This is a genomic window from Pseudomonas nunensis (assembly GCF_024296925.1).
Lineage (GTDB): Bacteria > Pseudomonadota > Gammaproteobacteria > Pseudomonadales > Pseudomonadaceae > Aquipseudomonas > Aquipseudomonas nunensis.
Map to the genome: position 1 here is coordinate 59,701 of NZ_CP101125.1, position 114,029 is coordinate 173,729.

Here is a 114,029-nt window from a genome sequence, read left to right on the forward strand (position 1 = left end):
GATTTCCAGTGGTCGGTTCTTCAGTTTGGCGAAGATGTGCCGCGCGGCTTTGTCCGCTGGCCAACTGAGCGGCATCGGGAAATCGTTTTTCTGCGTCAGCGGCGTGTCGACAAATCCGGGGCTGACCACGGTGACTTCAATGCCTTCAGGCGCGAGGTCGATGCGCAACGATTCGAACAAATAGCGCAGCCCGGCCTTCGACGCGCCGTAGGCTTCGGCCCGGGGCAGCGGCAGGTAAGTCACCGAACTGGCGACACCCACCAAGTGCGGCGCGGTACCTTTGCGTAGCAACGGCAGGGCCGCTTCGATGCAATAGCTGCTGGCAAGCAGATTGGTGCGCACCACGTGCTCGACAATCGACGCGTCGAACTGCTTGGAGTCGACGTATTCGCAGGTGCCGGCGTTGAGGATCACCGTGTCGAGGTAGCCCCAGTCTTCAGTAATCCGTTCGCCGATTTCGCGCACGACCTGGCTGTTGGTCAGGTCTCCAGCGACCACCATCACTTTCCCCGGATAACGTTGGGAGAGGATCTTGAGTGGCACCACCGAGCGTGCACTGACCGCCAGATGCGCGCCGGTTTTCAATATTTCTTCGGCCAGCGCGGCGCCAATGCCGCTGCTCGCTCCTGTCAGCCAGTACCGTCGTGGCGGTGTGAGGCTCATCCCATTCTCCTTTTCAGCCAAGCGATCGCTCGGCCCAATACGGGTAAATGTTCATAAAGCAGTGCCCCGGCATCGAAATAATCCCGGTGGCGATAAACCTTGTCGCGCCATAGCAGGTGCGAGCAGCCGTCGACCCGAATCAACCGGCCGTTGGCCAGGCGCGGATGGCGGTAACTCATGACCCAGCGAAGATAACCTTCGCCTTCTGCAATCTGGTCGAAGCCGTGAAAATCGAACTGCAGATCGCTGACGTTGGCGTAGAGCTCGGTGAAGTAGCCGCGCATCTGCACCAGACCCTTTACCTCGTGCAGCGGGTCGGTGAAATGCACGTCGTGGGTGTAGAGCTGATTGAGGCGTTGCAGGTTGTCCTTGTTCAGGTCTGCAAACTGCCGGGCAAAGTTGCGCAGGAACTCACTCATAGCCGCCTCCGGCCGCTTGTCGCGATGGCAGGTTCTTGAACGCGGCCAGGGCGCGCTGGCGCGAGGTACTGAGGTTGACGATCGGCGAGGGGTAATCCGCAATGCCGAACAAGCCGCCCACGTTCGCCGGGTTGTGCACTTCTTTTTTATTCAGCCCGGCGAGTTCCGGCAGCCAGTGCTTGATGAACACACCTTCGGCATCGAATTTTTCCGACTGGCTCAGCGGGTTGAAGATGCGGAAGTAGGGCGCCGAGTCGGTGCCGGTGGACGAACTCCACTGCCAGCCGCCGTTGTTGGCCGCCAGATCGCCGTCGATCAGGTGACGCATGAAAAAGCGTTCGCCTTCACGCCAGTCGATCAGCAGGTTCTTGGTCAGGAACATCGCCACCACCATGCGCAGGCGGTTGTGCATCCAGCCGGTTTCCAGCAGTTGGCGCATGGCCGCGTCGATGATCGGCAGGCCGGTGCGGGCTTCTTGCCACGCGGCGAGTTCATCCGGCGCATCGCGCCAGGCCAGCGCTTCGGTTTCCGGGCGAAAGGCGCGATGACGGGAAACCCGTGGGTAGCCCACCAGGATGTGTTTGTAGAATTCGCGCCACAACAGTTCGTTGATCCAGGTGACCGCGCCGACCTTGCCGCTTTCGAACTCGCCCTGATTGCTTTGCAGCGCCGTGTGCAAACACTGGCGTGGGGAAATCACCCCGGCCGCAAGATAAGCCGAAAGTTGACTGGTGCCAGGCTTGGCAGGGAAGTCGCGCTCGCTCTGGTAGTAATCGATTTGCGCGTCGGCAAACGTGTCGAGGCGGCGCCGGGCTTCGGCTTCACCGGCGGGCCAGAGGGCGATCAAGCTGTCTTTCGGCGTGTCGAAACCTTCGACTCGGGCCGGGATTTCATCGCTGCTGATTTTCAGCGGCGCCTGGATGCCGGGGGCGCTCACGAGTTCAGGCAGTGAGCGGCGCAACCGGTCATAGCAGACTTTGCGGAACTGACTGAACACCTGGAAGTAGGTGCCGGTCTTGGTCAGCACGGTGCCTGGCGAGAACAACAGTTGATCGAGGTAGCTATAAAAGTCGATGCCCTCGGCCTTCAATGTTTGGGCCACGGCTTCGTCACGACGGCTTTCATGAATGCCGTATTCCTCGTTGACGTGTACCGCGTCGATCTTCAACTCCCGGCACAGGTCGAGCAGAACCTTAGGCGCCGCATCCCAGCGAGACGCTGTGCGGATCAGCAAGGGAATGTTGAGCTTGCCCAGCGCCAGGCTCAATTCGCCCAGGTTGCGCAGCCAGAAATCCACTTTGCACGGCGCATCGTCATGCTCCAGCCATTGCTCCGGGCTCAACAGATACACCGCCACGCTCGGGCCGCGAGCAGCAGCTGCCGAGAGGGCGGTGTTGTCATGCAGGCGCAAGTCGCTGCGCAGCCAGATCAATTGCATGGTGGTTCCCGTACTCAACATTAGATAAGCCCACGCCGAATGAGGTCCTGATGGGCCGACAAGGCATCTTCGGCCAAGGACAAATCAGGGATCTCAGTGGTTCTTACGGACAACTCGGCGTGGTGGATGCATACCGTTGGTCCGACAATCATCTTGGGGCAACTGACGCCATTCAGCGTTTTTGGCAACTGCGCCAGGTTCATGGCTTTGCTGGAATACAGCAGTACGCCGCGGGCTTGCAGGTGTTCAACTGCCAGCGCAAGTTCCCCGGCTGGCAATGGCCAATCGAAAACTTCCACCGGGCAATCGGCGCTGCTGATCAGCCAGGCAGTGAGCCACAGGTGAGGTTCCAGCGGCAAATCCGAGTGGTTGATCAACAGCAGCGGCGCTGAACGCAATTGCCGGTTGTTATGGTAGATGCGCGCACCGAATTTGCTGCGCAACCAGGAATAAAAGAACACGCGCTCCATCTGCGCGCCGAACTGGCCTTGCCAGCGTTGTTCCAGTTCGGTCAACAACGGCATCAGCAGTTGTTCGCACAAGGTCCTTGGCGGGTACAACGCCATGGCCTGGTTTACCGTGTCATCGAGGGTGCGCTCGGCCAGTTGAGTGACCGCTTGCAGCAGTGTGTTACGCAGCAATTGCCAGTCGTTTTCGACGGACTCGGTAGAGGCTTGGGGCGTGTCGAGCAGTTGCTTGACCTGGCTGACCGCAACGCCACGATTGAGCCAGGTGAGAATCGTCAGGATTCGCTGCACGTGTTCAGCCGAAAACAACCGATGCCCCTTGGGCGTGCGTTGAGGCACGATCAGGCCATAACGCCGTTCCCAGGCACGCAGGGTGATCGCGTTGACTCCGGTCTGGCGCGCCACTTCACGAATCGGCAGCCAGCCTTCGTCCAAGGCTTTCTTGAAGTCGGCGCCGAGGTCTTCCCGGGCACTGGTGTCGGGTGTGTTGTTCATTTAGATCGCATTTCGCAGGCTGAGGTTTTCCGGATGCGGTTGCAGGTAAACCTGTTGCGCAATGTACGGATCCGGGTGTTGGCGGAAGTAATGCTTGAGCAGCGTCAACGGCACCACCAACGGCACGATGCCGTGTCGGTATTGGCCGATCACGCGTTGCATTTCCTGTTTGTCTTCAGCAGTGATGGCCTGCTTGAGGTAACCACTGATGTGTTGCAGGACATTGGTGTGGGTGCGGCGGGTGGCGCATTTTTTCAGCGCTTCCATCAGCTCGCTGAAATAACGCGGGCCGAGTTCTTTCGGGTCGGTCTGGCCCATGTTGCCCAGCAGGTTGCCCAGGGTTTTGTATTGCGCCGGGTTGTGCGCCATCAGCAGGTATTTGTAGCGTGAGTGAAAGTCGATGAGGCCACGCCGACTCAGGCCTTCCTGAAGCAATTGCTGCCAGGCGCTGTAGGCGAACACACGGGTCAGAAAGTTTTCCCGCAGCACCGGGTCATTCAGGCGGCCGTCTTCTTCCACTGGAAGGTCCGGGTGTCGTTCGCAGAACGCCTGGGCGTAGATGCCGCGCCCACCGCCGTCCACCGGTGCACCGTTGGCGTGGTAGACCTTGACCCGCAACAGCCCGCAGGACGGTGATTTCTGCATGAAGATGTAGCCGCAGATATCGCCCAGTTCCGCGGCCATTTTCTGACCGTACTCGGCGAGCGGTTGGGTGACGTTGATGTCGCGGTTCACCGTGCCGACGGCTTCGGGATGTTCGGCATCGCCCACCAGACGAATCGGTTCGCGGGGAATGCCGAGGCCGATCGCGACTTCCGGGCACACCGGGACGAAATCGAAATAATCAGTGAGGGTGCGACTGCACAGCCGCGATTCCTTGTGCCCGCCATTGAAGCGCACCTCTGCACCCATCAAGCAGGCGCTGATCGCGATTTTCGGTTTGGCGGGAGTGACGGGCATCGAAGCACCTCGAATCTAAACCTGTACAGATCGTTGGATCTGTACAACATAATCTTCATCATAGATTCGAAGCTGTACAAGTCAAATTATTTGTATAGGTTTTTGAAGTGCTCGCGATTCCCATGTGGGAGCGGGCTTGCTCGCGAAGAGGGAGTGTCAGTCGACATATGGGTAGCTGACCCACCGCATTCGCGAGCAAGCCCGCTCCCACAGGGATCTACTTCCAGCCCAATAACCAGGCGTCGCTATTTTTTAATGCCTGCCAATCCAGCCGCTCACTGCGCTGCGTCAACACCGCCTGCAACTCGACCGCCAGCACCGTGCCGTCCTCATCGCGGAACAGCTCGGTCACTAGAAAATGTTTTTCGCGGTTTTTCGGTTGGGCTGCTGTCCATTTCGACAGCAGCAATTTACCCGGATTGAGGCGATTCACTGCAGGTGTGCATGCAAGCGGCGGGCGGCTTCCTGGCCGCTGAGCCAGGCGCCTTCGACACGACCGGACAGGCACCAGTCGCCACACACATACAGGCCCAGGTCGGCATCCGCCAACACGCCCCATTCATGACTGCTGGCAGGGCGGGCGTAGAGCCAGCGATGGGCGAGGCTGAAGGTCGGTGCGGGCATCGCGCTGTGCAGCAACTCGGCGAAAGCACCGTGCAGTTGCTCGATCACGGCTTCCTTGGACAAGTCGATATGTTGCCGGCTCCAAGTGCTGGTGGCGTGCAACACCCACGTGTCCAGCGTGTTGTCGCGCCCGGGTTTGCTGCGGTTGCGGGCCAGCCAGTCGAGCGGGCTGTCCTGTACGAAGCAACCTTCCATGGGCGTATCGAGCGGGGTGTCGAAGGCCAGGGCGATGGCCCAGGTCGGGTCCATTTTGACCCCGGCGGCGGCACCTGCGAGTTTCGGTGCGGAGGCCAGCAGCGCGGTCGCCTGAGGTGCAGGCGTTGCAATGACCACGTGGCTGAACGGCCCGTGAGTGAAACCTTCGGCGTCCTGCAGATGCCAGTGTTCTTCACCGCGATAGACCTCGGTGATCCGGCAGGCGAATTGCACTTCCAGGTCCCCGAGCAGCGCGCGGGTGATGGCGCTCATACGCGGCGTGCCAACCCAACGGGTTTGCTCATCCGGCGACAGGTTGAGTTGGCCGCCCTGGAACGTGTAGAGCTGCGGCGTCCATTCGGCGACCCAGCCATTGGCTTGCCAGCGCTGCACTTCGGTGACGAAGCGCCGGTCACGTGCCGTGAAATACTGCGCACCCATGTCCAGAGCTCCGGCGTCACTGCGCTTGCTCGACATGCGTCCGCCGCTGCCACGGCTTTTATCGAAAAGTTGAACGACATGCCCGGCCTCCGTCAGGGCCTGGGCGGCGGAGAGTCCGGCGATGCCGGTGCCGATGATTGCGATAGGTACAGTCATAGGGGCCTCGTTTACCTTTCTGTACAGACTACGCCGTGGATTAAACCTGTACAATATTGTTTTTTGGTATAACTTTTAGCGTTCTCGTTCTGACAGCTTGGCCTATTGTTAAACACAGACCCTGCCCGATACCAAAGATCCCTGCTTATAAAAATAGACTAGTGATCACGGTAAAACGCCACGCGAGGAAGTAGTCATGCACATATTGCTGACCGGCGGTACTGGTTTGATAGGACGTCAACTCTGTCATCACTGGTTGAGTCAGGGACATCGCCTCACGGTCTGGAGTCGTTCGCCTGCAAAAGTCGCGAAAATCTGCGGCGCTCAGGTGCGCGGCATTGCCCGTCTCGAAGACCTCGGCCAGGAACCGCTCGATGCGATTATCAACCTGGCCGGCGCGCCGATTGGTGATAGTTGGTGGACCCACAAGCGCAAGACGTTGTTGTGGAGCAGCCGTATCGGCCTGACCGAAACCCTGCTGGCCTGGCTCGAAACCCGTGAGCAAAAACCGCAATTGCTGATCTCCGGTTCGGCGGTCGGTTGGTACGGCGACGGTGGCGAGCGTGAGTTGACCGAAGAGTCGCCGCCGGTGATCGATGATTTCGCCAGCCAGTTGTGCATCGCCTGGGAGGAAACCGCCCAGCGTGCCGAAGCCTTGGGCATTCGCGTGATTCTGCTGCGCACCGGGTTGGTCGTGTCCGCCGAGGGCGGCTTTTTGTCGCGGCTGTTGCTGCCGTTCAAACTGGGGCTGGGCGGGCCGATCGGCAACGGCCGGCAGTGGATGCCGTGGATTCATATCAAGGATCAAATCGCCCTGATTGATTTTCTTCTGCATCGCATTGACGCCAGCGGTCCATATAATGCCTGCGCGCCCAAACCGGTGCGCAATCGCGAATTTGCCAAGACGCTGGGTAGCGTGTTGCACCGCCCGGCGTTCATGCCCATGCCGGCCCTGGCGCTGAAGGTAGGCCTGGGCGAAATGTCGCTGCTGTTGTTGGGCGGCCAGAAAGCCGTACCGGCGCGTTTGCTGGCGGCGGGTTTCACTTTCCAGTTCACTGATTTACGCGCGGCGTTGGACGACGTGTCCAGCCGCCTCTGAAATAGGACGTTGCATGACCGATCACGCGTTGCTTCTGGTCAACCTGGGCTCACCGGCCTCCACTTCGGTGGCGGATGTGCGCAGCTACCTCAATCAATTTCTGATGGACCCGTATGTGATCGACCTGCCGTGGCCGGTGCGCCGTCTGCTGGTGTCGCTGATCCTGATCAAGCGTCCGGAACAGTCGGCCCACGCCTACGCCTCGATCTGGTGGGAGGAGGGCTCGCCGCTGGTGGTGCTCAGTCGGCGCCTGCAACAGGCCATGACCGCCCGCTGGACCCACGGACCCGTCGAGTTGGCGATGCGTTATGGCGAGCCGTCGATTGAATCGAAACTGCTGCAGCTGGCCGCCCAGGGCCACAAGCGCATTACCCTCGCGCCGCTTTATCCACAGTTCGCCGACAGCACCGTGACCACGGTGGTCGAAGAAGCCCGGCGCGTGATTCGCGAGAAGAAGCTCAATGTGCAGCTGTCGATTCTCCAACCGTTCTACGATCAGCCAGAATACCTCGATGCCTTGGTGGCCAGCGCCAAGCCTTATCTGGAGCAGGATTACGATCACCTGTTGCTGAGCTTCCATGGTTTGCCGGAACGGCACCTGACCAAGCTTGATCCGACCGGCCAGCATTGCTTCAAGAATGAAGACTGCTGCAAGAACGCCTCGCCGGCCGTATTGGCGACGTGCTACCGCGCTCAGTGCCTGCGCACGGCTTCCGAGTTTGCCAAGCGCATGGGCCTGGAGGAGGGCAAGTGGTCGGTGTCGTTCCAGTCGCGCCTGGGCCGGGCGAAGTGGATCGAACCCTACACCGAAGCACGCCTCGATGAGCTGGGCAAAAGTGGCGCGAAGAAGATCCTGGTGATGTGCCCGGCGTTCGTCGCCGATTGCATCGAGACCCTGGAAGAAATCGGTGATCGCGGGCTGGAGCAATTCCGCGAAGCGGGAGGGGAGGAGTTGGTGCTGGTGCCGTGCCTCAACGATGACCCGCAGTGGGCGAAGGCGTTGAGTGCGTTGTGCGAGCGAGCGCCGTTGGCCTTGTAGGAACACAAACTGTGGCGAGGGAGCTTGCTCCCGCTGGGTCGCGAAGCGGCCCCAAAATTCTCGCAGTCAATGCAGATTTTGTGAGTGCTGCGCACTCAAGCGGGAGCAAGCTCCCTCGCCACAGGGTTTTGCGTTAGCTTTACAACAAAGGCTCATCCGCCTTCTTGTGCTTCCAGCTGTCATTGCCCGGCAGCAACAGGTTCAGCGCAATCGCCACCACCGCGCACAGCGCGATGCCTTTGAGGCCGAAGTCGTCCGGACCGGTGCCGGTGCCGACCAGCACACCGCCAATCCCGAACACCAGGGTCACCGAGACAATCACCAGATTGCGCGCCTCGCCCAGGTCGATCTTGTGGCGAATCAGTGTGTTCATGCCCACCGCCGCAATCGAACCGAACAACAGGCACAAAATCCCGCCCATCACCGGCACCGGGATGCTTTGCAGCAGCGCGCCGAACTTGCCGACGAACGCCAGGCTGATGGCAAAGATCGCCGCCCAGGTCATGATCTTCGGGTTGTAGTTCTTGGTCAGCATCACCGCGCCCGTGACTTCGGCGTAGGTGGTGTTGGGTGGACCGCCGAACAGACCGGCTGCCGTGGTGGCAATGCCATCGCCGAGCAGGGTGCGGTGCAGGCCAGGCTTCTTCAGGTAATCGCGACCGGTCACGCTACCGACCGCGATCACGCCGCCGATGTGCTCGATGGCCGGGGCCAGCGCCACCGGAACGATAAACAGAATCGCCTGCCAGTTGAATTCCGGCGCCGTAAAGTGCGGAATCGCAAACCACGGTGCGGCGGCAATCTTCGCGGTATCGACCACGCCGAAATAGAACGCCATCGCAAAACCGACCAATACACCGGAGATGATCGGCACCAGGCGGAAAATCCCTTTGCCGAACACGGCGACGATCAGCGTGGTCAGCAGTGCCGGCATCGAGATCAGCATCGCGGTCTGGTAATGGATCAGCTCGGAACCGTCGCCAGCCTTGCCCATTGCCATGTTGGCGGCAATTGGCGCCATGGCCAGGCCGATGGAGATGATCACCGGACCAATCACCACCGGTGGCAGCAAACGGTCAATGAACCCGGTGCCTTTGATCTTCACGGCCAGGCCGAGGAAGGTGTAGACGAAACCCGCCGCCATCACGCCGCCCATGGTCGCCGCGAGGCCGAACTGGCCCTTGGCGAGAATGATCGGGGTGATAAAGGCAAAGCTCGAAGCCAGGAACACCGGGACCTGACGCCCGGTGACGATCTGGAACAGAATCGTCCCCAGACCTGCGGTGAACAGCGCCACGTTCGGGTCGAGGCCGGTAATCAGCGGCATCAACACCAGGGCGCCGAACGCCACGAACAGCATCTGTGCACCCGACAGCACTGTGCGCCAGAGCGGATCGTTGAACTCATCCTGCATGCTCAAGCGTCCTTCTGCTTGGTGCCGAAGATCTTGTCACCGGCATCGCCCAGGCCTGGGATGATGTAACCGTGCTCGTTGAGTTTTTCGTCGATGGACGCGGTGTAAATCATCACGTCCGGGTGCGCTTTCTCTACAGCGGCGATGCCTTCGGGGGCAGCCACCAGCACCATGGCGCGGATGTCACGGCAACCGGCCTTTTTCAGCAGGTCGATGGTCGCAACCATGGAGCTGCCGGTGGCGAGCATTGGGTCGATGATCATCGCCAGGCGCTCATTGATTTCCGGCACCAGTTTTTCCAGGTAGGTGTGGGCCTGCAGCGTTTGTTCGTTGCGGGCCACGCCCACGGCGCTGACTTTGGCGCCCGGAATCAGGCTCAGCACGCCTTCGAGCATGCCGATACCGGCGCGCAGGATCGGCACCACGGTAATCTTCTTGCCGGCGATTTTCTCGACCGACACGGTGCCGGCCCAACCTTCGATATCGTAGGTTTCCAGCGGCAGGTCTTTGGTGGCTTCATAGGTCAGCAGGGCACCGACTTCCTGAGCGAGCTCACGGAAATTCTTCGTGCTAATGTCTGCGCGGCGCATAAGGCCAAGTTTATGACGGATCAGCGGATGGCGGATCTCTTGGATGGGCATGGGGAAAGGCTCCGGCGGCGGGCAAAAAAACCGGCCTAGATTAATCTATCCGAGGGTGTTGTCCTATAGACATACAGTACGTTAGTCCACAAACGCTTGATTCGGCCGTGCTGGATGCGTACCTTTGCCCGCTTTTCCCGAATCCCGTCCCCCTGGAGAGCGCCATGTCCGCTGATCTCGAGCATATCCGTCAAATCATGCGAGAGGCTGACTGCCTGTACACCGAAGCTGAAGTCGAGGCGGCCATCGCCCGTGTCGGTGCACACATCAACGAGCAACTGGCGGACACCAACCCGGTGGTGTTCTGTGTGATGAACGGCGGGCTGATTTTCGCCGGCAAGCTGCTCACGCATTTGCACTTCCCGCTGGAAGCGTCCTACCTGCACGCCACCCGTTATCGCAACGAAACCAGCGGCGGCGACCTGTTCTGGAAAGCCAAGCCGGAAGTTTCGTTCCTTGATCGCGACGTACTGATCATCGACGACATCCTCGATGAAGGTCACACCCTGGGTGCGATCATCGATTACTGCAAACACGCCGGCGCCCGCGCCGTGCACACCGCCGTACTGATCGACAAGGACCACGACCGCAAGGCTCGTCCGGACCTGAAAGCGGATTTCGTCGGCCTGCCGTGCATCGACCGCTACATCTTCGGTTACGGCATGGACTACAAAGGCTACTGGCGTAATGCCAATGGGATTTTTGCCGTTAAAGGCATGTAAACCCCGCTGCAAATTCCCTGTGGGAGCGGGCTTGCTCGCGAAAGCGTCGGCATATCCAACATAGATGTGTCAGTAAAACCGCTATCGCGAGCAAGCTCGCTCCCACAGTGATTTGCGCCCACAGAAGAATTTTTATACACCCATGCTACATTGCTCGGCCCCGCCCTCCGGAGCCTGTCATGAGCCTTTTGATCCGCAGCTGCGCCGCCCTGTTGCTGACCCTCAGCCTGCCCCTGGCCGCCGCTCCGGCGCCGATGCACGGGCAATTCCTGCCGCCGGACGACCTGACCCTGCGTGACGCCGAACCGGAGCAACAGCAACTGTTGCAGGTCACCGATTATTCGGTGGTGGTGGGTAGCCAGCGCCAGTCCACACAGCAACCGATCCCGGTGACGTCGCCGCTGCTGATCCGCCTCAAGGGCAAATCCTTGAACAAGGGCGCGACCATCAACCAAGTGCTGGTCAACTTCGATGGCGAAAGCAAAAGCCTGAAAAAACCGATCTACGACGAAAAAAGCAAAACCCTGACGCTCTACTACCCGTTGGCGCAGTACCGGGTGGTGATCGATTTGTTGCGCAATGACACGGTGTATTGCCAGTTCCTCAGCTATGCCAACGGCCATGTCTGGGCCGATCTGCACACCGGCAGCGTTCGCGCGCGTTGAGCCGGGCGGCCAGAGGGGGGTAAACTGCCCGCCCCGTGAAATGTCTGCGAGCTGGAGTCGGCAATGCGTAAAGATAAGAAGCAAGTGATTGGTGACGAGATCGGCGATGAGCAGATCAAACTGTTTCTCGATTTTGAACCGGTCGACGCCACTTCGCCGTCCCTGCACAAACTGATCAAGGCCTATCGCGGCCTGCGCATCGACGACTTCGAGCGCTTCCTGACGTTTTTCGTCGAGGCCGGGTATGACCTGGATGGCAAGGATGAGCATGGCGATGACTTCGTCGCGGTGATCAAGGATCAGCGCAATGCGGCCGAGTACATCGAGTTGATCGCCAAGGCTCGCGGTTAACCTCAAAAGCCAAGATCAAAAGATCGCAGCCTCGTTTCACTCGACAGCTCCTACAGAGTGAAACGAGGCTGCGATCTTTTCAGCGGCATAAAAAAACGCCCCGCTCTCAACGAGAACGGGGCGTTTTTTGTGGAGCCGAATCAAGCGTAGCTTTCGGTCTCGTTGCTGGCTTCAACCAGTTCCAGGGCGACGTTGTTGTGCGCGTTGATCTTGCGATACAGCGCAGCGTCGGTTTCCAGGACCTTTTCCCGAGCCGGGAAGATTTCTGCCAGTTTGGCAGCCCACTCACCGGACGCTTTGTTCGGGAAGCATTTTTCGATCAGTTCCAGCATGATCGAAACCGTTACCGAAGCGCCTGGCGAAGCGCCGAGCAGTGCTGCCAGGGAACCGTCCTTGGCCGCGACCAGCTCGGTGCCGAACTGCAGAACGCCGCCCTTTTTCGGGTCTTTCTTGATGATCTGCACCCGTTGGCCGGCCACTTCCAGGCGCCAGTCTTCGGCTTTCGCCTGCGGGTAGAAACGACGCAGGGATTCCAGGCGCTGCTCCATCGACTGCATCACTTCGCTGACCAGGTACTTGGTCAGGTCCATGTTGTTTTTCGCCACGGCCAGCATCGGTCCGATGTTGCCGGCGCGAACCGACAGCGGCAGGTCCATGAAGGAGCCGTGCTTGAGGAACTTGGTGGTGAAACCGGCATACGGCCCGAACAGCAGCGACTTGTTGCCATCGACCACGCGGGTGTCCAGGTGCGGCACGGACATCGGTGGCGAACCTACGGCAGCCTGGCTGTAGACCTTGGCCTGGTGGTGTTTGACCACTTCCGGGTTGTCGCAACGCAGCCACTGGCCACTGATCGGGAAGCCGCCGAAGCCTTTGCTTTCTTCGATGCCCGACGCCTGCAACAGCGGCAATGCCGCGCCGCCCGCGCCGAGGAAGACGAACTTGGCGTCGACTTCACGGGTGTTGCCGCTGTTGACGTCCTTGATGCTGACGGTCCAGCCGCTGCCGTTACGCTTCAGGCCGGTGACGCGCTTGCAGTACTTGACCTGGGCATCGGGTGCGCTGGTCAGGTGCTTGAGCAGTTGGTTGGTCAGGGCGCCGAAGTTGACGTCAGTGCCGTTCATCACGCGAGTGGCGGCGAGGACTTCGTCGGGCGAGCGGCCCGGCATCATCAGCGGCATCCACTCGGCCATTTTGGCCTTGTCTTCGGTGTATTCCATGTCGGAGAAAGCGTGGTGCTTGCTCAGCACGTTGAAGCGTGACTTGAGGAAGGACACGCCGCTGTCACCCTGCACGAAGCTCAGGTGCGGAACCGGGCTGATGAAGGATTTGCACGAGCCGAAGGTGCCTTTCTTGGTCAGGTACGACCAGAACTGCTTCGACACCTCGAACTGGGTGTTGATGTGCACGGCTTTCTTGATGTCGACGGTGCCGTCGGCGGCCTGAGGCGTGTAGTTGAGCTCACACAGCCCGGCGTGACCGGTACCGGCGTTGTTCCACGGGTTGGAACTCTCCGCGGCACCGGAATCCATCAGCTCGACGACTTCCAGCTTGATCGCGGGGTCGAGCTCTTTGAGCAGTACAGCGAGGGTGGCACTCATGATGCCGGCCCCAACGAGTACTACGTCGACTGCTTCGTTATGCGCCATTTAACGCGTCTCCAAAATCTGCAGCACCAAATTGTCGGCATGGCTGCCAGGCGTTCCGGGGCGTGTCAGTGATGCCCCACGTACCCATGGCAGTATCGCCATGTCCGAATCTTCGCAATTTTTCGCAACTTCGACGGACGCTACCGGTTGGGTTAATGAGCCCTATGAACTCACTTCAACGCGCAACTGGCAATTCGACTTATGGTCGAGACATCCGTTTGTGCAACCAAATCCGTAGCGGACAGGCTTCAGGCTCCGGTATTCGAGGCGTACTCGGTCCTGTGTCGTTGGGCTGTTTCAGACGCTAATGGTGCATGTTCAGACGCAAAACTATTCATTTGCTCGCCACACTCTTGTGAAGTTGTGAAAACCCGTTTTTTTCACGCTCTTTTGAAGACGTGAACCTCAAAAAAGGGCTGTCCCAGCCTGGCACCGTGCCCGGATGGATTGCCGCCATGGGGTACATGACAGGCAAATCGGGCAAACAGCTCAGTAACCGAGCGTAATGACAGCTCTGCAGATTCGCGAAAAGTGGGGTTTTTGCTCAAGGAACAGCAAGCGCGCCAGCTTCACTCGATCTGTGTGGGCGGCTCTCTGTGGGCGGTGCGGGGTGCCAATACCGAGGCATTGACGATGCTGCGAGGCCCGATCAGGAGACGTCCTTATAATCGGGGGGAGATTGTATCTAAGAAACGCAGGGAAATGGTCGTCAATAATGACTTTTATTAGGCGTCTGGTCAGATGGACAACAGCGCCTGTACCCGTGAACGAGGCTGATGCTGCCGCACACGGGCGCTAGGGGGCAGCGGATGGTGCAGCCAGTTGAGGCGGATTTCTTCGATTTCGACCCAGCCATCGCCCATGGGCTGCAGGCTGCATTGCTTGAATGCCTGGCAATGGCCGTTGCGATCCAGCAGGGCAAAACTGCGATGCAGCGGGCGTGGCGCGAACAACGAGATCAGATAACGCATGGCGAAGTACCTTGTGGGGTGACTGCTGTGAAGGTTGCCAGCAGGCCGTGACGTCAAAGTGTATGGGCGGTGACAGATCTGTGACAGGAACCGCGGTCTGAGAGGTTTGTCAGAGATTTCAGCAATCGTTGTGAGACGCTAGTTCGAGACGATGGCCCACCGCTATACTGCGGGCCTGTTTGTGCCTGATTCTGGAGAGAAGAGCATGTTGCAACGCCTGTTGTTCGGTTTGATCACTGTGACCGGTTTGACCCTGGCCGGCTGCGCCCACAGCCCGCAACAACTGAACCCTGAGCCGAAGCTGACCACTCAGCTGGCGCCGGTTGGCCACGGCCAGCAAGTGGTGGTGCGGGTGGTGGACGGTCGTCCATCGCCAACCCTGGGAACCCGTGGCGGTCTGTACCCTGAGACCAGCGCGATCACCGTGCAGGGCGCGCAAATCCTGCCGAAACTGCAGGCCCAGGCCGAAGCCGCCGTGCGTTTGCTGGGGTTCACCCCGGTGTCCAACGGCATGAACGCGCCGCAGTTGACCGTGACCCTGGCGGAACTGAAGTATCAGTCGCCTAAAGAAGGCATGTACGTGACTGAAGCCACCATCGGCGCGACCTTCCGCTCCGACGTGCAGAACGCCAACCGTCGCTACAGCGGCCGTTACGGTGCGTCCCTGGACCAGCGTTTTGGTATGGCGCCGAACCAGGAAACCAACACCAAACTGGTCAGCGATGTATTGAGCGATGCCCTGACGCGTCTGTTCAAGGACCCGACCGTGGGTCAGATCCTCGGCGAATAAGTTTTCGCCAGATGCAAAAAAGCCCGGCGCCAGTGATGGCTCCGGGCTTTTTCATGCCCACCGGCTTAGCACCGCCACCTGTAGGAGCGAGGCTTGCCCGCGAAGGCGGTCTGTCAGTCAACAATCATGTAGCCGACACACCGTCTTCGCGGGCAAGCCTCGCTCCTACAAGGGCTATGCGGCTTCGGAGTAGAAATCCAGCACGCTCACGCCCGTCAGCAAATCCGTCTCCGGCAAATCCGCATGTTGATGCCCGCCTAGCGCGCAATACACCAGCCAGTGGCGGTCCTGCACGTTGAAGGCGAGACTTCCGACGAGGTTCTGCTGTTCGTCGCTTTGGGCGATGAGGTAGAGGCGGTCCTGGTTTTCGGCGTGCAGCATGGTGTGCTCTGTGTCGGTTTCGAGGGGCGACAGACTGGCGCATTCAGATGACGATGCCGTGACGCCGGACAGGAATCGGCCAAGTGGCTCGTTATTTATCGTAAAGGGGAGGGCAGGTGGGCAGGCTTTCGGTAGAATCCGCGCCGCAGTCGTCGGTTCGGCGCCTGCCACCTTAGTTTTGCCGAGGTCCGTGATGTCGTTGCATTTGATTTCGTTGTTTACCAACCATCCCGCCAAGCTGATCAACCTGCTGGCCTTGCTGCTGGCGTTCCCGGGCAGTTGGCTGCTGCATGCCACGCGCCGTCGCGAACAGCGCGCGCTGGCCATTCTTGAGGCTGCCGCCCAGAACCGTCGTATCGATGACGCGACGTTGATGCTGGATGGCGCGACCCAACGCATGAACCGGTTTTTTTATCGCTTCGGCTTTGCCTGCCTGGGCGTGGCGCTGATCGTGTCGTGGGTCAGCACTCAGTTCTGAGCCTTTAAACGCAAAAGATCGCAGCCTCGTTGCACTCGACAGCTCCTACAGGATGAATCCAATCCCGGGTAGGAGCTGTCGAGTGCAACGAGGCTGCGATCTTTTGATCTTGCTTCTTCTTAAAGCGGCAACCCAGCCTTCACTCGATACTGATTGCGTACCGGCGTCGCATATTGCAGCACCATGAACGGACGATGTTCCTCAGGGCAAGCCTCCAGCCGGCGCTGCCATTCTTCCTGAGCCTTGGCCAGTTCATCCGCCGCAAACACCTCGGCGGCTTTCGGCACCTGAAGTTGCGGATCCGCATCCTTCCACTGCGCATACGCCAGGTAGTGCACCGGGAATAACCGGTAGCCGCCGAGAATCTGCTTGTCCATCTCAATCGCCAATAGCTTGGTGTCGTCGAACAGCTCGGTGATCGGCTTGGCGAAGTTCACGTGGACCCGGCCCTTGTAGCCGGTGATGCCCTTGGCAATGCTCACGTCGTCTTCGCCCGGCACTTTGGTGTAGCTGCCGGTAGTGGCGCGGATGAACAGTTCGCGGGCCTTGGCCTGGTCGCACGGATCATATTCGTAACTGATCGACACCGGGGTCACGTTCAGCGATTGAATCACCTCGCCGAACGGCTCGTCCTTGCGGCACATGTGGAACATCTTGAGGATCGCCGACTCGGTGCGGTCGTCGCCGTCCTTGGCCCGGCCTTCGGCCTGCGCGATCCAGATCGAGGCGCAATCGTTGCGGATCGAGTGGTTGATGTAGGCCGACAGCAGTTGATATGCCGCCATCTTCTCGCGGCGACCGGTGATCGAACGGTGCACGATGAAGCTCTTGTTCAAACGCATCAAATCGCTGACAAATGGCTTTTGCAGCAGGTTGTCGCCAATCGCGATGCGCGGGGTCGGCAGGCCGGCGTGGTATACGGCGTAGTTGACGAAGGCCGGGTCCATCACGATGTCGCGGTGGTTGGCGATGAACAGGTAGGCGCTGCCAGACTTGAATTGCTCGACACCGGTGTAGGTCACGCCGTCGGTGGCGCGCTCGATGGTGTGGTCGACGTAAACCTCGACTTTGTCCTGCAACGTGGCCACCGAGTTGACGCCGGCGAACTCACGGCGCAGCCGATGAGCTATAAGAGGTTTGAGCATCCAGCCGAAGGCACCGGCATAACGCGGGAAGCGGAAGTGAATGAGGATGTCTAAAAATGCCTTGTCGCCGAGCAGCCGGTCCAGCACTGCAGGGACTTCGCTGTCGTCGTAAGGTCGGATGGCATCGAATTCGCCCATCATGCTCTCTTGTTAGAAACGGCTAGGGTAAGTAAAGGTTTTGATCGAAAACCAACGGGGCACGGTCTGAAAAGGTAGCCAGACAAAAATAGCCCTGCAAATAGACCGGCGATTATACGCACAAGTCACCTGGGAGACCGCGATGCTGGAAGCCGCACTGTATGAATGTCCGTATTGTGGTGAAGAGGTCGAGACCTCTGTGGACCTGTCGGCTGGGGATCAGACCTACATCGAAGACTGTCAGGTGTGTTGTCGACCTATAACATTTGTGCTGCAGGTTCACGAAGACGAATGGCATCTCGAAGTCTTCAGCGAAAACGAGTGAGGGGTGCGTATGCAGCGAATCTACGAACCGGAAAACCTGATGGAAGGCGAGTTGTTGCAAGGAATGCTGGCCAGCGAGGGCATCGAGGCGCATCTGGTGGGCCGGGATTTGCTCGGTGGCACCGGCGAACTGCCGATCTTCGGCCTGCTCGGTTTGTCGGTGGATAACGACCAGGCCGAATACGCCCGGGAGCTGATCACCGCTTACAATGCGGCGCTGCCGATGCCCGGCGATGAACCGGAAAGTTTTCCCGGCACTCTGGTCTGTTAGGCTGACGTTCGTTTTATCAAGAGTCGTGTTGCCCCATGTGTGGACGTTATGCCCTGTTTCGCTGGAACCCCGCCTTCGCGGCCCTGCCTGGCTTTCCTGCCGATCAGCAGGCCCAGTGGAATATTTCCCCCAACGATTCGGTGTTGATGCTGCGTGCCGGCACGGATGGTCAGCGCGAGTTGGCCCGTGCCCGCTGGGGCCTGACGCCACCGTGGCTGACCGATCTGTCGCGCACTCCGGCGCATGCCCGCGCCGAAACCGTGGCCGAACAGCCGATGTTTCGCCAGGCCCTGCGCGAGCGCCGTTGCCTGCTGCCGGCGAATGGTTTCTACGAATGGCGCGGCACCACGCGCAAGCGTCCGTATTGGCTGACCCCGGGGGAGGGCTCGGCGCTGTTTTTCGCGGCGATCTGGGAAGCGTATCCGGTGCAGGAACAGGTGTGGCTGAGCACGGCGGTGATTACCCAGCCGGCGGCGAGTCAGCGTCGGCCGTTGATTCTCGACGAAGCGGGGCAGGCCGCGTGGCTCGATCCCGAGACGCCGTTGCATGTGTTGCAGGGATTGCTGGCCGGTGAGCCTGCGGCGTTGCGCGAGCGGGTGTTGGCGAATCTGGTGAATGATCCGAAGTTGAATGGGCCGGAGTGTTTGACCCCGGGTTGATTCGGTGCCTGGGCTGACGCCTTCGCGGGCAAGCCTCGCTCCTACAGAGGGACGGTGATCTCCTGTAGGAGCGAGGCTTGCCCGCGAAGAGGCCCTCGAATCAAACCTTGAACTGATTGATCAACCGCCGCTGCTGTTCCGCCAATTTGGTCAGGTCCGCACTGGCCGCGCTCGATTCATCCGCGCCACCCGCCACTTCATTGGCCACTTGCCCGATGTTGATCACGTTGCGGTTGATGTCATCCGCCACCGCGCTCTGCTCCTCGGCCGCACTGGCAATCTGCGTGTTCATGTCGTTGATCACCGACACTGCCTGAGTAATCGTCTCCAGCGCCTCGGCGGCTTTCGCCGCATGCTGCACGCTTTCGTCGGTGCGGTTCTGGCTGTCTTCCATGACCCGCACCACATCGCGGGTACCTTGTTGCAACTGCTGGATCATGCTCTGGATTTCTTCAGTGGCCTTCTGGGTCTTCTGCGCCAGGTTGCGCACTTCGTCGGCCACTACGGCAAACCCACGGCCCTGTTCACCGGCGCGCGCCGCTTCAATCGCCGCGTTCAAGGCCAGCAAGTTGGTCTGCTCGGCGATCCCGCGAATCGCGGTGAGGATCGCGTTGATGTTCTCGCTGTCCTTGGCCAGGGTTTGCACCACGCTGACCGCCTTGCCGATTTCCACGGCCAGCACGCCAATCGAATTCGATGTGTCGCGCACGATCTGCATGCCTTGCGTCGCGGCTTTATCTGCATGGCTGGCAGCCTGTGCCGCCGAGGTCGCGTTGCGTGCCACGTCCTGAGCGGTCGCGGTCATTTCATGCACCGCCGTGGCCACTTGATCGATCTCTGCCATCTGTTTATGCACGCCAATGTTGGTGCGGATGGCGATGTCGGCGGTGTGTTCCGATGAATCGCTGACGCTCTGCACCGAGGTCACCACTTGCGTGATCATCACCTGCAACTTGGCGAGGAAAGTGTTGAAGCCTTTGGCGATCGAACCCAATTCGTCGGCGCGGTCGCTGGTCAGGCGGCGCGTGAGATCGCCTTCGCCCTGGGCGATGTCGTCGAGCATGGCCACCATCTGCTTGAGCGGACGGGCAATCCCGTGGCCCACTAGCCAAATCACCAGCAAGCCGATGCCGGCGATCAACAGGCCAACCATGGCCATGCCGAAGGTGTCGGATTTGCGCTGTTTATCCAGGTCGCCCTGAAGTGTTTGCAGGTCTGCCATTACCGCGTTCAGCGGCAGTTGCAGCATCAGGGTCCAGCGGGCGTCGGTCTGGCCGATGCCGAACGGCAGGTACAACTCGATCCGGCCATTGGCCTTGTCGACGGTGTAGGTCACTTCGCCGCGCTTGAGATTGGACAGGTTGGCAATCTGCTGGCTGTCGAGGATGTCGCTGACCTTTTCGCCGAATTTGCTTGGGTCCTTGGTGTACGCAACGATCCGGCCATTGCCGCCGATCAGCGCCATGACGCCCGAGCCGCCATACAGTTTCTGGTTGGCGCCCAGGAGCATTTCCTGGATGAAGTTCACCGACAGGTCGGCGCCGACGATGCCCTGGAAGGCACCGTTGAGCATGATCGGTTCAATAAAGGAGGCGAGCATGACGATTTTGTCGCCGACCTTGTAGGGCGCCGGATCGATCACGCAGGATTTCTTGGTTTCTTTCGAGCACAGGTAGTACTCGCTGGCGCGCACGCCGGTGGACAGGGTTTTCTGGTCGTCTACGTCGACCAGTTTGTCCAGGCCGAGGCTGCCGTCTTCGTTGCGAAACCACCACGGCAGGAAGCGCCCGTTGTCGGCGTCGATGCCGACCACCTTGGTGTCAACGTAGGCCGCATCGTTGTGATCCAGTGCGTTTTTTTCCCAGCCGATGTAGGTGCCGAGAATTTTCGGGTTCTTGGTAACGTTTTCCTTGATCAGGCTGATCAACTGCTCACGGCTGATATTTACTTGCGGCTGACCGTCCGCCCCCGTTGTGCCGATCAGCTCGTTGACCCGCACCAGTCCGCCGGCAATCAGCAGCGGCGCTTCGAGCTCGCGCTGAATCTGGCTGACCTGGGTTTGCGCCAGGGAAGTCAGGCGCTGCTCGATGACTTGCTCGAACTGTGCCTGGGTCCGTTCCTGGACCATGTCTTGCGTCCGCGCACCGGAAAACAGCGCATACAGCACCAGCGCCGCCACGACACTGAGGACGATGGCGCCAGCGAGGGCCGCTACGGAAAACTGGATCGACTTGAATTTCATGGGGGCTCCGCACGCAAGAGGACGTCTGCGTTGCTGTATCGGCCAGGCAATCGGAGTCCATGAGCGGGTCATGACGAAATGACTGTTTTGGAGCGCTGGATGTCGTAAATGAAGCAGGCCGCGCGTGGCCCACGGGGGATATGAACTTTTTCCTACGGGCAGCAGCGGTTTTTCCGAAAGTCAGTGCTACACGTCTGTTGTATCTGGCGCCGATACAATTCACCGCCTAGGATACGCGCATGTTTTCAGGGAGCTTTTCGATGAACAAGAGATTGGTTGTAAGTGCACTGAGCGCAGCCTTGCTGCTGGCCGGTTGTCAGTCGGTCAACACCACCAGCGGCGGAGCCGTCGGCGTTGAGCGCAAGCAGTACATGTTCAGCATGTTGTCCTCGGACGAGGTCAACCAGATGTACGCGCAGTCCTATCAGAAGACTGTAGGCGAGGCGACGACCAAAGGCGTGCTGGACAAGACCAGTACCGATGCCAAGCGCATTCAGGCCATTGCCAACCGGCTGATTGCCCAGGCGCCGAACTTCCGTCCGGACTCGGCCCAGTGGAAGTGGGAAGTCAACCTGATCAAGAGCGATGAACTCAACGCCAACTGCGGTCCTGGCGGCAAGATCATTTTCTACACCGGGCTGATCGACAGCCTGAAACTCACCGACGATGAAATCGCCGCGGTCATGGGCCATGAAATTGCCCACGCCCTGCGCGAGCACGGTCGTGAAGCGATGTCCAAGGCCTATGGCATCGAGATGGCCAAGCAGGGCGCTGGCGCCTTGTTCGGTCTGGGTCAGGACAGCCTGGCTTTGGCTGACACCGTCGCCAACTACGGCATGACCTTGCCGAACAGCCGTGCCAACGAAAACGAGGCTGACCTGATCGGCCTGGAACTGGCGGCCCGCGCCGGCTACAACCCGAATGCCGCGATCACCTTGTGGAACAAGATGAGCAAAGCGTCGGAAGGTTCCTCGCCTGAGTTCATGAGCACGCACCCGGCGTCGGCCAGTCGTGTTTCCTCGTTGGAGGCAGCGATTCCTAAGGTGATGCCGTTGTACGAGAAAGCCTCGAAATCCTGATAGGGATGTGGCGAGGCTGCTGACGCCTTCGCGAGCAAGCCCGCTCCCACAGGGGATTTCTTGTGACCACAATATTTGTGAACACTGGAGATCCAATGTGGGAGCGGGCTTGCTCGCGAAGAACGATAACGCGGTCTACCGGCCTACGCCGTCAAACCCACCCACTGCTCTGCATCGCCTTGTACACCGCGACAATCGCCAATACGAAGAACGCCGACGCCGCCAGTCGACGGATCAACGTGAGTGGCAGTTTGTCCGCCGCAAAGTTACCGGCCAGTACCACCGGTACGTTGGCAATCAACATCCCGGCGGTGGTGCCGATGATCACCAGCCACAGGTCCGGGTATTGCGCGGCGAGCATCACCGTGGCGACTTGAGTCTTGTCGCCCATTTCTGCGAGGAAGAACGCGATCAGCGTGGTCAGGAACGGTCCGAATTTGCGCGCGGTGCTGGCTTCGTCGTCATCCATCTTGTCCGGCACCAGGGTCCACAGCGCAGTCGCGGTGAAGCTCGCGGCGAGGATCCAGTGCAGCGTTGCATTCGAGAAGAAACTGCCGAACCAGGCACCGACCGCGCCGGCTGCCGCATGGTTGGCCAGGGTCGCGGCGACGATGCCGGCGATGATCGGCCAGGGTTTGCGAAAGCGAGCCGCAAGAATGAGCGCGAGCAGTTGCGTCTTGTCGCCGATTTCGGCCAAGGCAACGATTGCGGTGGGAACGAGAAGTGAATCCAGCATCAGGGTTTTCCTAAGGGGCGGGTCGACACGGCTATGACACGTACAGCCTTCCCGCCCCGGGTAAGGTGTTCGTGTCATAGGTCTTGTCAAACCCTGGCGATCCGTCTGTGCGGACGCTTAGGTCGCATACGCCATGGTCTGTTGACCAAGTATGTTGACGTATGCCGGACGAGCATGGCGCTCGTGGGAGACTACTCCCCTAGGACGGAGCGGATTCTGCCTAGGCAAAACCGATTGGGCAAGCCTCTTTTTTAAAAGAAGTGCTAGCCGCGTTTGGCCCGGTAGATTCTGAAACCCTGTCCTTCAGCCTTGATCGCACACACCCCGAGGTGCTCCTCGATCAGCGGCTGATACTTCAGGAAGCTGTTGGCGACCAGGCGCAGTTCGCCACCGTTTTTCAGATGTTTGGCCGCTTTTCGCAGCAAGTTCTCGGTCGCGAAATAATCGGTGTGCACGCCGACATGGAACGGCGGGTTGCTCAAAATCGCACTCAAACCCATCGGCGCCGCATCAATTCCGTCACCGGTAATCACCTCGGCTTCCAGACCGTTGGCGGCCAATGTCAGGCGACTGCTGGCGGCAGCAAACGCATCGACGTCGAGCAACGTCACTTGATTGTGCGGATAACGACGCTTGACCGCCGCACCCAACACGCCGGCGCCGCAACCGAAGTCCAACAAGTGGCCGCTCGGCAACTTGTCCAGATGTTCCAGCAACAGGGCGCTGCCGCGATCCAGCCGACCGTGGCTGAACACGCCCGGCAGGCTGATGACTTTCAGCGGCCCTTCGGCCAATGGCAATTCGTATTCCTGGGCCAGGCTTTCCAGCGACTTGGCTTCTGGCGCGTTGGCCACGGTGACCTGCCACAACTGGCAATGCCGCGCGCTGTCGAGCTTGCGCGGTTTACCGAACGGGTTCAGTTGCTTGGCTGCGCCTTCGATGCCACTGCGTTTTTCACCCACCAAATACAACTCGCGACCGGCCAGCCGTGAGGCGAGGGCGTTGAGGATGTAGTCGGTCAGGTCCTTGGACTTGGGCAGGAACACCACGGCGGTCTCGAACTCGCGTTCGGGCGCATTCACGCCAAACTGGCTGCGCTCGGCAAAGCGTGCGTCGAGCGCCGCTTGATCGCCGGCATGCCAGCACCAGCCGTGGGCGTCGGGCAGGCGACCGAGCAAATCGTCGGCGGGCAAACCGGCCAGCAACACCGAACCCTGGAATAACTCGGCCTGACGAAGCAGTACTTCACTGCGCGGATCCATACTCTGCTCCTTGAAAAAAAGTGCGGCAGTTTATCAACTGACGACCCGCAGCGCTGTACCGCTGAAGAACGCCTGGGCGTTTTCAGTCAATTGGCCAACGATCCGCTGACGCGCTTCGCGACTGCCCCAGGCGTTGTGCGGGGTGACAATCAATCGGGGGATGTCATCGGCCAACAGTGGATTGCCATTGACCGGCGGTTCGACACTCAGCACATCCGTGGCCGCACCGCCCAAGTGGCCGTTGCGCAAGGCATTGGCCAGCGCCTGTTCGTCGATCAAGCCACCGCGAGCGGTGTTGACCACGAAGGCTCCGGGTTTCATCGAGGCCAGTTCACGGGCACCGATAAAGTGGCGGGTGTGTTCGTTGAGCGGGCAGTGCAGGGTCAGGGCGTCGATTTGCGGCAGCAGTTCATTCAGCGGCAAGCGATCCGGGCGGGCAGGGCGGCCGGGAATCTGCCCCAGCAACACGCGCATGCCGAAGGCTTCGGCCAATCGGGCCACGGCGCCACCGAGCTCGCCGTGGCCGAGCAAACCAAGGGTTTTGCCTTCGAGTTCGACGATCGGGTAATCCAGCAGGCAGAACTGTTTGGCCTGCTGCCAGCGACCTTCGCCGACGGCTTTCTGGTAATCCGCCAGGCGCGTCGCCAGGTTCAGCAACAACATGATGGTGTGCTGGGCCACCGACGGCGTGCCGTAGCCCTGGCAGTTGCACACGGTAATCCCGTGGGCGCGAGCGGCGGCCAGATCGACGTTGTTGGTGCCGGTGGCGGTGATCAGGATCAGCTTGAGTTCAGGGCTGGCGGCGATGGCGGCGGCATCGATCAGGATCTTGTTGCTGATGGCGACGGTGGCGCCCTTGAGCCGTTCGACCACTTGGTCCGGCGTGGTCTGGGCGAACAATTGCAAGTCGCTGAAGCAATCGCGCAAAGGCGTCAGGTCGAGGTCGCCCAGGTCCAGGGACGGGTGGTCGAGAAAAACGGCGCGGCGAGAGTTCGTCATCAACTGTACCTTTTGTGCAATGAACTGAAGGCGTAATCTGCCGAGCCTACCAGATGAAACAAATGGTTACGCCTACCTGGCCGGATGCTGAACCCTGTGGGAGCGGGCTTGCTCGCGAAGAGGCCGTGTCAGTCGATGCAAATGTTGACTGATACACCGCCTTCGCGAGCAAGCCCGCTCCCACAGGGATAATGGCAAGCCTGTGAATTTCATTTTGACCGATCTGCCCCAGAGGAGCCCCCATGTACTGGACAGAATTCTTGACCGTTGCCCTGATTCACCTGCTGGCCGTCGCCAGCCCCGGCCCGGACTTTGCCGTGGTGGTGCGCGAAAGCGTGACCCACGGTCGGCGTGCCGGGACCTGGACTGCGCTGGGTGTGGGCACGGCGATTTTCCTGCACGTGGGTTATTCACTGCTCGGCATCGGCCTGATCGTGTCCCAGTCGATCGTGCTGTTCAACGCGTTGAAATGGGCCGCCGCCGCGTACCTGCTGTACATCGGCTTCAAAGCCCTGCGCGCGCAACCGGCCAAACCGGTGACTGACGACTTGCACAAGGAAGTCGGTGAGCGCACCGCCCGTGGCGCCTTCACCTCGGGTTTCGTGACCAATGGCCTGAACCCGAAAGCCACGCTGTTTTTCCTGTCGCTGTTCACCGTGGTGATCAACCCGCACACACCACTGGCGGTGCAGGCCGGCTACGGGATTTACCTCGCCTTCGCGACGGCGCTGTGGTTTTGCCTGGTGGCCCGGTTGTTCAGCCAGCAACGGGTACGCGCCGGTTTCGCTCGCATGGGCCACTGGTTCGACCGGACCATGGGCGCGGTGCTGATCGCCATCGGCGTGAAACTCGCGTTCACCGAGATGCATTGATCCGGTAGGCGAACGGCTTGCCGGTGATGGCGTCGCCACAATCGGCTTCGCCGGCAAGCCGTGCTCCTACAGAAGCGGATTGAGTTCGCTCAATTTGTTCAGTGCATTCAGGTATTCCCGGGGATTCTCCCCCAGCAAACGGCGAAACATCGCGCTGAACGCCCGCGCGCTGCCGTAACCCAGATCCCGCGCCACGCTCTGTACGCTTTCCCCGGCGAGCAGGCGGGGCAGGGCTTCCATCAGGCGCAGTTGCTGGCGCCAGGCATTGAAATTCATCTTCAGTTGTTGCTGGAACAGCCGCGCCAGCGTGCGTGAACTGGCGCCGACCTGCTGTGCCCAGTCTTCCAGGGTGTTGGGGTGATCGGGGGTGCGCAGCAGCGCCAGACAGATGCCTTGCAGGCGCCGATCCTCGGGCATTGGGATGTGCAGCGGAAGGTTTTCCAGGCCGGCAATTTCTTCGAGCATCAGGCTCTGGATCAACGGGTTTTCCGCGTGTTGCGGACCTTGCACCGCGCGCAGGATCAGTTCGCGCAGCAATGGCGTGACCGCCAGCACGCAGCACTGTTGCAGGCTCGGTGGCGACAGTTCAGCGGCAATGAACAGCGAGCGCATGCGCACCTCGCCGGACATGAAAATCTCATGCTCCACCAACGGTGGAATCCACACCGCCCGGGTCGGCGGAATCACCCACGCACCTTGCGCCGTGACCACCCGCATGGTCCCGCAAACGGCGTAGAGCAATTGCGCTTCGCGGTGTTGATGCAATTCCTGATGCGCACCGTCCACATAATCCCGTGGATAGGCGCTGACCGGGCCGTGCAGGAAATGGCTGATTAACATGTCAGATCCGATGACTTTGTTGTCAGGAATACGCTTTTTCGCCAACTTAGCATAAACCGCTCACTACAACGTAAAGCGTGCCGCGATGAACCAGTCCAGAAATGTCATCCGCTACATCAACGCAGCCCATGTGATCGACCACATGTTCATGCTGATTTTCCCCGCCGCCATCCTTGGCATGACCCAGGCCTTTGCGCTGGATTACGCCGCGCTGATCGGCCTGTCACTTGGCGGCTTCATTGCGTTTGGCGCCTGTTCGCTACCGGCCGGTTGGTTGGGCGATCACTGGAGTCGGCGGCAAATGATGCTGGTGTTTTTCTTCGGCATCGGCGCTTCGGCGATCTTTACCGGGTTGAGCAACAGCGCGCCGATGCTGGTGCTTGGCCTGACGCTGATTGGGATCTTCGCCGCGATCTACCACCCGGTCGGCACCGCGATGCTGGTGGCCTATGCGCAGAACCGTGGCCGGGAAATCGGCATAAACGGCATGTGGGGCAACCTCGGCGTGGCGTTTTCGGCGCTGATCACCGGGTTGTTGGTGGCGCAGTTCGGCTGGCGTTCGGCATTCATTCTGCCGGGCGTGGTGGCAATTGCCCTGGGCATCGGGTTTGCCTTGCAGGTGCGGGAAGAGCCGATCCCCAAGCGTCCTCACTCACCGCTCAAAGGTGCGGCCGGCCAGCGGATTTCCATGGTCATGGTGTTCAGCGTACTCGCCTTGGCCACGGCCACCGGCGGTGTGGTGTTCAACGCCACGACCATGACTTATCCAAAACTGTTCCAGGAGCGCCTGCACGATCTGTTTGCATCGCCGCAAACCCTGGGCATCGTGGTCAGCCTGGCGTATGCCTTCGGTGCCGTGGCGCAATTGAGCATCGGCCGGATCTTGCATCGGTTCAGCCTGAAATGGCCGTTCATCGTGTTGACGCTGTGCCAGGCGCCGCTGTTGTTCGGGTTGGCCTATGTCGACGGCTGGGCCGTGATTGCGCCGGGCGCGGCGTTCATGTTCGTGGTGTTTGGCCAGGTCACGGTGAATGACGCGATGGTCGCCAACTTCGTCGCACCGCAATGGCAATCCCGGGTCTTTGCCCTGCGTTACTGTTTATCGTTCGGTGCCAGCGCGACGGCGATTCCGCTGATTTCGTTCGTCGAACCGCGCCAGGGATTCGTAGGGCTTTATTTGATATTGGCGGGTTTCGCGGCGCTGACCTTCGTGGCGGCACTGGTTTTCCCACGCACACCTTCTGAGGCTGCCGTAGGACAAACGGCGTAAGCGGTGAAGAAATCCTGCAAATGCTGGCGCAAAGCTAGCATTTGTACGGTTCTGCAAATCATACCTTTGGCTGATTTGGTTGGCGTATAACGGCTCTAAAGTGCTTCTCTCCAAAGCCAAGACCGTGCAGTCAGAAAAGGGATTCTTATGTTGCAGACTCGCGTTATCCCGCCAGCCGAAGGCGCCTACCAGTATCCGTTGCTGATTAAACGACTGCTGATGTCCGGCGCTCGTTACGAGAAAACCCGCGAGATCGTGTACCGCGACCAGTTGCGCTACAGCTATCCGACCCTGATCGAACGGGTCGCACGGCTCGCCAACGTACTGACGGCGGCCGGGGTCAAGGCCGGCGATACCGTGGCGGTGATGGACTGGGACAGCCATCGTTACCTGGAATGCATGTTCGCCATCCCGATGATCGGCGCGGTGATCCACACCATCAACGTGCGCCTGTCACCGGAACAGATCCTCTACACCATGAACCACGCCGAGGACCGCTTCGTGCTGGTCAACAGTGAGTTCGTGGGCCTTTACCAGGCGATCGCCGGGCACCTGACGACGGTCGAGAAAACCCTGCTGCTGACCGACCTGCCGGAAAAAACCGCCGACTTGCCGAACCTCATCGGCGAGTACGAGCAACTGCTGGCCGCTGCGAGCACGCAGTACGACTTCCAGGATTTCGACGAAAACTCCGTCGCGACCACCTTCTACACCACCGGCACCACCGGCAATCCGAAAGGCGTTTACTTCACCCATCGGCAACTGGTGCTGCACACCATGGGCGTGTCGACCATCATGGGTTCCATCGACAGCGTGCGGCTGCTGGGCACCAACGACGTCTATATGCCGATCACGCCGATGTTCCACGTGCACGCGTGGGGCTTGCCATACGTGGCGACGATGCTGGGGCTCAAGCAGGTTTACCCCGGCCGCTACGACCCGGAATACCTGGTGGAGCTGTGGCGCAAGGAGAAGGTCTCCTTTTCCCACTGCGTGCCGACCATTTTGCAAATGGTCCTCAATGCCAAAGCCGCGCAAGGCACCGATTTCGGCGGCTGGAAAATCGTCATCGGCGGCAGTGCACTGAACCGTACGTTGTACGAAAACGCCAAGTCCAAGGGCATTCAACTGACCGCCGCCTACGGCATGTCGGAAACCGGGCCGCTGGTTTCGTGTGCTCACCTGAATGACGAGTTGATGGCCGGCACCGAAGACGAACGCACCACTTACCGGATCAAGGCCGGCGTGCCTGGGCCATTGGTGGAGGCAGCGATTGTTGATACCGACGGCAACTTCCTGCCTGCCGACGGCGAGACCCAGGGCGAACTGGTGTTGCGTGCGCCGTGGCTCACCGAAGGTTATTTCAACGAACCGCAGAAGGGCGCCGAGCTCTGGGCCGGCGGCTGGTTGCACACCGGTGACGTGGCGACCCTGGACAGCATGGGCGTGATCGACATTCGCGACCGGATCAAGGACGTGATCAAGACCGGCGGCGAGTGGATCTCCTCCCTGGACCTCGAAGACCTGATCAGTCGTCACGTCGCGGTACGCGAAGTAGCAGTGGTGGGAATCGCCGATCCGCAGTGGGGCGAGCGGCCGTTTGCCTTGCTGGTGATCCGCGAAGGGCATGAGATCGGGGCTCGTGAACTCAAGGAGCACCTCAAGCCGTTCGTCGAGCTGGGGCACCTGAGCAAGTGGGCGATCCCGAGTCAGATCGCCCTTGTTACTGAAATTCCCAAGACCAGTGTCGGCAAGCTCGACAAGAAGCGTATCCGCCTCGACATCACCGAATGGCAGGCCAACAACAGCACCTTCCTCTCGACGCTTTAAGCGTTTTCTGACCCCGCTGGCGTGCCCGAAAAGGCACGCCAGCCCCACCAAGCAAGCGCTTGGCTTGTGAAATCCAAATTTTCAGCCATCCTTGCCGTGCCGACATGTGTCGGACTGGCGAAAGGACTGTTCCAGAGTGGCCGGCAGCTGCAAATCACACTTTAGAGGGATCAAGCAGTACTACCTGCTGGCTATAGTCCGCTCAAGGATTTTTAAGAACGGAGCAAACGCACAAACGGGGCGATGCACCTTGGGAATGAATTCGGGACGCCTTGGCTTCCGGTCTTCCACAACGTTTTTAAAAGTACTCACTGCCATAACAATAATGCACATGGAGTAGCGTCGATGACATCAGTAAACCAGTTCTGGCGCCGGGCGAAATTGCCCCTGGCGGTCAGTCTCGCCTCTTCGCTCGCCGGGCCTGCATTCGGCGTCAGTTTCAACGTCGGTGAAATCGAAGGTCAGTTCGACTCATCCCTGTCGATCGGTGCCAGTTGGTCTACTCAGAGTCCCAACAAGAACCTTATCGGCGTCAACAACGGCGGCCACGGCCTGTCACAGACGTCCGATGACGGTCACGCAAACTTCAAGAGCGGGGAAACCTTCTCGAAAATCTTCAAGGGCATCCACGACCTTGAATTGAAATACGGCGACACCGGGGTCTTCGTCCGCGGTAAATACTGGTACGACTTTGAACTCAAGGACGAAAGTCGCGAGTTCAAGGACATCAGCGACAACAACCGCAAGGAAGGCGCCAAGTCCGCCGGTGGCCAGATCCTCGACGCCTTCGTCTACCACAACTACTCCATTGCCGATCAGCCGGGTTCCGTGCGTCTGGGCAAGCAGGTAGTGAGCTGGGGTGAAAGTACCTTTATCGGCGGCGGCATCAACTCGATCAACCCGATCGACGTGTCCGCGTTCCGTCGTCCGGGTGCCGAGATCAAGGAAGGCCTGATTCCGGTCAACATGTTCTACGTGTCCCAGAGCCTGACCGAAAGCCTCTCGGCCGAGGCCTTCTACCAGCTCGAATGGGACCAGACTGTCGTCGATAACTGCGGCACGTTCTTCTCCCAGCCAGACATCATTGCCGACGGTTGCGACAGCAACCTGCGCGTGCTGAACAAGCGTTCGCAGATCCCGGCCGTGGCGTTGGGTCCATTGGCTGGCGCGGGTGTCGATGTCAACGAAGAAGGCGTGCTGGTCCGTCGTGGCGGCGATCGCGACGCCCGTGACAGCGGCCAGTGGGGCGCGTCCCTGAAGTACATGTTCGACCCGCTGGATACCGAGTTCGGCGCCTACTTCATGAACTACCACAGCCGTGCGCCGATCTTCAGCGCCACCGGTGCTCCGCAATCGGTCTACAACACTGCACGAGCGCTGCCAGGGCCGTTTGCGGCACTCGCCCCGTTGCTGGTGGCAGGCAACTCGGAATACTTCGTTGAATACCCGGAAGACATCCGTCTGTACGGCTTGAGCTTCTCCACCACCCTGCCTACCGGTACGGCGTGGAGCGGTGAGATCAGCTACCGTCCGAACGCGCCGGTGCAACTGAACTCCACCGACATCCTGTTCGCCGGTGTGCGTCCTATTGGTGGTGCCTTGTCCAATGCGTCCTTGCTGACCGGCGTGCCGGGCCAGGACCTGCACGGTTATCGTCGCAAGGAAGTCACCCAGTTCCAGACCACCCTGACGCACTTCTTTGACCAAGTCATGGGCGCCAGCCGTCTGACCCTGGTCGGTGAAGTGGGCGTGACCCACGTCGGCGGCCTGGAAAGCACTTCCGATGTCCGTTATGGCCGTGATCCGGTCTACGGTCCGGGTGAATTGCCGGCTACCGGCACCGCCAATACCTGCGCCAACATCCTCAACGCCAGCACCATCAATGGCGCCGGTCCTGGTTCGCCACAGAACAACCGCAGCCGTAACTGCACCAACGAAGGCTTCACCACGGCGACCTCGTGGGGTTATCGCGGTCGCGCCATCTGGGAATACAACGACGTATTCGCCGGTGTAAACCTCAAGCCGAACGTGGCCTGGTCGCATGACGTCAGCGGTTACTCGCCTGGCCCTGGCGGCAACTTCGAGGAAGGTCGCAAAGCGGTGAGCCTGGGTGTCGATGCCGAATACCAGAACACCTACACGGCGAGCCTGGCCTACACCAACTTCTTTGATGGCAAGTACACCACCGTCGACGACCGCGACTTCGTTGCGCTCAGCTTCGGCGTGAACTTCTAAGCACTGCTTTTTCAGGACGAACACACATATGAAAATAACAAAGAGTCTGTTCCACGCCGGTGTTCTGGGGCTGTCGCTGCTGGCGACAAGCGTCATGGCCGCGGTGCCTGCCGCTGAAGCGGACAAGCTGGGCAAGAGCCTGACGCCGATGGGCGCCGAGATGGCAGGCAATGCCGACGGTTCGATCCCGGCCTGGAAACCCCTGGCGAAGAATGCCGGCACTGTCGACAGCAAGGGCTTCCTGTCCGACCCGTATGCCAGTGAAAAACCGCTGTTCACCATCACCGCGCAGAACGTTGACCAGTACAAAGAGAAGCTTGCTCCGGGCCAGTACGCGATGTTCAAGCGCTACCCGGAAACCTTCAAGATGCCAGTCTACCCGTCCCATCGCGGTGCCACAGTGCCGGATGACGTGTTTGCCGCCATCAAGAAAAACGCCACCAACACTAACCTCGTGTCCGGCGGCAACGGCCTGGAAAACTTCGAAACCGCCGTACCGTTCCCGATTCCGAAAAGCGGCGTCGAAGTCATCTGGAACCACATCACCCGCTATCGCGGCGGCAGCGTGACGCGTCTGGTAACCCAGGCCACGCCACAGCCGAACGGCTCGTTCAGCCTGGTGTACTTCCAGGATCAGTTCGTGTTCCGCGACAAAATGAAGGACTACGACCCGAAAAACCCGGGCAACATCCTGTTCTACTTCAAGCAGAAAGTAACCGCGCCGGCACGTCTGGCCGGTGGTGTGCTGCTGGTGCACGAAACCCTCGACCAAGTGAAGGAACCGCGTTCGGCGTGGGTCTACAACGCCGGTCAACGTCGTGTACGTCGCGCCCCGCAAGTGTCCTATGACGGGCCGGGTACTGCCGCCGATGGCCTGCGTACCTCCGATAACCTGGACATGTACAACGGTGCGCCGGATCGCTACGACTGGAAACTCGAAGGCAAGAAAGAGATGTACATCGCCTCCGACAGCTACAAGCTCGACGATCCGAAGCTGAAATACGCCGACATCATCAAGGCCGGCCACATCAACCAGGACCTGGCTCGTTACGAGCTGCGCCGGGTCTGGCATGTGGTTGCAACCCTGAAGGAAGGTCAGCGCCACATCTACGCCAAGCGTGACTTCTACATCGACGAAGACACCTGGCAGGCTGCGGTGATCGACCACTACGATGGTCGTAATCAGCTGTGGCGCGTCGCGGAAGCCCATGCCGAGAACTACTACGACAAACAAGTGCCGTGGTACGCCCTGGAAACCCTGTATGACCTGCAATCGGGTCGTTATCTGGCGTTGGGCATGAAGAACGAGGAGAAATCGGCGTATGACTTCGGCTTCACCGCCACCACCAGCGACTTCACTCCGGCTGCACTGCGTCAGGATGGTGTTCGCTAACACGCTGTAGACAGAGGCCGCATCCTCGAAAAACGCCCCGACTGGTTCGGGGCGTTTTTTTTTGGAAGTCCATAACGGCCTGTCGTAGCAGCTGCCGAGCAGCGCGAGGCTGCGTTCGGCTGCGAAGCAGTCGTAAAACCTGAGTGCACGGTCTTCCTGATGCACCGCGTCGCCTGGTCTCACGACTGCTTCACAGCCGAACGCAGCCTCGCGCTGCTCGGCAGCTGCTACAAGGGATTCAGATTCGGTGCGGTTATCGGGTTGTAGTCTTTTTGTAGCCATTTGTAGCAACTGCCTTCAATACCTCTTCGTTTACCGCTAGTCTGCGGACATCTGCAACGCCGCCAACAGCATTTCAAACAAGAGCCGGCCATGACTGATCTGTCCCCACTTCCGGGTCCTGCAAGCGTTGCCGTCGCGGCACTGGACGGGCGTTTCTTCCGGCCACCGCTGCCTGACGGCCATGTGCTGCGACCTCGCTTGTGCGAACGCCTGAGCGCGGGGCTGGGTGGGCGGTTGCTGCTGGTCAGCGCCCCGGCAGGGTTCGGCAAGAGTTCGCTGGCGGTGGAGTTCTGTCAGGGCTTGCCGGCGCACTGGCAAAGCCTGTGGCTGGGGCTGAGTCCGCGAGACAATGATCCGGGGCGTTTCCTGGAGCGTTTGCTCGAGGGCCTTCAGGACTATTTCCCGCAACTGGGCAGCAAGGCGCTCGGGCTGTTGAAAATGCGTCAACGCCATCAACCGTTTGCGTTCGAAGAGTGGCTGGACGGTCTGCTGGATGAACTGGCCGTGCATTTATCGCCGAGTACGCCTCTGTTGCTGGTGCTGGATGACTACCATTTGGCCCAGGGCCCGGTGCTCGATCGCTGCCTGCAATTCTTCCTCAATCATTTGCCCGATGGCTTGCTGGTCATGGTCACCAGTCGGCAACGTCCCGACTGGCACCTGGCGCGCCTGCGTCTGTCGCGGCAATTGCTCGAATTGCATGAGCAAGACCTGCGCCTGACCCACGACGAAGCCCTGACCCTGCTTGATCGCCACAGCAGCTCATTGCGCGGCGAGGCGCTGGAAAACCTGATCCAGCGCAGTGAAGGCTGGGTGGCCGGGCTGCGTTTCTGGCTGTTGGCGGCTTCCGAAGCCGGCAGCGAGGGTGCGTTGCCGCAGTCCCTGCATGGCGGGGAAGGGCTGATCCGCGATTACCTGCTGGAAGAAGTCATCGATTGTTTACCGGCCGAAGTACAGGCATTCCTGTATGACACCGCGCCTCAGGAGCGTTTTTGCAGCGAGCTGTGCGACGCCGTGCGCGAGGCCCATGACAGCGCGGAAATCCTGAGCTTCCTGCTGGCCCATCAGGTTTTCCTGGTGCCGCTGGACGAGCATGGTCACTGGTACCGTTATCACCATCTGTTTTCCGACTTGCTGCGTACGCGACCCAAGACCCAGGCCTTGGTGCCGGCCGCGAGCCTGCATTTGCGCGCCTGCCGTTGGTTCAATGCCCAAGGCTTGCTCGATGAAGCGGTGGAGCAAGCGTTGCGCGCCGGGCATCTGGATGTCGCGGCGAATCTGGTGCAAAACCTGTCTGAAGAACAACTGCTGGCGGAGCAAAACGTCGGCATGCTGCTGCGCTGGAAAATGGACTTGCCCGACAGCCTGCTGATCAGCACGCCACGGCTGATCGTGCTCTACAGCTGGGCGCTGGGGCTGGCCTGTCAGCTGGATGCCGCCGAAGAACTGGCCAATCACTTGAGCCGCTTCCTGCCGGCGCCATCGGCCACGGCGCAGAAGTCGATGCTGGCGCAATGGCTGGCCCTCAGCGGCATCATCGCCCGGGGCCGCGGCAATCGTGAATTGACGCTGCTCTATTGCAGCGAAGCGCTGGAGAGCCTGCCGGCCAAACGCTACGGCCAGCGCCTGATGTGTCTCTCGACCTTGTCCAACCTGGCCATTGCCGATGGCGACTTGTGGCGGGCCCGGGGGTTGAACCGTGAGTCCCTGGAGTTGGCGCAGCGCGTCGGCAATCCATTATTCGAAGCGTTGGCCCATTACGACCGCGCCCGCGTGTTGCAGGCCCGAGGGGAAATCCTGCGTTCGCTGGATGAAGTCCGCCAGGGCCTGCAACGCCTGCACGGATTGTCGCCGCAACGGCTCTACGCGGTGCGGGCCCGACTGATTTTGTACGAAGGTTTCTTGCTGGCCCTGCGCTTGCAGCCACAGGCCGCACGCTTACGTTTGCAGACCGGTTTGAGCGAGGCCCGGGCCTGCCGCGATATCAGCGTTTTGATCGGCCACTGCGTGATCGCCAGGCTTGACGGTAGCAGCGGTGAGTTCGCCAAAGCCTTCGCCGAACTCGCCGAGGCCGAACGGCTGATGCACATCTGGGACGTCCCGCCGATCTACTACCTGGCGATGATCACCCTGGTCAAATGCGAGCTCTGGCTGGCCCAGGGCCGCACTGACCTGGCAGAAGCGTGGTTGACGCGGTTGGGCCAGACCTACAATGGCGAGCGTCCGGCAGCTCCGCCGGAATTCCATCCGCAGCTGCCGTTGCATATCGAATTGCAGCAAGCGTTGCTTGATGTGATTAAAGGCCAACCGATGCTGGCGGAAGGGCGGTTGAATGCGCTGTTGGAGCACGGGCAGCAGACGGGCCGGCAGATGCTCAGCGTGATGGCCCTGACGCAGAAGATTGCGTTGCTGCTGGCGGGTGGGCGTGAGCCCGAGGCGCGCAAGGCGCTGACGCAAGCGCTGGAAGCGGCAGCCGGTGGTGTGCTGCAACCGTTTGACGGATTGCTGACTGAGCATTCGGACTGGTTGCGCGGGCAACTTCAACTGGGGGGCCAGACGGCGGTTTCGCAAAACCTTGCAGAAAAACTGCCTGCCGCAACCTCGCGTCCGGCGTTGGAGTTATCCCCAGGCGCGGAAACCCTGAGCACCCGCGAGCTGGCCGTCTTGCGGTTGATCGCCCAAGGTTGTTCGAACCAGGAAATCAGCGATCGGTTGTTTATTTCCCTGCACACTGTGAAAACCCACGCCAGCCATATCAACAGCAAGCTTGGGGTGGAGCGGCGCACACAAGCCGTGGCGCGGGCGAAGGAGCTGGGAGTGTTGGGCTAACCGAAGCGCTGTGTAATCACAAACAAAAACGCCCCGAATCAGTCGGGGCGTTTTGTTTGTATACCGACCTGTTCCGCAAGCCGGCTATTTCGTTACGGTCAAACCGACCAGGTAGCCAGGTTGTTGGCGCTGAAGCTGTCTACCCCCACCAGCTGGATTTCGAAGTCCGGACCGGCATTACCGCTGACGTTGCCTGAGAGAATGTGATCAACGAAGCGCAATTGTCCTGCACCCGAGAACTCATTCGCACCGATGAAGCTGAAGGTGCTGTTGCCTGGGACCAGAAGATTGGAATCGAACCAGGAAAGGTCGATTTTGTCTCCTTGCGAGCTGTTGAAATCAGTGATGACGTCGCGGTTGGCGCCAAGGCCGATCTCGTTGACAGCACTGAAGATGAATTTGTCCGCTCCCGCACCGCCAGTGAGAATATCAGTGCCCATGCCGCCATCCAGACTGTTGTTGCCCGAGTTACCTGTGAGCACGTTATTCAGCGAGTTGCCATAAAGTCTCACACTGCTGGTACCGAGCAGTTGACCCTCTTCGACATTGTCCGACAGGGTGAATGAGGCGTAGCTGAGGACTTTGTCGTATCCCTCGTCAGCCGCTTCGATGACTTTATCGCCTGTGTTATCCACCACATAAACGTCGTTGCCAGTGCCGCCATACATGAAGTCGGCGCCAGCCCCGCCGTCGAGGTAGTCGCTACCCGCGCCGCCGTACAACGCGTTGATCCCGACGTTGCCCAACAGACTGTTGTTCAGGCTATTGCCTACCACGGTGAAGGTTCCGTCACCGGCGAAGGTGACGTTTTCGATGTTCTGCAGGTTGCTCAGGTTCAGGTTGACGACGTTGGTCTGCGCGCTCACCCCGTAGGTGATGTACAGACCATCGCTGCCCTGATTGGCGAGCTCCTGGACCAGGCCGAGTTCGGCGAACTGGTCGAGGACGTAGACATCGTTGCCGGCGCCACCAATCATCGTATCTACGCCACCCAGGCCGTCGAGGATGTTGTCGCCATCGTTGCCGGTCAGGACGTTGTTCAGTTCGTTGCCATTGCCATTGAGGTTCGCGTTACCCAACAGCTCGAGGTTTTCCAGGTTGGCGCCCAGGGCCCAGTTCAACGACGCTCGTACGGTATCGATCCCGCTGCCCGCGGCGTTGGTTTCGATGATCACATCCTGGGCGTTCTCGACCAGGTAGATATCATCACCGTTACCACCGATCAACGTGTCGGCGCCGGCGCCGCCATCGATGAAGTTATTCCCCGAGTTACCGATGATCGTGTTGTTCAGCGTGTTGCCGATGGCATACAGATATTCATGGCCACGTAGCGTGAGATTTTCCAGGTTGGCGCCCAGGGTCCAGCTCAGCAGCGAGTAAACAGTGTCGATTTCCGTGAGCGAGGTACCACGCTCGATAATGACGTCTGCGATGTTGTCGACAAAATAAGTGTCGTTGCCTGCACCGCCATCCAGGGTATCGGCACCAGCACCGCCATCGAGGACGTTGCCTCCCGCGTTGCCGGTCAATGTGTTGTTCAATGCATTACCGGTCAGGCTGATATTTGCGCTGCCGAGTAACTGACCATCTTCAATGTTGTCGGACATCACGAAATTGGCGTAGCTGAGGACTTTGTCGTATCCCTCGCCGGCCGCTTCGATGATTTTGTCGTCTGTGTTATCCACCACATAGACGTCGTTGCCAGTGCCGCCATACAGGAAGTCGGCGCCAGCCCCGCCGTCGAGGTAGTCGCTACCCGCGCCGCCGTACAACGCGTTGATCCCGACGTTGCCCAACAGACTGTTGTTCAGGCTATTGCCTACCACGGTGAAGGTTCCGTTACCGGCGAAGGTGACGTTTTCGATGTTCTGCAGGTTGCTCAGGTTCAGGTTGACGACGTTGGTCTGCGCGCTCACCCCGTAGGTGATGTACAGACCATCGCTGCCCTGATTGGCGAGCTCCTGGACCAGGCCGAGTTCGGCGAACTGGTCGAGGACGTAGATGTCGTTGCCGGCGCCACCGATCATCGTATCTACGCCACCCAGGCCGTCGAGGATGTTGTTGCCATCGTTGCCGGTCAGGACGTTGTTCAGTTCGTTGCCATTGCCATTGAGGTTCGCGTTACCCAACAGCTCCAGGTTTTCCAGGTTGGCGCCCAGGGCCCAGTTCAACGAAGCTCGTACGGTATCGATCCCGCTGCCCGCAGCGTTGGTTTCGATGATCACATCCTGGGCGTTCTCGACCAGGTAGATATCATCACCGTTACCACCGATCAGCGTGTCGGCGCCGGCGCCGCCATCGATGAAGTTATTCCCCGAGTTACCGATGATCGTGTTGTTCAGTGTGTTGCCGATACCGTACAGATTGCTGCTGCCCAACAGCGTGAGGTTTTCAACGTTGGCGCCCAGTACATAGCCGATTTCAGCGAAGACTGTATCGATCTCTGTCAGCGAAGTACCTGTCTCGATGACTGTATCGCCCGCGTTGTCGACGTAATAAGTGTCGTTTCCTGCGCCACCGGTCATGGTGTCGGCACCGGCCAATCCGACCAGGGTATTGTCCAGGTCGTTGCCGATCAGCACGTCGTCAAAGGAGGAACCGTAGGCATTTTCAATTTTTGTGCCGTAGGCAATCGCCAAACCCTGATTGAAGTTAGTCAGGGTCGTAAGGTCGAGAAAAGCTTTGCCTATCTGGCTGAAATGGCCTTCGTTGAGATCGATGGTGACAGCCGCCAGTTGGTTGCTGGCATCAATGCCGTCGTTACCTCCCGCATCCCAGATTGTTTCGTACACCGATTGGTCAGGTGCCCACTTGTAGACGTTGTTACCGGTCTGCCAAAGCATATTGGCACCGTACAAGCTCTGGATCGCGAGAATATCCAGCAACATGGGGGTCGTAGGCTGGTACGCATACGAGTCGTTGTAACTCATGACCGTGAATCGCACATCGTCCAGTGATGCGTCGAGGATCGTCGGGTTGCTCGCCGACGCTGAAAATGGATGTTTGAGGCCGATTGCATGGCCGATTTCATGCACAAATGTCAGGTAGTCGTAAGAACCTTTGCTCGGGTTCACTTCGTCCGTGGCCGGGCCGATCCATACGTCACCCGCTTTGGGCGAGTTATCGGGAAGATACGCCCAAGCCGCCGCATCGCTATCCATCTGCGCATAACCACCGAAGCGCAAGTCGCCGACATTTGTCGCGTTATCGCTGGTCAGTGTGAACTTGATGTTGGCGACCGCGCTCCAGGTACTCAAGGCGCTGACGACTGCGCTTTGCTGTGCCTTCGTCAACTCATAAGCGTCGGTGTACTCGTTCTTGGCACTGTAGTTAGTGGCGAAATACGAAGTGCTTTCCGAAATGAAACTGTAGCTGAGATTGGTCGAAGACTGATTCGTGCTCCAGTTGGCACCTAACCAGTAATTGCCCGATAACAGGCTGTTGACTGCCGTGTTGCCAGTGAGTGTCGACGGAAAGCTGAAGGAGTAAGTGAGTGGCGTAGGCATGCGAATTTCCTGAGTGCGCTGCGGCCCTTCCTGGATGCGACCGCTACAAAAGTCCGATTTTGCACCAGAAACGATGCGTTTGGCATCATATGGCCACTACTTTTCTGATTAATGGCGTCAAATAACTGGCCTGGCGATCTGTATCGGCGAGTGGCGTAGAATCCTGAAGCCATATTCACTGCCTTCCGTTCAGCACAGGCCATCAAAGTCCATGACCATTCCCAGTTCCGCACTCATCCGCGAAACCTTCCCCGTCGGCCCGCTCCAGTGCAACTGCACCATCATCGGCGACCCCGTCACCAAGAAAGCCATCGTCGTCGATCCCGGTGGCAATCACGAACTGATCCTTGCCCGTCTCGACGCCTTGGGCCTGAAGGTGGTAACCATCATCCACACCCACGCGCACCTCGATCACTTCCTGGCCTCCGGTCAGTTGAAGGAGAAAACCGGCGCGACCCTGCATCTGCACAAAGAAGATCAATTCCTCTGGGACAATCTGGAGATGCAATGCCAGATGTTCGGCGTGCCGTACACGCCGGTGCCGTCGCCGGATCGCTGGTTGGCCGATGACGAAGAACTGGCTTGCGGCTGTGGCGTGGCGATTCATACGCCGGGGCATACGCCAGGTTCCATGAGCTTTTGGTTTTCAGAGGCTAAGCTGCTGATTGCCGGTGACACGTTGTTCAAGCGTGGGGTAGGGCGCACGGATTTGTGGGGTGGCGATCAGGCGACCATCGTGCGGTCGATCAAGCAGCGGCTGTATACCCTCGACGAGGAAGCCACCGTGGTCACTGGCCATGGTCCTGATACGCGTCTGGGTGATGAAATGCGCGAGAACCCGTTTGTGCGGGCCTGAATTGTAACCAGCGGAATTTTTACTCGCGCAAATGATCCAACGCCCGCATAGGCCGATGCCTTGGTCCGTTGCACCTCAGAATGCAAAAAGTAGGAGCTCTTCATGTTCACCAAGCAGCGTTTGATTATTGTCGCAACTGCTGTGGCCTTGTTGTCTGGCTGCGCTTCACCTAATCCTTATGACAATCAGGGACAGGCCGATGGCGGTTCCCAAGGCATGAGCAAAACCGCCAAGTACGGCGGCCTCGGCGCCCTGGCGGGTGCTTTGGCGGGTGCCGCGATCGGTCACGATAATCGTGGCAAGGGCGCACTGATTGGCGCTGCGGTGGTGGGGGCTTCCGCTGCCGGTTACGGCTACTACGCCGACCAGCAAGAGAAAAAGCTGCGGGCCAGCATGGCCAACACCGGGGTTGAAGTGCAGCGCCAGGGCGATCAGATCAAACTGATCATGCCGGGCAACATCACGTTCGCCACCGATTCGGCGAACATCGCCTCCAGCTTCTATCAGCCATTGAACAACCTGGCGGGCTCGCTCAAGGAGTTCAGCCAGAATCAGATCGAGATCGTCGGCTACACCGACAGCACCGGTGCCCGTCAGCACAACATGGACCTGTCTCAGCGTCGCGCCCAGAGCGTGGCGACTTACCTGACATCCCAAGGCGTCAGCGGTGCCAACCTGTCGGCCCGTGGCGCCGGCCCGGATAACCCGATTGCCAGCAACGGCGACGTCAATGGCCGGGCACAGAACCGCCGGGTCGAGGTCAACCTGAAGGCTATTCCGGGTCAGCAGTATCAGCAGCAGGGGCAGCCTGTTCAACAGTACCAGTAAGCTTCGAGTGTTAAAAAAGCCGCCCGATCTTCAAGAGATCGGGCGGTTTTTTTGTGTCGTTTGTTAGGGCCTCTTCGCGAGCAAGCCTGCTCCCACATTTGGAATGCAATCCCCTGTGGGAGCGGGCTTGCTCGCGAAGGGGCCGGTGCAGACAACCCAACAATCAGCCACAAAAAAGCCCTCGGATAATCAATAATCCGAGGGCTTTTTGCGTAGCGCGAAACCTGATTACTTCTTCAGGCCGTAATGCTCATCGAGCATGCCCGGCGCGTTCGGGGCTTTTGGCGCGTAGTCGCGAGGCGGCTCCTGATTGCGCGGTGGCGTCAGGCGTTCCCGTGGCGCCACGGTGGCGTCGGCGTGCAGGGCGGCCAGCAAGCGTTGGCGAGTCTGCTCGTCCAGGGCCAGACGATTGGCACCCTCGGCGAGATGATCCTGCACGTCCTGATAGCTCGCAGTCAGTTTCTTGACCAGTGTGGCGGTGCTGTTGAAGTGGGTAACCACCTCGTTCTGATAACTGTCGAAACGTTCCTGAATATCATCCAGCTGACGTTGCGTGCGGTTAGGCGCGGCGTTCGGCACCAGACGAGCGACCAGGAATCCAATGGCGACACCCACAACCAGGGCAAGAGTCGGCAACAACCAAACTAAGAGCGAGTGTTCCACGAGTCCTTCCTCTATAAACGGCTTTGCTTTACGTTAACGGCTCGAACCTGCGCTGTATACCGCGATTCACTCGCAATAGATTGGCACAGACAATTTGCTAGACGAGTCGACCCGATTCGAGGTCACGGAGTTCCTTCCTTGCTTATGCGCGAAACCCCTGTAGTGATTGATGGCCCCGTCGGTCAACTGGAAAGTTTGTACCTGGATAACGAGCAGCCGCGCGGCATTGCGCTGATCTGCCATCCGAACCCGGTGCAGGGCGGCACCATGCTCAATAAAGTTGTGTCGACCTTGCAGCGCACCGCTCGCGACGCCGGTTTGGTGACCCTGCGTTTCAATTACCGTGGCGTTGGCACCAGCGCAGGCAGCCACGACATGGGCACCGGTGAAGTCGACGATGCCCAGGCGGCCGCCGAATGGCTGCGGGCCAAGCACCCGGAATTGCCGTTGACGCTGTTTGGTTTCTCTTTCGGTGGTTTTGTTGCTGCCAGCCTCGGCGGACGCCTGGAAGCGCAGGGCGAACAGCTGAAACATCTGTTCATGGTCGCGCCGGCGGTGATGCGCCTCGGCGATCAGGATCAACTGCCGCAACACGGCGAGCTGACCCTGATCCAGCCGGAAACCGACGAAGTCATCGATCCGCAGCTCGTCTACGACTGGTCCGACAAACTCGATCGCCCCCATGAGCTGCTGAAAGTGGCAGAATGCGGACACTTTTTTCATGGCAAGCTGACCGATCTCAAGGATCTGATCCTGCCGCGTCTTTCGAATTGATTGCAGTCTGACAAGCGATTACCCATGACGACTCGTACCCGTATCCTCACCGGCATCACCACCACCGGCACGCCGCACCTGGGCAACTACGCCGGCGCCATCCGCCCGGCGATCGTCGCCAGCCGTGACAGCAATGCCGATTCGTTCTACTTCCTGGCCGACTACCACGCCCTGATCAAATGCGATGACCCGCTGCGCATCCAGCGCTCGCGTCTGGAAATCGCCGCGACCTGGCTGGCCGGTGGCCTCGACGTCGATCGCGTGACCTTCTATCGCCAGTCCGACATTCCGGAAATCCCTGAGCTGACCTGGCTGCTGACCTGCGTTGCCGCCAAGGGCCTGCTCAATCGCGCCCACGCCTACAAGGCCTCGGTGGACAAGAACGTCGAAACCGGCGAAGACCCGGATGCCGGCATCACCATGGGCTTGTACAGCTACCCGGTGCTGATGGCTGCGGACATCCTGATGTTCAACGCGCACAAAGTGCCGGTTGGTCGTGACCAGATCCAGCACGTGGAAATGGCCCGGGACATCGGACAGCGCTTCAACCACCTGTTTGGCCAGGGCAAAGAATTCTTCACCATGCCGGAGGCGCTGATCGAAGAAAGCGTCGCCACGCTGCCAGGCCTCGACGGTCGCAAGATGTCGAAAAGCTACGACAACACTATTCCGTTGTTCAGCAGCGCCAAAGAAATGAAGGACGCGATTTCGCGGATCGTCACCGACTCCCGTGCACCGGGCGAAGCGAAAGATCCAGACAACTCGCACCTGTTCACCCTGTTCCAGGCCTTCGCCACCCCGGCGCAGTCCGACGAATTCCGCAGCGAACTGCTGCAAGGCTTGGGTTGGGGCGAGGCGAAGAATCGTCTGTTCCAGTTGCTCGACAGCGAGCTGGGTGAATCTCGCGAGCGCTATCACCAGTTGATCGAACGTCCGGCGGACTTGGAAGACATGCTGCAGATCGGCGCGAAAAAGGCTCGCTCGGTGGCCACGCCGTTCCTTCACGAACTGCGCGAAGCGGTCGGCCTGCGTTCTTTCGTCGCCCAGACCCAAGTCGCTGCGACGACCAAGAAGAAAGCTGCGAAGGCTGCGCGTTTCGTCAGCTTCCGCGAAGACGACGGCAGTTTCCGCTTCCGTCTGCTGGCGGCCGATGGCGAGCAACTGCTGCTGTCGCGCAACTTTGCCGACGGCAAAACCGCCGGCCAGGTGACCAAGCAACTGCAAGCGGGCCAGCCTCTGGACGTGCGCAGCGAAGACCTGAGCTTCAGCGTCTGGCTGGAAGGCGAGTGCGTCGGCGACAGCCCGGCCTTCGCTGACAGCGCCGCTCGCGACGTCGCCATCGACGCCCTGCGCGTTGCGTTGACGCCGGTTCAGGAATAAATCAGCGGCTCGACCCGACCAAGGGCCGATTGCCATTCCCACGGGCCGTCGCTACAGTGACGGCCCGTTTTTGTTGCCTTGCTAACGAATTATGACGCCCCTAGAACGATATCAAGCTGATCTGAAACGCCCGGAATTCTTCCATGACGCCGCGCAGGAAACTGCGGTGCGTCATTTGCAGCGCCTGTACGACGATCTGGTCGCGGCCTCGCAGAGCAAGCCGGGCCTGTTCGGCAAACTGTTTGGCAAAAAAGACCAGGCGCCGGTCAAGGGCCTGTACTTCTGGGGCGGCGTTGGCCGTGGCAAGACCTACCTGGTCGACACCTTCTTCGAAGCCCTGCCGTTCAAGGAAAAGGTGCGGACGCACTTCCACCGCTTCATGAAGCGTGTGCACGAAGAGATGAAGACCCTCGGTGGCGAGAAAAACCCGCTGACCATCATCGCCAAGCGCTTCTCCGACGAAGCCCGGGTGATCTGTTTCGATGAATTCTTCGTGTCTGATATCACCGACGCGATGATCCTCGGCACGTTGATGGAAGAACTGTTCAAGAACGGCGTGACCCTGGTCGCGACCTCGAACATCGTGCCGGACGGTTTGTACAAGGACGGCCTGCAACGTGCGCGCTTCCTGCCGGCCATCGCGCTGATCAAGCAGAACACCGACATCGTCAACGTCGACAGCGGCGTCGATTATCGTCTGCGTCACCTTGAACAAGCCGAGCTGTTCCACTTCCCGCTCGACGAAGCGTCCCACGAAAGCCTGCGCAAAAGCTTCCGTGCCCTGACGCCGGAATGCACGGCCGCCATCGAAAACGATGTGCTGATGATCGAAAACCGCGAAATCCGTGCCTTGCGCACCTGTGATGACGTGGCCTGGTTCGACTTCCGCGAATTGTGCGACGGCCCGCGCAGCCAGAACGATTACATCGAACTGGGTAAGATCTTCCACGCCGTGTTGCTCAGCGGTGTCGAGCAGATGAGCGTCACCACCGACGACATCGCCCGACGCTTTATCAACATGGTCGACGAGTTCTACGACCGTAACGTGAAGCTGATCATTTCTGCCGAAGTCGAGCTCAAAGACCTGTACACCGGCGGTCGCTTGAACTTCGAATTCCAGCGTACGCTGAGTCGTCTGCTGGAAATGCAGTCTCACGAATTCCTGTCACGGGCGCATAAGCCTTAGCGCGTAAAGAAAGTAGTACGTTTCGGAAAATAAAAAGGGCCTGCACATGCAGGCCCTTTTTTTGTGCGCTGAAGATCCCCTGTGGGAGCGGGCTTGCTCGCGAAAGCGGTGTGTCAGTCGACATCAATGTTGAATGTCAGTCCGCATTCGCGAGCAAGCCCGCTCCCACATTATTGGATTTCTGTGGTGTCAGGCCGCCTGCTGAAACTGCTGCCGATACTGGTTCGGCGATAACTCAGTGTGCTGGCGGAACAGCCGCGCAAAGAAGCTCGCATCGTCGTAACCCACCTCATAACTGATGGTCTTGATGCTCTTGCGGCTGCCGGATAACAAGCCCTTGGCGGTCTCGATACGCAGGCGTTGCAGGTAGTGCAACGGCTTGTCACCGGTGGCGGTCTGGAAGCGGCGCATGAAGTTGCGAATGCTCATGCCGTGTTCGCGGGCCACGTCTTCGAAGCGGAACTTGTCGGCAAAGTGTTCTTCGAGCCAGTGCTGGATTTGCAGGATGATCACGTCCTGGTGCAGCTTCTGCCCGCCGAAACCGATCCGGCCCGGTGCGTAGCTGCGCTGCACTTCGTAGAGGATGTCCCGGGCCACGGCCTGGGCCACGTTGGCGCCGCAGAAACGCTCGATCAAGTAGATGTAGAGGTCGCACGCCGAGGTCGTACCGCCGGCGCAATACAGGTTGTCCGCGTCGGTCAGGTGTTTGTCCTGATTGAGGTGAACCTGCGGGTAGCGCTCGGCGAACGCGTTGAAGAAGCGCCAGTAAGTGGTCGCTTCCTTGCCGTTGAGCAGCCCGGCTTCCGCCAGCCAGAACACCCCGGTGGCTTCGCCGCACAGCACCGCGCCGCGAGCGTGTTGCTCACGCAGCCACGGCAGCACCTGTGGATAACGTTTGCACAGTGTTTCGAAGTCGTCCCAGAAGGCCGGGAGGATGATGATGTCAGCGTTTTCCAGGCCGCCGTCTACCGGCATGATCACATCGCTGAAGCTGTTTACCGGTTTGCCGTCGGGGCTGACCAGCCGGGTTTCGAACGCCGGTGTCAGGCCGTGGCCCAGTTGTTTGCCGTAGCGCAGGCTGGCCAGGTGGAAGAAATCCTTGGCTTGCATGAGGGTGGAAGCGAAAACCCGGTCGATAGCCAGGATGCTGACGCGCCGCAGGGGCGTGGAGACTTGGTTAGACATAATTCAACTTTATTCTTATAGGGGAAAGTGGTCACCAGACGGCTGGATCGTCTTATTTTTTGTCTGATGTGTCCAGTGTCCTGTATCGGAAGCGGGGCTTAGTCTCTGAAGGTCATTTCCTTCTAACAATAACGACAGGTGCCGCATGATTCCCAGAACCTTGTTCAGTTCCGAGCACGAACTCTTTCGCGACAGCGTGCGAACGTTCCTCGAAAAAGAGGCCGTGCCGTTCCATGGGCAATGGGAAAAACAGGGCTACATCGACCGTCAACTCTGGAACAAGGCGGGGGAGGCGGGGATGCTTTGTTCACACCTGCCGGAGGAATACGGCGGGCTGGGGGCGGACTTTCTCTACAGCGCGGTGGTGATCGAGGAGGTCGGTCGTCTCGGCTTGACCGGGATCGGTTTCTCGCTGCATTCGGACATCGTCGCGCCGTACATCCTGCATTACGGCAGCGAAGCGCTGAAACACAAATACCTGCCGAAACTGGTGTCTGGCGAGATGGTCACGGCGATTGCCATGACCGAGCCGGGCGCCGGCTCCGACCTGCAAGGGGTGAAAACCACCGCAGTGCTGGACGGTGATGAGTATGTGATCAACGGCTCGAAAACTTTCATCACCAACGGCTTTCTCGCAGACCTGGTGATCGTCGTCGCCAAGACCGATCCGAAGGCCGGCGCCAAGGGCACGAGCCTGTTTCTGGTGGAAGCCAACACGCCAGGCTTTGCCAAGGGCAAGCGCCTGGAAAAAGTCGGAATGAAGGCTCAGGACACGTCGGAATTGTTCTTCCAGGACGTACGCGTGCCAAAGGAAAACCTGTTGGGCCAGGCCGGGATGGGCTTCGCCTACCTGATGCAGGAATTGCCGCAAGAACGTCTGACCGTGGCTGTCGGCGGGCTTGCTTCGGCCGAAGCAGCGCTGCAATGGACGCTGGATTACACCCGCGAGCGCAAGGCGTTCGGCAAGGCGATTGCCGACTTCCAGAACACCCGCTTCAAACTGGCGGAAATGGCGACTGAAATTCAGATTGGCCGAGTGTTCGTCGACAAATGCCTGGAGCTGCACCTGCAAGGCAAGCTCGACGTGCCGACGGCGGCGATGGCGAAATACTGGGGCACGGACCTGCAATGCAAGGTGCTCGACGAATGCGTGCAGTTGCATGGCGGCTACGGGTTCATGTGGGAATACCCGGTGGCCCGGGCGTGGGCGGATGCGCGGGTACAGCGGATCTATGCTGGTACCAATGAGATCATGAAGGAGATTATTGCGCGGTCGCTTTGATTTTGAGTTGACTGGACTGGCGCCTTCGCGAGCAAGCCCGCTCCCACATTCGACCTCATTCTTCTGGGAGAACTCAGTTAAATGTGGGAGCGGGCTTGCTCGCGAAGGCTTTTTATCTGGCGATCAAGGCGCCGGATTCGGGTGATCCTTGTGAATCGCCTCGATCCCCGCGAGCACTTCATCGGAAAGTTTCAGCTCGAAACTCTCTAAATTGCTTTCAAGCTGCTCCAGCGTCGTCGCACCAATGATGTTGCTGGTCACGAACGGCTGTTGTGTCACGAAAGCCAACGCCATCTGCGCCGGGTCCAGGCCGTGCTCACGCGCCAGTGCGACATAACGGCTGCATGCTGCTTCCGACTGCGCGTTGAAATAGCGGCTGAAGCGGCTGTAGAGGCTCAGGCGACCTTTCGGTGGACGTGCGCCACCTTCGTACTTGCCCGACAGGAAACCGAACGCCAGGGGCGAATAGGCGAGCAGGCCGCATTGTTCGCGAATGGCGATTTCCGCCAGGCCTACTTCAAAGCTGCGGTTGAGGAGGTTGTACGGGTTCTGGATCGACACGGCGCGCGGCCAGCCTCGGGCCTCGGCCAGGGCGAGGAAGCGCATGGTGCCCCACGGGGTTTCGTTGGACAGGCCGATGTGGCGGATCTTGCCGGCCTTGACCTGTTCGTCGAGCGCTTCGAGGGTGTCTTCCAGTGGCGTCAGGTTGGCTTCGATCTTGTGCTTGTAGCCCAACTGACCGAAGAAATTGGTGCTGCGCTCCGGCCAGTGCAGTTGATAGAGATCGATGTAGTCGGTCTGCAGGCGCTTGAGGCTGGCGTCCACCGCTTCGGTGATGTGCTGGCGGTTGTGGCGCAGGTTTTTGTCGCGGATGTAGTCGATGGTATTGCCGGGGCCGGCGATCTTGCTGGCGAGGATCCAGTCGGCACGATCGCCGCGACTCTTGAAGTAATTACCGATGTAGCGCTCGGTGGTGGCGTAGGTTTCGGCCTTGGGTGGCACCGGGTACATTTCGGCGGTGTCGATGAAATTGATCCCGGCGCCTTTGGCCCTTTCTATCTGCGCGAAGGCTTCAGCCTCGCTGTTTTGCTCGCCCCAGGTCATGGTTCCGAGACAGATTGCACTCACGTTCAGATTGGTTCGGCCTAGCTGGCGATAGTCCATCGGGTGCTCCTTGGGCAAAACAATCATAAAAGCAGGTTGAAATATTTTTCGCAATCTGCATAATTGCGCACCTCTTTCTGCAGTGGAAGTGATGCGCCGCCGCCGAAGAATCTTGCCGTTGAACGGACGCGCCGACCCGAGCCCCCGAAAGCGTCTGTATCCGGCTGCCTTTGACTTGTCAAAGTACGCACTATTCAGTAAGATCCGCCGTCTAATTTACAGGGCGGCCCCTGAGGCTATAAAGAATGAAAACTTTTACTGCTAAACCGGAAACAGTACAGCGCGACTGGTTTGTCGTCGACGCTGCAGGTCAGACCCTGGGTCGTCTGGCCACCGAAATCGCGAGCCGTCTGCGTGGCAAGCATAAAGCTGAGTACACTCCTCACGTTGACACCGGCGATTACATCGTCGTTATCAATGCCGAGCAGATTCGTGTAACTGGTGCTAAAACCACCGACAAGATCTACTACTCCCACTCCGGTTTCCCGGGCGGCATCAAGTCGATCAACTTCGAAAAGCTGATCGCTAAAGCCCCTGAGCGCGTGATCGAGACCGCGGTTAAAGGCATGCTGCCTAAGAACCCGCTGGGTCGCGACATGTATCGTAAGCTGAAAGTCTATGCGGGCGCTGTACACCCTCATACTGCTCAGCAGCCCCAAGAACTGAAGTTTTAACGGAATAGTTCATTATGTCGGCGACTCAAAATTACGGCACTGGCCGTCGCAAGACCGCAACCGCACGCGTTTTCCTGCGTCCGGGTACTGGTAACATCTCCATCAACAACCGCACCCTGGAAAATTTCTTCGGCCGCGAAACTGCCCGCATGGTAGTTCGTCAGCCGCTGGAACTGACTGAGACTGTCGAGAAATTCGACATCTACGTCACCGTGATCGGTGGTGGTGTAAGTGGTCAAGCTGGCGCAATCCGCCACGGTATCACTCGCGCACTGATGCAGTACGACGAAACCCTGCGTGGCGCTCTGCGCAAAGCTGGCTTCGTTACTCGCGATGCTCGTGAAGTTGAACGTAAGAAAGTTGGTCTGCGTAAAGCGCGTAAGCGTCCGCAGTACTCGAAGCGTTAATTCGCTTCCACGTTCAAAAGAACGCCCAGTCTCCTCACGGAGCTGGGCGTTTTTTTATGCGTGCGATTTCTTAAAGAATTGCGCTGTGACAACTTGCCACATCCTTAGAGCCCCTATACTGCAAGGCTTGGCAGTGGAGCCCTTGGGTAATTACCTTGTCAGAATTGGGGCTTTTCATTACCATTCGGCAAAATTTTTATAAGTACATAGATTTACTTAGTAGATGCCTGATTTAACAGGCCACAAAGCTGATGGGAGAGGACTGAATGAGCAATGACGGCGTGAATGCAGGCCGGCGTCGCTTCTTGGTAGCAGCCACATCCGTGGTGGGTGCTGCAGGAGCGGTGGGGGCTGCGGTCCCGTTCGTGGGGTCATGGTTTCCCAGTGCCAAGGCGAAAGCCGCAGGTGCACCGGTGAAAGTGAATGTCAGCAAAATCGAGCCAGGCCAGCAGATGATTGCTGAGTGGCGCGGTCAGCCAGTATTCATTGTCCGCCGAACCGCGGAAATCCTGGGGAATCTGAAGAAGATCGAGGGCCAGTTGTCTGACCCGACCTCCAAGAACTCGACACAACCGACCTACGTTGATCCAGAAACGCGTTCGATCAAGCCAGAGGTCCTGCTGCTGATCGGTATCTGCACACACCTGGGTTGCTCGCCGACCTTCCGCCCTGAAGTGGCGCCTGCTGATCTGGGCAAAGACTGGGTAGGTGGTTATTTCTGCCCTTGCCACGGTTCCCACTACGATCTGGCTGGCCGCGTCTACAAGTCGCAACCTGCGCCTTTGAACCTGCCAGTTCCCCCGCATTCCTATGAGACCGATGAGATTATTGTCATTGGCGTCGATACGGAGAAAGCGTGATGAGCAAGTTCATGGATTGGGTTGATGCGCGCTTTCCCGCGACCAAAATGTGGGAAGACCATCTCAGCAAGTACTACGCCCCGAAGAACTTCAACTTCTTCTATTTCTTTGGTTCCCTCGCACTGCTCGTTCTGGTCAACCAGATCGTTACCGGTGTCTGGCTGACCATGAGCTACACCCCGTCGGCGGAAGAAGCGTTTGCCTCCGTCGAATACATCATGCGCGACGTCGAGTACGGCTCGATCCTGCGTCTGCTGCACTCCACCGGCGCTTCGGCGTTCTTCATCGTGGTCTATCTGCACATGTTCCGTGGCTTGCTCTACGGTTCGTACCAGAAGCCGCGTGAGCTGGTGTGGGTCTTCGGCATGCTGATCTACCTGGCGCTGATGGCTGAAGCCTTCATGGGTTACCTGCTGCCGTGGGGCCAGATGTCCTACTGGGGTGCCCAGGTGATCATCTCGCTGTTCGGTGCGATCCCGGTCATCGGCAACGACCTGACCCAGTGGATTCGTGGTGACTACCTGATTTCCGGTATTACCCTGAACCGCTTCTTCGCCTTGCACGTTGTGGCGCTGCCAATCGTGATCCTCGGCCTGGTGGTGTTGCACGTCCTGGCGCTGCACGAAGTCGGTTCGAACAACCCGGACGGCGTGGACATCAAGAAACACAAAGACGAAAACGGCGTACCGCTGGACGGCATTGCCTTCCACCCGTACTACACCGTGAAAGATATCGTCGGCGTGGTGGTGTTCCTGTTCATCTTCTGCTCGATCGTGTTCTTCTTCCCGGAAATGGGCGGTTACTTCCTCGAGAAGCCGAACTTTGAAGTGGCGAACGCCTTCAAGACCCCCGAGCACATCGCTCCGGTCTGGTACTTCACACCGTTCTACGCGATCTTGCGGGCGATTCCGGACAAGCTCATGGGCGTCATCGCCATGGGTGCTTCGATTGCCATGTTGTTCGTCCTGCCTTGGCTCGACCGCAGTCCGGTCAAGTCCATGCGCTACAAGGGCTGGCTGAGCAAGATCTGGCTTTGGGTGTTCTGCATCTGTTTCGTGATCCTCGGCGTGCTGGGCGTATTGGCCCCAACCCCTGAGCGGACACTGGTGTCGCAGATTTGCACCTTCCTGTACTTCGCCTACTTCATTCTGATGCCGTTCTACACCAGGCTCGAGAAGACCAAACCGGTTCCGGAAAGGGTGACTGGCTGATGAAAAAGCTATTTGCTGTATTGATTCTTGCTGCTCTGCCAGTGTTCTCCTTCGCAGCCGAGCACGGTGGCCCGGAGCTGGAAAAAGTCGACATTGACGTTTCCGACAAAGCGGCCATGCAGGACGGCGCACGTACGTTCGCCAACTACTGCATGGGTTGCCACAGTGCCAAGTTCCAGCGCTATGAGCGCGTTGCCGACGACCTGGGGATTCCTCATGATCTGATGCTGAAGAACCTGGTGTTCACCGGCGCCAAGATCGGCGACCACATGAGCATCGGCATGCAGCCGGCAGACGCCAAGACCTGGTTCGGCGCAGCGCCGCCGGACCTGACCCTGGTGGCTCGCGTGCGTGGCACTGACTGGCTCTACGGCTACCTGCGTTCGTTCTATGAAGACCCGACGCGTCCTTGGGGTGTGAACAACAAGGTGTTCCCGAACGTCGGCATGCCTAACGTGCTGGTCGGCCTGCAAGGTCGCCAGGTGGTTGGCTGCAAACAGGTTCAAATCGTCGAGGACGGCAAGAAGCAGTATGATCCGCTGACCGGTACGCCGCTGACTCATGAAGCGTGCGATCAGCTGACCATCGTGCCGAAGAGTGGTGCCCTGAACGAAGAGCAGTTCGATGAGAAGGTCAAGAATCTGGTAACCTTCCTCGCTTACTCGGCTAACCCGGTAAAGCTGCAACATCAGCGCATCGGCACCTATGTATTGCTCTACCTGGCGTTCTTCTTCGTATTCGCATACTTGCTCAAGCGTGAATACTGGAAAGACGTCCATTGATAAAGCTGTAAGCAATTGCTGTTAATCGCGCGCGCCCAGGGGCGTCTCTGAAGGTGTAACGAGTCTGGTAAGCCAGGCGTTACGGGAGGCGCCCTCTGGGCGCGCGCGTTTTTCCGCTTCCGATAATTTCTACAAGCGAGGAGGACCGCCATGGGCGTGACCAATCGGTTGGCCTGTTACTCCGACCCCGCCGACCACTATTCCCACCGAGTACGCATCGTACTTGCAGAGAAGGGTGTCAGCGCCGAGATCATTTATGTGGAAGCTGGTCGCCAGCCGCCTAAACTGATTGAAGTGAACCCTTACGGCAGCTTGCCCACCCTGGTCGATCGTGACCTGGCGTTGTGGGAGTCGACCGTGGTGATGGAATATCTGGATGAGCGTTACCCGCACCCGCCTTTACTGCCGGTTTATCCTGTGGCGCGTGCAAACAGCCGTCTGCTGATTCATCGTATTCAGCGTGACTGGTGTGGCCTGGTGGATCTGATCCTGGATTCCCGGTCCAAGGAAGCCGCCCGCGTTGTCGCTCGTAAAGAGCTGCGCGAAAGCCTGACAGGCGTGTCGCCGTTGTTCGCCGACAAGCCGTTTTTCCTCAGTGAGGAACAAAGTCTGGTGGATTGCTGCCTATTGCCAATACTCTGGCGTTTGCCGATTTTGGGTATTGAACTGCCGCGGCCTGCCAAGCCGCTGCTTGATTACATGGAGCGCTCTTTCGCGCGTGAGGCTTTCCAGGCGAGTCTGTCTGGTGTCGAACGCGATATGCGCTAAGGCTTAAGGAGCCGCTATGAACTCCAGTCGACCTTATCTGGTCCGCGCGCTCTACGAGTGGATTGTTGATAACGATTGCACCCCGCACATGCTGGTCAATTCCGAATATCCGTCGGTGCAGGTGCCGCAAGGTTTCGCCAGTGATGGACAGATTGTCCTGAACGTATCGCCGGCTGCCGTGCGTCATTTGCACATGGACAACGAAGCGGTCAGCTTCGAAGGGCGCTTCGGTGGCGTGCCGCACACCCTGTTTGTGCCTATCGCGTCGATCCTGGGCATTTACGCCCGGGAGAACGGCCAAGGCATGGTGTTTGATCTGGAGTCGCCTATGGAAGACGACGAAGAGATCGAGCCGGATGATGATGTCCCGCCACCCGACAACGAGCCGCCGCGTCCCAGCGGTCGACCTAGTTTGAAGGTCGTGAAGTAATAAAAAAGGCGATCCGAGAGGATCGCCTTTTTTATTACTTCACCACTTTCAAACGTAGGAGCTGTCGAGTGAAACGAGGCTGCGATCTTTTGATTCTGTTTGTAAAAGCAAGATCAAAAGATCGCAGCCTCGTTTCACTCGACAGCTCCTACGGCTCCAGCAGGTCCTGCGGGTCAAATATCAGTCGATGTACTCAAACAACTTCACAATCTTCTGCACACCGGAAACGCTCTGCACCAGGCTGGTGGCCTGATCGGCTTCCTGTTTGGTCAGCAGACCCAGCAGGTAGACGATGCCGTTCTCGGTGACAACCTTGATGCGCGAGCCCGGGATGTTCGGGTCGGTGAGCATCTGGGTCTTGATCTTGGAGGTCAGCCAAGTGTCGTTCTGGCGTGCAAGGAAGCCGGATGGTGGCAGGACTTGCAGTTCGTTATGGACCTTCTTCACGCGCTGCACGGCGGAGGCTGCCTGTTCGGCCTTGGCCTTGAGGTCTGCGGTCGGCGTTTGCCCGGCCAGCAGCACGATGCCGTTGAAGCTGGTAACGACGATGTGCGAGTCGTTGTCCAGCGCCGGATCGGCCTTGGCGACGTTCACGCCGACCTTGGTGTCGATCAGGGAGTCGTCGATTTTGCTGCCGAAGGTGCGAGTGCCGCGGTCATCTTCAATCGGCGCTTCACGGCTGGCTTTAACCACCGAGGTGCAGCCGCTGATGCCGAGGCACAGGGTCAAGGCCAGAAGGCCTAAGCGATTAGGGGTCATTCTTCACTCCCGAACAGTTGGCTGTCGATCAAGTCGCAAAGGCAATGGATCGCCAGCAGGTGGACTTCCTGAATACGTGCGGTGACATTGGCCGGTACGCGAATCTCGACGTCTTCAGGCAAAAGCAGCGATGCCATGCCGCCGCCATCGCGACCGGTCAATGCTACGACAATCATTTCGCGATCATGTGCGGCCTGGATCGCTTGAATAATGTTTGCCGAGTTGCCGCTGGTGGAAATCGCCAGCAATACATCACCCGGCTGGCCAAGCGCGCGAATCTGTTTGGAGAAGATTTCGTTGTAGCTGTAGTCGTTGGCGATCGAGGTGATCGTCGAGCTGTCGGTGGTCAGCGCGATGGCTGGCAGGCTCGGGCGCTCGCGTTCAAAGCGGTTAAGCAATTCCGACGAAAAGTGCTGGGCGTCACCGGCGGAGCCGCCGTTGCCGCAGGAAAGCATTTTGCCCTCATTGAGCAGGGCGTTGACCATCACCTGGCTGGCTTGCTCGATGTGCGGTGCAAGTACGTCCATCGCCTGTTGCTTGGTGTCGATACTGGCCTGAAAAAGCTGGCGAATTCGGGATTGCATGTCCATCTGTGTGACCTTAATTAGCGCGGCTACTTGGCACATGAATGTGCAGCCCGCAAAGCAAAGAGCAAAAGTGTTGGGTGAAGGTGTCCGGTTCGGGGTGCAAGCGATCAGCTGTCGAAGGCATTCTGCAACCAGTTCAACTGATCAAGGCTGCTGTCGATGGCAACCACGTCGAAACGGCAAGGGGAATTGGCCCAACGCGACTCGCGCTGAAGAAAATACTGCGCGGCGAAAATCAGTTTCTGCCGTTTGCGCCCATCGATGCTATCGAGCGCGCCACCCCATTGAGTGTTTTTTCTGTAGCGGACTTCAACGAATACTACTGTATCGCCATCAAGCATGACCAGATCAAGCTCGCCGCGTTTGCACAACCAGTTCTGCGCCAGCAGGCGCAGACCCTGTTGTTGAAGATGCTCGAGCGCATGGCGCTCGGCATCCTGACCGCTTTGCTGGCGTGACCTGTCAGGCATCAGCGCGGGGTGTCCGGCAGGCGTTGAACCTGGCCGTTGACGAACTGTGCCCACGGCAACTGGCGTACCACACGTTGGTTCTGGGTCATGCCGAGGCTGCCCGACTGACCTTCGATGCGGCTGTCCGGCAAGGCCTTGAGTTGCCCCAGGCGCGGTGCCAGGCGATAGGCGTCAACACCCATCGCGTACAGGCGGCCAAGGCTGCCACCGGCCTGTGGCCATTGTGCAGTCACCTGTTTGCGCAGCGGATCATTGGCATCCAGCAACCATGGGGTTTCGCAGAAGCGAACGCCGTTCATGTCGTTGTACTGGTTTACGTCACCGCTGGCGCTGAACACGTGGGACGTCGCGTAGACCGGCACGTCACCGGCGTACTGGAAGTTCAGGGTCGGTTTGATCTGTTGCGCCTGTTGCGGAGTGGCAGCAAGGAAGATGAACTCGATGTCCTGGCGACGGGAAGGTTGCGCGGCGACTTGCGAGCCAACGGTGCTCTGCAGGGTTTTGGCGCGACCTTCGCTCTGGCGCAGTTGGAACATGTCGGCGATTTGCTGAGCCAGTTGCACTGGCTGATCGACGCGTTCGGTGGCAACGATGCTGCCACCGTTGGCTTGCCAGTCCTGGCTGAAGGCTCTCAGGACGCGATCGCCCCATTCGCCTTTCGGCACCATGATGGCAGCGCGATGCAGGCCGTCGGCACGAGCGCGACGGGACACTTCGCGAGCTTCGTCTTCAGCCGCAAGACCGAACTGGAACAGCTGGGCCGGACCTTGTTCGCCTTCGCTGTAGTTCAGCGCCAGGGTGGTGATCGGCAATTGCGGACGAGCGCTGAGCTGTTTGACCAGCGGTTTCTCCAGCGGTCCGACGACCAGTTGCACGCCATCGGCCTGGGCCTTGCGATAGAACTCGTCCATCGACGTCAGCTTCGAGGTGTCATAGAACACAATGGCTGGCGGCTTCTGCCCGGCTTGTTGCGCCTGGTAATGAGCGGCCATGAAGCCGTCACGTAGCGCCTTGCCAACCGACGCCAACGGGCCGTCCTGTGGCAGCAGCAGAGCGATCTTGCCCAGGGGCTGGCTGGCCAGTTCCTTGAGTTTGGTCAGAGGCAGTGGCAATTGAAGCGCAGCCGGGTGCTTTGGATTCTGTGCTTTCCAGGCGTCGATCGCGGCTTGCTGCTGTTCCAGGGTGCCGGCGGTTTTCACTGCCAGGGCCAGGCTCATCCAGCCGCCGAGGTCGTCGGTGGTGGTCGGCTGCAATTGATCGGTCGGCAGCGAGGCGATCAGGGTCCAGATCGCTTCGTGGTTTTTTGCAGCGGCTTCGCCTTCGAGCATCGGCGCAATAAAGATGCGCTCCCGTGCGGCGGCCAGGGTCTGGCCGTCGGCTTCAAGGGCGCGGGCGTGAACGGTGCCGGTGCGCACTTGTTGCTCGACTGGCAGTTCACCCAGGCGTTGCAGGCTTGGGTGGCTCAAGGCGGTCAGCGCAGCCTTGGGCTGGTTACGCACCATGGCCAGTTCCGCCGCCAGGGTACTGGCGAAGACCTGTTGGCCAGGCTTGAGTTGTTCCATCGGCACTTGTTGCAGGATTTGCGCGGACTGGCCGGCATTGCCTTGACGGTAAGCCAGGTCTGCCGCGCTCAGTCGGAACAGTGCAGCTTGTTCCGGCGTTTTGCTCTGGGCAGCCTTTTCGAGCAGTTGCTCGATACTGGCATCCGGGGTCCGTGGAAGTTCGCCAAGGCTGGAGGAGGGCGAGCTGGCGCAAGCCGCCAACAAGGCAGCGAGGCAGAGGGCAGTGAACAGCCGCAGGCAAGCGATCATGTAGTGTTCCTGATACTCGATCAAATTAGCGTGGAATTGTACCCAAGCACTGGCCGGGGCGCGATGTTACTGGCGTGAATCGATCAATTTAGCTCGTGCAAATGTTGCAGCACTGCACAAAAGGCTCCGAAACCAAGGGTGGCTTGCGTGCGTCGCAAGTGTCACTACGCGCTACAATGCCGACTTTTACCGATCATGAGGTGTGCGCTTTGACTGCTCCAGGTGCTTTGAATTCCGCTGCTGGCTCGCTTTATGTGGTGGCGACGCCCATCGGCAACCTGGACGACATCAGTGCCCGTGCGCTGAAAATCCTGCGTGAGGTGGCGCTGATTGCAGCCGAAGACACCCGTCATTCCCAGCGTTTGATGCAGCACTTCGGCATTGCGACACCATTGGCCGCTTGCCATGAACACAACGAACGGGATGAAGGTAGTCGTTTTATCCAGCGCCTGCTGGCCGGCGACGATGTGGCGTTGATCTCCGATGCCGGAACGCCGCTGATTTCCGATCCGGGTTATCACCTGGTGCGCCAGGCGCGCGCGGCGGGGATCAATGTGGTGCCGGTGCCGGGTGCCTGTGCCTTGATCGCGGCACTGTCGGCGGCGGGTTTGCCCTCGGACCGTTTCATCTTTGAAGGCTTCCTGCCGGCCAAGGCTGTAGGGCGTCGGGCTCGTCTGGAGCTGGTCAAGGAAGAGCCGCGCACGCTGATCTTCTACGAGGCCCCGCACCGGATTCTCGAGTGTCTGCAGGACATGGAGCTGGTATTCGGCGGTGAGCGCCCGGCGTTGCTGGCCCGGGAAATCACCAAGACCTTCGAAACCCTCAAGGGTTTGCCGCTCGCCGAGCTGCGCGAATTCGTCGAGTCCGACAGCAATCAGCAGCGCGGTGAATGCGTTGTGCTGGTGGCGGGTTGGTCGGCACCGGAGACGGAAGATGCGGTCAGCAGCGAAGCGATGCGTATCCTCAATCTGTTGCTCGAAGAAATGCCGCTCAAGCGTGCCGCAGCCCTGGCGGCGCAAATTACCGGCGAGCGCAAGAATGTTCTCTATCAAGTCGCGCTGGATAAACAGAAGGGCGAGTAAAAACCCGACGCGCAGGAGTGGCCAAAGGCGTTTAGCGCTTGTTCTTCGGCCGCTCTGCCGTTAACCTTCGCGGCGGAGAGTCGATTGGACAGTCGCTGCCCTCTATGAAAATTAGGGGGGGGAGGAAAGTCCGGGCTCCATAGGGCGAAGTGCCAGGTAATGCCTGGGAGGCGTGAGCCTACGGAAAGTGCCACAGAAAATAACCGCCTAAGCGCTTCGGCGCCGGTAAGGGTGAAAAGGTGCGGTAAGAGCGCACCGCACGTCTGGCAACAGTTCGTGGCTAGGTAAACCCCACTTGGAGCAAGACCAAATAGGGTCCCAAGGCGTGGCCCGCGCTGGGACCGGGTAGGTTGCTAAAGATGTCCAGTGATGGCCATCGTAGACGAATGACTGTTCAAGACAGAACCCGGCTTACAGATCGACTCTCCACCTTATTTTCTTTCCCTGCTTTAATCATTGAGCAGGGCATCGGTGCCCACAATTTCCCTTTGTCGGTAATGACTGGCGAAGGGTTTTTGTGATATCGATTAGCCAGTGATTCCGGCTATGCGCAAAACACCCCGCGACATCGATTTCCCTCCGTACATAAACACCAGCAGACCCTCCGTCGTAATACCGAAAAAATCTTACTCTTAACAAATTACTTTAACTTTCGAGCGCAGCCATCAGTGCTGAATCAAGTTATTGAGCAAAAACAGACGCCATATTCCCGTTACCCCTCCTTTTACGCTCCTAAATCTCCGTTCTGTAAGGCTTTTCCTTTAATCCGCGCCTTGACGGTGTGGTGGGCGCATTCCTATAGTGTGCGCAAGTGGCGAAAAGTGGCATGAAGTGGGTTTTTTGAGCTCAAAACGCTAAAAATTGGAGAAACGCTGACGTGTTTCGCGGAGCTAATGCAATCAGTCTCGATGCAAAGGGCCGTCTCGCTATGCCGAGCCGGTACCGTGACGAGTTGGTTTCGCGTAGTTCCGGTCAACTGATCGTCACCATCGATGCCGTTGATCCATGTTTGTGTGTTTATCCCCTCGATGAGTGGGAAATTATTGAAACCAAACTGCGCGCACTGCCTTCGCTTCGCGAAGAGAACCGCCGCCTGCAACGTTTGCTGATTGGTAATGCCGTCGACCTCGAGCTCGATGGCAGTGGTCGTTTTCTGGTTCCGCCGCGTCTGCGCGAATATGCCAAGTTGGATAAGCGCGCAATGCTGGTAGGCCAACTGAACAAGTTCCAATTATGGGACGAGGATGCCTGGGATGCGGTTTCTGCCGCTGACCTGGCTGCTATTCAACAACCGGGCGCGATGCCTGATGAACTGCGTGATTTGATCCTGTGACTATTGATAGCGGCTTTAACCACATCACCGTACTGCTCGACGAAGCCGTGGAGGCTCTCGCCGTACGTCCTGATGGCTGCTATCTGGACGGCACGTTCGGACGCGGCGGACACAGCCGGTTGATCCTCAGCCAGCTCGGACCCGACGGCCGGCTCCTCGGATTCGACAAAGATCCACAAGCGATTGCCACCGGGCAAACGCTAGCGGCCGAAGACGGCCGCTTTGTCGTTGTGCAGCGTAGCTTTGCCGAGCTCGGTTCGGAAGTCGTCGAACGCGGTCTGGCCGGCAAGGTCAGCGGCGTTTTGCTCGATCTCGGCGTCTCGTCGCCACAGCTCGACGACCCTGAGCGCGGCTTCAGTTTCCTCAACGATGGCCCGCTGGACATGCGCATGGACCCGTCACGCGGGATCAGCGCCGCCGAATTCGTCAACACCGCGCCGGTGGAAGAAATCGCCCGGGTGTTCAAGGAATACGGCGAAGAACGTTTCTCCGGTCGCATGGCCCGTGCCGTGGCCGAGCGCCGCGACATCAAGCCGTTCGAGCGTACTGCCGACCTGGCCGAAGTCCTGAAAGTCGCCAACCCTGCATGGGAAAAAGGCAAGAACCCGGCCACCCGTGCGTTCCAGGGCCTGCGTATTCACGTCAACAACGAACTGGGCGATCTGGAAGCCGGCCTCGAAGCCGCTCTGGAATGCCTGGAAGTCGGCGGTCGCCTGGTGGTCATCAGCTTCCATTCGCTGGAAGACCGCATCGTCAAACTGTTCATGCGCAAACTGGTGAAAGGCGAAGCCGACAACCTGCCGCGCAACCTGCCAGTTCGTCACGTTGCTTTCGAACCCAAAATCAAAGTCCATGGCAAAGCGCAGTCCGCCTCCGAGGCCGAACTCAAAGCCAACCCACGTTCCCGTAGCGCCATCATGCGCGTCGCGGAGAAGCTGCGGTGAGCAAGCTTTTCGCCAAGCCACTTCCCGGCGGAAGCTTTTTCATGCTGCTGCTGTTTATCGGCGTGCTCGTGTCGGCCATCGGTGTGTCTTACAGCGCCCACTGGAACCGTCAGCTATTGAACTCGCTGTACAACGAATTGAGCGTGCGCGACAAAGCGCAGGCCGAGTGGGGCCGGTTGATTCTGGAGCAGAGCACCTGGACCGCCCACAGCCGAATCGAAGTGCTGGCCACCGAACAACTGAAGATGCGCATTCCCGGCGCCGCTGAAGTACGGATGGTGGCGCCATGATGAAACTCGAAGGCGCACTTTTCCCGTGGCGGTTCCGCGTGGTCCTGGGTTTGCTCGGCATCATGGTGGCCGCTATCTGCTGGCGCATCATCGACCTGCAAGTGGTCGACCGTGACTTCCTTAAAGGTCAGGGCGATGCGCGCAGCGTTCGTCACATTCCTATTCCGGCTCACCGTGGTCTGATCACCGACCGTAACGGCGAACCTTTGGCCGTGAGTACCCCGGTCACCACCCTGTGGGCCAACGCCAAGGAAATGCAGCTGGCCAAAGAGAAGTGGCCGGCACTGGCAGCCGCGCTGGGTCAGGATCCGAAAGCCCTGACCGAACGCCTTGAAGCACAGGCCAATAAAGAATTCATCTATCTGGTGCGCGGGTTGACCCCGGAGCAGGGCCAGTCGGTGCTCGACCTGAAAGTGCCCGGCGTCTACGGCATCGAAGAGTTCCGCCGTTTCTATCCGGCCGGTGAAGTCACTGCGCACATGGTCGGCTTTACCGACATCGACGATCACGGGCGCGAAGGCGTCGAGTTGGCCTACGACGAATGGCTGGCTGGAGTCGCCGGCAAGCGACAGGTCATCAAGGATCGGCGCGGCAGGCTGATCAAGGATGTTCAGGTCACCAAAAACGCCAAGGCCGGCAAGCCCTTGGCGTTGTCCATTGACCTGCGTCTGCAATATCTGGCCAACCGCGAACTGCGTAACGCGATCATCGAGAACGGCGCAAAAGCCGGCAGCCTGGTGATCATGGACGTGAAGAGCGGCGAGATCCTCGCCATGGTCAACCAGCCGACCTACAACCCGAACAACCGTCGCAACCTGCAACCGGCGATGATGCGTAACCGCGCGATGATCGACGTGTTCGAACCCGGTTCGACCATGAAGGCGATCTCCATGAGTGCCGCCCTGGAAACCGGGCGCTGGAAGCCGAGCGACACCGTCGAGGTGTACCCGGGCAGCCTGCAGATCGGCAAGTACACCATCAAGGACGTGTCGAAGACCGAAGGTCCGGTGCTCGACCTGACCGGCATCCTGATCAACTCCAGTAACGTCGGCATGAGTAAGGTCGCGTTCGATATCGGCGGCGAAACCATTTTCCGTCTGGCGCAGAAAGTCGGCCTCGGCCAGGACACTGGCCTGGGCTTCCCGGGCGAGCGCGTCGGCAACCTGCCGAACTACCGCGAATGGCGCAAGGCTGAAACCGCCACGCTGTCCTACGGCTACGGTATTTCGGTGACGGCGATCCAGCTGGTCCACGCCTTCTCGGCGCTGGCCAACAACGGTCGCATCGCGCCGCTGACCCTGATCAAGACCGACAAGCCACCGCAGACCACCCAGGTGATCCCGGAAAAAGTCGCGAAGACCATGCAAGGCATGCTGACCCAGGTGATCGAGGCCCCGCGAGGTGTATTCCGTGCGCAAGTGCCGGCGTATCACGTGGCTGGCAAGTCGGGTACGGCGCGTAAAACGTCGGTGGGCACCAAAGGCTACGCCGAGAACTCTTATCGCTCGCTGTTCGCCGGTTTCGGCCCGATGAGCGATCCGCGTTTCGCCATTGTTGTGGTGATCGATGAACCGTCCAAGGCCGGTTACTTCGGTGGCCTGGTATCGGCGCCGGTGTTCAGCAAAGTGATGTCCGGGACCTTGCGCCTGATGAACATCACCCCGGACAACCTGCCACCGACCCAACAGGCCAACGCCACACCGGTCGTTCCGCTGAAAGCCAATGGAGGGCGCGGCTGATGTCTCTGAGTCTGAACAAGATTTTCGCCCACGCCGGTCGTGATCTGTTGATCCGTGAACTGACCCTCGACAGCCGCAATGTGCGGGCAGGCGATTTGTTCCTCGCCGTCCCTGGCGGCAGATTCGACGGGCGTGCGCACATTGCCGACGCTTTGCAACGCGGCGCGGCTGCCGTGGCGTATGAAGTCGACGGCGCCACCGTGCTGCCGATTACCGATGTGCCGCTGATTCCGGTCAAAGGCCTGGCGGCGCAGCTGTCGGACATTGCCGGGCGCTTTTATGGCGACCCGAGCCGCCACCTGAACCTGGTCGGCGTCACCGGCACCAACGGCAAAACCAGCGTGACGCAATTGGTCGCCCAGGCGCTTGACCTGCTCGGTCAGCACTGCGGCATCGTCGGCACCTTGGGCACCGGTTTCTACGGCTCGCTGGAAAGCGGCCTGCACACCACGCCGAATCCGATTGCCGTACAAGCGACTCTCGCCGACCTGAAAAAGGCCGGGGCCAAAGCCGTTGCCATGGAAGTCTCTTCCCACGGTCTGGATCAGGGCCGCGTGACTGCGTTGGCGTTCGATGTGGCGGTGATGACCAACCTGTCCCGCGATCACCTGGACTACCACGGCACCATGCAGGCCTACGGCGAAGCCAAGGCCAAGCTGTTTGCCTGGAACGATTTGAAATGCCGGGTGATCAACCTCGACGACGAATTCGGCCGCGAGCTCGCTGCTGATAAACGTGAGTCGCGCCTGATCACCTACAGCCTGGAAAATTCCAGCGCTTACCTTTATTGCCGCGAAGCTCAGTTCGACGACGAAGGCGTGCGCGCCACGTTGGTCACGCCGCAAGGCGAGCACCATTTGCGCAGCACCTTGCTTGGTCGTTTCAACCTGAGCAACGTCCTGGCTGCGGTCGGTGCCTTGCTGGGTCTGGATTACGCGCTGGACGAAATCCTCAAGGTCTTGCCGAAACTCGAAGGCCCCGCCGGTCGCATGCAGCGCCTGGGCGGCGGTACTCAGCCGCTGGTGGTGGTCGATTACGCCCATACCCCGGATGCGCTGGAGAAAGTCTTGCTGGCCCTGCGTCCACACGCCAAAGGTCGATTGCTGTGCCTGTTCGGTTGTGGTGGTGATCGCGATCGCGGCAAGCGTCCGCTGATGGCTGAAGTGGTCGAGCGTCTGGCCGATGGCGTGCTGGTGACCGACGACAACCCGCGCACCGAAGATCCATCGGTGATTTTCGACGACATCCGCGCCGGTTTCACCGCTGTGGATAAAGTCACGTTCGTGGCGGGCCGTGGCCAGGCGATTGCGCAATTGATCGCCAGCGCTTCGGCGGATGACGTGATTGTCCTGGCCGGTAAAGGTCACGAGGACTATCAGGAAATCAACGGCGAGCGCCACGCGTTCTCCGATCTGGTCGAGGCCGATCACGCCCTGACCGCGTGGGAGGTGGCCCATGCTTAAAGCCTTGAAACTGAGCGAACTGACCGGCGCGCTGAATGCTCGTTTGGTCGCTGCCGATGCCAGTTTCGACGGTGTCAGCATCGACAGCCGCGCGATCAAGCCAGGCCAGTTGTTCATTGCCCTGACCGGTCCGCGCTTCGATGGGCATGACTATCTGAATGACGTTGCCGGTAAAGGCGCCGTCGCGGCACTGGTCGAGCGCGAAGTCGCCGACAGCACCTTGCCGCAACTCGTCGTGAAAGACACTCGCCAGGCCCTCGGCCAACTCGGCGCGCTGAACCGTGCTGCTTATAGCAACCCGGTCGCCGCAGTGACGGGTTCCAGCGGCAAGACCACGGTCAAGGAAATGCTCGCGAGCATCCTGCGCACTCGCGGTCCGGTGCATGCGACCCGTGGCAACCTGAACAACGACCTCGGCGTGCCGCTGACCTTGCTCGAACTGGCGCCGGAACACACCGCCGCCGTGATCGAACTCGGTGCTTCGCGCCTGGGTGAAATTGCCTACACCGTGGGCATGACCAAGCCCCACGTGGCCATCCTCAATAACGCCGGGACCGCTCACGTCGGTGAGTTCGGCGGGCCGGACAAAATCGTTGAAGCCAAAGGCGAGATTATCGAAGGGCTGGATGCCGATGGCGTCGCCGTTCTGAATCTCGACGACAAGGCGTTTGGCATCTGGAAGGCCCGCGCTGGCAGCCGCAAAGTGCTGACCTTCGCCCTGAACAACCCAAGTGCCGATTTCTACGCCAGCGACCTCGATCGCGATGCTCGCGGCTGCCCGGCCTTCAACCTGCACAGTCCTGAAGGTGTGGAACGGGTTCAACTGAACCTGCTCGGCACCCATAACGTCGCCAATGCCATGGCCGCTGCCGCTGCTGCGCATGCCTTGGGCGTGTCGCTGTTCGGCATCGCCACTGGCCTGGGCGCGGTTCAGCCGGTCAAGGGCCGCACCGTTGCGCAACTGGCGACCAACGGCATGCGCGTGATTGATGACACTTACAACGCGAACCCCACCTCGATGTGCGCCGCCGTTGATATACTCGCCGGCTTTTCCGGGCGCACCGTTCTGGTGCTCGGGGATATCGGCGAGTTGGGCGACTGGGCAGAGCAGGGGCACCGCGACGTGGGCGAGTACGCCCGTGGCAAGGTTTCCGCGCTTTACGCAGTCGGGCCAATGATGGCTCACGCCGTGAACGCATTTGGCCCGCAGGCCTTTCACTTCAGCACCCAGGCTGAACTGATCGAAGCCCTGGGCGCCGAGCAAGATACAAACACCACTATTTTGATCAAGGGCTCGCGTAGCGCTGCGATGGAAAACATCGTCGCCGCTTTGTGCGGGTCCAGTCTGGAGAAACATTAATGCTGCTGCTGTTAGCGGAGTACTTGCAACAGTTCTACAAAGGCTTCGCGGTCTTTCAGTACCTGACCCTGCGCGGGATTCTCGGTGTGCTGACCGCGCTGGTTTTGTCGCTGTGCTATGGCCCGTGGATGATCCGCACGTTGCAGAACCGTCAGATCGGCCAGTCCGTTCGTAACGACGGTCCGCAATCGCACCTGTCCAAATCCGGCACCCCGACCATGGGCGGCGCGTTGATTCTGTCGTCCATCGGCGTCAGCACTTTGCTGTGGGCTGACCTGAGCAACCGTTATGTCTGGACCGTGTTGCTGGTGACCTTGCTGTTCGGCGCCATCGGCTGGGTCGACGACTACCGCAAGGTGATCGAGAAGAACTCCAAAGGCCTTCCGAGCCGCTGGAAGTATTTCTGGCAATCGGTGTTCGGCCTCGGCGCGGCGATCTTCCTTTATATGACCGCAGCGACTCCGGTGGAAACCACCCTGATCCTGCCGATGCTCAAGGACTACAGCATTCCGCTGGGCATTGGTTTTGTGGTCCTGACCTATTTCGTGATTGTCGGTTCGAGCAACGCGGTCAACCTGACTGACGGCCTCGATGGCCTGGCGATCATGCCGACCGTGATGGTGGGCGGTGGTCTGGGGATCTTCTGCTACCTGTCCGGTAACGTGAAGTTCGCTGAATACCTGTTGATCCCTTACGTACCCGGCGCCGGTGAACTGATCGTGTTCTGCGGCGCGTTGATCGGTGCGGGCCTGGGCTTCCTCTGGTTCAACACCTATCCGGCACAAGTATTCATGGGCGACGTCGGCGCGCTGGCGCTGGGCGCAGCCTTGGGCACCATCGCGGTGATCGTCCGTCAGGAAATCGTCCTGTTCATCATGGGCGGCGTGTTCGTGATGGAAACCCTGTCGGTGGTCATCCAGGTGGCCTCCTTCAAGATGACCGGGCGCCGCGTGTTCCGCATGGCACCGATACACCACCACTTTGAACTCAAGGGCTGGCCTGAGCCGCGCGTGATCGTCCGTTTCTGGATCATCACCGTGATTCTCGTACTGGTCGGCCTTGCCACCCTGAAGCTGAGGTAGAACGAGTGTCTCTGATCGCTTCTGACCACTTCCGCATCGTTGTCGGCCTCGGCAAGAGCGGCATGTCCCTGGTTCGCTTCCTGGCGAACCGGGGCACGTCGTTTGCCGTGGCCGATACGCGGGAAAATCCACCGGAACTGGCCACGCTCAAGCGTGACTATCCGCACGTGGAAGTGCGTTGTGGCGAGCTGGACGTCGAATTCCTGTGCCGTGCCGACGAGCTCTACGTGAGCCCCGGCCTGGCGCTGGCGACCCCGGCCCTGCAGGCTGCCGCCACCCGTGGCGTGAAATTGTCCGGCGACATCGAGCTGTTCGCGCGTAACGCGAAAGCGCCAATTGTCGCCATCAGCGGTTCCAACGCGAAAAGCACCGTCACCACCCTGGTCGGCGAGATGGCCGCTGCGGCGGGCAAGCGTGTGGCGGTCGGTGGCAACCTCGGCACGCCGGCGCTGGACTTGCTCAGCGACGACGTCGAGTTGTACGTGATGGAACTGTCGAGCTTCCAGCTCGAAACCACCGATCAACTCAACGCCGAAGTGGCGACCGTGCTCAACGTCAGCGAAGACCACATGGACCGCTACAGCGGCCTGCCGGCCTATCACCTGGCCAAGCACCGGATCTTCCGCGGGGCCAAACAGTTTGTGGTCAACCGTCAGGACGCCTTGAGCCGTCCGTTGATGGGCGAGGGCCAGCCATGCTGGACCTTCGGTTTGAGCAAGCCTGATTTCAAGGCATTTGGCATCCGCGAAGAAGACGGCGAGAAGTACTTGGCCTTCGAATTCCAGAACCTGATGCCGGTGCGCGAATTGAAGATTCGTGGCGCGCATAACCAGTCCAATGCCCTCGCGGCGCTGGCGCTGGGGCATGCCGTCGGCCTGCCGTTCGATGCCATGTTGTCGAGCCTGCGCACCTTCGCTGGCCTCGAACATCGCTGCCAATGGGTCCGTGACCTGGACGGCGTGGGCTACTACAACGATTCCAAAGCCACCAACGTCGGCGCCGCACTGGCCGCCATCGAAGGCCTGGGTGCGGACATCGACGGCAAAGTCGTGCTGATCGCCGGTGGCGACGGCAAAGGTGCCGAGTTCAAGGAATTGCGTGATCCGGTGGCGGCCAACTGCCGCGCCGTGATTTTGATGGGCCGCGACTCCGACAAGATCGGTGAAGCCATTGGCGATGCCGTGCCGCTGATCCGTGTCGCTTCGCTGGTCGAAGCCGTGGAGCAATGCCGCGCCGCTGCGCACCCCGGTGACGTGGTGCTGTTGTCGCCAGCCTGCGCCAGTTTCGACATGTTCAAGAATTATGAAGACCGTGGTCACCAGTTCGTCCGCGCTGTGGAGGATCTGGCATGAGCCTGCGAAATATCATCAAGCCGTATCCATCGCCGATTATCACCGGGCGCGGCATCGACCTCGACTTCCCGATGCTCGCCGGTTGCCTGGCTTTGATCGGCCTCGGGCTGGTGATGATCGCCTCGGCATCGACCGAAGTCGCCGCCGCGCAGTCGGGCAGCGCGCTGTATTACATGATTCGCCACTTGATTTATATCGTGCTGGGCCTGGGCGCCTGCGTCATCACCCTGATGATCCCGATCGCCACCTGGCAGCGCCTGGGCTGGCTGATGCTGTTGGGCGCCTTCGGTTTGCTGGTGATGGTGATCGTCCCGGGGATCGGTCGTGAAGTGAACGGTTCGATGCGCTGGATCGGTTTCAGCTTCTTCAACGTTCAACCGTCCGAGATCGCCAAGGTGTTCGTGGTGATCTACCTCGCCGGTTATCTGGTGCGTCGCCAGAAAGAAGTGCGCGAAAGCTGGATGGGCTTCTTCAAGCCGTTCATCGTTCTGCTGCCAATGGCTGGCCTGTTGCTGATGGAGCCGGACTTCGGTGCCACCGTCGTAATGATGGGCGCAGCGGCGGCGATGCTGTTCCTTGGCGGGGTCGGGCTGTTCCGGTTCTCCTTGATGGTGGTGCTCGCGGTCGCGGCGGTGGTGCTGTTGATTCAAGTGCAGCCGTATCGAATGGCGCGTCTGACCAACTTCGCCGACCCATGGGCCGACCAGTTCGGCGCCGGCTATCAGTTGTCCCAAGCCTTGATCGCGTTTGGTCGCGGCGAATGGCTGGGCGTTGGCCTGGGTAACAGCGTGCAGAAACAGTTCTACCTGCCGGAAGCCCACACCGACTTCGTGTTCTCGGTGTTGGCTGAAGAGCTGGGTGCCGTGGGTTCGCTGTGCACGGTCGCGCTGTTCGTCTTTGTGTGTATTCGCGGCATGTACATCGGCTATTGGGCCGAGAAGGCCAAGCAATTCTTCGCCGCCTACATTGCCTACGGTTTGTCGTTCCTGTGGATTGGTCAGTTCCTGATCAACATCGGCGTGAACGTCGGCCTGCTGCCGACCAAAGGTTTGACCCTGCCGTTCCTCAGTTATGGCGGCAGTTCGTTGGTGATCTGTGGTGCCTGTCTGGGCTTGTTGCTGCGCATCGAGTGGGAGAGTCGAACCCACCTGGGCAGCGAAGAGACCGAGTTCCAGGAAAGCGACTTCGCCGAGGAGTCGACCCATGGGCGCTAACGTATTGATCATGGCGGGCGGCACCGGTGGACACGTGTTCCCGGCACTGGCCTGCGCGCGCGAATTCCAGGCCCGCGGCTACACCGTGCATTGGCTCGGTACACCGCGCGGCATCGAAAACGATCTGGTCCCGGCGGCCGGTCTCGAACTGCATCGCATCAACGCCAGCGGATTGCGCGGCAAGGGCAAGCTGTCGCTGCTCAAGGCGCCGTTCATGTTGCTGAAGTCGGTCTGGCAGGCGCGGGCGATCATTCGCCGGTTGCGGCCGGTGTGCGTGGTCGGCTTCGGTGGTTATGTGACCGGCCCTGGTGGCGTCGCGGCCAAACTGTCCGGCGTGCCAGTGATCGTTCACGAGCAGAACGCCGTGGCCGGTACCGCCAATCGGTTGCTTATGCCGTTGGCCGCCCGAGTCTGTGAAGCGTTCCCCGACACCTTTACCCTGTCGGACAGCCGTCGGACCACCGGTAATCCGGTGCGCACCGAGCTGTTCCTCGAAACACCGCGACCAGCCCTGGCCGGTCGCAAGGCGCGTTTGCTGATCCTGGGCGGAAGCCTGGGCGCAGAACCGTTGAACAAGTTGCTGCCTGAAGCCCTGTCGCAAGTCGCCGTCGACCTGCGCCCGGAAGTGTTCCATCAGGCTGGCAAAAATCACGATGAAGTGACTGCGCAGCGCTATCGCGAGGCTGGCGTCGAGGCGCAAGTGCAGCCTTTCATCAAAGACATGGCTCAAGCCTATGGCTGGGCCGACCTGGTGGTGTGCCGTGCAGGCGCATTGACCATCAGTGAACTGGCCGCCGCCGGTCTGCCCTCGATGCTGGTGCCTTTGCCCCACGCCATCGACGATCACCAGACCCGCAACGCCGAATATTTGGCCCGTGAAGGCGCTGCCTTCCTGATGCCGCAAAGAACGACTGGCGCCGCAGATCTTGCCGCGCGCCTGACAGAGGTCCTGATGCAACCGCAACGACTCAATGACATGGCCAACGCGGCCCGCCGTCTGGCGAAACCCGATGCAACCCGTAACGTCGTCGACACCTGCCTGGAGGTGGCCCATGGTTGAGAATCAGAAAGCCATGCCGCACCCGGAAATGCGCCGCATCCGTCGCATCCACTTCGTCGGTATCGGCGGCGTGGGCATGTGCGGTATCGCCGAAGTGTTGTTGAACCTGGGCTATGAAGTGTCCGGTTCCGACCTCAAAGCTTCGCCGGTGACCGAGCGCCTGGAATCTTTCGGTGCGCACATCTATATCGGCCACCGTGCCGAGAACGCCGCGAACGCCGATGTGCTGGTGACGTCCAGTGCCGTGAACACTTCCAACCCGGAAGTCGCCACCGCTCTGGAACGCCGGATTCCGGTGGTACCGCGTGCCGAAATGCTTGCCGAGCTGATGCGCTATCGCCACGGCATCGCCGTCGCCGGTACCCATGGCAAAACCACTACCACCAGCCTGATCGCTTCGGTGTTCGCGGCCGGTGGCCTGGACCCGACGTTCGTGATCGGTGGTCGTCTGAATGCCGCGGGCACCAATGCCCAGCTCGGCACCAGCCGCTACCTGATCGCCGAAGCCGACGAAAGCGATGCGAGTTTCCTGCACTTGCAGCCGTTGGTGGCCGTGGTCACCAACATTGACGCCGACCACATGGCGACCTACGACGGTGACTTCAACAAACTGAAGAAAACCTTCGTCGAGTTCCTGCACAACCTGCCGTTCTACGGTTTGGCCGTGGTGTGCCTGGACGATCCGGTGGTGCGTGAAATCCTGCCGCTGGTCAAACGCCCGACGGTCACCTATGGCTTTGGCGACGACTGCGACGTGCGCGCGATCAATGTGCGCCAGCAAGGCATGCAGACCTTCTTCACGGTCCTGCGTCCTGAGCGCGAGCCGCTGGATGTCTCGGTGAACATGCCGGGCAACCACAACGTATTGAACGCCCTGGCGACCATCTGCATTGCCTCTGACGAGGGCGTCAGCGATGAAGCCATCGTTCAGGGTCTGTCCGGGTTCCAGGGTGTCGGCCGACGCTTCCAGGTCTACGGCGAACTGCCGGTAGACGGCGGCAGCGTGATGCTGGTGGACGACTACGGTCACCACCCGACCGAAGTCGCCGCAGTGATCAAAGCCGTACGCGGTGGCTGGCCGGAGCGTCGCCTGGTGATGGTTTACCAGCCGCATCGCTACAGCCGCACACGCGACCTGTACGACGATTTCGTCAATGTCCTGGCCGATGCCAACGTCCTGCTGCTGATGGAAGTCTATCCGGCCGGCGAAGAGCCGATCCCGGGTGCCGACAGTCGCAAGCTGTGCAACAGCATCCGCCAGCGCGGTCAGCTGGACCCGATCTACATCGAGCGCGGTGTCGACCTCGCGCCAATCGTCAAGCCGCTGCTGCGTGCCGGCGACATCCTGCTGTGCCAGGGCGCCGGTGATATCGGCGGTCTCGCACCGAAATTGTTGAACAGTCCGTTGTTCGTGGGCGCGGTTGCCGCGCCTGCCGTGGGGAAGTTGAAATGACTGCTGCATACGCCAACCTCGTCTCCACCCTCGCGCCGAAAGACTTCGGCCGCGTCGCCGTGCTGTTCGGCGGCAAGAGTGCCGAGCGTGAGGTGTCCCTGAAGTCGGGCAATGCGGTTCTCGAAGCGCTGCAAAGCGCCGGTGTGGACGCGTTCGGCCTCGACGTGGGCGATGACCTGCTGCAGCGTCTGCTCAACGAAAAAATCGATCGCGCCTTCATCATTCTCCACGGTCGTGGCGGTGAAGACGGCAGCATGCAAGGCCTGCTCGAATGCCTGGGCATTCCCTACACCGGTAGCGGCATCCTGGCCTCGGCACTGGCCATGGACAAACTGCGCACCAAACAGGTCTGGCACAGCCTCGGGATTCCGACGCCACGCCACGCGGTACTGAGCTCTGAAGCCGATTGTATTTCGGCGGCGACGGAACTGGGCTTCCCTTTGATCGTCAAACCGGCCCATGAAGGTTCAAGTATCGGGATGGCCAAAGTGACTTCCGCGTCTGAGTTGATCGACGCATGGAAAGCGGCCAGTACCTACGATTCGCAAGTGTTGGTCGAGCAATGGATTCAAGGTCCGGAGTTCACCATCGCCACCCTGCGTGACCAGGTGTTGCCACCGATTGCCCTGGGCACGACGCACAGTTTCTACGACTACGACGCCAAGTACGTGGCTTCCGATACCCAGTACCGGATTCCCTGTGGCCTGGACAGCACCAAAGAAAAAGAACTGATGGACCTGACGGCGAAAGCCTGTGAGGCGCTGGGTATCGCCGGTTGGGGCAGGGCAGACGTGATGCAGGACGCCGACGGGCAGTTCTGGTTTCTCGAAGTCAACACCGCACCGGGCATGACCGATCACAGTCTGGTGCCAATGGCGGCCCGTGCCGCCGGCCTGGATTTCCAGCAACTGGTTCTGGCGATTCTGGCCGCCAGCATTGCCGGCAACAACGAGCCGCGAGGTTAAGACCATGCAAGGCGCTCAGCTGAGACATCAGCCCCCCGCACCACCCGGCCGCAAGCCGGTGCCGCGGGGTGCCAGCCGAATGGTGGCCAAAGAGCCGATGTCTGCGCGCCTGCCGAAAGCCAATTTTGGTTTTCTCAAAGCCTTGTTCTGGCCAGTGCTGCTGGTAGCGCTGGGGTTCGGCACTTACGAAGGCGCGCAGCGTTTGCTGCCTTACGCCGACCGGCCGATCACCAAGATCAACGTGCAGGGCGATTTGAGTTACATCAGCCAGCAAGCGGTGCAGCAGCGGATCGCCCCGTACGTGGCGTCGAGCTTCTTCACCATCGACCTGGAGAGCATGCGTACCGAGCTTGAAACGATGCCATGGATTGCCCACGCCGAAGTGCGTCGGGTGTGGCCGGATCAAGTCGTGATTCGCCTGGAAGAACAACTGCCGGTGGCCCGTTGGGGCGATGAGTCGCTGTTGAACAACCAGGGCCAGGCGTTCACCCCGCGTGAGCTGGCGAACTACGAACACTTGCCACAGCTGTTCGGTCCACAGCGGGCCCAGCAGCAAGTGATGCAGCAATACCAGGTGCTGAGCCAGATGCTCAGGCCATTGGGCTTCTCGATTGCACGCCTGGAATTGCGTGAACGAGGCAGCTGGTTCCTGACCACCGGTGCCGGCAGTTCCGGCCCGGGAATCGAACTGCTGCTGGGACGCGGCAACCTGGTGGAAAAGATGCGCCGCTTCATTGCCATCTACGACAAAACGCTTAAAGAACAGATTACGAACATTGCGCGCATCGATCTGCGCTACGCCAACGGCCTAGCTGTTGGCTGGCGGGAACCTGTAGCGCCCACGACAGCCCAACCCGCTGTCGCGAAGAATTAAGAAGAGGCAGGACCCATGGCAAACGTGCAAAGCGGCAAAATGATCGTCGGTCTCGATATCGGCACCTCCAAGGTGGTGGCGCTGGTAGGCGAGGTCTCGGACGACGGCACGCTGGAAATCGTCGGGATCGGCACTCATCCGTCCCGCGGCCTGAAGAAAGGCGTGGTGGTGAACATCGAGTCCACCGTGCAATCGATCCAGCGCGCCATCGAAGAAGCGCAGCTGATGGCCGGTTGCCGGATCCACTCGGCGTTCGTCGGCGTGGCGGGCAATCACATCCGCAGCCTGAACTCCCACGGCATCGTGGCGATTCGTGATCGCGAAGTCAGCGCCGCCGACCTTGAGCGCGTCCTCGACGCTGCCCAGGCCGTGGCGATCCCGGCTGACCAGCGCGTGCTGCACACCCTGCCGCAGGATTACGTGATCGATAACCAGGAAGGCGTTCGTGAGCCGCTGGGCATGTCGGGCGTACGTCTGGAAGCCAAGGTCCACGTGGTGACCTGCGCCGTCAACGCCGCACAGAACATTGAAAAATGCGTGCGTCGCTGCGGTCTGGAAATCGACGACATCATTCTCGAGCAGCTTGCTTCCGCGTATTCGGTCCTGACCGACGACGAGAAAGAACTGGGCGTGTGCCTGGTGGACATCGGCGGCGGCACCACCGACATCGCGATCTTCACCGAAGGCGCGATCCGTCATACCGCGGTAATCCCGATTGCGGGCGACCAGGTGACCAACGACATCGCCATGGCGTTGCGCACCCCGACCCAGTACGCCGAAGAAATCAAGATTCGCTACGCCTGCGCCCTGGCCAAACTGGCGGGTGCCGGTGAAACCATCAAGGTGCCAAGCGTAGGCGACCGTCCACCGCGCGAACTCTCCCGCCAGGCCCTGGCCGAAGTGGTCGAGCCGCGCTACGACGAGCTGTTCACGCTGATCCAGGCCGAACTGCGTCGCAGCGGCTACGAAGACCTGATCCCGGCCGGCATCGTGCTGACCGGCGGTACGTCGAAGATGGAAGGCGCGGTCGAACTGGCCGAAGAGATTTTCCACATGCCGGTCCGCCTGGGCGTGCCCCATGGCGTCAAGGGCCTGGATGACGTGGTGCGCAACCCGATTTATTCCACTGGCGTTGGCTTGTTGATGTACGGCCTGCAAAAGCAGTCCGACGGGATTTCGTTCTCGGGCATCAGCAGCCGCGACAGCTACAGCAATGAAGAAGCCAAACCCGCCTTGCTCGATCGCATCAAGAGCTGGGTACAAGGCAACTTCTAAAGAATTACCGCAACACCGCAACAAACGCAGTAGGCGAAAAAACTAGAGAATGTAAGGAGAGGGAAAATGTTCGAACTCGTAGACAACATCCCCGCAAGCCCGGTTATTAAAGTTATCGGTGTTGGCGGTGGCGGCGGAAACGCCGTAAATCACATGGTCAAAAGCAACATTGAAGGCGTTGAGTTCATCTGCGCCAACACTGATGCCCAAGCGCTGAAATCCATCGGCGCGCGGACCATCCTGCAATTGGGTACCGGTGTGACCAAAGGTCTGGGCGCCGGCGCCAACCCTGAAGTAGGTCGTCAGGCCGCTCTCGAAGACCGTGAGCGCATTGCCGAAGTCCTGCAGGGCACAAACATGGTGTTCATCACCACTGGCATGGGCGGCGGTACCGGTACCGGTGCTGCGCCGATCATCGCCGAAGTGGCCAAGGAAATGGGGATCCTCACCGTTGCGGTGGTGACTCGTCCGTTCCCGTTCGAAGGCCGCAAGCGTATGCAGATCGCCGACGAAGGTATCCGTCTGCTGTCTGAAAGCGTTGACTCGTTGATCACCATTCCGAACGAGAAACTGCTGACCATCCTCGGTAAAGACGCAAGCCTTCTGTCGGCTTTCGCCAAGGCTGACGATGTACTGGCCGGTGCCGTTCGCGGTATCTCCGACATCATCAAGCGCCCGGGCATGATCAACGTCGACTTTGCCGACGTACGGACTGTCATGAGCGAAATGGGCATGGCGATGATGGGCACTGGCTGCGCCAGCGGTCCGAACCGTGCACGCGAGGCCACCGAAGCGGCCATTCGCAACCCGTTGCTCGAAGACGTGAACCTGCAAGGCGCACGCGGCATCCTGGTGAACATCACCGCCGGTCCTGACCTGTCCCTGGGTGAGTACTCCGACGTGGGTAGCATCATCGAAGCCTTCGCTTCCGAGCACGCAATGGTCAAGGTCGGTACCGTTATCGATCCGGACATGCGCGACGAACTGCACGTGACCGTGGTTGCCACTGGTCTGGGCGCGAAAATCGAGAAGCCTGTGAAGGTTATCGACAACACCATGCACACGTCCGTGGCTTCGCAGCCGCAGCAACAAGCGCCTTCGCGTCAGGAAGCGCCTGCTGTGAACTACCGTGACCTGGACCGTCCGACCGTCATGCGCAACCAGGCTCAGGCCGGTGCTGCGACTGCCGCGAAGATGAATCCGCAAGACGATCTGGACTACCTGGACATCCCGGCATTCCTGCGTCGTCAGGCTGATTGATGGAATGTATCAGGGCTATGAAGGTGATTGGTGTTCAGCAAAGGTCTGGTCTGCTATTATCGCCAGCCTTTGTTGATACCAGTTCGCAATTTGCGCTGAAGCGGCCCAAGCCATGATTAAACAACGCACACTGAAAAATATTATCCGTGCCACAGGTGTAGGCCTGCACTCCGGGGAGAAGGTTTACCTGACCCTCAAGCCTGCACCTATCGACACCGGCATCGTGTTTGTTCGTGCCGATCTGGACCCTGTGGTGCAGATTCCTGCTCGCGCGGAAAACGTTGGCGAAACCACGATGTCGACCACGCTGGTCAACGGTGACGTCAAAGTGGATACGGTTGAGCACTTGCTCTCGGCCATGGCTGGCCTGGGCATCGATAACGCCTACGTCGAGCTCTCCGCGTCCGAAGTCCCGATCATGGATGGTAGCGCTGGACCTTTCGTATTCCTGATTCAATCGGCTGGCCTGGAAGAGCAGGACGCCGCCAAGAAGTTCATCCGGATCCTGCGGGAAGTGACAGTGGAAGACGGCGACAAGCGCGCCACTTTCGTCCCTTTCGAAGGTTTCAAAGTGAGCTTCGAGATCGATTTCGATCATCCGGTTTTCCGTAACCGCACACAAAGTGCAAGCGTGGATTTTTCCAGTACTTCGTTCGTAAAAGAAGTCAGCCGCGCCCGTACCTTTGGTTTCATGAGTGACATCGAGTACCTGCGCAAGCACAACCTCGCACTCGGCGGCAGCGTTGAAAACGCTATTGTGGTCGACGCGGATGGTGTACTGAACGAAGACGGCCTTCGCTATGAAGACGAATTCGTGAAGCACAAGATCCTCGATGCAATTGGTGACCTCTACCTGCTGGGCAATAGCCTGATTGGTGAGTTCAAGGGCTTCAAGTCCGGACATGCATTGAACAACCAGCTGCTGCGCAAGTTGATTGAGCAGACAGATGCTTGGGAAGTCGTGACTTTCGAAGACGCCAGCACTGCACCGATCTCTTACATGCGTCCTGTTGCGGCCGTGTAAGCAAAAACCTCTCTAGTTTTTAAGGGCTGCCTTCGGGTGGCCTTTTTTTATGCCTCGGTTTCTTTGCCGGCCGTGGTGGCCTCTTCGCGGGCAAGCCTCGCTCCTACAGGTTTGCGTTTGCCCCGTAGGAGCGAGGCTTGCCCGCGAAGAGGTCAGTCGCCGCAGCGCAAATCTCAGCCGTCCGCAACCACCCGATTCCTCCCCCTTCCTTGGCCTGATACAACGCCTTGTCCGCCACAAACAACAATTGCTCCAGGCTGATCTCGCTCGCAGTGGTCCAGGTACTGATCCCGATACTGACAGTCATCGGCAGCGCTGCACCCGCCACCATCGGCAATTGCTCCACGGCCGCACGGATGGTTTCGGCGATCTGCCGCGCACCTGCGCCATCGGTTTCCGCCAGGATCACCGAAAACTCTTCTCCGCCGTAACGGGCCGCCAGGTCCGCCGGTCGTCGGACGTGGGCACTGATGACTTTGGCCAACGAGCGCAGCGCTTCGTCGCCCGCCTGATGGCCATGGCGGTCGTTGAACGCTTTGAAATGGTCAGCATCGATCATCAACACTGACAACGGCATGCCGGAACGCTGGGCGCGAAACCATTCGTGGCGCAGGGCCTGATCCAGCATTCGGCGGTTGGCCAGCCCCGTTAACGCATCGGTAGCGGCCAGTTGCGTCAGCTCGTGCTCGGCGGTGTGTCGCCGACGCAATTCCCGGCGCAGCGACCACGTCAGCCACAGCAGGCTCACGCACAAGGCAAGTGTTGCCGAGCTGACCACCACCGCAGTGCGCTTCCAGGCTGCAAAGACTTCATCGCTGGACAGCGCAACGATGACGATCAACGGCAAATTTCCGACTTTGGAGAAGGTGTACAGGCGCTCGTCACGGTATCGATCGGACAGGCTGGTGAAGCTGCCGTTACCTTCTTTGACGATGCGCTGGAAATTCGGGCGGTTACTGAAATCCTTGCCGATCAGTTCCTCGGCCAGACGTGGTTGCTGGGCCAGGAGAATCCCGTTCTTGCTGATCAGATTGACCGTGCTGTCGCGGCCGATGCTCAAACCGTTGAACAACTGGTCGAAGTAGCTCAAGCGCATGGCGGCTTCAGCGACCCCCAGAAACTCACCCTTGGAGCCGCTTACCCGTCGGCTGAAACTAATACGCCAATCCAGGTCGGGTGACCTGGCTCTGAAGGGGGGACTGATGAACATGCCCGGGTCCGGGTTATTTACGTGAGACTGGAAGTATTCGCGGTCGGCGTAATTGCCTTGCCTGTGCTCCACCGAAGCCGAGTCAGCGATCACGTCGCCCTTGTGGTCGAGCAACAAAATGTTGCCCTTGTACGGCGCGGCAGTAGCGCGGTCAAAATAGGCCAGATGGCGAATGGCTGGAGACACGCTTTTGAGATCTTCTCGCTGGTAGGCAGCGATCAAACCCAGCAGTGACAAATCATAGAGTTCGACATTGCGCAGCACATCGGCGTCGATCAATTGCACGATGTTGCTGGCGGCGCGGGCGGCGGACAATTCAGCGTTGGCGCGCTCACGGATCAGCAGGAAGGTCACGATGCTGAGTATCGCAATCACCAACAGCACACTGCCGAGAACAAGAAGTCGCTCCGATCGTGTCGAGCCGACCGGATCTAGAGATTTCATACTGCTCACACTCATGGTTCTGACTTCTGCAAATAAGGCGTTATGAAAGTTTTTTACAAGAGTTGGGCAGAGTCCCAGAAACCGGTCGCGTCCAGAGCGCTTGTATAAATGCCAGATAAAAAAAAGGCCAGCAAAACATGCTGGCCTATTGCTTAGTAAAGCTTAGAAGACATTCAGCGGGTAGTCGACGATCACGCGGTATTCATCGGTGTCCTGATCCAGCGCGCCGTAGCCATTGCCGCCACGGTTGGTCGCCCATTGCAGGCGCAGCGCCAGGTCCTTGGCCTTGCCGCCCTGGACCACATATTTCAAATCAATATCCCGTTCCCAGTGCTTGGCGTGTTTGCCGTCGGCGCTGTACCACGAGGCGTAGCCCTTGCTGTCCGGATCGACTTTGGTCAGGTCCGTTTCACCCCGGGAGTAGGAAACCGCCGACGTCAGGCCGGGCAGGCCGAGGCCGACGAAATCGTAGGCGTACTTGAGTTTCCACGAGCGCTCGTTCGGGCCGTTGAAGTCCGAGTACTGCTGGGAGTTGTCCAGGTAAATGCTGTCGCCCTGGCTGATGTAGTCGAACGGCGTATTGCCGTTGACCCGCTGATACGCGGCGGTAACGCTGTGATTGCCAACGCCCACGGTGAAATGCAGGCTGTAGGTGTTGTTGTCGATGTTGCCCAGCAGCGCATCGCCGGTGTCTTGCGTGTGATAGAAGTGCAGGCCCGGGTTCAGGCTGACCAGATCATTGAGTTGATAGGTGTAATCCAGGTCGTAGTAGTACTGGTTCCAGATGTCCTTGAGCTCAGACGCATACAGGCTGCTGGTCAGCCCCGGCAAACCGCTCCAGGCCACGCCGGCCCAGTTCAGGTGCTGGCTTTCGTCGCCGTCGGCGAGGTTGCCATAGGACGTGCCGATCCGGGTGTGGCCGCTCTGGTTGTAAGGCTTGGTGAAACTGGCCTGGCCACCTTCTATCAGGAAACCATCGAAGCTGTGGTTGGTCAGGCTGACGCCACGAAAGGTCTGGGGCAACATGCGGCTCTCGCCACCGGCGATCACCGGATTGGTGAGAAACAGGTCACCGGCCTTCAGTTCAGTGTCAAACGCACGCATTTTCAACGTGCCGCCGCCAGTGGAGAACGAGCCCGGCACTTTGCCGTTGCCGTCGCTGATCGGCAGGATGCTCGAATTGTCGGTGCCGCCACCGCCGTCGAGTTTCAGCCCAAGCATGGCGTGGGCGTCAAGGCCGAAGCCGACGGTGCCCTGGGTGAAACCGGATTCGAATTTACCGAGAAAACCCTGGCCCCATTCGATGTTGTCATCGGTGTGCTGGTGCCGGTTGCGGTTCATGTAGTAGTTGCGGGCGTTGAGGTTGAGGCTCGACCCTTCGACAAAACCTTCGCGGCTGGTGTCGTCGGCGGCCTTTGCAGTGGCGGCCATCGTTGCAGCGATTGCAATGAATAACGGGCTGAGTTTCAGAGAAAAAGACACGTGCGGTACAGCTCCTTTTGGGTCATTAACGTCAGTTCATGGATCGACGTTTTTTACTTCTTGTTAAGGGAGACGAAGTCGGACGTGTTTTCTGCACAATAAAAAAAGCCACTGATAGCAGCGGCTTTGAAGACAACTTTTCAAAGGGAAGAGCCGATGAAAAGTGTCGAGGGAAACGGAGCGATACGGCTAATCAGCTGTCTTTCTCAACCTGCTGACGGGCTGCAGAAGTGGACGCTTGAGGGGTTTGCTCGGCATCGTGCGCTTTGGCAGTCATCTCTTCCTGGGCCTGTTCGAACGCTTTGGCCCGCGCAACATTGTGCGCGACAAAGGCTGGCGACTCTTCAGCCATGGCGACCGGGGACAGGAACAAGGCGGACAAAACAAAAGCGCTGGCAATACCCATAGTGTTGGACATCTTTAAAACCTTCTTGCTTGGCAAGTGCTGTTTGGTGCGCCAAGGTTAAGGTTCGAGGTCGATGGGAAACAGAGCTGATTTCAGAAAGGACTATTGCGTGGGAGGCAATAGTAACCGGTGCGCCGCAAACCCGTAGCAGCTGGCGAAGCCTGCGTCCGGCTGCGCAGCAGTCGTAAACCCTGTACGCGCGGTCTGCCTGAAAGAAGCGGGCGCATGATTTAACGACTGCTTCGCAGCCGGACGCAGGCTTCGCCAGCTGCTACAGGAATGGGGGCGAGTCAGACGGGGAGATGGATGCCGAATGTATTCATCCCATGATCACTGCGCACAAACACATCGCCGCCATGCATCAACGCAATTGCTTTCACAATCGCCAGCCCCAGCCCATGGTTATTCCCGCTGTTGCTGCGTGACGCATCCACCCGATAAAACCGTTCGAACAACCGTGGCAAATGCTCGCTGGCAATCGGCGACCCCGGATTGGCCACACCAATACTTACCTGATGCTCCTCGACCTCAATCAACACCTCGATCACCTGCCCAGGCTCGGTGTGTTGCACCGCATTACTCAGCAGATTGATCAACGCCCGACGCAGATGCGCGATCTCGATCCGTACCTGCGCATCACCGCTGACCTGCACCCGCACCTGCGCGTCTTCCAGAATGAAATCCAGATACTCCAACGTCGTCGCCACCTCATCGGCCAGCGACGTGGAGGTCAGTTTGGTTGCCTTGCTGCCCTGGTCGGCGCTGGCCAGGAACAGCATGTCATTGATGATCGAGCGCAGCCGTTCCAGCTCTTCTAGGTTCGATTGCAGCACTTCGAAATAATGTTCCGCCGAACGTCCACGGGTCAGCGCCACTTGGGTCTGGCCAATCAGATTAGTCAGCGGCGAGCGCAGTTCATGGGCGACGTCGGCGTTGAACGATTCCAGCCGCGAATAAGCCTGCTCGACCCGTTCCAATGTCGAGTTAAACGAACTGACAAACTGATCCAGCTCCGGCGGCAATGGCGACAGGCGCAACCGCCCCGAACGCAGCGGCGGCGCCAGGCGCTGGGCTTCCTGGGACAACTTGATCAACGGTTTGAGGCCGATCCGCGCCACCCAATAACCGAGGGCCGAGGCCAGCAGCACGCCGATGATCGCCAAGCTGATCAGGGCGATCAGCAAATGATGCTGGGTCTGCAAAAACGTCTCGGTGTCGATGCCGATCATAAAGCGCAACGGCGGGCGCTGATCCTTGGCCGGGAACTGACTGACCAAGACTTTCAGTGGGTAGTCATGATCCGGCAACTGCATATCCCGCCGGCCCAGCGGCCCTTCGGCGAAGGCGCGGATCTGCGGGGTGATGTTGCCGTATTCGTACTGCGGATCGCCGCTGATGATCCAGAAGCTGATGCGCTTGTCTTCTTCGCCGAGCAACTTGAGCTTGTTGTTGATCTTCACCCAATGCTCGGGTGTGCCGTAACGGCCGACCGTGGATTCGAGCACGCTGTAGCGCGCATCCAGTTCAGCTTCGGGCAACAAGCCCAGGCCTTTGTCGACCTGCTGGTACAAGGCCCAGCCGATCAACAGAAACACCAGCAGTGCCACCAGCGTGAACATTCCGCTCAAGCGCAGGGCGATGGAATTACTGGACACCACGGCTCTCCAGCACATAACCCATGCCGCGAATTGTGTGCAGCAGTTTCTCGTCGAAAGGCCCGTCGAGCTTGGCCCGCAGGCGCTTGATCGCGACTTCGACGACGTTCGCGTCGCTGTCGAAATTGATGTCCCAGACCATCTCGGCAATCGCGGTTTTGGAGAGGATTTCACCCTGGCGCCGGGCCAATACGCTGAGCAGCGAGAACTCCTTGGCGGTCAGGTCCAGGCGCGTGCCGGCGCGTGTAGCCTTGCGGCTGATCAAATCGATCCACAGGTCGGCGATGCTGACTTGCACCGGTTCATGGCCGCCACTGCGCCGGGTCAGCGCTTGCAGGCGTGCCACCAGTTCCAGGAAGGAAAACGGTTTGCCGAGGTAATCGTCGGCGCCATCGCGCAGGCCTTTGATCCGGTCTTCGACACGCTCGCGGGCGGTGAGCATGATCACCGGGGTTTGCTTGCGTGCGCGCAACGCTCGCAGCACGCCGAAGCCATCGAGGCCCGGCAACATGACGTCGAGGATGATCACCGCGTAGTCGCTTTCCAGCGCCAGGTGCAGGCCTTCGACGCCATCCCGCGCCAGGTCCACGGTGTAACCCTGTTCCGTCAGGCCGCGGTGCAGATAATCCGCGGTTTTTTCTTCATCTTCGATAATCAGAACGCGCATGACCCCGCCTCAGTCTGTGGTCGCCAGTGCCGGCAGTGGCTCTGGCGCTGGTTTGGGCCGATGGAAAAGCCGCTCAAGCCACAAGTATATGACCGGAGTGGTAAACAGCGTCAGCGCCTGACTCACCAGCAGCCCGCCGACTACCGCAATCCCCAATGGCTGGCGCAGTTCGGCGCCGGTGCCGTAGCCGAGCATCAGCGGCAAGGCGCCGAGCAGGGCGGCGAGGGTGGTCATGATGATTGGCCGGAACCGCGTGATACACGCCTGGAAAATCGCCTCTTCCGGCGGCAAGCCACCCTTGCGCTGGGCCTCGAGGGCGAAGTCGATCATCAGGATGCCGTTTTTCTTCACGATGCCGATCAGCAGCACCAGGCCGATCAACGCCATGATCGAAAAGTCCTGGCCCCAGATCCACAGCATGATCACCGCGCCAAGCCCGGCTGACGGCAACGTCGAGATAATGGTCAGCGGATGCACGAAGCTCTCATAGAGCACGCCGAGAATGATGTAGACCGCCACCAGCGCCGCCAGAATCAGCCACGGCTGGCTGGCCAGCGAACTCTGGAACGCCTGGGCCGCGCCCTGGAAGTTGCCGCTGATCGCCGCCGGCATGCCGATTTCGGCCTTGGCCTGATTGAGCAGAATTACCGCATCACCCAACGCGACGCCGGGCGCCAGGTTGAAGGACAGGTTGGCCGCCGGGAACATCCCGTCGTGGGCGATGGACAATGGGCCTATGGTCGGCGCATCAAACTTCGCCAGCGCCGACAACGGCACCATCTCCCCGCTCAACGGCGAGCGCAGATAGAAATAATTCAGGCTTTCAGCCTTGCCGCGCTGCTTGGTGTCCAGTTCCAGGATCACGTTGTACTGGTTGATCTGGGTCTGGAATTCGTTGATCTGCCGTTGGCCGAAGGCGTCATACAGCGCTTCGTCGACATCACTGGCGGTCAGGCCGAAACGCGCCGCCGCGCTGCGGTCAATGCTGATGTGGGTGATGCTGCCGCCCAGTTGCAAGTCGTTGGAAATATCGCGGAACGCCGGGTTGGTGCGCAGTTTTTCCGTCAGGCGCTGGGTCCAGGTGCTGAGCGTCGGGCCGTCGTTGCTCTTGAGCACGTATTGATACTGCGCACGGCTCGGGCCGGAACTGAGGTTGATGTCCTGGCCGGCGCGCAGGTACAGCACGATGCCGGGGACTTTCATCAGTTGCGGGCGAATCCGGTCGATGAACTGGCTGGCCGAAACATCCCGGTCGCCGCGTTTTTTCAGGGCGATCCAGAACCGGCCGTTGGCGATGGTCTGGTTGCTGCCGGAAACCCCGACCGAGTGGGAAAACGCCTGCACCGCCGGATCTGCCGCGACGATTTCTGCCATCGCCAGGTGTTTTTTCACCATGTCGCCGTAAGAAATATCCGCAGCCGCTTCGGTGGTGCCGAGGACGAAACCGGTGTCCTGGACCGGGAAGAAGCCTTTGGGGATAAAGATGTAACCGGCGATGGCCAGGCACAACGACAGGCAGAACACGCCGATCATGGTTTTTTGATGGGCGAGGGCGCGGCGCAGGTATTTTTCATAACCGGCCAGCAAGCGATCACCAAAGGTCTTTTTGCTGTGGGCGTGATGCACTGGCGCGCGCATAAACAGCGCGGCCAGAGTCGGTGCGAGGGTCAGGGACACCACCACCGAAATCATGATGGTCGAGGTGGCGGTCAGGGCGAACTCTTTAAACAACCGCCCAACCACGCCGCCCATGAACAGCAATGGAATAAACGCGGCGACCAGCGAGAAACTGATCGAGACCACGGTGAAACCGATCTCGCCGGCGCCTTTGATCGCCGCCTCGCGCATGCCGTCGCCGGCTTCCAAATGGCGGTGAATGTTCTCCACCACCACGATCGCATCGTCCACCACAAACCCCACGGCCACCACGATCGCCACCAGGGTCAGGTTATTCAGGCTGAAGCCCATGATGTACATCAGGGCGAAACTGGCGGTCAGCGACACACCGAGCACCGCCGAAACAATCATGGTCGCCGACCACTGACGCAGGAACAGCGCCATCACCGCCACCACCAGCATGATCGCGATCAGCAGGGTGATTTCCACTTCGTGCAAGGAGGCGCGAATGGTCTGGGTGCGGTCGATCAACACCTTGACCTGCACCGAGGCCGGCAGCATCGCTTCAAGACCCGGTAGGGCGGCTTGAATACGATCCACCGTCTCGACGATGTTAGCTCCCGGTTGCCGGGAGATCACCAGGTTCACACCGGGTTGATCACCGGCCCAGGCCTGGACGTAGGCATCTTCCGAACCGTTGACGACTTTGGCGACATCTTTCAGGTGAACCGGTGCGCCGTCCTTGTAGGAAACGATGAGTTGGCTGTATTCGTCAGGATGGAACAATTGGTCGTTGGTGGACAGGGTCGAAATGCTCGACTCGCCGTACAACGCACCCTTGGCCAGGTTGAGGCTGGTTTGCTGGATCGCCAGGCGAATGTCGGCGAGGGTCAGGCCGATGGCGGCGAGTTTGTCGGCCGAGGCCTGGACGCGGATCGCCGGACGTTGCTGACCGGTGATGTTGATTTGGCCTACGCCGTCGATCTGACTGATCTGACGCGAGAGCAGGGTTTCCACCAGGTCGCTGAGTTCGGTGCCGGGCATTTGTGTCGAGCTGACACTGAGGATCAGCACCGGGCTGTCGGCCGGGTTGACCTTCTTCCAGGTCGGCAGGGTCGGCATGTCCTTGGGCAGCTTGCCGGCGGCGGTGTTGATCGCGGCCTGGACTTCCTGGGCGGCGGTGTCGATGCTTTTATCGAGGGTGAATTGCAGGGTCAGCAGGCTTGAGCCCAAGGCACTGCTCGAGGTCATTTGGGTCATGCCGGGAATGGCGCTGAATTGCACTTCCAGCGGCGTGGCCACCGACGAGGCCATGGTGTCCGGGCTGGCGCCGGGCAGTTGCGCGTTCACCTGAATGGTCGGGAATTCCGCTTCCGGCAACGGCGCGATCGGCAGGCGCGGGAAGGCGATCACACCCAGCAGCACCAGGGCAAAGGTCAGCAGGATGGTAGCGACCGGGTGGTCGATGCACCACGCGGAGGGCCCTCTCATTGTTTAGGCTCCGCTTGCACCACTTGCGGCGGCTCCGTCAGCACTTGCACGGTCGAACCGGGTTTGAGTCGCGACTGGCCATCGCTGACCAGCACGTCGCCGGGTTTTACGCCGGTGATGATGTCCTGGCCGCTGCCTTGGTAAACCATCTGCACTTGCACGGTTTCCACTTTGTCGCCTTTCACCCGGTACACAAAATGTTGATCGAGGCCTCGTTGTACGACGGTCGGCGGTACGACAAGCGCATCTTTATCCAGCGCTGTCTGAATCTTTACCGTCACCAGCAGGCCGGGCCAGAGCTTCTGGTTCGGGTTGTTGAATTCGGCTTTGGCGCGGATGGTCCCGGTGTTGGCGTTGATCTGGTTGTCGATCAGGGTCAGGTGACCTTCGCCCAGCAGGTTGCCGGTTTCGCCATCGGTGTCGGCGCCGATGTAGGCCTTCACTTGCGCGCGTTGCGGATCGCCGATCAAGCCTTGCAGGGTCGGCAGCATTTGCTGCGGCAGGGAAAATTCCACGGCGATCGGGTCGATCTGCGTCACGGTGAACAAGCCTTGGGCGTCGGTCATGCGCAGGAAGTTGCCTTCGTCCACGGTACGAATCCCGACGCGGCCGGTGACTGGTGAGCGAATCTGCGTGTAGGAAAGCTGCACCTGGGCGGCGTCGATGGATGCCTGATTGCCTTGGGCGGTGGCCTTGAGCTGGTTGACCAGGGCTTGTTGCTGGTCGTAAGTCTGCTTGGACACGCCATCATCGACGCTCAGCAGTTTGTAGCGCTTGAGGTTGACCAGCGCCACTTGCAGCTGGGCCTGGCTTTCGCCCAATTGCGCACGGGCCTGATCGAGGCTGGCGCGGATCGAGCGGTCATCGATGGTGGCGAGCAGGTCGCCGGTCTTGACCAGTTGACCTTCCTTGACCAGCAATTTGGTAAGAATGCCGTCGATTTGCGGACGCACCACCACACTGTGCAGGGACAACACCGAACCGATCCCGCTGACGAAGCGCGGAACATCTTTTGCGGAGACCGCGACGACGCGCACCGGAATGGCCGTCGGGGCCGCCAGTTTGGCGGTGGCCGGCTTGGTGGCGTACCACACGCCCAGCGCTGCCAGGACAATCAGAGGGGCTGCGATCAACGCGGATTTTTTCTGAATTCGCATGCGAGTGGGGCGCCGGGCTAGAGGGACGGGAATAAGGTCAGATTTTATACCTCCCCTTATAGCCCTGTTACCCGGTCAGCAAGGTGACTGCTAACTGACGGGGCTGTCAGTTTGGCGCTGGTGCCCTTAATAATGCGTCGTCTGTTCTGACGCCATCGCGAGCAAGCTCGCTCCCACAAGGACGGCGCTGTACCTGTGGGAGCGAGCTTGCTCGCGATGGCGTCAGCGCTGTCACCGCCCAAACCACAGACCGACTACTTGTCGCCTGAAGCTCACCGCTTGCAGCTTGCAACGCTCCATCCAGTTATACTCCCGCCTTTCGCGGCCCATCCACCGGGCCCGACTCTTTGTGCACCACCCGGAGCTTTCATGACTTCCCCGACACAACCGCCGGTCGCCGACGCTTTGAGCGACGACCAGGCAGACCTGCCAGACAGCGTCGACTCCAGCGCAGACAGCGAAACCAAAGTCGCAATCCCGGCGTTCAAGTTTCCGTTCAAACCGGGCGAACTGGCTGCCGCCAAGAATGCCAACCAGCCTTGGTACAAGAACGGCGCCAAGAATGGCCACACCAAGACCCCTGGTGCAGCGCCTCCGGGTACTCGTCGTTCGATGGGTAAACGCTGACCGTCAGCCAGTTGAAAAAAAAGCCCTTCTGAAATCGAGACTGTTCCCACAAGGATGAGCGATTCGTCCTCTGGGAAAGTCGGTGGCCACTCGTCGAAGATTCATCTCCGTGAATTCCTCGACGAAGGCCATCGAAATGCCCCTGCTGAAAATCCTCTCTGTCCTGTCGCTGATGGTCCTGACCACCGGTTGTGTATCGTCTGCGGTCGAGCCACAGATCCGTTCGCCCAGCTATTTTCTCAATGACGAAGGCCTGCCATTTTCTGATGCTGTTCAGGTTGGCGAGACCATTTACCTGTCCGGCGCGCTCGGGCTGGGGGCGGATGGCGAGCTGGTGAAAGGCGGTATCGTCCCGCAAATGACGCAAACAATGGAGAACCTGCGCAGCGCATTGCAACGCAGTGGTTCGTCCCTGTCCCACGTGGCCAAATGCACGGTCATCCTGGCTGATATCAAGGATTTCAGCGCAATGAACACGGTATATCGACACTACTTCCCGGCAGATCGATTGCCGGCGCGCACGACGTTTGTCGCCAAGGCGTTGGTGCTGGATGCACGGGTTGAAGTTGAGTGCCAGGCGGTTGCTGCTCGCTGATTCGGAATCTGCGTTGTCTGTGCCGGCTTCTTCGCGAGCAAGCCCGCTCCCACAGAGGAATGCAATTTAATGTGGGAGCGGGCTTGCTCGCGAAGGGGCCATCACAGACAACGCATCGCTTGGATCAAGCCGCCCGCAACGAAATAAACGCATAGTTCAGCGCGGCTTCAGTCGCCACTTCAGCCCCGGCCGCCAGCACTTGTCCGGCGATGTCCTCGCCCGAGACATGAAACAGCCATTCACCGTCCGGTGCTTCCAGTGGCTGCGCCACCACCTGATCGATCACCGAAGCAAAAGCCCCCATCTCCGGCAGATAAGCGGTAAAGCCGTCACCCTTCAACGCGGTAGTGCGAATCCCCAACAGCCCGCAAATCGCATCCTTGGTCTGAACCTCATCGCGATCCGCCTGGCGCGAGCGCTGAATCAAAGTGACCAGTTCCTGATCAACCAACTCGCCACCTACAATCAAATCCGGCCCTTGTTCCCACGACTCGGGCGGGCATTCTTTTACCGCCGGGTTCAGGGGAATGTGCGGATTGATTTCCATCGGGTAGATGCGGCACACCAGCGGTCGGCGTTCGTAGATGCGACAGAGGTTGTCTTCGTCAAGATTCCGGCAGGGGCCGACGTTGTAGGCGGCGAAAGTGATCGCCACGTAGGCTTCGGTGGATCCGCTGCGAACCATCACCGAGCGGCGTTCGGCGTGTTCCCGTTGCAACAGAGGCAAGCCCAGGCCATTGCCCAGGAAGCCTTCCACCAGCACGATCACCTGACCACCATCGTTCGCCCACATGCGGGCTTCCGTCAGGGTCAGGGGTACGTGGTGGTCGTTGCAGCACTTGCCGCAACCTACGCAGGAAAACGTCGTGTTCATTGATTGACCGGTCGCATGTGAGGGCGTGAATGGGCGACAGAAAGCCACCGCACAGACCAGCGTCGAAGCAAGTTATGCGCCACTCACGGCTTTTTGGCGGTGGGGCGGATCGAGTCCCATTCGGTGACGTAGGCGGTTTTGCTCTTCTTGTTGTAGAGGCACAGCTCGGTGCCTTGCTGGCCCTTCATGTGTTTTTGCGGGTATTGGCCTTGCAGCAGCAGGGCGGTGTAGCCGACGCGGTCGTCGAATTGTGCGGCGGTGCCGACGGGTTTGGCGTCCTTCAGGCCGCTGGCCTTGGTGCAGCTGGTGAGGACGGCTTTGTCGTAAGCGGCCCAGGCGTCGGGGCTGGAGGCGTGGGCTTGGGTGGCGAGGGCGGTGAGGCTGAGGAAGAGCAGGGTGGTGGCTTTCATGGAAGTGGGCATCCTTGGTGTGTTGGCCAAGGTCGGAGTATGCCTGATGGTTGTGGGGTGTTTGTGTCGGCCTCTTCGCGGGCAAGCCTCGCTCCTACAGGGGAATGCATTTCAATGTGGGAGCGAGCCTGCTCGCGAAAGCACTGTCAGGCCGGCACTGGCTCTCGGCGTACCACCCGCATTCCGGCGCTTTCGTACAATCGCTGCGCCCGAAGGTTGTGTTCCAGCACTTTCAAATCGACAAACCCTTCGCGGCGCTGCTGAAACGCTTTGAAAGCATTCAGCAGCAAGGCGCGGCCGAGTCCGAGGCCTTGGGCGCGGGGATGCACCACCAGGTTCTTGATGTAGGCGCTGGTCCAACACTGGCACACACCGACGATCCCTTCGGCGTCGAGGGCGATGAAGCACAGGCTCGGATCGTATTCAGGATCGGTTTCAAAGCGTCGCTGCCAGACGTCCAGCGCCGGCACGCGACCGCCGCCCTCGCGATAACCCAGTTCCATCAACCGGTGTACGGCTTCGGCGAGTTCGGGGCGGTATTGGCACAGTTCGATACCGGTTGGCCAAGCGATGGTCGGCACAGCCTCTGCGAGGTTGCGCCGCATCAGAAAGCAGAAGTCCTCGGCCAAACTCAGTGGCCCTGCTCGGCGACGGCCTTGGCGGCTTCGATCAGGCACTTGGTCAGCTCTGGCGAGGAGAACTTGGTCAGTACCCCGTTGGCGCCGGCCAGCCGTGCCTTTTCGCTGTTCATCGCACTGTCCAGCGAGGTGTGCAGCAGCACGTAAAGGTGCGAGAAGTCCGGGGTTTCGCGCAGGGTGCGGGTGAAGGCGTAGCCGTCCATCTCCGACATTTCGATGTCCGAGACGATCAGGTTGATTTGCTGCGCGGTGCCTTGCAGGTCCAGCAGGCAGTCGATGGCTTCCTTGGCACTGCGCGCGGTGTGGCATTGCAGGCCGAGGTTGCGCAGGGTGTGCACCGATTGTTGCAGCGCGGTCTGGCTGTCATCGACCACCAGGATTCGCGCATTGCCGAGGACTTCGGCGTCTTCCATGCTCAGCTCGGTCGGGGCCATTTCGATCTGTGCCGGGGCGATGCCGTGGATGACTTTTTCGATATCCAGCACTTGCACCAGCACACCATCGACCGAGGTCACGCCGGTGATGTACGAACGCACACCGCCGGAGCCGAAGGGCGGCGGACGGATGTCGGTGGTCAGGCAGTGCACGATCTTGCTCACGGCCTGAACGTGCAGGCCCTGTTTGGAGCGGCTGACGTCGGTGACGATCAGGCAGCCACCGTTGGGATCTTCCAGCGGTCGCTCGCCGATGGCGCGGCTCAGGTCGATCACCGACAGCGACGTGCCACGCAGGGTGGCGATGCCTTTGACGTGGGGATGCGACTCCGGCAGCTTGGTCAGCGGCGGGCAAGGGATGATTTCACTGACTTTCAGCAGGTTGATCGCCATCAGCTTGCCGCTGCGCAAGGTAAACAGAAGAAGCGAAAGTGAATCTGCGCGGGCTTTGGTGGAGGACATAAAAACCTTCTTTGGAGAAAGGTGATGGGCGAATAAAAGTCGCCAAAATCTACTGATGCCGGGTTATCGACTTGTTGGGGGCAGGCTTTAGGCTAAATACCCGCATTGGCGACCAGTGCGACCTCTGTAGCAGCTGCCGAAGGCTGCGTTCGGCTGCGCAGCAGTCGTAAAAACCTGAGCATGCGGTGCTTGAGATGTACCGCGTTTGCCCGGTTGGCGAGGACTTCGTCCTCGAACGCAGCCTTCGGCAGCTGCTACAGGGCCGTCACTTCATCCCCAATCGCTTGGCCATGCGCCCCAGATTCGCCCGATCCAAGCCTAGCTCACGGGCCGCGCTCGCCCAATTGTTGTGGTGGCGTTCCAGACAGGCGTTGATCAGTTGCCGCTGATAATCCTCGGTCGCCGCCCGCAAGTCACCCGAGACTAAAGGCATAGGGCTGACAGTCGGTTGCTCGGCAGGGAGTTCGACGCTGTCGTGGGGTAGATCCAGGTCTGCCGCACTCAAACTGAGGATTTTCGGCCGTTCCTTGCAGTTGCCCAGCGCCTTCAATGCGCTGCGGCCGATCAAGTGTTCCAGCTCTCGCACGTTGCCCGGCCACTGATAAGCCAGCAGCGCTGCTTGAGCATCGCTGTTCAGGCGCAAGCTGTTGAGGCCCATGCGCGAGCGGTTCTGTTCCAGGAAGAAACCGCTGAGCAGCAGCACATCCCGCCCGCGATCGCGCAGCGCGGGCACCAGCAGCGGGTACACGCTCAGCCGATGATAGAAGTCAGCGCGATAGCGACCGCTGCGCACCTCTTCAGCGAGGTCGCGGTTGGTGGCCGCGATCAGCCGCACGTCCACTTGATGTTCTTTATCCGAGCCCAAGCGTTGCAACTGACCGCTTTGCAGCACTCGCAGCAACTTGGCCTGCACGGTCAGGGACAGCTCACCGACTTCATCGAGAAACAGCGTGCCGCCGTTGGCCAGTTCGAATTTACCGCGACGGTCGCTGGTTGCCCCGGTGAACGCGCCGCGCACATGGCCGAACAGCTCGCTTTCGACCAGCGTGTCCGGCAGGGCAGCGCAATTGAGGCTGATGATCGGTTTGTCGGCCCGGGGCGAAGCGGCGTGAATCGCTTGCGCCACCAGTTCCTTGCCGACCCCGGTTTCCCCGGTGATCAGCACAGTCAGGTCGCTGCCGCCCACCAGGCTGATTTCTTCCACCAGGCGTTTGTGCGACTTGCTCTGGCCGATCATTTCGCGGTTCTGCTGGCCGCTGGCCTGACGGTAAACCTCGGCGCGCTGGTGTTCGTCTTCGGCGCGATTAGCCAGTCGTTCGATGCGTTCGGCGGCGTTGACGGTCGCTGCGGCGAGGCTGGCGAAGGCTTGCAGGGCGTCGAGTTCGATCGGTTCGAAGCGCTCCGGGTCCAGCGCATCGAGGGTCAACAGTCCCCACGGGCGCTCATCTATAAACAGCGGGCAACCCATGCAGTCGTGGACTTCCAGATGCTCGTCGAGTCCATCAACCAGACCGTCGTAAGGGTCGGGCAACTCGCTGTCAGCGGCGAAACGGGTCGGGCCGGGACTGCTGAGCAAGGCTTCGAAGCGCGGGTGTTCGCTGACCTTGAAGCGTCGGCCCAGGGTGTCAGTGCTCAGGCCGTCCACCGCCAGCGGCACCAGCCATTCGCCATCGAGGCGCAGCAAGGCGGCGGCGTCGCAGGGCAGCAGGGCGCGCATGGCTTCAAGCAGGCGCCGATAGCGCTCGCCTTCGGGCAGTTCGCGGGACAGGTCCGAGACCAGAGGGAGCAGGGCGGTGAGCAGGGATTTTGCAGTCATAGTGACTCCGTGTAGTCGGTGTGACTATAAAGCAGCCTGTGTCGATATGACTACGTTGAATTCAAGTATTTGATTTTTAAGCTTTTAATTGTTGGCATGGAAACTGATAAGCCTAAGGCATTCAAATCGAAGCTCAGGAGTCGCCCTAATGCTTAGCGTTCAAGACCGTGCCATCGTCAAATCCACCGTGCCGTTGCTGGAAAGCGGTGGCGAAGCGCTGATCACCCACTTCTATCGCATGATGCTCTCCGAATACCCGGAAGTCCGCCCGCTGTTCAACCAGGCCCACCAGGCCAGCGGTGACCAACCCCGCGCCTTGGCCAACGGTGTATTGATGTATGCACGGCACATCGATCAGCTCGACCAATTGGGCGATCTGGTGGCCAAGATCATCAACAAACACGTGGCCCTGCAGATTCTGCCGGAGCACTACCCGATTGTCGGCACCTGCCTGTTGCGTGCGATTGCCGAAGTGCTGGGCGAAGAAATCGCTACCCCGCAAGTTATTGCAGCGTGGGGCGCGGCTTACGGTCAATTGGCTGACATCCTGATCGGCGCCGAAACCAGCATCTACGACCAGAAAGAACAGGCACCGGGCGGCTGGCGCGGGGCGCGGGAGTTCATCGTCGCGGCCAAGGTCGAGGAAAGCGCGGAAATCACCTCGTTCTACTTCGAACCTGCCGACAAAGGTCCGATCCTCGCCGCCGAGCCTGGTCAGTACATCGGCATGAAACTGATCCTGGATGGCGAAGAAATCCGTCGCAACTATTCGTTGTCGTCCCTCTCGGACAACGGCCAATACCGCATCAGCGTCAAACGCGAAATCGGTGGCCGTGCCTCCAACCACTTGCACGATCAACTGCATGTCGGCTCGAGCATCCAGCTGTTCCCGCCATCGGGCGAGTTCACCCTGACCGCCAGCGACAAACCGCTAGTGCTGATCAGCGGCGGCGTCGGCATCACCCCAACCCTGGCGATGCTCGAAGCGGCGCTGGCGACCGAGCGGCCAGTGCACTTTATTCACTGCGCGCGTAACGGCAGCGTCCATGCGTTCCGTGACTGGATCGATGGTTTGGCCGAGCGGCATCCGCAGCTCAAGCGCTTCTATTGCTATGCCGAAGATGACGGCGTGAGCCCGGCGGCGGACAAGGTCGGGTTGTTGAGCCAGGAGCAACTGGGCGCGTGGTTGCCGCAACAGCGCGATCTGGATGCTTATTTCCTTGGGCCTAAAGGCTTTATGGCGGCGATCAAGCGGCATTTGAAAGCGCTGGGTGTGCCGGAGAAACAGAGTCGTTATGAGTTCTTTGGGCCGGCTTCGGCGCTTGAATAACGATTAAATACCGAGTCGCCTGCTTCGCGAGCAAGCCCGCTCCCACATGGGATTTCGGTTGAACACAGGATTTGTGTTCATACCGGACCCTGTGGGAGCGGGCTTGCTCGCGAATGGCTTCACCACAGTCCCGATTCTTGCAAATCAAAAATTAATCCCTTCTTAACCGGCCTGTCGTCTATTCCCCGACATCTACCGGCGCGCGCCAGGCTCTCCAAGGCCCGGGCCAGCGTGTAGACTTCCGGCAATCGATATTTAGAAGGGAAACGCGATGAGTGACGAAACGATGCGGTTGGGCCGTGAGCGGCGTTATCTGGTGCTGCTGGGCATCATCTGTCTGGCACTGATCGGTGGTGCGTTGTACATGCAGGTGGTGTTGGAAGAAGCGCCGTGCCCGCTGTGCATCCTGCAGCGTTATGCGTTGTTGCTGATCGCCATCTTCGCGTTCATCGGTGCGGCCATGCGCACCCGTCGCAGCCTCACCGTGTTCGAGGTGCTGGTGGTGATCTGTGCGCTGGGTGGCGTCGCTGTGGCCGGGCATCACGTCTACACGCAGTTCTATCCGGCGGTCAGCTGTGGCGTTGATGTGCTGCAACCAATTGTCGACGGCCTGCCGCTGGCGAAGATCTTCCCGCTGGGCTTTCAGGTCGATGGCTTCTGTGACACGCCGTATCCGCCGATCCTCGGCCTGTCGTTGGCACAGTGGGCGCTGGCGTCGTTTGTACTGGTGGTGATCCTCGTGCCGCTGCTGGTCTCGCGTAACCGCAAGGCGCTGCGCTAACCCGCCGTACGTAACAAAAACGCCCCGGTCCTCCTTATAGAGGGCCGGGGCGTTTTGCATTTCAGAGCTCAGGTAAACAGACCGTGATGTGCGACAGCCAAGGGTGCGCAACGTGTGCGACATGTTGTCACAGCCAGAGTGTCGCAGGGCATTTCAAAGAGCTGAATTGGTGCATAGCTAAGCAACGAAATGACCTCGTTTGAGCCGCTGCCCATTTGTTCATCTTCATGGTGTATCAGGCAGTTTTAACAGGCCTCGGCGAATCGCCAGACCCCTTGCTTATCGGGGCTTTGAAGGGGGTGGCAGAAGGCAGGGTGCCATGAAGGCTGTCTGAACTGCGGGTCTTAGCCCCACAAATTTTGGTGTTTTTGTTGAGAATTAATTTCGATACCATGCCGAACTTTTGCAAAATCCGTTAATGATTGTTGCTGGATCGGATAAAAATTATTTCGGGATGAGACATGGTTTATGGGCGGCGACGTATCTACAATCGCCCGCACTGAATTCCCGGCGCTGCTCTCGTCTGAGCAAAATAGGGTGTCGAGAGGCTTAACGGCTTTATGCGACTCCCAGGTGTCGGTGCCTTTCCGACTATCCGCACCAAATGGAATTGGTCTGTAACAAGGCCTTTGACCACGAATTCGAATAAGAACTCACCGCTAGCCCAGGATTTGTCGAACAGCGTCTGACGCGCGACGGGCAGCCCTTATTCAATCCAAGAAAAATGCCAACCCTTGGCAGGGTGAAGTGTTGGCGATCAAAACCCAACTGCATTGCGCAAGCTGCTTTAGAGGTCGTGAGATGAGTAAAAACAGGTACCCCAGACTACTAGGCTTATTGCCGCTGCTCGGCACGTTGCTGCTGTCAGGCTGCAACATGACCTTGCTCGACCCCAAGGGCCAGGTCGGCCTGGATGAGCGAAACCTGATCATCACCGCAACGCTGCTGATGCTGTTGGTCGTTGTGCCGGTCATCGTCATGACGTTCCTGTTCGCCTGGAAATATCGCGCTACCAACCCGGACGCGGTGTACGCGCCCAAGTGGTCGCACTCCACCAAGATCGAAATCGCGGTGTGGGCTGTTCCGGTCCTGATCATCATTGCCCTGGGTTATGTGACCTACATTTCGACCCACGCACTGGACCCGTACAAGCCGCTGGAATCCGACGTCAAGCCGATCACCGTTGAAGTGGTCTCGATGGACTGGAAGTGGCTGTTCATCTACCCGGAACAAGGCATCGCCACCGTTAACAAACTGGTGTTCCCGGCCAACACGCCAATCAATTTCAAAATCACCTCCGACACCGTGATGAACTCGTTCTTCATCCCGGGCCTGGGTGGCCAGATCTACGCGATGGCGGGCATGGAAACCAAGCTGCACCTGATTGCCAACCAGAACGCTGAATTCGACGGTATCTCCGCCAACTACAGCGGCGCGGGATTCACCGGCATGAAGTTCAAAGCTATCGCCACTTCCCAGGCGGATTTCGATGCCTGGGTCAGTGATGTCAAGAAGGCACCTAAACAGCTGGAAAAAGCTGAATACGAAGCCCTTTCCAAACCAAGCCAGAACAACCCAGTCGAGCTCTATTCCTCGTTCACGCCAAACCTGTTCCAGATCATCGTCGACAAGTACGAAGGCATGAAACCGGGCGCGCCAATGCATCACGAGAAAAAAGAGCACGAAATGGCCGCCATGGAAGGGATGGACATGAGTTCGCATTCAGCTGCCGGGGCAGAGGAGTAAACGATGTTTGGTAAATTAAGTTGGGAAGCGGTCCCGTTCCACGAACCGATCGTGATGATTACCATCGCCATGATCGCGCTCGGTGGTCTGGCGGTATTCGGGCTGATCACCTATTTCAAGAAGTGGACCTACCTGTGGACCGAGTGGCTGACGTCGGTCGACCACAAGAAAATCGGCGTGATGTACATCATCGTCGCCATGGTCATGCTGCTGCGCGGCTTTGCCGACGCCATCATGATGCGTTCCCAGCTGGCCCTGGCCACCGAGGGTTCGCCTGGCTACCTGCCTCCTGAACACTATGACCAGATCTTCACCGCCCACGGTGTGATCATGATCATCTTCATGGCGATGCCATTCTTCACCGGCCTGATGAACCTTGCAGTGCCGCTGCAGATCGGAGCCCGTGACGTTGCCTACCCGTTCCTGAACTCCCTGAGCTTCTGGCTGCTGGTGTCCGGCGTTGTGCTGGTAAACGTGTCCTTGGGTGTCGGCGAATTCGCCCGTACCGGTTGGGTTGCGTATCCACCGCTGTCGGAACTGGGCTACAGCCCGGGCGTTGGTGTGGACTACTACATCTGGGCCCTGCAGCTATCGGGTCTGGGGACAACGCTAACCGGGGTTAACTTCCTGGCGACCGTGCTGAAGATGCGTACTCCAGGCATGAAAATGATGGACATGCCGATCTTCACCTGGACCTGCACCTGGGCCAACGTCCTGATCGTGGCTTCGTTCCCGATCCTGACCGCTACCCTGGCACTGCTGACCCTCGACCGTTACATGGATTTCCACATTTTCACCAATGAACTTGGTGGCAATCCAATGATGTACGTCAACTTGTTCTGGGCCTGGGGTCACCCCGAGGTTTACATCCTGATTCTGCCGGCGTTCGGGGTCTTCTCTGAAGTCATCTCGACCTTCTCCGGCAAGCGTCTGTTCGGCCACCACTCGATGATCTACGCCTCGGGCGCGATCTCGATCCTGGGCTTCATGGTCTGGCTGCACCACTTCTTCACCATGGGTTCGGGTGCCAGCGTCAACGCCTTCTTCGGGCTGGCGACGATGCTGATCTCGATTCCGACGGGGGTGAAGCTATTCAACTGGCTGTTCACCATCTATCGCGGTCGTCTGCAGTTCACCAGCCAGGTTCTCTGGACCCTGGGCTTCATGGTGACCTTCGCCATCGGCGGCATGACCGGCGTACTGCTGGCCATCCCGGGTGCTGACTTCGTACTGCACAACAGCCTGTTCGTGATCGCTCACTTCCACAACGTGATCATCGGCGGCGCAGTATTTGGCTACATCGCCGGTTTCGCTTTCTTCTTCCCTAAAGCGTTCGGCTTCAAGCTGCACGAAGGTTGGGGCAAGGCAGCGTTCTGGTTCTGGATCTCGGGCTTCTTCGTCGCGTTCATGCCGCTCTATGCACTGGGCTTCATGGGCATGACCCGTCGTCTGAACGCCACTACCAACCCTGAGTGGGTGCCTTACCTGCACGTTGCAATGTTCGGCGCGGTCATGATCGCCGTCGGTATTGCCTGCCAGTTGATCCAGCTGTACGTCAGTGTGCGTGACCGCAAGAAGCCAGAGAACATGTGCGAGCACGGCGATCCGTGGAATGCCCATACCCTGGAATGGTCGACCTCGTCGCCACCGCCGTTCTACAACTTCGCGGTACTGCCGAAAGCGCCAGGCATCGACCCGTTCACTGAAGCCAAGGAAAACGGTACTGCGTACCAGACTCCGGCCAAGTACGAGCCGATCCACATGCCAAACAACACCGCGACCGGTCTGGTCATGGGTGCTCTGTTGACCGTGTTCGGTTTCGCGATGATCTGGCACATCTGGTGGATGGCCATCTTCGGCCTCGCCGGTACCGTGATCTACTTCGTTATCCATGCTGCCCGTGATGACCAGGGCTATATGGTGCCGGTCGACGTGATCGAGCGCATCGAAGCCGAGCAGCACAAGCGTCTGGTAGCGGCAGGGAAAATCCCGGCTGGCGCCACCCGTGTTGAAACCTCGTTGGAACAGGCTTAAACCATGTCGAACTTAGTGACCAATGCTGGACACACCCATGTCGATGAACATGGGCACGATGACCATCACCACGACTCGGGCGAGATGACCGTATTCGGTTTCTGGCTCTACCTGATGACCGACTGCATTTTGTTTGCGTCGATCTTCGCGGTGTACGCGGTACTGGTTAACAACGTAGCGGGTGGCCCGTCGGGCCACGACATCTTCGAGCTGCCATACGTGCTGGGCGAAACCGCCTGCCTGTTGCTCAGCTCGATCACCTACGGCTTCGCCATGCTGGCGTTGTTCAAGGGCAACAAGAAAGCAGTGTTGGGCTGGTTGGCCATCACTTTCCTGTTCGGCCTGGGCTTCATCGGCATGGAGATCAACGAGTTCCACAAGCTGATCTCCGAAGGCTTCGGCCCTAGCCGCAGCGGCTTCCTGTCCGGGTTCTTCACCCTGGTCGGCACCCACGGTCTGCACGTGACCAGCGGTCTGATCTGGATGGCGATCATGATGTATCAGGTCAACAAACATGGCCTGACGTCGACCAACAAGACCCGCCTGAGCTGCCTGAGCCTGTTCTGGCACTTCCTGGACGTGGTCTGGATCTGCGTATTCACCGTTGTTTACCTGATGGGGACTCTGTAATGGCTAACGCTCATTCCCACGACAGCCACGACGCCGGTCACGGCAGCGTAAAGTCCTACGCCATCGGCTTCATCCTGTCGGTGATCCTGACGATCATTCCATTCGGCCTGGTGATGTACCCATCGCTGCCGAAAGTCTGGACGCTGTGGATCGTACTGGCCTTCGCAGTGATCCAGGTGCTCGTTCACCTGGTGTACTTCCTCCACCTGGACCGCTCCGCCGCCCAGCGTAACAACGTGATTGCGTTTGTGTTCGCTGCGATGGTGATCGTCCTGTTGGTTGGCTTGTCGCTGTGGATCATGTTCAGCATCCACACCGTCATGATGGCGCACTGAGGAAAGTCCGGATGTCCTTTAAGCACTTTATCCAAATCACCAAACCGGGGATCATTTTCGGTAACGTGCTTTCTGTGGCAGGCGGATTTTTCCTGGCCTCGAAAGGGCATGTCGATCTGGCCATCTTCCTGGCCGCCATGATCGGCACGTCCCTGGTGGTGGCTTCCGGTTGCGTGTTCAACAACTGCATCGACCGCGACATCGACCTGAAGATGGAACGCACCAAGAACCGGGTGCTGGTCCAGGGCTTGATCTCCCTGAAACTGGCCCTGGTCTACGCGACCGTCCTCGGTATCGCTGGCGTTGCACTGTTGTACAAGGTGGCGAATCCACTGGCTGCGCTGTTTGCGGTGATCGGTTTCGTCATCTACGTCGGCTTCTACAGCCTGTACCTCAAGCGCAAGTCGGTTCACGGCACGCTGGTGGGCAGTCTGTCGGGCGCCATGCCTCCGGTAATTGGTTACGTCGCCGTGACCAACAGCTTCGACATGGCCGCGCTGACCCTGCTGGTGATGTTCAGCCTGTGGCAGATGCCGCATTCCTACGCCATCGCGATCTTCCGCTTCAACGATTACCTGGCCGCATCGATTCCGGTGTTGCCAGTGAAGCGCGGGATCCAGGTCGCCAAGAAGCACATCCTGCTCTACATCCTGGCATTCCTGGTCGCGACCCTGATGCTGACCTTCAGCGGCTACGCCGGCATGAGCTACCTCGCCGTCGCCGCGGCCATGGGCATGTACTGGTTGTACATGGCCTGGACCGGCTACAAGGCAGTGGATGACACGGTCTGGGCACGCAAGCTGTTCGTGTTCTCGATCTTCACCATTACCGCGTTGAGCGTGATGATGTCGCTGGACTTCAAAGTGCCGAGTGAGCTGTTGCTGACTTACGCGCCTTGAGGTTTAGCTGCTGAATTGAAAAACCCCGCCTTCGAAAGAAGAGCGGGGTTTTTTATTGGGTTTCTTTTAGTAGACCGAGTTGGCCCTTTCGCGAGCAGGCTCACTCCCACATCGGATCGGCGTTGCCACCAGTTTCATGCCCGACGCTGACCCCCTGTGGGAGCGAGCCTGCTCGCGAAGGCCGGTCAAGAAAGTCTCACGGACGGTTCGTCTGGAGAGTGAATGCTCGCTTGCCAATCTATAAGCAAGTTGCCTATAGTTTCCCATCCGAACAGTATTTCTATTATTGGCTTATGAATGATGGCCAGTTCTGGATGTTTGCAATTTATGACAAAGATGAGCTTGAAAATTTGAGTGCCGATCAAGAGAAGGCGCTCAAAAAAGCCATAGATACAGAGTTGAAAGTACGAGGTACCTGATGAAAAAGCGCGACCTGTTTGCAGAGTTAATGCAGGGCGTTGATGAGATGGCGGCTCAACGCGAAGGCAAGATTACGCTGCGCAACACTACGGTGGAGGATAAGCCTGCTCCCGAGGTCGGTGCGCAAGAAATTGTCGCGCTGCGGGAAAAGCTACATATGTCCCAAGCCGTTTTTGCCAAAAGGATCAGAACCAGCCCCAGTACCTTGAGGAACTGGGAACAGGAAAAGTCGAAGCCCAATGCTCAGGCTGCCTTGTTGATCAGACTGGTGGAAAAATTTCCTGACATGGTTGAGCGGCTGGGCGCCGTTTGAGTTGAATGGCGAAATAATAGAAGCCCCGCCTTCGAAAGAAGAGCGGGGTTTTTTATTGGGGTTTTTTAATGGACCGAGTCGGCCCTTTCGCGAGCAGGCTCACTCCCACATTGGATCGGCGTTGCCACCCATTTCATGCCCGGCGCTGATCCCCTGTGGCAGCGAGCCTGCTCGCGAAGGCCGCGCCACGGTGTATCAGGAAAACCTAGCGATCAAGCAACCGCAAAAACCGCTCGCGAACTTGGGCGTTATCGCTGTGCGCCACGTTGAATCGCATGAACTGGCTCGCCTCAGGGGATTTGCTGAGCAGGGTTCCAGGCGCCAGCACGAGGTCGTTTTCCAGACCTTTACGCGCCAGGGTTTCGGCATGTAAGCCCTCCGGTAATCGCGTCCAGATAAACAGTCCTTCACCGGGTAGGGAGGACACGGAACAACCGGCCTCCACCAACCAGCGCGCCACGCGGCTACTCGACTCATACAACCGATCCACGGTGCGCCGCGTATGTTTGGCGTAGCTGCCATTGCTGAGCATCGTGCAGGTAATCTGCTCGGCGAATTCCGAGGTGACGCCGCCGCAGGCCATTTTCAGAGTGATCAGGCGTGCCGCCAGTTGCGGCGACAGCACGGCATAGCTGACCCGGCTGTTGGCCGTCAGGGTCTTGGAGAACCCGGACACGTAACTCACGTTGTCCACACCGCTTGCCGCCAGACGCGGTGTGCGGCGTTGCTGCAGGTCGCCATATAAATCGTCTTCGACGATGTGGAAGCCGTAGCGGTGGCTCAGCTCCATCAGACGATACACCTGGGCCGGGGAGAACGAGTGCCCGGTCGGGTTATGCAGTGTGCTGTTGGTCAGGTACAGCACGGGTTTGTGCGCGATCAGCGCTTGCTCGAAGGCCTCCAGGTCCAGGCCTTCGCAGGTACGCGGAACGGTGATGACCTTGGCGCCATGCAGCGCGAGGTTGGTGTGCATGTTGAAGTAGCACGGATCGTCGAGCAGCACCGTGTCGCCAGGCTTGATCAGCAGACGCATCAGCAGGTCAACGGCCTGCATGGTGTTGGCGGTGGTGATGATCTGCTCGACCGGCACGTCGATGCCGAACGTCGACAGTTTGACCCGCAACGCCTGACGCAATGGCAGGTAACCGCCCGTGACGCCATATTCGCCCATGCGCAGAGCGGTGGCGCGCAGGGTGCCGCGCACGGCTTTGAGCAGCTCTTCGGCGGGCAGCCAGGAGGAGGGCAGGAATCCGCAGCCGGGGCGCAGGGCGCCGTTATCCAGCAGTACGGCACGACGGACGATGCTGAGGGTGTCCTGCGGTTGGAAGTCCGGGCCGGGCTCAACCGGGATCGTGGTGCTGGAACGATGCACGTAATGCCCCGAACCTTGGCGCGACACCACCAGACCCTTGGCCCGCAAGTGGTCGAGAGCATCGACCACCGTGGACTTGCCCACATTCAACAGCTCGGCGAGTTCGCGAATCGGCGGCAGTTTGGCACCGTGGGGCAGCCCACCCTGGCTGATGGCGATCGACAGTTGCTCGACGATCTGTTGCACCAGCGGCACGCCTGGCTGGAACTCGATGGCGGCGATGACCGCGCGTTGAGCCTGCATTTTACTGGTCTCCCTGGCAGTAAAGTTCGCTGGATTCTATACGAACTTGCTCTGCTCAAGGCAAGCGTCTGTGCCTACCCTCGAAGGCGTGTTTCGCATGATTGATCTAGAAGGTGCTGTCAATGAACAAGCCAACCACCCGTGACGAACGCTTTATCGAGCTGGCCAAGGAGCACGGCTTCGACATCTACGACGAGAACACCGCCGGCGGGCATTACTCCCTGCTGGTCTGGCATGGGAATGAACTGTACGTCAGCGGCCTGGTGCCGCGCATGAACGGCAAAATCCAGTACCCCGGCCGGGTGGGTCTGGAACTCAACCTGGCGGATGCCCAAGCCGCCGCCAGCATCAGTGCCATTCGCGCCCTGGCGCTGATCATGGATGCCGTAGGTTCGCTGGATAAAATCAAATCGCTGATTCGTATCACCGTGCATGTCAAATCCACCTTTGATTTCGTTGATCTCAGTGAAGTGGCCAACGGTGCGTCGGATGTCTTTACCCATGTGCTGGGCGATGCCGGTAAACATACCCGCACCACTGTCGGTGTGTATCAGTTGCCGAAAAATGCCCCGGTAGAAGTGGATATGATCGTGGCGCTGGAACCTTAGGTGTCGTAGTAATCACGTATTAAATAGCCTCGCCTTCGAAAGAAGCGCGGGGCTTTTTCATTCAAGGTCGTGGCGAAAGGCTACCTTGGGCTAATCTGTCAAAAATCAGGGTTGTTAATGGATCGTTACAGAGGTGGGGTAGGGGGAAATGACGGGCCACATGACTTGCGATGAACGCTTCATCGCCTTGGCAGAAGAACTTGATTACGACATCTATGGCGAGAGCACCATCGGTTGGCATTTCGAGCCGCTGGTACGGCACGACAATGAACTGTATGTCAGTGGTCTGGTGCCGCGTAAGCACGGCAAGGTCCAGTATCCGGGCAGGGTAGGCCTTGAACTGACCTTGGCGGATGCTCAAGTCGCCGCCAGCATCAGTGCGATGCGTGGCCTGGCGTTGATTGTCGACACCATTGGTTCGCTGGATAAAATCAAGACGCTGTTACGTATCACGGTGTATGTAAAGTCCACGGCCGACTTTGCTGACCTGAGCGAAGTGGCCAATGGTGCCTCCGATGTATTCAAGCATGTATTGGGTGATGCCGGGAAACATACGCGAACGACAATCGGCGTTTATCAACTACCGAAGAATGCGGCAGTCGAGATGGACATGATCGTGGCGTTACGTCCTTCGTCGCCGTAACGTTTTATGCCCGACAACAAAAAGCCCCGCGCTGAATCTCAGAACGGGGCTTTTGGTTTTGCAGTACCGCTAAGTCATGTTACTGCGCGGTGATGCTGTAACCGTCAAACGCAGTTTGCTGCTGCAGCGCAGTGATGATGTTCTTGCGGTTGACCGCTTGTTCCGTCCCGGCATTGTCCAGGAAGGTTTCGCTTTCCAGCTCCGCTTCTTCACCTTCGCCGACAAAGGTGAAACCGAGGAATTCCAGGGCTTCACGGTCAACGTTCATGCGCGAGCGAGGCGTGCGCAGCGGCAGGGTGACGTTCACGCCATCCTTGCTGATGGTGAACACTTCGACTTCTTTCTTCGCGCGAGCCGTCTTGCTCTTGCCACTGCTCGGGTTGCTGATGGCTTGATGCGTCTGGTTCAGCACCTTCAACGCCAGGCCGTAGACGATTTCCTGAAATGCCGGGTCGTCCTTGAAGCTGGACAGAATGCGGCTGATCGGGAATTTGCTGCTCAGGTCTTCCAGGGCGGCAATGTCAGAGGCTTCGGCATCCTTGAGTTGCTTGAGTTCGCCCATCAGTTCATAGGCTTTATCGTCGTCGAAGCTGTCGTGCGCCTGGCGAATCGCGACGCGCAACTCGCGGATCTGATCGCTTTCCCGGGTGGACTGGAAAGCGTCCAGGACCATCTCGCTGATGGTCTTGGCCTGGGGCACGTGCTGTGAAAGATTGATGGAGTTTTCGTATTCCGCTTTGGACGACAAGGTGACTACGGATTCAGCGGTGTTGGAATCGGACATTGAAATTTCACTACTTCTTTTAACTTGAGTTGAGGCGAGAAAGCGCTTGGCCTTTTCAGGCCGCCTAATCTATTGGACCGAGGCGGCGTTGTCACGAATGAACCGGTGAGCGGGGGAAAAAATCCGGTCTGTGCCGCTCTCGATAGCCGGTGCATTACCACCTGTTTTAATCATCGCCCGGGGCCAGCGTCTGGAAGAATGCACCACGGGAGTCTCGCTCGACGGCCGTGATAAACACGTAGTCGGGTCGGTAGCGTTCAACCAACTCTGCGAGCGCCCCCGGCTTCAGGGCCCGGTAATGCACCTGAAGAGTGTCGCTGAAGGTGGCGGCCATGAAGGGTGCCATGGCCGTGCCGAATGAGTCGCGTAGCCACAACACTTTTTTAGTATTCAGTGCCTGTTTCGATTTCACCAGAAGGGGCGCCATTGGGGCCGCCACAGGATCGTTCTGTCCTGCAAAGGCTAGAATGCCTGATTCGAAATCATAGTGTTCGATAGGGATGGCGTATTCAGGGAGGTCCAATATGACCTCATGATCCGCCAGAGCGCTTTGAATTCGTAGAAAACCTGCCAGGTCACCGCCCTGGCGCTGCACGATGCTTGAGAGTTTTCCTTCGGGAGGCCGAAGCCACTCAAGTTCGGGGTGTGTGGTTGCCAGCTGTTTTGAGAACTCATCAAAGGCTAGCCAGGCGCCGAGATTGTTCCAGTGCGTATCTGTCTTGTAGTAAAGCGAGCCTGCATGGCTGTTTTTCTCTTGCTTGAGTCGAGTGGCAGGATTTACGTAAATATCGGCTTGTACACGATTGAGTAAGGCATCCGTCAAGGATTGAGGCGCATGCCTTGACCATAGCGGTAAATATTCCGGGTAAATGGAGTCTTTGTCCGGTCCCAGAATAATGTGGAATGCTTGTACACCATGACTCTTGAGCCAGCTATTCCAGGATGCTGCGGACTTGGCTATCTTTTCCAGGGTGTTTATATCATTGAGGGTGAATCCGGTACGTTTAGCTGTTATTGAGTCTGTGTAAGCGTCGCCCAAATACAACCATCCGTCTTTGCCTATGATCGTTCGTTCAGGATCAATCGAGAATCCCATTGGGTAGACGATCTTGCTGAGCGTCGGGAGGATGAAGTCCATGTTGTATAGCACTTTGCGCTTCCACCATTTTTCGCTGTTTTGTGTAGCGAGCGCGTGGTACAGATTTATGCTCGGAACAACTAGCAGGACTAGTGATATTGCAGCCAGGAATGCACAGAGTTTTTTCTTCATGATCAGCACCGGTTAGAAGTTGAAGTATAGAAATACGGTACTGGTACTCTGGATGGTCGAATAAAGCGCAATGCTAAATAGCGCCAACATCCAGAATATTTTTGTCCATCCAAGTCCGGCGTTTACGGTGAGGTCGAAGGAGTTCTTTTGGCGGATGATGAACAGCGCGGCGGCAATCATTAGAATGGGCGCCCAATTGGCGGCCACACTCATAGGAAGTATCTCGATCAGACGATCCGAAAAGTGGCCGCCCCATGTGAACTTCCAAGTGGGTAAACCACCGGCGGATTCGCTATGAATTGAGCTGACATCGAACATACCGTGCAACACTCGGGCAGCGTCCTGCAGCGAGTTCGCCCTGAAAAATACCCAGGTGAAGTTCACGAACAAAAAAGTTACAAGCCACGCAATCCAGATGGGTAGGCGCATCCCCGACTGTCGCCAGAGTCTATTTACTACCAGTGCACTTCCATGCAGCGCCCCCCAAATGACAAACATCCAACTGGCACCATGCCATAACCCCCCCAGAACAAATGTGATCATCAGATTGAGATAAAGACGGGGTTGGGAGCAGCGATTGCCACCCAGCGGCACGTAAAGATAATCTCGCAGATAACGACTTAAGGTCATGTGCCAACGACGCCAGAAATCCTGGATATCCAGCGATTTATAGGGAGAGTTGAAGTTGATCGGCAGCCAGATGTTGAACATCAGGGCGGCGCCGATGGCCATGTCGCAGTACCCACTGAAGTCAAAGTACAACTGAAAGGTGTATGACAGGCTGGTGGTCCAGGCGCTGACGAAATCCAGAGGTTCACCACCGGCAAATCCTGCGTCTGCCCATATGGCAAATGTGTCGGCGATCATGACTTTTTTGAAAAGGCCGATACTGAAAATAAATAAGCCCATCAGAACGTTTTTGTAGCGAACCGTGATCGTCCAGCGAGACTGGAACTGATTCATCATTTCCTTGTGGTGCAGTATCGGGCCGGCGATGAGATGAGGGAAGAAAGTAACGAATAATGCATAATTGATGAAGTTGTATTCTTTTGCCTTGTCCCGATAACTGTCCACCAGGAATGCGATTTGCGTGAATGTATAAAAACTGATGCCTAACGGTAAAATCAGCTGCTCGAGGTGCAGTCTTGTTCCGGAAATTGTGTTGAGGTTGTCGATGAAAAAGTTCGCATACTTGAAATAAGCCAGTAGCAACAAGTTGATAGCGATGCCACCAATGAGGATTGTTCGTTTTGAAATAGCAGGCTGTGTAAAGTGGGTCGCAGGGGAAACAGATTTTCCGATTATGAAGTTAAGCGTGATCGAACCGACCAGCAGAGGCAGATAGGCAACGCTCCAGTAGCCGTAGAATAGTAAGCTGGCAACAACGAGCCATAATTTTCCAGCAAGAATGAACCGGATTTTATTAAGAAAAAAATAGATAAAGAAAACAGTCGGTAGATATAAAAATATGAATTTTGTCGAGCTGAATATCATTGAGGTTCCATGATTTAAAAACAGCGGCCAAGAGGGGAAAGTCACGTGCGGTAGCTTTGTGCCTGTTTAATAGGCACGGCTATATTGTACGTTGGTCGCGTTTTTTAAATTCGATGGGCGGAGCGTAAAAGTGAACGTTGGGAAGTTTCCTACATGTTTTTCGGAAGACAATTTAATTGTTACGTAGATGATGAAGTGACAGGCGGAGAGCAGATGCAAAGATGTAAGTCATTGCGACGGATGAGTGAGAGCGGGCACCGATCAAGGTCATCCCCAGATCGATGCTGGTCTTGGCCCCGTCGAGCTATTTATCTGAGACGCACGGGTTGGTGCTGAGCCTTGAGCGCCATAAAAATTCGATAGAATTTCAATGCGCGCCCACTGAGAATCCCGCAGACGAAGCCGGAGACCGACGCTTTGAGTATCAGTGTCTTCGGTAGCGTCGAATCCAGCGGATGAACTGCATCCTGATATCCAAAGTAATAGTTGGCGGCGAAGAACATCAAGTAGAGCACTATCGTTTTCAGAGTCCCGGGAATAATCAATCCGCTTTGTGGATCGTCGAGTTCGATGCCTTCACGCTTAAAGACTGCCAGCGCTGCGAGACTTCCCAGAATGAAGGCGACCATCCAGCTGCTTATCGATAGCGTTGGGTTGAGCGTCAGATTCAGCGAATAAAGCGACCACGCCAACAAAATCGGTGGCGTGACCAGCATTGAAGTTTTGCCTTCCCGAGTTGGGGACAGGGCTTTGATGCCGTAGTAGAAAAGCAGCAGAAGAATCCCGTAAACCCATAGCGGAGTGTTTTGCAGGGTGTTCAACATTGCGCAGCGTCCTTGCCGAAAATGGGTGCCGGGATCATAGCGGTAGCGCTCGACTATTTCCCTGGCGAATTCAGATTCATCGAGCGAACCACGCCTTGCTCGGCTGTTTGTTCGTCCACCGGCAATGTGAAGCGAAAAGTTGCGCCGCGTCCCGGAACGTCGATCAACTGGATGTCACGGCCATGCAACTGCAGGATCCGATGCACGATTCGCAATCCCAGCCCGCCATCACGCCGTGCGCCGCCAATGTTGAACGGTCGCAGGAACAGGCCTTCGCGCAGTTCCGCGGCGATGCCGGGGCCAGTGTCGCTGATGGTGACTTCGACGAACGAGCCTTGAGGTCGCAGGCTGAGTTCGATTTCGCCGCCCTGAGGCGTATGGCGCAGGGCATTGTCGAACAGGTTGGTCAGGACCCGTTCGATCAGCCCCAGGTCGGCGCAGGCGGCGGAAACGTTGGGGGCGAAGGTTGCCTTGAGTTCGACCTGGCGCGCTTCGGCGGTGAGTTCGAATTTCTGGAAAATATCCTGCACCAGATCGGTCATGGAAAAGCGTTCCAGTACCGGTTGCACAAAACCGTGTTCCAGCCGCACCAATTCCAAGAGCGATTGCGCAAGGCCACCGACCTTGCGGCTTTGGTCCAGGGCGATGCCCAGGTAGCGACGTCGGTCGGCGGGGGAGAGCGTGGCGTCCTTGAGTGACAACGTTTCCAGATAGCCGTGCAGCGAGGCCAGGGGCGTGCGCAGGTCGTGGGAGATGTTCGCCACCAGTTCGCGGCGTTCCTGATCCTGGCGGGTCAGCGAGCGCCACTGTTCACTGAGGCGGGTTTGCATCTGCCGGAACGCGGCGTCGAGCACCGCAATCTCATCGTGGCTGGCGGCTTTTTCGACCGGGGCCGAGGTCGGCGGCGTGACCGGTACGCCATCGATGTCGAACTGGCTGACGGTTTCGGTCAGGCGTCGCAACGGCCGGGTGATCAAGGCAAAGGCTGTGAGGCCGGCAATCAGGCACAGCAGCGCCACCAGACCGATGGAGAGCAGGGCCGTATTGAGCGCGGCGCTGGTGGCGCCGCGTTCGGCGTAGCGGTCATGTTCTTCGCTGAGCAGCACCACATACAGATAGCCAGCCGGTTTGCCGTCGACCTGCAACGGCGCGGCACTGAAGACCTTGCGGCCATCGACGCTGCGCGGGTCGTCCCCGAGAATCGGCAGGGCATCGCCCTTGAGCAGATGCTGGATCGGCTGCAGATCGACTTGGTTGCGACGTATCCGTCCTTCCGGTGCGGCGCTGCCGACAATACGGCCCTGGCTGTCGAGCAGATAGACCTCGACACTCGGGTTGACCAGCATCAGTTGGCTGAACAGATCGCGCACGGCATTCGGCATCAGCCCCTTGGCGTCCATCAGCACGGTGTCGTGGGCGATGTGCTGGGCCAGGTCCCGGGATAACCCTTGCACCACTTCCAGCTCATGCATCTGGTTGGAGCGCACCTGCATCCATGCCGAGGTGCCGCAGCACACCAGCAGCAACACGGCGAACACCAGGGACAGGCGCTGAGTCAGGGTCATTCTCATGGCTGGTCCTCGGATGCCGCGAATTTGTAACCGCGTCCCCACACCGTGAGGATGCGCACCGGTTGTGCCGGATCGGTTTCGATCTTGGCCCGCAGGCGATTGATGTGGGTGTTGACCGTGTGTTCGTAGCCTTCGTGGCTGTAGCCCCACACGGCGTTGAGCAGGTCCATGCGCGAAAACACCTTGCCCGGTTGGCGGGCGAAGAAATACAGCAGGTCGAACTCCCTCGGCGTGAGGTCCAGGCGTCGACCGTCGAGGGACACTTCGCGGGTGATCGGGTCGATGGACAGGCCGTCGACGATCAGGCTGCCAGCGTCCATCTTCAGGTTGCGGGCCATGGCGTCGACCCGCCGCAGCAATGCCTTGACCCGCGCCACCAGCTCCAGCATGGAAAACGGCTTGGCCAGGTAATCGTCGGCACCCAGTTCCAGACCCAGGATGCGGTGCAGTTCGCTGGAGCGTGCGCTGGTGATAATGATCGGGGTGTAGCGAGCCATGGCCCGGGCACGTTTGCAGATTTCCAGGCCGTCGACACCGGGCAACATCAGGTCGAGGATCAGCGCGTCCCAGCTTCCTTGCTGCAACAGGCGCATGCCTTCGTCCCCGTCGGCGCAATGCACCACCTCGAACTGCTCATCGCGTAGATGCAGGCAGATAAGGTCGGCGATATGCAGGTCGTCCTCGACCACCAGGACGCGTTTGGTCTGTTCCATAAAGCTCAATCCTTTGCTGCGAATGGGCACATTGTGCGGGTTTTCCTCGGGTGGAGTTATCACGAATTGTTTAACTCCCCGTGAGGATTTGGCGATCAACCCAAGCCTAGGCTGTGTTCCATGACAGGCACCTGGAATTTTGGAGACGGCCATGTTTTCACGCAGACAATTTCTTCTAACGAGCGGCGGGCTGGGGGCTGCAGCCCTGGTGATCGGTGTATTGCCAAAATTTGCGGCGAGTTCCGCACTGATCAGCGAGGCCAGCGCGGCGGAGGTTTTCGAAGTGACCCACACCGACAGCGAATGGCACACCCTGCTCAGCGCCGAGCAGTACGAAATCCTGCGCGAAGAAGGCACCGAACGGGCCTACAGCAGCCCATTGAACAACGAACATCGGGCGGGCACGTTCGCCTGCGCCGGGTGTGATCTGGCGTTGTTTTCATCGGACACCAAGTTCGACAGTCGCACCGGTTGGCCGAGCTTCTGGGCACCGCTGGACAAGGCTGTGGCCACGCGTCAGGACCGCTCATTTGGCGTGTTGCGCGAAGAGGTTCACTGCCGGCGTTGCGGCGGGCACCTGGGCCATGTCTTCGACGATGGACCGAAACCGACTGGCCTGCGCTACTGCATGAATGGCCTGGCGATGACCTTCAAGCCACTGACAGCTTGATCCGAAGGCACTTACTTTCTCTCACTTGTTGCAGGTCGACGCTATGTGGCTTCTGGTTCTCTCTTATCTCGGTGGTGTGCTGACGATTGTCAGCCCGTGCATCCTGCCGGTATTGCCGTTCGTCTTCGCGCGCACCGGGCAGCCGTTTGTGAAAAGTGGCTTGCCGCTGTTGGTGGGGATGGCGATGACCTTCGCGCTCGTCGCCACGTTGGCGGCCGTGGGCGGCGGCTGGGTCGTGCAGCTTAATCAGTACGGTCGCTGGCTCGCATTGGTGTTCGTCGCACTGTTCGGCCTGACACTGTTGCTGCCAAAACTGGCTGATCGTTTGACCCGTCCGCTGGTCGCGGCGGGCAGTCGGTTGTCGGAAGTCGCGGGTGCCGATGCCCGGCCGCGTCCCGGCGCTTCGTTCCTGATCGGCGTTGCCACGGGCCTGCTGTGGGCGCCGTGCGCCGGGCCGATTCTGGGGCTGGTGCTGACCGGTGCGGCGCTGCAAGGGGCGAGTATCGGCACCACGTTGTTGCTGCTGGCGTACGCCGCCGGTGCCGCAACTTCCTTGGCTGTGGCGCTGTTGCTGGGCGGCAAAGTGTTCGCGGCGATGAAGCGCTCGATTGGCGCTGGTGAGTGGGTGCGCAAAGGGCTTGGCGCGATGATGCTGGCCGGTGTGGCAGCGATTGCGCTGGGGCTCGACACCGGGATTCTGGCGCGGGTTTCGACGGCTTCCACCGGTGGTATCGAACAAGCGCTGGTTGGGCGACTGGCCGGTAAATCACCGAACAACAGCGAGCCGATCCCGGCTGCTGGCGGCGCGATGCAAGTCGCTGATAAAACCCCAGGCACATTGCCGGTTGAAGGCAATCTCCCACCGCTGGATGGCGCCGTGCAATGGCTCAACTCGCCACCGCTGACCGCCGAGGCGTTGAAGGGCAAAGTCGTGTTGGTGGATTTCTGGACCTATTCCTGCATCAACTGCCTGCGCACCCTGCCGTATGTCAAAGCCTGGGCCGAGAAGTATCGCGATCAAGGGCTGGTGGTGATCGGCGTGCATGCGCCGGAGTTTGCCTTCGAGCGCAATGTCGGCAACGTCACCAAAGCCATGAAAGACCTGGGCATCAACTACCCGGTGGCCATCGATAACGATTACAAAATCTGGCGTGCCTTCAACAACGAATACTGGCCGGCGCACTACTTTGCTGACGCCCAGGGACGCATTCGTTATCACCACTTTGGCGAGGGCGAGTACGCCGAGTCGGAGCGGGTGATCCAGCAATTGCTGAAGGAAGCCGGGGCCACCACGGTCGCCGACGGCCTGATCAATGCCAGCGCGGAGGGTGTGCAACTCGCCCCGGATATGAATGAAGTCCAGTCCCCGGAAACCTACGTCGGCTATCAGCGTGCCGAGAATTTCGTCCCTGAAAAAAGCTTCGTGGCGGACAAAGTGACGACCTACAACCCTCCAGCTCAACTGGCCCTGAATAACTGGAGTCTGGGCGGCCAATGGAATGTCGGGGCTGAGCGAGCCACGGCCAGCGCGCCGGCCAGCCGCATCG

104 protein-coding genes, 1 other RNA gene, 4 pseudogenes and 1 riboswitch (2 of these 110 only partly in view) are annotated in these 114,029 nt (G+C 59.2%); of the genes and pseudogenes, 63 read left to right on the forward strand and 46 right to left on the reverse strand.

Annotated features, from left to right (window positions below):
* The 7 genes from NK667_RS00295 to NK667_RS00325 form a co-directional block, all read right to left on the reverse strand.
* On the reverse strand, nt 1-663 hold the 5' portion of the coding sequence (locus NK667_RS00295) for an SDR family NAD(P)-dependent oxidoreductase (protein ID WP_054613531.1). The gene continues 120 nt to the left of window position 1, outside the view; only the first 663 of its 783 coding nucleotides appear in the window; its start codon is at nt 661-663; the stop codon falls past the left edge of the window.
* Nucleotides 660-1,082 carry a nuclear transport factor 2 family protein gene (locus tag NK667_RS00300; RefSeq protein ID WP_054613532.1) on the reverse strand — a complete coding sequence of 141 codons (423 nt, stop codon included), beginning with the start codon at nt 1,080-1,082 and terminating at the stop codon, nt 660-662. The genes NK667_RS00295 and NK667_RS00300 overlap by 4 nt, the downstream gene beginning before the upstream one ends.
* Nucleotides 1,075-2,520, reverse strand: coding sequence for a deoxyribodipyrimidine photo-lyase (phrB, locus tag NK667_RS00305; protein ID WP_083471264.1), 1,446 nt, complete (start codon nt 2,518-2,520; stop codon nt 1,075-1,077). Before phrB ends, NK667_RS00300 begins: the two co-directional genes overlap by 8 nt.
* A gap of 20 nt (nt 2,521-2,540) precedes the next feature.
* Entirely contained in the window at nt 2,541-3,482 is a 942-nt protein-coding gene (locus tag NK667_RS00310; RefSeq protein ID WP_054613534.1) for a MerR family transcriptional regulator, read from the reverse strand.
* A complete protein-coding gene (locus NK667_RS00315) occupies nt 3,483-4,442 on the reverse strand; it encodes a YbgA family protein (RefSeq protein ID WP_054613535.1) in 960 nt (319 codons plus the stop codon).
* Nucleotides 4,443-4,659: 217 nt separating this feature from the next.
* Complete coding sequence (locus NK667_RS00320; protein ID WP_054613536.1) at nt 4,660-4,875, reverse strand: TIGR02450 family Trp-rich protein; 216 nt, start codon at nt 4,873-4,875, stop codon at nt 4,660-4,662.
* On the reverse strand, nt 4,872-5,858 hold the full coding sequence (locus NK667_RS00325) for an NAD(P)/FAD-dependent oxidoreductase (RefSeq protein ID WP_054613537.1): 987 nt from the start codon (nt 5,856-5,858) through the stop codon (nt 4,872-4,874). The genes NK667_RS00320 and NK667_RS00325 overlap by 4 nt, the downstream gene beginning before the upstream one ends.
* 196 nt (nt 5,859-6,054) lie before the next feature.
* Here NK667_RS00325 and NK667_RS00330 point away from each other — a divergent pair, with 196 nt between their 5' ends.
* Complete coding sequence (locus NK667_RS00330; RefSeq protein ID WP_054613538.1) at nt 6,055-6,957, forward strand: TIGR01777 family oxidoreductase; 903 nt, start codon at nt 6,055-6,057, stop codon at nt 6,955-6,957.
* A 13-nt stretch (nt 6,958-6,970) separates the two neighbouring features.
* Entirely contained in the window at nt 6,971-7,996 is a 1,026-nt protein-coding gene (gene hemH / locus NK667_RS00335) for a ferrochelatase (protein WP_054613539.1), read from the forward strand.
* Between the two features lie 139 nt (nt 7,997-8,135).
* On the opposite strand, the gene NK667_RS00340 is transcribed toward hemH, so the two are convergent.
* Nucleotides 8,136-9,410: a uracil-xanthine permease family protein gene (locus tag NK667_RS00340; RefSeq protein WP_054613540.1), complete on the reverse strand. Its 1,275-nt coding sequence runs from the start codon at nt 9,408-9,410 to the stop codon at nt 8,136-8,138.
* 2 nt (nt 9,411-9,412) lie between these two features.
* Nucleotides 9,413-10,051 carry a uracil phosphoribosyltransferase gene (gene upp / locus NK667_RS00345; protein WP_054045646.1) on the reverse strand — a complete coding sequence of 213 codons (639 nt, stop codon included), beginning with the start codon at nt 10,049-10,051 and terminating at the stop codon, nt 9,413-9,415.
* A 164-nt stretch (nt 10,052-10,215) separates the two neighbouring features.
* Between upp and NK667_RS00350 the strand changes: the two genes are divergently transcribed.
* From NK667_RS00350 to NK667_RS00360, 3 genes are all read left to right on the forward strand, one after another.
* Nucleotides 10,216-10,773, forward strand: a complete 558-nt coding sequence (locus NK667_RS00350; RefSeq protein ID WP_054045644.1) for a hypoxanthine-guanine phosphoribosyltransferase — start codon at nt 10,216-10,218, stop codon at nt 10,771-10,773.
* Between the two features lie 179 nt (nt 10,774-10,952).
* A complete protein-coding gene (locus NK667_RS00355; protein WP_054613541.1) occupies nt 10,953-11,438 on the forward strand; it encodes a hypothetical protein in 486 nt (161 codons plus the stop codon).
* Between the two features lie 63 nt (nt 11,439-11,501).
* The gene (locus NK667_RS00360) at nt 11,502-11,789 is read left to right on the forward strand and encodes a PA4642 family protein (RefSeq protein WP_054045641.1); all 288 of its coding nucleotides are present in this window, start codon (nt 11,502-11,504) and stop codon (nt 11,787-11,789) included.
* 140 nt (nt 11,790-11,929) lie between these two features.
* On the opposite strand, the gene mqo is transcribed toward NK667_RS00360, so the two are convergent.
* A complete protein-coding gene (gene mqo, locus NK667_RS00365; protein ID WP_054045639.1) occupies nt 11,930-13,438 on the reverse strand; it encodes a malate dehydrogenase (quinone) in 1,509 nt (502 codons plus the stop codon).
* Nucleotides 13,439-14,175: 737 nt separating this feature from the next.
* On the reverse strand, nt 14,176-14,409 hold the full coding sequence (locus tag NK667_RS00370) for a hypothetical protein (protein ID WP_054045638.1): 234 nt from the start codon (nt 14,407-14,409) through the stop codon (nt 14,176-14,178).
* 205 nt (nt 14,410-14,614) lie between these two features.
* Between NK667_RS00370 and NK667_RS00375 the strand changes: the two genes are divergently transcribed.
* Nucleotides 14,615-15,199, forward strand: coding sequence for a YajG family lipoprotein (locus NK667_RS00375; protein WP_054045636.1), 585 nt, complete (start codon nt 14,615-14,617; stop codon nt 15,197-15,199).
* Between the two features lie 174 nt (nt 15,200-15,373).
* On the opposite strand, the gene NK667_RS00380 is transcribed toward NK667_RS00375, so the two are convergent.
* A complete protein-coding gene (locus NK667_RS00380; RefSeq protein ID WP_054045634.1) occupies nt 15,374-15,580 on the reverse strand; it encodes a hypothetical protein in 207 nt (68 codons plus the stop codon).
* A 193-nt stretch (nt 15,581-15,773) separates the two neighbouring features.
* On the opposite strand from NK667_RS00380, the gene NK667_RS00385 reads away from it, so the two are divergent.
* A complete protein-coding gene (locus tag NK667_RS00385) occupies nt 15,774-16,058 on the forward strand; it encodes a hypothetical protein (protein ID WP_054045632.1) in 285 nt (94 codons plus the stop codon).
* A 119-nt stretch (nt 16,059-16,177) separates the two neighbouring features.
* Here NK667_RS00385 and NK667_RS00390 read toward each other — a convergent pair whose 3' ends face one another.
* Nucleotides 16,178-17,341, reverse strand: a complete 1,164-nt coding sequence (locus tag NK667_RS00390) for a 1-acyl-sn-glycerol-3-phosphate acyltransferase (protein WP_177331406.1) — start codon at nt 17,339-17,341, stop codon at nt 16,178-16,180.
* Between the two features lie 142 nt (nt 17,342-17,483).
* Between NK667_RS00390 and NK667_RS00395 the strand changes: the two genes are divergently transcribed.
* The 3 genes from NK667_RS00395 to NK667_RS00405 are packed head-to-tail and all read left to right on the forward strand — an operon-like array spanning nt 17,484 to nt 18,595.
* Nucleotides 17,484-17,666, forward strand: a complete 183-nt coding sequence (locus tag NK667_RS00395; protein WP_054045628.1) for a CPXCG motif-containing cysteine-rich protein — start codon at nt 17,484-17,486, stop codon at nt 17,664-17,666.
* 9 nt (nt 17,667-17,675) lie between these two features.
* Nucleotides 17,676-17,936, forward strand: coding sequence for a putative signal transducing protein (locus NK667_RS00400; RefSeq protein ID WP_054045627.1), 261 nt, complete (start codon nt 17,676-17,678; stop codon nt 17,934-17,936).
* Nucleotides 17,937-17,971: 35 nt separating this feature from the next.
* Nucleotides 17,972-18,595: an SOS response-associated peptidase gene (locus NK667_RS00405; RefSeq protein ID WP_054045626.1), complete on the forward strand. Its 624-nt coding sequence runs from the start codon at nt 17,972-17,974 to the stop codon at nt 18,593-18,595.
* 100 nt (nt 18,596-18,695) lie between these two features.
* Here NK667_RS00405 and NK667_RS32695 read toward each other — a convergent pair whose 3' ends face one another.
* Both NK667_RS32695 and NK667_RS32700 read right to left on the reverse strand, forming a co-directional pair.
* Entirely contained in the window at nt 18,696-19,538 is an 843-nt protein-coding gene (locus NK667_RS32695) for a methyl-accepting chemotaxis protein (RefSeq protein WP_413786137.1), read from the reverse strand.
* A gap of 15 nt (nt 19,539-19,553) precedes the next feature.
* A pseudogene (locus NK667_RS32700) lies at nt 19,554-20,909 on the reverse strand (methyl-accepting chemotaxis protein); the annotation flags it as partial.
* Nucleotides 20,910-21,097: 188 nt separating this feature from the next.
* Here NK667_RS32700 and NK667_RS00415 point away from each other — a divergent pair.
* Nucleotides 21,098-21,916 (forward strand): M48 family metallopeptidase, encoded by an 819-nt coding sequence (locus tag NK667_RS00415; protein ID WP_054613544.1) that lies wholly within the window; start codon nt 21,098-21,100, stop codon nt 21,914-21,916.
* A gap of 151 nt (nt 21,917-22,067) precedes the next feature.
* On the opposite strand, the gene NK667_RS00420 is transcribed toward NK667_RS00415, so the two are convergent.
* From NK667_RS00420 to NK667_RS00430, 3 genes are all read right to left on the reverse strand, one after another.
* On the reverse strand, nt 22,068-22,652 hold the full coding sequence (locus tag NK667_RS00420; protein ID WP_054045620.1) for a TMEM165/GDT1 family protein: 585 nt from the start codon (nt 22,650-22,652) through the stop codon (nt 22,068-22,070).
* An 88-nt stretch (nt 22,653-22,740) separates the two neighbouring features.
* Nucleotides 22,741-22,865: riboswitch (yybP-ykoY riboswitch) on the reverse strand.
* A 50-nt stretch (nt 22,866-22,915) separates the two neighbouring features.
* A complete protein-coding gene (locus NK667_RS00425) occupies nt 22,916-23,914 on the reverse strand; it encodes a class I SAM-dependent methyltransferase (RefSeq protein WP_054613545.1) in 999 nt (332 codons plus the stop codon).
* Between the two features lie 33 nt (nt 23,915-23,947).
* Nucleotides 23,948-24,913, reverse strand: coding sequence for a 2-hydroxyacid dehydrogenase (locus NK667_RS00430; protein ID WP_054613546.1), 966 nt, complete (start codon nt 24,911-24,913; stop codon nt 23,948-23,950).
* A 242-nt stretch (nt 24,914-25,155) separates the two neighbouring features.
* Here NK667_RS00430 and NK667_RS00435 point away from each other — a divergent pair, with 242 nt between their 5' ends.
* Nucleotides 25,156-25,785 carry a LysE family translocator gene (locus NK667_RS00435; RefSeq protein ID WP_054045614.1) on the forward strand — a complete coding sequence of 210 codons (630 nt, stop codon included), beginning with the start codon at nt 25,156-25,158 and terminating at the stop codon, nt 25,783-25,785.
* A gap of 66 nt (nt 25,786-25,851) precedes the next feature.
* Here NK667_RS00435 and NK667_RS00440 read toward each other — a convergent pair whose 3' ends face one another.
* Nucleotides 25,852-26,625 (reverse strand): AraC family transcriptional regulator, encoded by a 774-nt coding sequence (locus NK667_RS00440; RefSeq protein ID WP_054613547.1) that lies wholly within the window; start codon nt 26,623-26,625, stop codon nt 25,852-25,854.
* Between the two features lie 85 nt (nt 26,626-26,710).
* On the opposite strand from NK667_RS00440, the gene NK667_RS00445 reads away from it, so the two are divergent.
* The 5 genes from NK667_RS00445 (at nt 26,711) to NK667_RS00465 (ending at nt 36,464) form a co-directional block, all read left to right on the forward strand.
* The gene (locus NK667_RS00445) at nt 26,711-27,895 is read left to right on the forward strand and encodes an MFS transporter (RefSeq protein WP_054613548.1); all 1,185 of its coding nucleotides are present in this window, start codon (nt 26,711-26,713) and stop codon (nt 27,893-27,895) included.
* 147 nt (nt 27,896-28,042) lie between these two features.
* On the forward strand, nt 28,043-29,725 hold the full coding sequence (locus NK667_RS00450; RefSeq protein WP_054045610.1) for a fatty acid--CoA ligase: 1,683 nt from the start codon (nt 28,043-28,045) through the stop codon (nt 29,723-29,725).
* A gap of 345 nt (nt 29,726-30,070) precedes the next feature.
* A complete protein-coding gene (locus NK667_RS00455) occupies nt 30,071-31,960 on the forward strand; it encodes a DUF1302 domain-containing protein (RefSeq protein ID WP_054045608.1) in 1,890 nt (629 codons plus the stop codon).
* 28 nt (nt 31,961-31,988) lie between these two features.
* Entirely contained in the window at nt 31,989-33,353 is a 1,365-nt protein-coding gene (locus NK667_RS00460; RefSeq protein ID WP_054045606.1) for a DUF1329 domain-containing protein, read from the forward strand.
* Nucleotides 33,354-33,725: 372 nt separating this feature from the next.
* The gene (locus NK667_RS00465) at nt 33,726-36,464 is read left to right on the forward strand and encodes a winged helix-turn-helix domain-containing protein (protein ID WP_054613549.1); all 2,739 of its coding nucleotides are present in this window, start codon (nt 33,726-33,728) and stop codon (nt 36,462-36,464) included.
* A 98-nt stretch (nt 36,465-36,562) separates the two neighbouring features.
* On the opposite strand, the gene NK667_RS00470 is transcribed toward NK667_RS00465, so the two are convergent.
* Nucleotides 36,563-39,970 carry a M10 family metallopeptidase gene (locus tag NK667_RS00470; RefSeq protein ID WP_054613550.1) on the reverse strand — a complete coding sequence of 1,136 codons (3,408 nt, stop codon included), beginning with the start codon at nt 39,968-39,970 and terminating at the stop codon, nt 36,563-36,565.
* Nucleotides 39,971-40,181: 211 nt separating this feature from the next.
* Between NK667_RS00470 and NK667_RS00475 the strand changes: the two genes are divergently transcribed.
* Both NK667_RS00475 and NK667_RS00480 read left to right on the forward strand, forming a co-directional pair.
* Entirely contained in the window at nt 40,182-40,826 is a 645-nt protein-coding gene (locus NK667_RS00475) for an MBL fold metallo-hydrolase (protein WP_054045601.1), read from the forward strand.
* A gap of 102 nt (nt 40,827-40,928) precedes the next feature.
* Nucleotides 40,929-41,654: a YiaD family glycine zipper/OmpA-like lipoprotein gene (locus NK667_RS00480; protein ID WP_054613551.1), complete on the forward strand. Its 726-nt coding sequence runs from the start codon at nt 40,929-40,931 to the stop codon at nt 41,652-41,654.
* A 228-nt stretch (nt 41,655-41,882) separates the two neighbouring features.
* Here NK667_RS00480 and NK667_RS00485 read toward each other — a convergent pair whose 3' ends face one another.
* Nucleotides 41,883-42,317: a Z-ring associated ZapG family protein gene (locus NK667_RS00485; RefSeq protein WP_054045597.1), complete on the reverse strand. Its 435-nt coding sequence runs from the start codon at nt 42,315-42,317 to the stop codon at nt 41,883-41,885.
* Nucleotides 42,318-42,461: 144 nt separating this feature from the next.
* On the opposite strand from NK667_RS00485, the gene NK667_RS00490 reads away from it, so the two are divergent.
* From NK667_RS00490 to zapE, 3 genes are all read left to right on the forward strand, one after another.
* Entirely contained in the window at nt 42,462-43,091 is a 630-nt protein-coding gene (locus NK667_RS00490; protein ID WP_054613552.1) for an alpha/beta hydrolase, read from the forward strand.
* A 24-nt stretch (nt 43,092-43,115) separates the two neighbouring features.
* Nucleotides 43,116-44,471, forward strand: coding sequence for a tryptophan--tRNA ligase (locus tag NK667_RS00495; protein WP_054613553.1), 1,356 nt, complete (start codon nt 43,116-43,118; stop codon nt 44,469-44,471).
* 91 nt (nt 44,472-44,562) lie between these two features.
* Entirely contained in the window at nt 44,563-45,657 is a 1,095-nt protein-coding gene (zapE, locus tag NK667_RS00500; protein ID WP_054613554.1) for a cell division protein ZapE, read from the forward strand.
* Nucleotides 45,658-45,846: 189 nt separating this feature from the next.
* Here zapE and NK667_RS00505 read toward each other — a convergent pair whose 3' ends face one another.
* A complete protein-coding gene (locus NK667_RS00505; RefSeq protein WP_177331411.1) occupies nt 45,847-46,743 on the reverse strand; it encodes a GlxA family transcriptional regulator in 897 nt (298 codons plus the stop codon).
* 244 nt (nt 46,744-46,987) lie between these two features.
* Here NK667_RS00505 and NK667_RS00510 point away from each other — a divergent pair, with 244 nt between their 5' ends.
* Nucleotides 46,988-48,124: an acyl-CoA dehydrogenase family protein gene (locus NK667_RS00510; protein WP_054613556.1), complete on the forward strand. Its 1,137-nt coding sequence runs from the start codon at nt 46,988-46,990 to the stop codon at nt 48,122-48,124.
* Nucleotides 48,125-48,247: 123 nt separating this feature from the next.
* Here the strand turns inward: NK667_RS00510 and NK667_RS00515 are convergent, their stop codons facing one another.
* Nucleotides 48,248-49,288, reverse strand: a complete 1,041-nt coding sequence (locus tag NK667_RS00515; RefSeq protein ID WP_054045586.1) for an NADP(H)-dependent aldo-keto reductase — start codon at nt 49,286-49,288, stop codon at nt 48,248-48,250.
* Between the two features lie 245 nt (nt 49,289-49,533).
* On the opposite strand from NK667_RS00515, the gene rplM reads away from it, so the two are divergent.
* From rplM to NK667_RS00550, 7 genes are all read left to right on the forward strand, one after another.
* A complete protein-coding gene (gene rplM, locus NK667_RS00520) occupies nt 49,534-49,962 on the forward strand; it encodes a 50S ribosomal protein L13 (protein WP_007905295.1) in 429 nt (142 codons plus the stop codon).
* A 14-nt stretch (nt 49,963-49,976) separates the two neighbouring features.
* Nucleotides 49,977-50,369, forward strand: coding sequence for a 30S ribosomal protein S9 (rpsI, locus tag NK667_RS00525; RefSeq protein ID WP_003216038.1), 393 nt, complete (start codon nt 49,977-49,979; stop codon nt 50,367-50,369).
* Between the two features lie 266 nt (nt 50,370-50,635).
* Nucleotides 50,636-51,229: a ubiquinol-cytochrome c reductase iron-sulfur subunit gene (petA, locus tag NK667_RS00530; RefSeq protein WP_054045584.1), complete on the forward strand. Its 594-nt coding sequence runs from the start codon at nt 50,636-50,638 to the stop codon at nt 51,227-51,229.
* Nucleotides 51,229-52,440: a cytochrome b gene (locus NK667_RS00535; protein ID WP_054045582.1), complete on the forward strand. Its 1,212-nt coding sequence runs from the start codon at nt 51,229-51,231 to the stop codon at nt 52,438-52,440. The genes petA and NK667_RS00535 overlap by 1 nt, the downstream gene beginning before the upstream one ends.
* Nucleotides 52,440-53,222 (forward strand): cytochrome c1, encoded by a 783-nt coding sequence (locus NK667_RS00540; RefSeq protein ID WP_054045580.1) that lies wholly within the window; start codon nt 52,440-52,442, stop codon nt 53,220-53,222. The genes NK667_RS00535 and NK667_RS00540 overlap by 1 nt, the downstream gene beginning before the upstream one ends.
* Before the next feature lie 150 nt (nt 53,223-53,372).
* Nucleotides 53,373-53,990, forward strand: coding sequence for a glutathione S-transferase N-terminal domain-containing protein (locus NK667_RS00545; RefSeq protein ID WP_008155978.1), 618 nt, complete (start codon nt 53,373-53,375; stop codon nt 53,988-53,990).
* A gap of 16 nt (nt 53,991-54,006) precedes the next feature.
* On the forward strand, nt 54,007-54,420 hold the full coding sequence (locus tag NK667_RS00550) for a ClpXP protease specificity-enhancing factor (RefSeq protein ID WP_054045578.1): 414 nt from the start codon (nt 54,007-54,009) through the stop codon (nt 54,418-54,420).
* A gap of 180 nt (nt 54,421-54,600) precedes the next feature.
* Here NK667_RS00550 and NK667_RS00555 read toward each other — a convergent pair whose 3' ends face one another.
* From NK667_RS00555 to NK667_RS00570, 4 genes are all read right to left on the reverse strand, one after another.
* Complete coding sequence (locus tag NK667_RS00555; RefSeq protein ID WP_054045576.1) at nt 54,601-55,179, reverse strand: BON domain-containing protein; 579 nt, start codon at nt 55,177-55,179, stop codon at nt 54,601-54,603.
* Nucleotides 55,176-55,769 (reverse strand): phosphoheptose isomerase, encoded by a 594-nt coding sequence (locus tag NK667_RS00560; RefSeq protein WP_007904374.1) that lies wholly within the window; start codon nt 55,767-55,769, stop codon nt 55,176-55,178. Before NK667_RS00560 ends, NK667_RS00555 begins: the two co-directional genes overlap by 4 nt.
* A gap of 104 nt (nt 55,770-55,873) precedes the next feature.
* Complete coding sequence (locus NK667_RS00565) at nt 55,874-56,236, reverse strand: YraN family protein (RefSeq protein WP_083471265.1); 363 nt, start codon at nt 56,234-56,236, stop codon at nt 55,874-55,876.
* A complete protein-coding gene (locus tag NK667_RS00570) occupies nt 56,236-58,047 on the reverse strand; it encodes a penicillin-binding protein activator (RefSeq protein ID WP_054045573.1) in 1,812 nt (603 codons plus the stop codon). The genes NK667_RS00565 and NK667_RS00570 overlap by 1 nt, the downstream gene beginning before the upstream one ends.
* A gap of 176 nt (nt 58,048-58,223) precedes the next feature.
* Here NK667_RS00570 and rsmI point away from each other — a divergent pair, with 176 nt between their 5' ends.
* From rsmI to lpxC, 18 genes are all read left to right on the forward strand, one after another.
* Nucleotides 58,224-59,129, forward strand: coding sequence for a 16S rRNA (cytidine(1402)-2'-O)-methyltransferase (gene rsmI / locus NK667_RS00575; protein WP_161807653.1), 906 nt, complete (start codon nt 58,224-58,226; stop codon nt 59,127-59,129).
* 76 nt (nt 59,130-59,205) lie between these two features.
* Nucleotides 59,206-59,559: RNase P RNA component class A (gene rnpB / locus NK667_RS00580), an RNA gene on the forward strand.
* 447 nt (nt 59,560-60,006) lie between these two features.
* Nucleotides 60,007-60,462 carry a division/cell wall cluster transcriptional repressor MraZ gene (gene mraZ, locus NK667_RS00585; protein WP_008147486.1) on the forward strand — a complete coding sequence of 152 codons (456 nt, stop codon included), beginning with the start codon at nt 60,007-60,009 and terminating at the stop codon, nt 60,460-60,462.
* Nucleotides 60,459-61,406: a 16S rRNA (cytosine(1402)-N(4))-methyltransferase RsmH gene (gene rsmH, locus NK667_RS00590; RefSeq protein ID WP_054045569.1), complete on the forward strand. Its 948-nt coding sequence runs from the start codon at nt 60,459-60,461 to the stop codon at nt 61,404-61,406. Before mraZ ends, rsmH begins: the two co-directional genes overlap by 4 nt.
* A complete protein-coding gene (gene ftsL / locus NK667_RS00595; RefSeq protein ID WP_054045567.1) occupies nt 61,403-61,696 on the forward strand; it encodes a cell division protein FtsL in 294 nt (97 codons plus the stop codon). Before rsmH ends, ftsL begins: the two co-directional genes overlap by 4 nt.
* Nucleotides 61,696-63,435, forward strand: coding sequence for a peptidoglycan D,D-transpeptidase FtsI family protein (locus NK667_RS00600; protein ID WP_177331412.1), 1,740 nt, complete (start codon nt 61,696-61,698; stop codon nt 63,433-63,435). The genes ftsL and NK667_RS00600 overlap by 1 nt, the downstream gene beginning before the upstream one ends.
* The gene (locus NK667_RS00605; protein ID WP_054613558.1) at nt 63,435-64,898 is read left to right on the forward strand and encodes a UDP-N-acetylmuramoyl-L-alanyl-D-glutamate--2,6-diaminopimelate ligase; all 1,464 of its coding nucleotides are present in this window, start codon (nt 63,435-63,437) and stop codon (nt 64,896-64,898) included. The genes NK667_RS00600 and NK667_RS00605 overlap by 1 nt, the downstream gene beginning before the upstream one ends.
* Nucleotides 64,891-66,258 carry a UDP-N-acetylmuramoyl-tripeptide--D-alanyl-D-alanine ligase gene (locus tag NK667_RS00610; protein ID WP_054045561.1) on the forward strand — a complete coding sequence of 456 codons (1,368 nt, stop codon included), beginning with the start codon at nt 64,891-64,893 and terminating at the stop codon, nt 66,256-66,258. Before NK667_RS00605 ends, NK667_RS00610 begins: the two co-directional genes overlap by 8 nt.
* Nucleotides 66,258-67,340 carry a phospho-N-acetylmuramoyl-pentapeptide-transferase gene (mraY, locus tag NK667_RS00615; RefSeq protein ID WP_054045558.1) on the forward strand — a complete coding sequence of 361 codons (1,083 nt, stop codon included), beginning with the start codon at nt 66,258-66,260 and terminating at the stop codon, nt 67,338-67,340. Before NK667_RS00610 ends, mraY begins: the two co-directional genes overlap by 1 nt.
* 5 nt (nt 67,341-67,345) lie before the next feature.
* Nucleotides 67,346-68,692: a UDP-N-acetylmuramoyl-L-alanine--D-glutamate ligase gene (gene murD, locus NK667_RS00620; protein ID WP_054613559.1), complete on the forward strand. Its 1,347-nt coding sequence runs from the start codon at nt 67,346-67,348 to the stop codon at nt 68,690-68,692.
* Complete coding sequence (gene ftsW, locus NK667_RS00625; protein WP_054045554.1) at nt 68,689-69,906, forward strand: putative lipid II flippase FtsW; 1,218 nt, start codon at nt 68,689-68,691, stop codon at nt 69,904-69,906. The genes murD and ftsW overlap by 4 nt, the downstream gene beginning before the upstream one ends.
* Entirely contained in the window at nt 69,896-70,966 is a 1,071-nt protein-coding gene (gene murG, locus NK667_RS00630; protein WP_054045552.1) for an undecaprenyldiphospho-muramoylpentapeptide beta-N-acetylglucosaminyltransferase, read from the forward strand. Before ftsW ends, murG begins: the two co-directional genes overlap by 11 nt.
* Entirely contained in the window at nt 70,959-72,419 is a 1,461-nt protein-coding gene (gene murC / locus NK667_RS00635) for a UDP-N-acetylmuramate--L-alanine ligase (RefSeq protein WP_054045551.1), read from the forward strand. Before murG ends, murC begins: the two co-directional genes overlap by 8 nt.
* Complete coding sequence (locus tag NK667_RS00640; RefSeq protein WP_054613560.1) at nt 72,416-73,384, forward strand: D-alanine--D-alanine ligase; 969 nt, start codon at nt 72,416-72,418, stop codon at nt 73,382-73,384. The genes murC and NK667_RS00640 overlap by 4 nt, the downstream gene beginning before the upstream one ends.
* Before the next feature lie 4 nt (nt 73,385-73,388).
* Nucleotides 73,389-74,258, forward strand: coding sequence for a cell division protein FtsQ/DivIB (locus NK667_RS00645; RefSeq protein ID WP_054045546.1), 870 nt, complete (start codon nt 73,389-73,391; stop codon nt 74,256-74,258).
* Between the two features lie 15 nt (nt 74,259-74,273).
* Nucleotides 74,274-75,533 carry a cell division protein FtsA gene (gene ftsA / locus NK667_RS00650; protein WP_054045544.1) on the forward strand — a complete coding sequence of 420 codons (1,260 nt, stop codon included), beginning with the start codon at nt 74,274-74,276 and terminating at the stop codon, nt 75,531-75,533.
* 66 nt (nt 75,534-75,599) lie between these two features.
* Nucleotides 75,600-76,793 carry a cell division protein FtsZ gene (gene ftsZ / locus NK667_RS00655; RefSeq protein ID WP_033061342.1) on the forward strand — a complete coding sequence of 398 codons (1,194 nt, stop codon included), beginning with the start codon at nt 75,600-75,602 and terminating at the stop codon, nt 76,791-76,793.
* Between the two features lie 112 nt (nt 76,794-76,905).
* Nucleotides 76,906-77,817, forward strand: coding sequence for a UDP-3-O-acyl-N-acetylglucosamine deacetylase (gene lpxC, locus NK667_RS00660; protein ID WP_054045542.1), 912 nt, complete (start codon nt 76,906-76,908; stop codon nt 77,815-77,817).
* A gap of 173 nt (nt 77,818-77,990) precedes the next feature.
* Here the strand turns inward: lpxC and NK667_RS00665 are convergent.
* The 7 genes and pseudogenes from NK667_RS00665 to NK667_RS00695 all read right to left on the reverse strand — a co-directional run bounded on the left by NK667_RS00665 (nt 77,991) and on the right by NK667_RS00695 (nt 87,946).
* Nucleotides 77,991-79,486 (reverse strand): annotated as a pseudogene (locus NK667_RS00665) (sensor domain-containing diguanylate cyclase).
* Between the two features lie 147 nt (nt 79,487-79,633).
* Complete coding sequence (locus NK667_RS00670) at nt 79,634-80,902, reverse strand: OprD family porin (RefSeq protein ID WP_283777296.1); 1,269 nt, start codon at nt 80,900-80,902, stop codon at nt 79,634-79,636.
* Between the two features lie 244 nt (nt 80,903-81,146).
* A complete protein-coding gene (locus NK667_RS00675) occupies nt 81,147-81,371 on the reverse strand; it encodes a hypothetical protein (protein ID WP_054045535.1) in 225 nt (74 codons plus the stop codon).
* A gap of 278 nt (nt 81,372-81,649) precedes the next feature.
* Nucleotides 81,650-83,014: a heavy metal sensor histidine kinase gene (locus tag NK667_RS00680; protein WP_054045533.1), complete on the reverse strand. Its 1,365-nt coding sequence runs from the start codon at nt 83,012-83,014 to the stop codon at nt 81,650-81,652.
* Entirely contained in the window at nt 83,004-83,681 is a 678-nt protein-coding gene (locus NK667_RS00685) for a heavy metal response regulator transcription factor (RefSeq protein ID WP_054045531.1), read from the reverse strand. Before NK667_RS00685 ends, NK667_RS00680 begins: the two co-directional genes overlap by 11 nt.
* A 9-nt stretch (nt 83,682-83,690) precedes the next feature.
* A complete protein-coding gene (locus NK667_RS00690) occupies nt 83,691-86,789 on the reverse strand; it encodes a multidrug efflux RND transporter permease subunit (RefSeq protein ID WP_054045529.1) in 3,099 nt (1,032 codons plus the stop codon).
* Nucleotides 86,786-87,946: an efflux RND transporter periplasmic adaptor subunit gene (locus NK667_RS00695; RefSeq protein WP_054613563.1), complete on the reverse strand. Its 1,161-nt coding sequence runs from the start codon at nt 87,944-87,946 to the stop codon at nt 86,786-86,788. Before NK667_RS00695 ends, NK667_RS00690 begins: the two co-directional genes overlap by 4 nt.
* 369 nt (nt 87,947-88,315) lie before the next feature.
* Between NK667_RS00695 and NK667_RS00700 the strand changes: the two genes are divergently transcribed.
* Both NK667_RS00700 and NK667_RS00705 read left to right on the forward strand, forming a co-directional pair.
* Nucleotides 88,316-88,573 carry a hypothetical protein gene (locus NK667_RS00700; RefSeq protein WP_054613564.1) on the forward strand — a complete coding sequence of 86 codons (258 nt, stop codon included), beginning with the start codon at nt 88,316-88,318 and terminating at the stop codon, nt 88,571-88,573.
* A gap of 223 nt (nt 88,574-88,796) precedes the next feature.
* Nucleotides 88,797-89,168 (forward strand): annotated as a pseudogene (locus NK667_RS00705) (RidA family protein); the annotation flags it as partial.
* Nucleotides 89,169-89,292: 124 nt separating this feature from the next.
* Here NK667_RS00705 and NK667_RS00710 read toward each other — a convergent pair.
* The 5 genes from NK667_RS00710 to norR all read right to left on the reverse strand — a co-directional run bounded on the left by NK667_RS00710 (nt 89,293) and on the right by norR (nt 93,802).
* Nucleotides 89,293-90,042, reverse strand: a complete 750-nt coding sequence (locus tag NK667_RS00710) for a YkgJ family cysteine cluster protein (protein ID WP_054613565.1) — start codon at nt 90,040-90,042, stop codon at nt 89,293-89,295.
* An 83-nt stretch (nt 90,043-90,125) separates the two neighbouring features.
* Nucleotides 90,126-90,452: a hypothetical protein gene (locus tag NK667_RS00715; protein ID WP_054613566.1), complete on the reverse strand. Its 327-nt coding sequence runs from the start codon at nt 90,450-90,452 to the stop codon at nt 90,126-90,128.
* Between the two features lie 146 nt (nt 90,453-90,598).
* Nucleotides 90,599-91,057, reverse strand: a complete 459-nt coding sequence (locus tag NK667_RS00720; protein WP_054045783.1) for a GNAT family N-acetyltransferase — start codon at nt 91,055-91,057, stop codon at nt 90,599-90,601.
* 26 nt (nt 91,058-91,083) lie between these two features.
* Entirely contained in the window at nt 91,084-91,986 is a 903-nt protein-coding gene (locus NK667_RS00725) for a chemotaxis protein CheV (RefSeq protein WP_054045519.1), read from the reverse strand.
* Between the two features lie 265 nt (nt 91,987-92,251).
* The gene (norR, locus tag NK667_RS00730; RefSeq protein ID WP_054613567.1) at nt 92,252-93,802 is read right to left on the reverse strand and encodes a nitric oxide reductase transcriptional regulator NorR; all 1,551 of its coding nucleotides are present in this window, start codon (nt 93,800-93,802) and stop codon (nt 92,252-92,254) included.
* Between the two features lie 148 nt (nt 93,803-93,950).
* Between norR and hmpA the strand changes: the two genes are divergently transcribed.
* The 9 genes and pseudogenes from hmpA to NK667_RS00775 all read left to right on the forward strand — a co-directional run bounded on the left by hmpA (nt 93,951) and on the right by NK667_RS00775 (nt 102,290).
* On the forward strand, nt 93,951-95,132 hold the full coding sequence (gene hmpA, locus NK667_RS00735; protein ID WP_054613568.1) for an NO-inducible flavohemoprotein: 1,182 nt from the start codon (nt 93,951-93,953) through the stop codon (nt 95,130-95,132).
* A 271-nt stretch (nt 95,133-95,403) separates the two neighbouring features.
* Nucleotides 95,404-95,913, forward strand: a complete 510-nt coding sequence (locus tag NK667_RS00740) for a disulfide bond formation protein B (protein WP_054045513.1) — start codon at nt 95,404-95,406, stop codon at nt 95,911-95,913.
* Nucleotides 95,914-96,714: 801 nt separating this feature from the next.
* The gene (gene cyoA / locus NK667_RS00745; protein WP_054613569.1) at nt 96,715-97,659 is read left to right on the forward strand and encodes a ubiquinol oxidase subunit II; all 945 of its coding nucleotides are present in this window, start codon (nt 96,715-96,717) and stop codon (nt 97,657-97,659) included.
* Nucleotides 97,660-97,662: 3 nt separating this feature from the next.
* Nucleotides 97,663-99,693, forward strand: coding sequence for a cytochrome o ubiquinol oxidase subunit I (gene cyoB, locus NK667_RS00750; RefSeq protein ID WP_054045509.1), 2,031 nt, complete (start codon nt 97,663-97,665; stop codon nt 99,691-99,693).
* A gap of 3 nt (nt 99,694-99,696) precedes the next feature.
* Entirely contained in the window at nt 99,697-100,323 is a 627-nt protein-coding gene (locus NK667_RS00755; protein WP_054613570.1) for a cytochrome o ubiquinol oxidase subunit III, read from the forward strand.
* Entirely contained in the window at nt 100,323-100,658 is a 336-nt protein-coding gene (cyoD, locus tag NK667_RS00760) for a cytochrome o ubiquinol oxidase subunit IV (RefSeq protein ID WP_054045505.1), read from the forward strand. Before NK667_RS00755 ends, cyoD begins: the two co-directional genes overlap by 1 nt.
* A gap of 11 nt (nt 100,659-100,669) precedes the next feature.
* Nucleotides 100,670-101,557: a heme o synthase gene (gene cyoE / locus NK667_RS00765; RefSeq protein ID WP_054045503.1), complete on the forward strand. Its 888-nt coding sequence runs from the start codon at nt 100,670-100,672 to the stop codon at nt 101,555-101,557.
* A gap of 281 nt (nt 101,558-101,838) precedes the next feature.
* Nucleotides 101,839-101,976, forward strand: a pseudogene (locus NK667_RS00770) (toxin); the annotation flags it as partial.
* Entirely contained in the window at nt 101,976-102,290 is a 315-nt protein-coding gene (locus NK667_RS00775; RefSeq protein WP_054613571.1) for a helix-turn-helix domain-containing protein, read from the forward strand. The pseudogene NK667_RS00770 and the gene NK667_RS00775, both read left to right, overlap by 1 nt.
* 205 nt (nt 102,291-102,495) lie before the next feature.
* Here the strand turns inward: NK667_RS00775 and NK667_RS00780 are convergent, their stop codons facing one another.
* Entirely contained in the window at nt 102,496-103,905 is a 1,410-nt protein-coding gene (locus tag NK667_RS00780; protein ID WP_054045499.1) for an aminotransferase-like domain-containing protein, read from the reverse strand.
* Nucleotides 103,906-104,027: 122 nt separating this feature from the next.
* On the opposite strand from NK667_RS00780, the gene NK667_RS00785 reads away from it, so the two are divergent.
* Together NK667_RS00785 and NK667_RS00790 are read left to right on the forward strand one after the other, a co-directional pair.
* Nucleotides 104,028-104,513 carry a RidA family protein gene (locus tag NK667_RS00785; protein ID WP_054613572.1) on the forward strand — a complete coding sequence of 162 codons (486 nt, stop codon included), beginning with the start codon at nt 104,028-104,030 and terminating at the stop codon, nt 104,511-104,513.
* 148 nt (nt 104,514-104,661) lie between these two features.
* Nucleotides 104,662-105,156, forward strand: a complete 495-nt coding sequence (locus NK667_RS00790; protein ID WP_054613573.1) for a RidA family protein — start codon at nt 104,662-104,664, stop codon at nt 105,154-105,156.
* Between the two features lie 79 nt (nt 105,157-105,235).
* Here the strand turns inward: NK667_RS00790 and NK667_RS00795 are convergent, their stop codons facing one another.
* The 6 genes from NK667_RS00795 to NK667_RS00820 all read right to left on the reverse strand — a co-directional run bounded on the left by NK667_RS00795 (nt 105,236) and on the right by NK667_RS00820 (nt 111,812).
* Nucleotides 105,236-105,940, reverse strand: a complete 705-nt coding sequence (locus tag NK667_RS00795; RefSeq protein ID WP_054045493.1) for a hypothetical protein — start codon at nt 105,938-105,940, stop codon at nt 105,236-105,238.
* A 166-nt stretch (nt 105,941-106,106) separates the two neighbouring features.
* A complete protein-coding gene (locus tag NK667_RS00800; protein WP_054613574.1) occupies nt 106,107-107,210 on the reverse strand; it encodes an alginate O-acetyltransferase AlgX-related protein in 1,104 nt (367 codons plus the stop codon).
* A gap of 12 nt (nt 107,211-107,222) precedes the next feature.
* Nucleotides 107,223-108,704 carry an MBOAT family O-acyltransferase gene (locus tag NK667_RS00805; RefSeq protein WP_054613575.1) on the reverse strand — a complete coding sequence of 494 codons (1,482 nt, stop codon included), beginning with the start codon at nt 108,702-108,704 and terminating at the stop codon, nt 107,223-107,225.
* 308 nt (nt 108,705-109,012) lie between these two features.
* Entirely contained in the window at nt 109,013-109,528 is a 516-nt protein-coding gene (locus NK667_RS00810; RefSeq protein WP_054613576.1) for a hypothetical protein, read from the reverse strand.
* Between the two features lie 53 nt (nt 109,529-109,581).
* Entirely contained in the window at nt 109,582-111,099 is a 1,518-nt protein-coding gene (locus NK667_RS00815) for a sensor histidine kinase (protein ID WP_054613577.1), read from the reverse strand.
* Entirely contained in the window at nt 111,096-111,812 is a 717-nt protein-coding gene (locus tag NK667_RS00820) for a response regulator transcription factor (RefSeq protein WP_054613578.1), read from the reverse strand. Before NK667_RS00820 ends, NK667_RS00815 begins: the two co-directional genes overlap by 4 nt.
* 151 nt (nt 111,813-111,963) lie before the next feature.
* Between NK667_RS00820 and msrB the strand changes: the two genes are divergently transcribed.
* Together msrB and NK667_RS00830 are read left to right on the forward strand one after the other, a co-directional pair.
* A complete protein-coding gene (gene msrB, locus NK667_RS00825) occupies nt 111,964-112,482 on the forward strand; it encodes a peptide-methionine (R)-S-oxide reductase MsrB (RefSeq protein WP_054613579.1) in 519 nt (172 codons plus the stop codon).
* Nucleotides 112,483-112,525: 43 nt separating this feature from the next.
* Nucleotides 112,526-114,029: the 5' portion of a cytochrome c biogenesis protein DipZ gene (locus NK667_RS00830; RefSeq protein ID WP_054613580.1), read on the forward strand. 260 nt of this gene lie beyond the right edge of the window; the window shows 1,504 of its 1,764 coding nt (coding positions 1-1,504); its start codon is at nt 112,526-112,528; the stop codon falls past the right edge of the window.

Bases quoted from the DNA above. Each gene is read 5' to 3' on its own strand.
- NK667_RS00300 (WP_054613532.1), bottom strand. From the start codon at position 1,082: ATGAGTGAGTTCCTGCGCAACTTTGCCCGGCAGTTTGCAGACCTGAAC.
- phrB (WP_083471264.1), bottom strand. From the start codon at position 2,520: ATGCAATTGATCTGGCTGCGCAGCGACTTGCGCCTGCATGACAACACC.
- NK667_RS00310 (WP_054613534.1), bottom strand. From the start codon at position 3,482: ATGAACAACACACCCGACACCAGTGCCCGGGAAGACCTCGGCGCCGAC.
- NK667_RS00315 (WP_054613535.1), bottom strand. From the start codon at position 4,442: ATGCCCGTCACTCCCGCCAAACCGAAAATCGCGATCAGCGCCTGCTTG.
- NK667_RS00325 (WP_054613537.1), bottom strand. From the start codon at position 5,858: ATGACTGTACCTATCGCAATCATCGGCACCGGCATCGCCGGACTCTCC.
- NK667_RS00330 (WP_054613538.1), top strand. From the start codon at position 6,055: ATGCACATATTGCTGACCGGCGGTACTGGTTTGATAGGACGTCAACTC.
- hemH (WP_054613539.1), top strand. From the start codon at position 6,971: ATGACCGATCACGCGTTGCTTCTGGTCAACCTGGGCTCACCGGCCTCC.
- NK667_RS00340 (WP_054613540.1), bottom strand. From the start codon at position 9,410: ATGCAGGATGAGTTCAACGATCCGCTCTGGCGCACAGTGCTGTCGGGT.
- upp (WP_054045646.1), bottom strand. From the start codon at position 10,051: ATGCCCATCCAAGAGATCCGCCATCCGCTGATCCGTCATAAACTTGGC.
- NK667_RS00350 (WP_054045644.1), top strand. From the start codon at position 10,216: ATGTCCGCTGATCTCGAGCATATCCGTCAAATCATGCGAGAGGCTGAC.
- NK667_RS00355 (WP_054613541.1), top strand. From the start codon at position 10,953: ATGAGCCTTTTGATCCGCAGCTGCGCCGCCCTGTTGCTGACCCTCAGC.
- NK667_RS00360 (WP_054045641.1), top strand. From the start codon at position 11,502: ATGCGTAAAGATAAGAAGCAAGTGATTGGTGACGAGATCGGCGATGAG.
- mqo (WP_054045639.1), bottom strand. From the start codon at position 13,438: ATGGCGCATAACGAAGCAGTCGACGTAGTACTCGTTGGGGCCGGCATC.
- NK667_RS00370 (WP_054045638.1), bottom strand. From the start codon at position 14,409: ATGCGTTATCTGATCTCGTTGTTCGCGCCACGCCCGCTGCATCGCAGT.
- NK667_RS00375 (WP_054045636.1), top strand. From the start codon at position 14,615: ATGTTGCAACGCCTGTTGTTCGGTTTGATCACTGTGACCGGTTTGACC.
- NK667_RS00380 (WP_054045634.1), bottom strand. From the start codon at position 15,580: ATGCTGCACGCCGAAAACCAGGACCGCCTCTACCTCATCGCCCAAAGC.
- NK667_RS00385 (WP_054045632.1), top strand. From the start codon at position 15,774: ATGTCGTTGCATTTGATTTCGTTGTTTACCAACCATCCCGCCAAGCTG.
- NK667_RS00390 (WP_177331406.1), bottom strand. From the start codon at position 17,341: ATGGGCGAATTCGATGCCATCCGACCTTACGACGACAGCGAAGTCCCT.
- NK667_RS00395 (WP_054045628.1), top strand. From the start codon at position 17,484: ATGCTGGAAGCCGCACTGTATGAATGTCCGTATTGTGGTGAAGAGGTC.
- NK667_RS00400 (WP_054045627.1), top strand. From the start codon at position 17,676: ATGCAGCGAATCTACGAACCGGAAAACCTGATGGAAGGCGAGTTGTTG.
- NK667_RS00405 (WP_054045626.1), top strand. From the start codon at position 17,972: ATGTGTGGACGTTATGCCCTGTTTCGCTGGAACCCCGCCTTCGCGGCC.
- NK667_RS32695 (WP_413786137.1), bottom strand. From the start codon at position 19,538: ATGATCACGCAAGTGGTGACCTCGGTGCAGAGCGTCAGCGATTCATCG.
- NK667_RS00415 (WP_054613544.1), top strand. From the start codon at position 21,098: ATGAACAAGAGATTGGTTGTAAGTGCACTGAGCGCAGCCTTGCTGCTG.
- NK667_RS00420 (WP_054045620.1), bottom strand. From the start codon at position 22,652: ATGCTGGATTCACTTCTCGTTCCCACCGCAATCGTTGCCTTGGCCGAA.
- NK667_RS00425 (WP_054613545.1), bottom strand. From the start codon at position 23,914: ATGGATCCGCGCAGTGAAGTACTGCTTCGTCAGGCCGAGTTATTCCAG.
- NK667_RS00430 (WP_054613546.1), bottom strand. From the start codon at position 24,913: ATGACGAACTCTCGCCGCGCCGTTTTTCTCGACCACCCGTCCCTGGAC.
- NK667_RS00435 (WP_054045614.1), top strand. From the start codon at position 25,156: ATGTACTGGACAGAATTCTTGACCGTTGCCCTGATTCACCTGCTGGCC.
- NK667_RS00440 (WP_054613547.1), bottom strand. From the start codon at position 26,625: ATGTTAATCAGCCATTTCCTGCACGGCCCGGTCAGCGCCTATCCACGG.
- NK667_RS00445 (WP_054613548.1), top strand. From the start codon at position 26,711: ATGAACCAGTCCAGAAATGTCATCCGCTACATCAACGCAGCCCATGTG.
- NK667_RS00450 (WP_054045610.1), top strand. From the start codon at position 28,043: ATGTTGCAGACTCGCGTTATCCCGCCAGCCGAAGGCGCCTACCAGTAT.
- NK667_RS00455 (WP_054045608.1), top strand. From the start codon at position 30,071: ATGACATCAGTAAACCAGTTCTGGCGCCGGGCGAAATTGCCCCTGGCG.
- NK667_RS00460 (WP_054045606.1), top strand. From the start codon at position 31,989: ATGAAAATAACAAAGAGTCTGTTCCACGCCGGTGTTCTGGGGCTGTCG.
- NK667_RS00465 (WP_054613549.1), top strand. From the start codon at position 33,726: ATGACTGATCTGTCCCCACTTCCGGGTCCTGCAAGCGTTGCCGTCGCG.
- NK667_RS00470 (WP_054613550.1), bottom strand. From the start codon at position 39,970: ATGCCTACGCCACTCACTTACTCCTTCAGCTTTCCGTCGACACTCACT.
- NK667_RS00475 (WP_054045601.1), top strand. From the start codon at position 40,182: ATGACCATTCCCAGTTCCGCACTCATCCGCGAAACCTTCCCCGTCGGC.
- NK667_RS00480 (WP_054613551.1), top strand. From the start codon at position 40,929: ATGTTCACCAAGCAGCGTTTGATTATTGTCGCAACTGCTGTGGCCTTG.
- NK667_RS00490 (WP_054613552.1), top strand. From the start codon at position 42,462: ATGCGCGAAACCCCTGTAGTGATTGATGGCCCCGTCGGTCAACTGGAA.
- NK667_RS00495 (WP_054613553.1), top strand. From the start codon at position 43,116: ATGACGACTCGTACCCGTATCCTCACCGGCATCACCACCACCGGCACG.
- zapE (WP_054613554.1), top strand. From the start codon at position 44,563: ATGACGCCCCTAGAACGATATCAAGCTGATCTGAAACGCCCGGAATTC.
- NK667_RS00510 (WP_054613556.1), top strand. From the start codon at position 46,988: ATGATTCCCAGAACCTTGTTCAGTTCCGAGCACGAACTCTTTCGCGAC.
- NK667_RS00515 (WP_054045586.1), bottom strand. From the start codon at position 49,288: ATGGACTATCGCCAGCTAGGCCGAACCAATCTGAACGTGAGTGCAATC.
- rplM (WP_007905295.1), top strand. From the start codon at position 49,534: ATGAAAACTTTTACTGCTAAACCGGAAACAGTACAGCGCGACTGGTTT.
- rpsI (WP_003216038.1), top strand. From the start codon at position 49,977: ATGTCGGCGACTCAAAATTACGGCACTGGCCGTCGCAAGACCGCAACC.
- petA (WP_054045584.1), top strand. From the start codon at position 50,636: ATGAGCAATGACGGCGTGAATGCAGGCCGGCGTCGCTTCTTGGTAGCA.
- NK667_RS00535 (WP_054045582.1), top strand. From the start codon at position 51,229: ATGAGCAAGTTCATGGATTGGGTTGATGCGCGCTTTCCCGCGACCAAA.
- NK667_RS00540 (WP_054045580.1), top strand. From the start codon at position 52,440: ATGAAAAAGCTATTTGCTGTATTGATTCTTGCTGCTCTGCCAGTGTTC.
- NK667_RS00545 (WP_008155978.1), top strand. From the start codon at position 53,373: ATGGGCGTGACCAATCGGTTGGCCTGTTACTCCGACCCCGCCGACCAC.
- NK667_RS00550 (WP_054045578.1), top strand. From the start codon at position 54,007: ATGAACTCCAGTCGACCTTATCTGGTCCGCGCGCTCTACGAGTGGATT.
- NK667_RS00555 (WP_054045576.1), bottom strand. From the start codon at position 55,179: ATGACCCCTAATCGCTTAGGCCTTCTGGCCTTGACCCTGTGCCTCGGC.
- NK667_RS00560 (WP_007904374.1), bottom strand. From the start codon at position 55,769: ATGGACATGCAATCCCGAATTCGCCAGCTTTTTCAGGCCAGTATCGAC.
- NK667_RS00565 (WP_083471265.1), bottom strand. From the start codon at position 56,236: ATGCCTGACAGGTCACGCCAGCAAAGCGGTCAGGATGCCGAGCGCCAT.
- NK667_RS00570 (WP_054045573.1), bottom strand. From the start codon at position 58,047: ATGATCGCTTGCCTGCGGCTGTTCACTGCCCTCTGCCTCGCTGCCTTG.
- rsmI (WP_161807653.1), top strand. From the start codon at position 58,224: ATGCCGACTTTTACCGATCATGAGGTGTGCGCTTTGACTGCTCCAGGT.
- NK667_RS00600 (WP_177331412.1), top strand. From the start codon at position 61,696: ATGAAACTCGAAGGCGCACTTTTCCCGTGGCGGTTCCGCGTGGTCCTG.
- NK667_RS00605 (WP_054613558.1), top strand. From the start codon at position 63,435: ATGTCTCTGAGTCTGAACAAGATTTTCGCCCACGCCGGTCGTGATCTG.
- NK667_RS00610 (WP_054045561.1), top strand. From the start codon at position 64,891: ATGCTTAAAGCCTTGAAACTGAGCGAACTGACCGGCGCGCTGAATGCT.
- mraY (WP_054045558.1), top strand. From the start codon at position 66,258: ATGCTGCTGCTGTTAGCGGAGTACTTGCAACAGTTCTACAAAGGCTTC.
- ftsW (WP_054045554.1), top strand. From the start codon at position 68,689: ATGAGCCTGCGAAATATCATCAAGCCGTATCCATCGCCGATTATCACC.
- murG (WP_054045552.1), top strand. From the start codon at position 69,896: ATGGGCGCTAACGTATTGATCATGGCGGGCGGCACCGGTGGACACGTG.
- murC (WP_054045551.1), top strand. From the start codon at position 70,959: ATGGTTGAGAATCAGAAAGCCATGCCGCACCCGGAAATGCGCCGCATC.
- NK667_RS00640 (WP_054613560.1), top strand. From the start codon at position 72,416: ATGACTGCTGCATACGCCAACCTCGTCTCCACCCTCGCGCCGAAAGAC.
- NK667_RS00645 (WP_054045546.1), top strand. From the start codon at position 73,389: ATGCAAGGCGCTCAGCTGAGACATCAGCCCCCCGCACCACCCGGCCGC.
- ftsA (WP_054045544.1), top strand. From the start codon at position 74,274: ATGGCAAACGTGCAAAGCGGCAAAATGATCGTCGGTCTCGATATCGGC.
- ftsZ (WP_033061342.1), top strand. From the start codon at position 75,600: ATGTTCGAACTCGTAGACAACATCCCCGCAAGCCCGGTTATTAAAGTT.
- lpxC (WP_054045542.1), top strand. From the start codon at position 76,906: ATGATTAAACAACGCACACTGAAAAATATTATCCGTGCCACAGGTGTA.
- NK667_RS00670 (WP_283777296.1), bottom strand. From the start codon at position 80,902: ATGGCCGCCACTGCAAAGGCCGCCGACGACACCAGCCGCGAAGGTTTT.
- NK667_RS00675 (WP_054045535.1), bottom strand. From the start codon at position 81,371: ATGTCCAACACTATGGGTATTGCCAGCGCTTTTGTTTTGTCCGCCTTG.
- NK667_RS00685 (WP_054045531.1), bottom strand. From the start codon at position 83,681: ATGCGCGTTCTGATTATCGAAGATGAAGAAAAAACCGCGGATTATCTG.
- NK667_RS00690 (WP_054045529.1), bottom strand. From the start codon at position 86,789: ATGAGAGGGCCCTCCGCGTGGTGCATCGACCACCCGGTCGCTACCATC.
- NK667_RS00695 (WP_054613563.1), bottom strand. From the start codon at position 87,946: ATGCGAATTCAGAAAAAATCCGCGTTGATCGCAGCCCCTCTGATTGTC.
- NK667_RS00700 (WP_054613564.1), top strand. From the start codon at position 88,316: ATGACTTCCCCGACACAACCGCCGGTCGCCGACGCTTTGAGCGACGAC.
- NK667_RS00710 (WP_054613565.1), bottom strand. From the start codon at position 90,042: ATGAACACGACGTTTTCCTGCGTAGGTTGCGGCAAGTGCTGCAACGAC.
- NK667_RS00715 (WP_054613566.1), bottom strand. From the start codon at position 90,452: ATGAAAGCCACCACCCTGCTCTTCCTCAGCCTCACCGCCCTCGCCACC.
- NK667_RS00720 (WP_054045783.1), bottom strand. From the start codon at position 91,057: ATGCGGCGCAACCTCGCAGAGGCTGTGCCGACCATCGCTTGGCCAACC.
- NK667_RS00725 (WP_054045519.1), bottom strand. From the start codon at position 91,986: ATGTCCTCCACCAAAGCCCGCGCAGATTCACTTTCGCTTCTTCTGTTT.
- norR (WP_054613567.1), bottom strand. From the start codon at position 93,802: ATGACTGCAAAATCCCTGCTCACCGCCCTGCTCCCTCTGGTCTCGGAC.
- hmpA (WP_054613568.1), top strand. From the start codon at position 93,951: ATGCTTAGCGTTCAAGACCGTGCCATCGTCAAATCCACCGTGCCGTTG.
- NK667_RS00740 (WP_054045513.1), top strand. From the start codon at position 95,404: ATGAGTGACGAAACGATGCGGTTGGGCCGTGAGCGGCGTTATCTGGTG.
- cyoA (WP_054613569.1), top strand. From the start codon at position 96,715: ATGAGTAAAAACAGGTACCCCAGACTACTAGGCTTATTGCCGCTGCTC.
- cyoB (WP_054045509.1), top strand. From the start codon at position 97,663: ATGTTTGGTAAATTAAGTTGGGAAGCGGTCCCGTTCCACGAACCGATC.
- NK667_RS00755 (WP_054613570.1), top strand. From the start codon at position 99,697: ATGTCGAACTTAGTGACCAATGCTGGACACACCCATGTCGATGAACAT.
- cyoD (WP_054045505.1), top strand. From the start codon at position 100,323: ATGGCTAACGCTCATTCCCACGACAGCCACGACGCCGGTCACGGCAGC.
- cyoE (WP_054045503.1), top strand. From the start codon at position 100,670: ATGTCCTTTAAGCACTTTATCCAAATCACCAAACCGGGGATCATTTTC.
- NK667_RS00775 (WP_054613571.1), top strand. From the start codon at position 101,976: ATGAAAAAGCGCGACCTGTTTGCAGAGTTAATGCAGGGCGTTGATGAG.
- NK667_RS00780 (WP_054045499.1), bottom strand. From the start codon at position 103,905: ATGCAGGCTCAACGCGCGGTCATCGCCGCCATCGAGTTCCAGCCAGGC.
- NK667_RS00785 (WP_054613572.1), top strand. From the start codon at position 104,028: ATGAACAAGCCAACCACCCGTGACGAACGCTTTATCGAGCTGGCCAAG.
- NK667_RS00790 (WP_054613573.1), top strand. From the start codon at position 104,662: ATGACGGGCCACATGACTTGCGATGAACGCTTCATCGCCTTGGCAGAA.
- NK667_RS00795 (WP_054045493.1), bottom strand. From the start codon at position 105,940: ATGTCCGATTCCAACACCGCTGAATCCGTAGTCACCTTGTCGTCCAAA.
- NK667_RS00800 (WP_054613574.1), bottom strand. From the start codon at position 107,210: ATGAAGAAAAAACTCTGTGCATTCCTGGCTGCAATATCACTAGTCCTG.
- NK667_RS00805 (WP_054613575.1), bottom strand. From the start codon at position 108,704: ATGATATTCAGCTCGACAAAATTCATATTTTTATATCTACCGACTGTT.
- NK667_RS00810 (WP_054613576.1), bottom strand. From the start codon at position 109,528: ATGTTGAACACCCTGCAAAACACTCCGCTATGGGTTTACGGGATTCTT.
- NK667_RS00815 (WP_054613577.1), bottom strand. From the start codon at position 111,099: ATGAGAATGACCCTGACTCAGCGCCTGTCCCTGGTGTTCGCCGTGTTG.
- NK667_RS00820 (WP_054613578.1), bottom strand. From the start codon at position 111,812: ATGGAACAGACCAAACGCGTCCTGGTGGTCGAGGACGACCTGCATATC.
- msrB (WP_054613579.1), top strand. From the start codon at position 111,964: ATGTTTTCACGCAGACAATTTCTTCTAACGAGCGGCGGGCTGGGGGCT.